Genomic DNA, 112,255 nt, shown 5'->3' on the forward strand with positions numbered 1-112,255 from the left:
TATGGCACGGGCTACGCCCGTGTTCGCGGCTGAAGCCGCTCCCACAGCTCAATCCGCGCAGCTTTTTAAGTTTTGTGGAAGACAGTTGCTCCCACTGTCTACCTATGGCCAGTTATTACCTTGCCATCTTCACTGTCCGCCTTGTCATACACCAAGGCTGGCAGTGGAGATGACACTGACAAAATTGGCCGAAGGTAGACTTGTGGGAGCGGGCTTGCCCGCGAAGCGCCGCGCGGGCGGCGCTCGATCTCAAGAGCACCATAAATGTCGAGACATGCACCCGTCAGCGGTAGAATCACCCAATTACCGCAGTCGCCAGGCCCGTCCGCCCCATGAACACCCAGAGCATCATCGTCCCGAAACTCTCCACCGTGCCGGTCCATGAAGCCCGTGCCCGGGCCATCCTGCGTTGGCTGGTGCGTGAAAAAGTGGTCGAGGAGCAACTGACCACCTGCGGTCGCACCGGCAACCGCATGGGCTATGCCCTGGCCGAAGGCGCACGCAAAGTCGCCCTGCATCCGCACAAGCTGCCCTTCGGCGAACCGATCAACGGCCTGGAAGTGGTACTCAAACGCTGCATCTATACCCCCCACGACGGTTTCCTCGAAGAAGCCGGTTGCCCCGAATGCCGCCGCGAGGTGGGTGAGCCCCTGTTCGAAAGCCTGGAAGAGTGGATGCCAGGGGTGAGCGACAACTTCACCTGCCCGCTGTGCGGCCATGAGGACGACATCAATGGCTTCATTTTCCTGCAGCCATGTGCCTTTTCCAACCTGGGTTTCATCTTCAACAACTGGGGCCAGGCCGGTTTCACCCAGGCCTTTCTCGACAGCTTCGCCGACTGGCTGGACCAGCCGGTGGCGGTGGTGCAGGTAAAACTGCCAGAACGCTGACCGAAGGCCCTTATTTTGCATTGAGCGGCGCGCCGTGGATGAGTATAATGGCGCGCTTCCATTTTTCCCGCCCGGGAGCCCCCGCGATGCTGCGTATCAGCCAAGAAGCCCTGACTTTCGACGATATCCTCCTTGTACCTGGCTACTCCGAGGTACTGCCCAATGAAGTCAGTCTCAAGACCCGTTTGACTCGTGGCATCGAGCTGAACATTCCCCTGGTTTCCGCCGCGATGGATACCGTGACCGAAGCGCGTCTGGCCATTGCCATGGCTCAGGAAGGCGGCATCGGCATCATCCACAAGAACATGACCATCGAACAGCAGGCCGGCGAAGTACGCAAGGTCAAGAAGTTCGAGGCTGGCGTGGTCAAGGACCCGATCACCATCGAAGCCGACGCCACCGTACGCGACCTGTTCGACCTGACCCGCCTGAACAACATTTCGGGTGTTCCGGTGCTGGAGAACGGCGACCTGGTCGGCATCGTCACCTCCCGTGACGTGCGCTTCGAAACCCGCCTGGATGCCAAGGTGCGCGAGGTGATGACGCCCAAAGAGCGCCTGGTCACCGTGCGCGAAGGCGCCGACAAGAACGAAGTCCGCGAGCTGCTGCACAAGCACCGGCTGGAAAAAGTCCTGATCGTCGACGACAAGTTCAGCCTCAAGGGCATGATGACCGTCAAGGACATCGAAAAGGCCAAGGCCTACCCGCTGGCCAGCAAGGACGACCAGGGTCGCCTGCGCGTCGGCGCTGCGGTCGGCACCGGCAAGGACACCGGCGAGCGCGTTGCCGCCCTGGTAGCCGCTGGCGTTGACGTGGTGGTCGTAGACACCGCCCACGGTCACTCCAAAGGCGTGATCGACCGCGTTCGCTGGGTGAAAGAAACCTACCCGCAAGTGCAGGTGATCGGCGGCAACATCGCCACCGGCGCTGCGGCCAAGGCCCTGGCAGAAGCCGGCGCCGACGCCGTCAAGGTTGGCATCGGCCCAGGCTCGATCTGCACCACCCGCATCGTCGCCGGTGTCGGCGTGCCGCAAATCAGCGCCATCGCCAATGTCGCCGCCGCACTGGAAGGCACTGGCGTGCCGCTGATCGCCGACGGCGGCATCCGCTTCTCGGGTGACCTGTCCAAGGCCATCGTCGCCGGTGCATCCTGCGTGATGATGGGTTCGATGTTCGCCGGTACCGAAGAAGCACCGGGTGAAGTCGAACTGTTCCAGGGCCGTTCCTACAAGGCCTACCGCGGCATGGGCTCGCTGGGTGCCATGGCACAGGCGCAAGGCTCGTCCGACCGTTACTTCCAGGACTCCTCGGCCGGTGCCGAGAAACTGGTCCCGGAAGGCATCGAAGGCCGTGTGCCGTACAAGGGCGCCCTGGCCGCGATCATCCACCAGCTGATGGGCGGCCTGCGTTCGTCCATGGGCTATACCGGCAGCGCGACCATCGAAGAGATGCGTACCAAGCCGGAGTTCGTGCGCATCACCGGTGCCGGCATGGCCGAGTCCCACGTGCATGACGTGCAGATCACCAAAGAAGCCCCTAACTACCGCGTAGGCTGAGGCTTTTAGCAACATTTGCATGCGGGGCTGTCACGACAGCCCCGCGTCGTTTCCGATTTCCACTGACGAGATTGAGTCATGGCCCTCGACATTCACGCTCACCGCATCCTGATCCTCGATTTCGGTTCCCAGTACACCCAGCTGATCGCCCGCCGCGTGCGCGAGATCGGCGTGTACTGCGAACTGCACCCGTTCGACATGGACGATGAAGCGATCCGCGAATTCAACCCGCGCGGCATCATCCTCGCTGGCGGCCCCGAGTCGGTCCACGAAGCCAACAGCCCGCGTGCACCGCAGGCCGTATTCGACCTGAACGTACCGCTGCTGGGCATCTGCTACGGCATGCAGACCATGGCCGAGCAACTGGGCGGCAAGGTCGAAGGTTCCGACCTGCGCGAGTTCGGTTATGCCCGCGTTGACGTGGTCGGCAAGAGCCGCCTGCTGGACGGCATCGAAGACCACGTCGACGATGACGGCGTACTGGGCCTGGACGTGTGGATGAGCCACGGCGACAAGGTCACCCAGATGCCGGGCAGCTTCAACGTTCTGGCCAGCACCCCGAGCTGCCCGATCGCCGGCATGTTCGACGACGCCCGCGGCTACTACGGCGTGCAGTTCCACCCGGAAGTGACCCACACCAAGCAGGGCGGTCGCATCCTGTCCCGCTTCGTGAAAGACATCTGTGGCTGCGAAGCCCTGTGGACCGCCTCCAACATCGTCGAAGACGCTATCGCCCAGGTGCGTGCCCAGGTCGGTTCGGCCAACGTCCTGCTGGGCCTGTCCGGCGGCGTCGACAGCTCGGTGGTTGCCGCGCTGCTGCACCGCGCCATCGGTGACCAGCTGACCTGCGTATTCGTCGACAACGGCCTGCTGCGCCTGCACGAAGGTGACCAGGTTATGGCCATGTTCAAAGAGAACATGGGCGTCAAGGTCATCCGCGCCGATGCCGAGAAGCAATTCCTCGACAACCTGGAAGGCGAAGCGGACCCGGAGAAGAAGCGCAAGATCATCGGCCGCACCTTCATCGACGTGTTCGATGCCGAAGCCAGCAAACTGGACAACATCCAGTTCCTCGCCCAGGGCACCATCTACCCTGACGTGATCGAGTCGGCTGGCGCCAAGAGCGGCAAGGCCCACGTGATCAAGTCGCACCACAACGTTGGCGGCCTGCCGGAGGAGATGAACCTCAAGCTGGTCGAGCCACTGCGTGAGCTGTTCAAGGACGAAGTACGCAAGATCGGCCTGGAACTGGGCCTGCCGTACGACATGGTCTACCGCCACCCGTTCCCAGGCCCGGGCCTGGGCGTGCGCATCCTCGGTGAAGTGAAGAAAGAGTACGCCGACATCCTGCGTCGCGCCGATCACATCTTCATCGAAGAGCTGCGCAAGGCCGACTGGTACCACAAGACCAGCCAGGCGTTCGTGGTGTTCCAGCCGGTCAAGTCGGTTGGCGTCGTTGGTGACGGCCGTCGCTACGCCTGGGTCGTGGCTCTGCGTGCGGTCGAGACCGTGGACTTCATGACCGCGCGTTGGGCACACCTGCCGTACGAGCTGCTGGAAACCGTCAGCGGCCGTATCATCAACGAGATCGACGGTATCTCCCGCGTTACCTACGACGTGTCGAGCAAACCGCCAGCCACCATCGAGTGGGAATGAGTTAAACCGCCAAGGGCGCCGCAAGGCGCCCTTGGCGTTAGCAAGGCTGAAGAGACCAGCTTGCTTCAGGCACGGGGGATCTTGATTTCCCGCATTCTGCGCAGGACGGCGAGCGCGATATGCAGATCGGAAAGGCGTTCGTAGGTGCGCTCCTGGATGGATGGCCATTCGGGGCGCACGACGGTGTAGCGATTGCCGTTTTGTCTAACCTCCGTCCGCTGCAGGATCATGTCTCGAGTGCGGTTGACGATCCATAGCCTTTCACCTTTCCGCTCCAGCGTATAGTCGCCTGGCCTCGCCAGCAAAGTCTCCAGATCAGGCTCTCGTCGATTAACTGGCTTGATCGTGGCTCGCAGCCTGAGGTCGCTTTTCACGCGCAAGACCTTGCCGTCCAGATCAACGAGGTCAGCGCCGGTATCTTTGCCCCAGGTTTCAGTTGCGTCGAGAGGCGCGTCCTCGACCCGCAGCCCAAGTACCCCTTCGAGTTCGGCCAGGCCCTTGACTGAGCCAATATTATTGGCGTGGCTATTACCCACCAGGGCTACCCAGTTGGTTGGGCCTCGCAGTGCCTGGTCTGCCTGGATAACTCGATGCGCATAGAAATTCATCATTTCCTGCCGGGTGATGTCCGGTACTACTCTCTGCCAGGCTTGACGGTAACTTGCCAGGCAATCTATCCCTTGAATGCGCACGCCGTTTTTTTGCGCTTCAAGGATGACCTGCCGAAACGTGTACCGGCCTGAGGCGTCAGTGTGATGGCCATCGTCCTGTATGGATATATACTCGTCCAACTCCGGGGGCAGGCGGCCGGTACGATTGAAGGTGTCCAGATGCGGCTGTTGAAAATCTGTCGTGTAATGCTCCAGGTAGAGCACCTTGACCTTCAACTTGCGTAACTGTTTCATGTTGTCGATCAGCAAGCGTTTGCTGGCCAACCCACTGTGTGATTCCCCTATGACCATGCCACGGCTGTTGTCGTAGATCGACTGCAGGATTTGTTTGGGTGGCGTTCCTTGCGGTATTGCAGGAATGGTCGGGCGTTCGGGTACGGTCACGGTTGCCATGAATTCGTGGGCATCGCTGGCCAATTGGTCGCGGATCATTTGAAAGCGATAGACGGCGTCGATTCGCTCGGGGTCGTGGATGGCCGCATGTGCGCCGCTAAGCTCTGCATCCCCCACATCGGTGAGCAGTGGACGCAGGTCGGCAGGAACTTCATAGCCTGTTTCGGCGAGTGGCGGCAAGTTGGAACCGGCTACGCGCCCCCAGATTCGGAGGCGCGGCAACATGCCGCCTTTGAGGCCCCCCCGGTTTACCAGGTACCACTGACCGTCGGCATCCAGGCGAATGGGTTGACTTCTGTAGAACGAGAATGGGTTATCGGGTGAAACGATGGACCATGATTTGAACTCGTTTACGTAGCGCACCTGATACGGCAGTTCATCGATCAGCACGTAAAATTGCCCATCCTGAGTATAAATGCCTTCGAATTCGCCTGTTCCTGGGCTGCCGGACAGTATTACGTTGGTTTCGAACGGGCTGAGCAGTTGGTGGTCGGCCTTGGGTTGGAAGGGCTCGGGTACCCACTCTTTGACGGCTTGGGCGACGCTTTCCGGCGTTTCGTCTTCGGTGGCGGGTTCGATGGACGGGACGCTTTCCTCGCCTGCTTCGCCAAGGTCTGCCAAGGGTTTGCCCGGTGCGCTGAGCAGGAAGGTGGCATTGAACAGCGTCTCGATAGCCGCCAGGATGGCACCGATCACGCCACCCTCGCGTTCCCGGGTGGTGTGGCCGTTGATCGCCTGATCGATGTTCAGGCCTGTGTCGGCGAGGCCTGCTCCCACAATGGCCAGTGCAACGGGCCAGTCCAGCGCTGCCAGCGGGCCGAATACCTTGAGTGAGGCGCTCAGGTAGCCGATCCACATCTGTTTGCGCAAATCGCCATTGGAACGCAGGGCAAAGTGTGCGTCATCCAGCATTCGCTGATGGGCCTTGTCGCGCAGCCAGCTGAACGCATCGCCGTGAATCTGTTTTGCAAGGGTATTGATACCCGAGTAGTCGTCCTGACCCCAGGCGCTGTAAAGCACATCGATCAAATGGTGGAGGCCTACGCGGTCGCTGCCTTCTTCGCGGTCGTCGAGGGAAAAGTGCGCCATGAAGCGGGCTCGATTTTCCGTATGGTTGCAGCTTTCGAGTACCCACCAGAACAGCGCTTGTTCATTGGCGAACAGGTGCAACCCATCCTCGTCTCCAGGGCTGTAGACCAGCTGGCTACCGTCCTCGAGCCGCATGCACAGCATGTCCGTTGCCACGTGCCCGCCGATGTCGAAGGCGCTGACCTGATCGTCGCCGCCAAGGGCCTGCTCTTGCCGCAGGGCCTCCATGGTCGGCGGCCAGGGCGCCTCGCCAACCAGACGCTGGATGGCTTGACGGCACCCCGTTGCCAGTATTGAAGAAGGCTCCCGGGCAATGGCTTCGAGTGCCTTGCTCATGAAATTGGCTTTGGCCAACAAGCGGAAGTCATCCGCATGGCTTGCCCAGAAATCCTTCAGCCGGGCCTTGAAATCGTTGGCGAAATCGATGTTCCAGAAGTAGTCCAATACGTCTTTGGGATCGAGACGAACCTCGTTATGTTCATCATAGGGCGCTGTGCCCGGACCCTTCGAATAGAAACCGACGAGGTAGCTGAGCAGGTCGGCGTTGTCCTGATCCTTGGCGTCGAACCGGTGCATGACCAGCTGGGGCAGGCTCAGCGATTCATAAGGCTCATCGAGGTGCTGCCAGCCATTGTAGGTTCGGGGGCTGCTGACAGCCGTATGAAACCTGTGAAGATAGACCTGGTCGGGATCGAGGGCCTGAAGGCCGTGCTGTTCGAGAATCCGTACCGCGACCTCTCGAGCCTGCTGGCGCATGTCCGGGCAGGCTTCGACTAATGTAGCGGCAAGTGAGCGTAAGGTCTGGTGATCGTTGGCAGGGCTGAGGGAGGAGGTCATCACATGCGTCCGTTTTGAGGGATGAGCCTGAGTGTTCACATGGATGCCGCTTTGCTTGTGGTACATATTGCTGAGCCGAAACTGGCTCCCTACTCGGTCCGAGCACTGTTCACTTAAAATTTGGTAAATGCAGGTGTATCGTATTCGCCCTTCATCGCCAGCCACTGCTGGCAGACTGATTGCGCCGAACACGAGGTACCCGCACCGATGTCCTTTACCCGTCGACAAATGCTCAAAGGCCTCACCGGCTTGGTTGTGGTTGGCCTTGGCGCCGGTGGTGTGGCCCGTTACTGGCTGGGCAAGGTCGAGGACGATAATGCCGGGCATGACTACGAGCTGATCGCTGCCCCCCTGGATGTGGAGCTGGTCACCGGCTTCAAGACCGAGGCATGGGCGTTCGGTCCCTCGGCCCCGGGTACCGAGCTGCGGGTTCGTCAAGGTACCTGGCTGCGGGTTCGCTTCATCAACCAGCTGCCGGTGGAAACCACCATCCATTGGCATGGCATCCGCCTGCCGCTGGAAATGGACGGGGTGCCCTATGTTTCGCAATTGCCGGTCAAGCCGGGTGAGTATTTCGACTACAAGTTTCGCGTCCCGGATGCCGGCAGTTATTGGTACCACCCGCATGTCAGCAGCTCCGAGGAGCTGGGGCGCGGGCTGGTCGGCCCGCTGATCGTGGAAGAGCGCGAGCCGACGGGTTTCAAGCATGAACGCACCCTCAGCCTCAAGAATTGGCACGTGGACGAGCAGGGCGCCTGGCTGCCGTTCAGCATTCCTCGGGAAGCTGCGCGCAATGGCACCGCCGGGCGGCTGATCACCATCAACGGCCAGGCCGGTTCGGTGACCGAACTGCCGGCCGGGCAGGTGGTGCGTGTGCGCCTGCTCAATCTGGACAACACCTGGACCTACCGCATCAACCTCAAGGGCAACTGCGAGGCGATGATCTACGCCCTCGACGGCAATCCGGTAACCCCGCGCCCGCTCGAAGACGATTACTGGCTCGGCCCAGGCATGCGTATCTGCCTGGCGATCCGCATTCCTCAGGCGGGCGAAGAAATTTCCTTGCGCGATGGTTTCGTGCGCCTCGGCACGTTGCGTTCGGTGGCCAGCAACGATGCGCCGAGCGACTGGCCGCCAGCCTTGCCGCCGAACCCGGTGGCCGAGCCTGACCTGGAGAATGCCGAAAAGCTGAACTTCAATTTCGAGTGGGTCGGCAAGGTGTCGGTCAACACCGAGAATGGCAAGCCGCCGAGCCTGTGGCAGATCAACGGGCAAGCCTGGGACATCACCGACAAGACCTGCGCCGACCGGCCGATCGCCACGCTGCAGAAGGGCAAGAGCTACATCTTCGAGCTGAAGAACATGACCCAGTATCAACACCCGATCCATCTGCATGGCATGAGCTTCAAGGTAATCGCCTCCAACCGCCACAAGATCGTCGAGCCGTGGTTCACCGACACCTACCTGCTGGGCAAGAACGAACGCGCCCAGGTAGCTTTGGTGGCGGATAACCCAGGCACCTGGATGTTCCACTGCCACGTCATCGACCACATGGAAACCGGCCTGATGGCCGCGATTGCGGTGGTCTGATGCGCCCGCAGATCATCGATCGCAGCCGCGATCAGGATTTCATGCGTCTGGCCCTGGCCTTGGCCGCCGAGGGCGCGGCCATGGGCGAAGTGCCGGTGGGGGCGGTGCTGGTGCAGCATGGTCAAGTGATCGGGCAGGGCTTCAATCGGCCCATCTTCGACAGCGACCCCAGTGCCCACGCCGAAATGGTCGCCATCCGCGCGGCGGCGAAATCCGCCAGCAACTACCGGCTGCCGGGCAGCACGCTGTATGTGACGCTGGAACCCTGCAGCATGTGTGCGGGGTTGATCGTGCATTCGCGGGTGGCGCGGGTGGTGTATGGCGCGCTGGAGCCCAAAGCCGGCATCGTGCAAAGCCAGGGGCAGTTCTTCGGGCAGGGCTTTCTCAACCATCGGGTGATGGTCGAGGGCGGGGTGCTGGCGGAGGAGTGCGGGCAGATCCTTAGCGAATTCTTCAAGGCTCGGCGGACAAAGGGTTAACCTGGTCTGGCCTCTTCGCGGGACAAGCCCGCTCCCACAGGATATGCGCAACATCTGTGGGAGCGGGCTTGTCCCGCGAGGAGGCCCGTGCAGTTTCACATCGGCGGCGACTGCTCGGTCGGCTTGTCCTTGTTGACTCCCGGCACATGCAGATTGCCCTCGGCCACCTGGCCTTCGAGCTGCGGCTGGGTCACCCAGGTGAGGATGTCGTAGTAGCGGCGGATGTTGGCCACGAAATGCACCGGCTCGCCGCCGCGGGCATAGCCGTACTTGGTCTGGCGGAACCATTGCTTCTGCGACAGGCGCGGCAGCATCTTCTTCACGTCCAGCCATTTGTTCGGGTTGAGCTTCTCGCGCCGGGCCAGGGTGCGGGCATCTTCCAGGTGGCCACTGCCGACGTTGTAGGCAGCCAGGGCGAACCAGGTGCGGTCCGGTTCCTTGATGCTGTCGTCGAGCTGTTCCTTGATCAGCATGAAGTACTTGGCGCCACCCTGGATGCTCTGTTTCGGGTCCAGCCGGTTGGACACGCCCATGGCCTGGGCCGTGCGCTGGGTGAGCATCATCAGGCCGCGCACGCCGGTCTTGGAGGTGACTTCCGGCTGCCACATGGATTCCTGGTAACCGATCGCTGCCAGCAGGCGCCAGTCGACCTGCTCGACCTTGGCGTAGCTTTTGAAATGTTTTTCGTACTTGGGCAGGCGCTGCTGCAGGTGTTGGGCGAAGGTGTAGGCGCCGACGTAGCCAAGTACGTCGACATGGCCGTAATAGCGGTCTTTCAGGCGCTGCAGAGTGCCGTTCTTCTGCGATTTGTCGAGAAACTCGTTGACTTCGTTGAGCAGGCTGTTGTCTTCGCCAGGGGCCACCGCCCAGCGCTGGTCGCGGGTTTCGCCGAGGTCGAAGGCCACGCGTACGTTGGGGAAGTACACCTGATTCATCGCCAGCTCGTTGGAATCGACCAGGGTCAGGTCGATTTGCCCTTCATCGACCATGCGCAACAGGTCGACCACCTCGACTGCGTCCGACTCTTCATATTCCAGGCCTGGGTACTGCCGCTTCAGATCGGCCAACTGGTCAGCATGGCTGCTGCCCTTGAGCACCATGATCTTCTTGCCCACCAGGCCCTTGGGGTCGGTCGGGCGCGAACGGCCATTGCGGTAGATGACTTGCGGAGTGACTTCCAGGTACGGGTGGGAGAATCGCGCCTGGGCCTTGCGCCGCTCGCTGGTGACCAGGCCGGCTGCCGCCAGCACTGGACCGGACGGTTTGCGCAGGTCGTCGAACAACTCGTCGAGGTTGTCGGCGGTCTCGATCTCCAGCTTGACCCCCAGATCATCGGCGAAACGCTTGACCAGCTCGTATTCGAAGCCGGTTTCGCCGTTGCGGTCCTGGAAGTAAGTAGCCGGGCTGTTGCGGGTGATCACGCGCAGCACGCCATCCTCCTTCACGCGCTCGAGGGTGCTGGGTTTTTCAACGCAGGCACCGAGCAGCAGAAAGAGTCCGGTTGCGAAAAGCCATTTGGCGCAACGCTGGCGCAAAGCAGTGTGGGCGAACATAGCTTGCAGTATACGCAAAGGATGAAGCCCGCCATATCTCGACATCCAATTGCTTGTCTGGTAGCAGCTGAAGCCCGGCACCGGTTTTTTTGACCTCGAAGTCCGGTTCCACCGCCCGGCAGCATTGGCTTCTGGCGGGTGCCGAAAGCCGTTGAATTAGGCTAGAATGCACGGCCTCTAAGCACACCCCTTCCTGAGGCTGTCCCGACGATGTTGATCCTGCGCGGCGCTCCTGCCCTTTCTGCCTTTCGCCACGGTAAATTACTCGAGCAACTGAGCCAGAAAGTCCCCGCTGTTACTGGTTTGTATGCCGAATTTGCCCACTTCGCCGATGTCGACGGCGAGCTGACCGCCGACCAGCAGCAGGTGCTGGGCCGTCTGCTCAAGTACGGCCCGAGCGTGCCGGTGCAGGAGCCGACCGGCCGCCTGTTCCTGGTCGTGCCGCGCCTGGGCACCATTTCGCCCTGGGCATCCAAGGCCAGCGACATCGCCCACAACTGCGGCCTGCAGTCGATCCAGCGCCTGGAGCGCGGTATCGCCTACTACGTCGCCGGTGACCTGAGCGATGCCGATGCCGCCGTTGTCGCAGCCGAGCTGCACGACCGCATGACCCAGCGCGTGCTGGCCCAGCTGGAGCAGGCATCCGACCTGTTCAGCCATGCCCAGCCCAAGCCGATGACCTCGGTCGACATCCTCAAAGGTGGCCGCGAAGCCCTGGCCAAGGCCAACATCGACCTGGGCCTGGCCCTGGCCGAAGACGAGATCGACTACCTGGTCAACGCGTTCCAGGGGCTCAAGCGCAACCCGAACGACATCGAGCTGATGATGTTCGCCCAGGCCAACTCCGAGCACTGCCGCCACAAGATCTTCAACGCCAGTTGGGACATCGACGGCCAGGCGCAGGAAAAAAGCCTGTTCGGCATGATCAAGAACACCTACCAGATGCACAGCGAAGGCGTGCTGTCCGCTTACAAGGACAACGCCTCGGTGATCGTCGGTAACGTCGCCGGCCGCTTCTTCCCGAACCCTGAGACCCGCCAGTACGGCGCGGTGCAGGAGCCGGTGCACATCCTGATGAAGGTCGAGACGCACAACCACCCGACCGCCATCGCCCCGTTCTCCGGCGCCTCCACCGGCTCCGGCGGCGAAATCCGCGACGAAGGTGCCACCGGCCGTGGCGCCAAGCCAAAAGCCGGCCTGACCGGTTTCACCGTTTCCAACCTGCGTATCCCGGGCTTCGAGCAGCCATGGGAACAGGCCTACGGCAAGCCGGAGCGTATCGTCGACGCCCTCGACATCATGATCGAAGGCCCGCTGGGCGGCGCTGCGTTCAACAACGAATTCGGTCGCCCGGCACTGACCGGTTACTTCCGTACCTTCGAGCAAAGCATCAACACCCCCCACGGCGAAGAAGTGCGCGGCTATCACAAGCCGATCATGCTCGCCGGCGGCATGGGTAACATCCGTGAAGACCACGTGCAGAAGGGCGAGATCACCGTCGGCGCCAAGCTGATCGTGCTCGGTGGCCCGGCCATGCTGATCGGCCTGGGCGGCGGCGCCGCTTCGTCGGTCGCCACCGGTGCCAGCTCCGCCGACCTGGACTTCGCCTCGGTGCAGCGCGAAAACCCGGAAATGGAGCGCCGTTGCCAGGAGGTCATCGACCGCTGCTGGCAGCTGGGTGACGAAAACCCGATCGCCTTCATCCACGACGTCGGCGCCGGCGGCATTTCCAACGCCTTCCCAGAGCTGGTCAACGACGGTGGCCGCGGTGGCCGCTTCGAGCTGCGCAACGTGCCCAACGACGAGCCGGGCATGGCCCCGCACGAAATCTGGAGCAACGAATCCCAGGAGCGTTACGTGCTGGCTGTCAGCGCGGTCGACTTCGAGCGCTTCCAGGCCATCTGCGAGCGCGAGCGCTGCCCGTTCGCCGTGGTCGGTGAAGCGACTGAAGAGCCGCACCTGACCGTCAGCGACAGCCACTTCGGCAACACCCCGGTGGACATGCCGCTCGACGTGCTGCTGGGCAAGCCGCCGCGCATGCACCGCTCGGTCACCCGCGAAGCGGAGCTGGGCGATGACTTCGACCCGAGCGAGCTGGACCTGGACAACGCTGTTCAGCGCGTCCTGAACCACCCGGCTGTGGCCAGCAAGAGCTTCCTGATCACCATTGGCGACCGCACCATCACCGGCCTCGTCGCCCGCGACCAGATGGTCGGCCCGTGGCAGGTTCCGGTGGCCGACTGCGCCGTCACCGCCACCAGTTTCGACGTCTACACCGGTGAAGCCATGGCCATGGGCGAGCGCACGCCGCTGGCCTTGCTCGACGCCCCGGCCTCCGGCCGCATGGCGATCGGCGAGACCCTGACCAACCTGGCTGCCGCGCAGATCGAGAAACTGTCCGACATCAAACTGTCGGCCAACTGGATGTCCGCTGCCGGCCACCCAGGTGAAGACGCCCGCCTCTACGACACCGTCAAGGCAGTCGGCATGGAGCTGTGCCCGGAGCTGGGCATCACCATTCCGGTCGGCAAAGACTCGATGTCGATGAAGACCAAGTGGAGCGAAGAGGGCGTCGAGAAGAGCGTTACCTCGCCGATGTCGCTGATCATCACCGGCTTCGCCCCGGTCACCGATATCCGCAACACCCTGACCCCGCAACTGCGCATGGACAAGGGCGAAACCGACCTGATCCTGATCGACCTGGGCCGCGGCAAGAACCGCATGGGCGCCTCGATCCTGGCCCAGACCCACGGCAAGATCGCGGCCCAGGCACCAGACGTCGACGACGCCGAAGACCTCAAGGCCTTCTTCGCCGTGATCCAGGGCCTGAACGCCGATGGCCACCTGCTGGCCTACCACGACCGGTCCGATGGCGGCCTGCTGACCACCGTGGTGGAAATGGCCTTCGCCGGCCACTGCGGCCTCGACCTGCAGCTCGACCCGCTGACTGACAACCGCAAGGACGTGCCGGCCATCCTCTTCAACGAAGAGCTGGGTGCGGTCATCCAGGTTCGCCAGGATGCCACCCCGGACGTGCTGGCGCAGTTCAGCGCCGCAGGCTTGGGTGAGGGTTGCGTGGCGGTGATCGGCAAGCCGGTCAACAACGCCGAAGTGTCCATCAGCCTGAATGGCGAAGTGCTGTTCGACGACGACCGCCGCATGCTGCAGCGCCAGTGGGCCGAAACCAGCTACCAGGTCCAGCGCCTGCGCGACAACGCCGACTGCGCCGACCAGGAGTTCGACGCGCTGCTCGAAGAAGACAACCCGGGCCTGTCGGTCAAGGTTGGCTTCGACGTCAACGAAGACATCGCTGCGCCCTACATCAAGAAAGGCGTGCGTCCGCAAGTGGCGATCCTGCGCGAGCAGGGCGTCAACGGCCAGGTCGAGATGGCTGCCGCCTTCGACCGCGCCGGCTTCGCCGCCATCGACGTGCACATGAGCGATATCCTCGCCGGCCGTGTCGACTTCGAAGCCTTCAAAGGCCTGGTCGCCTGCGGTGGCTTCTCCTACGGCGACGTGCTGGGTGCCGGTGAAGGCTGGGCCAAGTCGGCGCTGTTCAACGCCCGTGCCCGTGATGCCTTCCAGGCCTTCTTCGAGCGTACCGACAGCTTCGCCCTGGGCGTGTGCAACGGTTGCCAGATGATGTCCAACCTGCACGAGCTGATTCCGGGCACCGAGTACTGGCCGCACTTCGTGCGCAACCGCTCGGAGCAATTCGAGGCCCGCGTGGCAATGGTCGAGGTGCAGAAGTCCAACTCGATCTTCCTGCAGGGCATGGCCGGTTCGCGCATGCCGATCGCCATTGCCCACGGTGAAGGCCATGCCGAGTTCGCCAGCGAAGAGGCACTGCTGGAAGCCGACCTGTCCGGTTGCGTGGCCCTGCGCTACGTCGACAACCACGGCAAGGTCACCGAAGCCTACCCGGCCAACCCGAACGGCTCGCCGCGCGGTATCACCGGCCTGACCAGCCGCGACGGCCGCGTGACCATCATGATGCCGCACCCGGAGCGTGTGTTCCGCGCCGTGCAGAACTCCTGGCGCCCGGATGAGTGGCAGGAAGACGCCGCGCTGATGCGTATGTTCCGCAACGCGCGCGTCTGGGTGAACTAAGCGGGTGTACAAGCTCGCCTTCTTCGTCCCGGCCAGCCACGTCGACGTGGTCAAGGCCGCCGTGTTCGCCGCCGGTGGCGGGCGTATCGGCGACTACGACCACTGCGCCTGGCAAACCCTCGGCCAGGGCCAGTTTCGCCCGTTGGACGGCAGCCAGCCGTTCCTCGGGAAAACCGGTCAGGTTGAGGTGGTCGAGGAGTGGAAGGTGGAGTTGGTGGTGGCTGACGACCTGATCGCTCAGGTCGTCGCTGCGCTCAAGCAGAGCCATCCGTACGAGACGCCGGCCTATGAAGTCTGGCGCCTCGCCGACTTCTAGACTGCATCAGCTTCTTCGCGGGGCAAGCCCGCTCCCACAGGGATATCACAGGTCCGGAATCTTGTGAGACTCCTGTGGGAGCGGGCTTGCCCCGCGAAGAGGCCGTTTTAGCCAGCAGCAAGCCAACAGCCCCACCTCGAACAGCACCCACATCGGCACCGCCAGCATCGTCTGCGAAAACACATCCGGCGGCGTCAGAATCATCCCCACCACAAAGCAGCCGACGATCACGTAGGGCCTGCTGCGCCGCAACGTGGCCACATCGGCCAACCCCACCCAGACCACGATGAACGTCGCCACCGGGATCTCGAACGCCAGGCCGAACGCCAGGAACAGCGCCAGGATGAAGTCCAGGTACTGGCTGATGTCGGTCATCATCGCCACGCCATCCGGCGTCACGCTGGCAAAGAAACCGAACATCATCGGGAACACCAGGTAGAACGCGAACGCCATGCCGGCGTAGAACAGCACGATGCTCGACACCAGCAACGGCAGGGCAATGCGCCGCTCGCGGCGATACAGCCCCGGTGCCAGGAAGCCCCAGGCCTGGTGCAGCAGCAGCGGCATGGCCACGAACAGCGCGCACATCGCGGTCAACTTGAAAGGCGTGAGAAACGGCGAAGTGACGCTGGTTGCGATCATGCTGGCGCCTTCCGGGAGAAAGCGGCGCAGCGGTTCGGAGATCAGTGTGTAGAGTTGCTGGGCGAAGGGAAACAGCCCAGCGAACACCACCGCGATCAACAGCAGGCAACGCATCAGGCGCTTGCGCAGGTCGCGCAGGTGGTCGGTCAGCGGCATGCGTGCAGCAGGGTCCAGGGCAATGCTCATGAGGTGCTCTCCCGAGTCAGGTTGACCGGTTCTGCCTCAAGGCTGATGCCCTGGCGGATTTCCTGTTCAAGACGTTGCAGTGGCGCGCTGTCCAGATTGGGCATGTCTATTTCACGTTCCATCTGTGCGCGTAAACCGTGCATCGCCCTACGCGCCTGGCCAAGCCCCCGCCCCACTGTGCGCGCCGCCACAGGCAGGCGCTCCGGGCCGAGGACCAGCAAGGCGACGATGCCCACCAGCAGCAGCTCGCTGAAACCTACCTCGAACATCAGGCCTGCCGTTCCGCTTGGGGCTGTGGTGCCGCTTGGCTGGTCAAAGGTGGCTGCTGTACTTGAGCAGCGGGCGGTGTAGTGGTTTCGCCTTCACCGCCCATGGATTTGCGAAAGCCCTGGATCGCTTCGCCGACATCGCTGCCCAGGCCCTTGAGGCGCTTGGTGCCAAACAGCAGAAACACGATCAACAGTACGATCACCAGTTGCCAGATGCCGATGCCACCCATACCAACTACTCCTGTAAGGTCATGAAAAGAAAGGCCAATCCTGCCTCGCGCAGATGACGCCAACATGAATGCAAGGCGATTGCCATCCAACTGCAACAACCCGGGTGTTGACTGGCGCCTCGATCGAGCGCAAGGGTGGTTGCAGGATGGGCGGCAAGCGACAACAGGGCGCGGCACTGCTGATGGTGATGGTGGTGCTGGCAATGCTCGCTGCGGGCATGGCCTGGCTGGTGGAGGATGGTCGACGGCAGGTCGATGACGTGCAGCTTTTGCGCCAGCGGGTACAAGTACGGGCCATGGAACAGGCCGGGCTGGCGTATGCCGAGCAAGCCTTGCGCGACCCTGCCTGGCGCCTTAGCCCGTTGTTCTGGCAGGCGTTGCGCGGGCAGCCGCTGACCTACGATTTTGGTGCGGGCCAGGCGCAACTGCGGGTGCGCGACCAGCACACCTGCTTCAACGTCAATGCGTTGCTGGGGGCCGATGGCGAGCGGGCTGAGCGCCAGCTGCGGTACCTGCTGGGCGACGACATGGCGGCTGAACGCCTGGTCGACGCCTTGGCCGACTGGCTCGACAGCGACAGCGATGCGCGCCTGCAGGGCGCCGAAAGCAACCAGTACCTGCGTCAGCAACCACCACGCCTGGCTGCCAACCAGCCGATGCTGGAAACCAGTGAACTGAACCTGCTGCTGGTACCGGATGCTGCGCGACAAAGCCGCTACCCGATGCTGTGTGCGTTGCCGCAGACCACGGGCTGGCGCCTGAATGCCAATGCCCTGGGCCTGGAGCATCTGCCGTTGCTCGATGCGTTGTATGAAGGACGTTATTCGCGCTCGCTGCTGAGCCGAATCATCAGTGGCCGGCCGGCGTCTGGATATGAGGATGCGTCGGCGTTGCGCCAGGCGTTGGGAGCGGTGGATGACGAGACGTTCGAGCGGTTGAGCGAGGGGTTGCTGCTCAACAGTGGGCATTTTCTGTTGCAGCTGTCGTTTGAGGAGCAGGGGAGGACCATGCGCAGCGAGTTTCAGGTGGAGGCGCTGGGGGTGGTGCAATGGCATGCGCGGGTGCCGGCGCAGCAAGTGCGGGTGAAGAGTCGCGAGCCGATGCTCTGGTGAACCTTAATAGCCCTTTCGCGGGTCAAGCCCGCTCCCACAGGATGATCAACACGATCATTGTGGGAGCGGGCTTGCCCCGCGAAAGGGCCGGTACAGCCAGCCAAAGGCTGACTGCCCGGCAACCCATCAAACGGTCCGAGTTTCCCCGCCATCATCTCGCTGGATCATCACCGTCGAAGCCCGCGGCTGCACCGTGGCACCTGCCGGACTGACACCAGCGGCGATTGATAGAAGTATTTGGCAAGCCCGAGATACCTAGCATTTTTGCCAGTTTCATTAGAAACGATACGACAGGATCCTGACCTACCTGGCCCGGCGTTGAGCCGGGCCTTTTGGAGAGTCGCCCATGACCACTCCCACTGCCACCTCCCTGCACACCGGCACCCCGACGGTGCAGGTGTTTGACAACCGCAGCCTGACGATCCGCACCCTGCAGTACCACCGCCATCCCGATACTCCCTCGGCCACCGACGAACGTATCACCCGCCAGCACTATGATCTGCGCGGTTTCCTGGCCAGCAGCGTCGACCCGCGGCTGCTGGATGCCGGTAGCCCAAACTTCACCTACCAGTCAGACTTGGTCGGTACCCCTTTGCGTAGCGATAGCGTGGATGCCGGCACCACCGTGGCCCTGAGCGACATCGCTGGTCGTCCGCTGCTGGCGGTCAGTGCTACTGGGGTCACCTACACCAGGCGCTACGAGGCGGATATGCTGCCCGGCCGTCTGCTGGCGGTCATGGAGCAACCAGCTGGGGAAGCACTACGCATTACCGAACGCCGGGTCTGGGCCGGCAACACCCCGTCCGAGCAGGCTCTGAACCTGGCCGGGCAGTGCGTGCGTCACTACGACACCGCCGGACTGAATCAGCTCGACAGCCTGGCGCTGACCGGGGGACCACTGTCGGTTACCCGCCAGTTGCTACCTGATACGGCGACCGCCGACTGGCAGGGGGAGGACGAGTCGGCCTGGAACGACCTGTTGGCCAGCGAATGCTTCACCACGCTCAATACCGCCGATGCCCAGGGAGGCCTGCAGACCAGTACCGATGCCCAGGGGAATGGGCAGCGCCTGGCCTACGATGTGGCTGGCCAGCTCAAGGGCAGTTGGTTGACGCTGAAAGACGGTCAGGAGCAGGTTATCGTGAAGTCCCTGACGTACTCGGCGGCCGGGCAGAAGCTGCGCGAAGAACACGGCAACGGCGTAGTGACCAGCTACAGCTACGAGCCGGAAACCCAGCGCCTGGTGGCGATCAAAACGGAACGCCCCTGCGGCCATGCCGCCGAGGCGAAGGTGCTGCAGGACCTGCGTTATGACTATGACCCGGTGGGCAATGTGTTGCATATCAGCAACGATGCCGAGGCCACTCGGTTCTGGCGCAACCAGAAAGTGGTGCCGGAGAACACCTATGTCTACGACACCCTGTACCAACTGGTCAGCGCCACCGGGCGCGAGATGGCCAGCAGCGGTCAGCAGGGCAGCCACCTACCGCTGGCCATCGTCCCCCTGCCTGCCGACAACTCGACCTACACCAACTACACCCGCACCTACAGCTACGACACCGGCGGCAACCTGACGCAGATACGCCATAGCGCACCGGCGACGAGCAACAATTACACCACCGCCATCACGGTCTCGGACCGCAGCAACCGAGCAGTACTGAGCACTCTCACAGAGACCCCATCAGCGGTCGATGCCCTGTTCGATGCCGGCGGCCATCAGTACCAGTTGCAGCCGGGACAAACCCTGGCCTGGACCCCGCGGGGAGAGCTGCAACAGGTAACACCGGTGGTGCGCGAGGGACAGGCGTCCGATAGCGAATTCTACCGTAATGACGCCGGCAGCCAGCGCCTCCTCAAGGTGAGCAGCCAGCAGACCAGCGGCAGCACGCAGACGCAGCGTGTGTTGTACCTGCCGGGGCTGGAACTGAGGACGACTGCAAATGGCGGTACGGAAACGGAAAACATGCAAGTTGTTACGGTGGGCGAAGCCGGCCAGGCGCAGGTGCGGGTACTGTACTGGGTATCCGGCCTCCCGGCGGGCATGGGTAACAATCAGGCGCGCTACAGTTACGACAACCTGGTGGGCAGCAGCGGCCTGGAGGTGGATGGCAGCGGCAATGTGATCAGCCAGGAGGAGTACTACCCGTACGGCGGGACGGCGGTATGGACGGCGCGCAGCCAAGTGGAGGCGGATTACAAAACCATCCGGTACTCGGGTAAGGAGCGGGATGCAACGGGGTTGTATTACTACGGTTATCGCTACTACCAACCGTGGGTGGGGCGGTGGTTGAGTGCGGATCCGGCGGGGACGGTAGACGGGTTGAACCTGTTCAGAATGGTTGCGAATAATCCTGTTACCTACTTTGATGATGACGGCCGTATGCTAAAAAGTTTGACCAGTTTTCGCAGTAGAGAACAGGGAATAACAACAGTTTCTCAGGAACCCGACAATCTGGAAGAACCGGCGAGTGAAAGAATCAGCATAACCAGCATAAGTCTGACGCCTGGTCAAATAAGGCAGCACAAAAAAGCCATTTCAGAAGGGCAATACCCGCAAAATACCATCAGGTATAATTTTACCTCAGGTAAACAGGGCCTGCCGGAGCCCGATAACCTTCCATCTGACCTTTATAAAATGGGGGATAGTGAGACAGTTACGGGTAACTTTCTTTTCTCCATTGATAAACTTTCTAATTATAGCGGTGGAAAGGTAATTTACCGTGGCACAACCTTGCCGAAAGATATGTTTGAAAGCCTAAAGGTAGGATCATATCTGCAATCCCATCAACTCTCCTTCTCTAGTGAAAGCGATATGGTGTCGCGCACATTTATTGACTCTTCAAGCAAGGGCGAACAGTATCCGGTGCTGTTTAAATTGAGTGAAACCCCAAGTGACGCATTTAAAGAAGGCCTATTGTCAAGCGAGGCTTATGATGACCTTAAGTCGTCCCTGAGTAAGAAAGGTGTCAGCACGGCTAAAATGGCAGGAATCGGCTCAACCGTTAAAGAAGTGATTGCTTTGCCAGGGACGCTGTTTAGTGTAAGTAAAATAAAAAAAATAAAAAGCAATATTCATAAGGAGAAAATTTATCAGGTCGAGCTTAGGTATGTTTCCATTAATACAAGGGTTCATCGCCAAGCACTGTATTAACATTACAATAACTAGCGCCTGGCAACTTACCAAAATTATCAAATAAGTTGTCAGGCTGCGAAAGGGCCGCAAAGCGGCCCCATTGACAATGATGGATCAGGCAGTCCCGATCTCCCCGCCATCATCCCGCTGAATCACCACCGTCGAAGCCCGCGGCCGAACCGTGGCACCTGCCGGGGTCACATCCGTGGCCCTGTCGGTATACGGCCAGTTCTCTGGATGCTGGATATTCACGAACATCGATTTGTTATCCGGCGAGAACGCGATCCCGGTCACCTCGCAGCCGTTCGGCCCGACGAAGAAGCGACGCAGGTCTACCTGGTTCTGCGCATTGACCGGCACCTGCTTGCCAGCGCCATCCACCAGGTCGGTCGGAATCACCGCCAGCAACTGGTCGTTGGTGTAGTCGGTAAGGGTAGTCTCACCGTTGTCGGTCTCGAACCACAGCACGCCACGGCTATCGAAGCTCATGCCGTCGGGGCTGGCGAACTGGTTGAGTTCGGTCAGGCCCGAGCGGTTGATGTCCGCCGTACCGGCGGCGTTGGCGCCGAACACGAAGATGTCCCAGGTGAAGCTCAGCTGGTCGTCGCTGTCGTGCCAGCGAATGATATGGCCGTGGCGGTTCGGGCCACGCGGGTTGGCGGCGTCGACCTTTTCCGGGGTGCGTGCGCTGTTGTTGGTAAGGGTCAGGTAGACATCGCCATTGAGCGGGTTGACCGCCGTCCATTCCGGGCGGTCCATCGGCGTTGCGCCTACTGCATCGCCTGCACCACGGGTATTGAGGATGATACCCGGCAGGTCGCCATAGAGCGCGCCGAGGGTGCTGCCGGTGGTGGTCGGGGTGGCCACGTCGAGCAACAGCCACACGCCCGTGCCGTCGGCATTGAAGCGGGCCACGTAGAGCTTGCCCTGGTCCATGTACTTGGCACCCGTGGCCAGGCGGTCGGCGGGGGTGGCGTCAGCGGCATCCCACACGGCGGTGGAGACGAACTTGTACAGGTACTCGTTGTTGGAGTCGTCGCCCATGTACCAGACCAGCGGCTTGCCGGCTACCGGCAGGCCCGGGCAGCAGCCTTCGTGGCGGAAGCGGCCGAGGGCGGTGCGCTTGGTGGCCAGAGTGCTGCTGTTGTAGGGGTCGATCTCGACGATGTAGCCATAGGTGCTGGCTTCGTTGCGGTAGTCGTCGGTGGCGCTGGCGCCCTTGACCGTCACATCGAAACGGGCGAACTCGTCGCTCACTTCGGTGCTGTCACCGGCGGCGCTCTCCCACTTGTACTGGCCGCTGGAGGTGCCGACACCGATGCGGCGCTGATCTTCAGGGCGGGTGCCCTTGTTGACGAAGATGCCTGGCCAGTTCTCTTCGCAGGTCAGGTAAGTGCCCCACGGCGTGTAGCCGTTGCCGCAGTTGTTGTTGGTGCCGCGGCAATGGGTGCCGGCCGCCGAGTACTTGGTCTTGACGTGGTCGGTGCCACGCAGCGGGCCGGTGATTTCCATGCGCGAGGCGGTGGTGAAGCGGCGGTTGAGCGGGTCGTTGTCGACCACCTGCCAGCGGCCGTTGAGCTTCTGCAGGCGCACCACACCGGCGCCGTGGGCGTTGATCTCCTTGCGCACTTCCTCGGCCGGGCGCTTGCCGCTGACGTCGGTGGTCGGGCCGTTGGGGTGCAGGGCAGCGGCATCGATGTATTCGAAGTTGATTGCCAGCAAGCCGTCTTCGGAGCTGCCGTTGATGGGGAAGAAGTGCATGCCGTCATGGTGCATGCCCATGGCGTTGGCCTGGTCGGTCGAGGTGTTGCTGCCGTCCGATTTCCATGGGTTGCCGTTGCTGTTGATCGGCGTGCCCCACGGCGCCAGCACATAGGCGCTGTAGCCGGCGGCGACCACGCAGGCGTCGGTGCGCGAGCCCGGGATGGACTGGAAGCCCAGAGCCATTTTCGGTTCGGGCTCGGGCTCGGTTACCGGTGGCTCGGTCACAGGCGGTTCGGTGACCGGGTCGTCGTTGTCGGAACCGCCACCACCGTCGAAACAACCGCTCAGGCCGGTACCGGCGATCATGGCGATCGCGGCGCCGAGGCTGCCGCGCATCACGCTGCGACGGCTCAGGTAAGCGTCCATGACGCTGGCCATCGGCAGGTTGCCGCTCAGGTTGCGGTCCAGGTTATCGCCGGATTCTCGACTCATCAGGGTGTCCTTATTAGTGGCTGAGTTAGAGGAAACCGCGACTTTAGAGCGCAAGTGTGATGATTGATTGGCAGAAATATTTCCACCCTTTTAAAACTGTAAGTTCTTACTACGAAGGCGGCCATATCAATTTGGAATGACTGTCCGATTTCTGCCATCAAACTGTCATGCCAACGCCGCAACATCCGGGGCCCAAAGAGAACTCGGTTAAGGATGGCGGGCCCGATGGCAAGCAGTGTGAACAGGCGCGAAGTGATCAGCTGGATGGGTGTCGGTGCGCTGGCACCGTTGCTCGGCGCCTGTTCGGCCTTCCCAGGCCAGAATCGTGGTAACGCAAGCCTGGACCTGCTGTACGTGGCCGACACCCTCGATGCACGGCAACCCGGCCTTCCCGTGGTGCCGGCGACGCGCCTGGGCCCGGTCAGCCACTTGGGCCGGGCACCGTGGATGACCGGCGCCAGCGCCAGCCTGGCTTACCCGCAACTGGCTCCCTTGCTGGACGCCAATCTGGCCACCACGGCGCAACTGGGTGGTTATGCCGTGCTGGCGGCCCTGCTTGAACAATTGCGCGGCGAGGCGGGGGCAGGCAACAGCCTGACGCTGGAGAATGGCCAGGGTTGGAATGGCAGCGGCCTGGCCTACCTGACCCAGGGTGAGAGCGGGGTGCAGGGCAGCCAACTGCTGGGCAGTGAAGTGCGGGTCAGCAGCGATGAGCGCGTGCTCTGGCCGCAGCGCAGTGCGGGGCTGTATCGCCAGTCTTCTGCTGTCACCCTGGGCGCCGGGATTGCTGACGAACAGCGCAAGAACCTGGGGCTGGAGCCTCTGAAAATCTTCGAACGGGGCGGCGCGCGCATCGCCGTGGTCGGGGTCACCGACCCATATGCCCAGGACCAGAAAGCTTCCCTCAAACAGTGGTACCAATCGTTGTTGCCCACATTCGAGCAGGCGCGTCGCGAAGCGGACCTGGTGGTGGCGCTGGCCGATGTCGGTACTGGCCCGGGGCTGTGGCTGGCTGAGCGGGTGGCGCAGATCGATGTACTGCTTTGTGCGCGTGGCCAGGACCTGTGGCCGACCCCCGTCCAGGCCACGCAATCGAGCGGCCGTCGCGTCCCGGTCTTGTTCGCCGGCTGCCGTGGCAGCGGCGCCTTTCGCCTGCGTTGCCAGCAAGTGGCGGGGCAATGGCAATTCGATGGGCGTTTCTTCCCGGCCTTGGCCCAGCAACTCTCACCCGCCGCGCAGTTGCGCTCCAGCCAGTTGCACGCCGAGTTGCGCCAGCAACGCGCCGGCCACGCGGCCTGGCTCGACCAGCCGCTGGCGCGCGCCCCACAGGCGCTGTGGCGGCGCGACACGCGTGGCGGCAGCTGGGACCGCCTGCTGCATCAGGCCCTGACCGATGACAACAGCACGCCGGTGCTGTTGCCGGGCCTGCGCTACGACTATCCCCTGGCCGCCGGTGAGTCGATCACCCGCGAACACCTGATCAGCCTCACCGGCAGCTACCCGGCGCCGGTGGTCGAGGCCCCTGCGCGACAGGTCGAGCAGGTGCTGGAAAACGCCGCCGAGCAATTGTTCGGCGACCCACTGCTGCTGGACAACAGCCAGGATTTGCCACGCTGGCAAGGCCAGGCCTGGGATGTGAGCTACAGCCCGCAAGGCAAACGCATCACCGGCCTGGCCCCGGTGCAGGGCCAGTGCCGCACCTTTGGCCTGCAATTCGAGGCCAAGGCCGGCGAGCCGCTGTGGCAGCGGGTCGAGGCCTGGCTCGGCCGGCAGCGGCCAGGCTGGCAACTGGCGGCCCTGCAACTGCCCGACGTGCGCTACGTGCAAGGCCACCCGGGCTGGCATCCGCGCCAGGCAATATCGTGAACCTCGCCTCGCGTCTGTTCACCGGTGGCCTGCTGACCCTGGCCGGCTGGCTGGCCGCGCAATGCGTGCTGCAACTGGCGCGCCAGCCGCAACCGGCCAGCCCTCCGGCCGCAGTCGACACGCCGTTGCCGGGGTTGCTGGTCGGCCATTGGCAGGCCCCGGCCGATGATGGCGCCATCGCGCTTACCCGCTTGCCTTTGCAGTACCTCGGCGGCCTCAAGGCCCAACCCCTGTCGGCCAGCGTAGTGGTGCTGCGCTACGGCCAGCAGGTACGCACTCTCGGCCGTGGCCAGCGCCTGGCGCCGGGGATCGTGTTGCAGGACATCGACGCCGATGGCCTGATTTTCGACAACCAGGGGCGGCGCGAACGCCTGCCCTGGCCGCCACGCCCCGTCGTGACCGGCTTCAAGCGGCAAGGATGAACGATGCTGGTGAAATATTGCGTGGCCGCTGCCTTGAGCCTGGCGCTTACCGTGGCCTTGGCAGAGGAGCCGGAAACCTTCGCCGATGACGGCACGCCGCTGTACGAGGTGAACTTCGTCGACACCGAACTGAGCGAATTCATCGACAGCGTGTCGCGTATCACCGGCACCACCTTCATCGTCGACCCCCGGGTCAAGGGCAAGGTCACCGTGCGCACCGTCGACCGCCACGATGCCGATGCGATCTACGACATTTTCCTCGCCCAGCTGCGCGCCCAGGGCTTTGCCACGGTCGACCTGCCCAACGGCAGCGTGAAGATCGTCCCCGACCAGGCCGCGCGGCTGGAGCCGGTGCCGGTCGAATCTGCCGGCAAGAAAAGCGAAGGCAGCGATGGCGTGGCCACCCGCGTGTTCAATGTGCGCAACGCCGCCAGCGAACAGATGCTCGGTATTCTCAAGCCGTTGATCGACCCCCGCGTCGGCGTGATCACGCCGTATCCCGCCGCCAATCTGCTGGTGGTCACCGACTGGCGCAGCAACCTCGAACGCATCGACAGCCTGTTGCGTCAGCTCGACCAGGTCAGCGACGAGCCGTTGCAGGTCATGCCGCTGCGCCACGCCAGCGCAGCTGATACCGCGCAGTTGCTGACTCGCCTGCTGGCTCGCGAGCAGGGCGCCGACAGCACCCAGGTGGTCGCCGACCCGCGCAGCAATGCGTTGCTGGTGCGTGGCAGCACCGACAGGGTAAGGGCGCTGTTGCGCCAGCTCGATCAGCCCAGCGAAAACCGCCAAAGCAGCAACACCCAGGTGATCTACCTGCGCCATGCCAATGCCGGCGAGGTGGTCAAAGTGCTGCGCGGCCTGAGCCAGGAAGGCGCCGCGCCCAGCGCAGCCACGGGCGAGGGTGAGGCCAAGGACCAACCGGTAATGGCCGCCGCCAGTGATTCGGGCATCCGCCTGGAATACGAAGAAGGCACCAACGCCGTGGTCATGGTCGGCCCCGACAGCGAACTGGCCGCCTACCGCTCGATCGTCGAGCAACTGGACATCCGCCGCGCCCAGGTGGTGGTCGAGGCGATCATCGCCGAAGTCTCTGACAGCCGCGCCCAGGAGCTCGGCGTGCAGTGGCTGTTCGCCGATGAAAAGTTCGGCGCCGGCATCGTCAACTTCGGCAGCAACGGGGTAAACATCGCCAATATCGCCGGCGCCGCTGCCAGCGGCGACAACGAGGCGCTCGGCGACCTGCTGTCGGCCACCACCGGTGCCACTGCCGGCATCGGCCACTTCGGCGGTGGCTTCAACTTCGCCATGCTGATCAACGCACTCAAGGGCAAGAGCGGCTTCAACCTGCTGTCCACGCCGACCCTGCTGACCCTGGACAACGCCGAGGCGTCGATCCTGGTCGGCCAGGAAGTGCCCTTCGTCACCGGCTCCGTGACGCAGAACAACGCCAACCCGTACCAGACCATCGAGCGCAAGGAAGTCGGGGTCAAGCTGCGCATCAAACCGCAGATCAACATCGACAACAGCGTGCGCCTGGACATCGTCCAGGAAGTTTCGTCGATCGCCGACTCCAGCGCCGCCAGCGACGTGATCACCAACAAGCGTGAGATCAAGACCAAGGTCATGGTCGAGGACAACGGCCTGGTGATTCTCGGCGGGCTGATCAGCGACGAGTTGAGCACCAGTGACCAGCGTGTGCCTGGGCTGGGCGATATTCCTTATCTCGGCCGGCTGTTCCGCTCCGACGCCAGCAAGAACACCAAGCAGAACCTGATGGTCTTCATCCGCCCGCGTATCCTGCGCGACGGGCCGAGCCTGGCCGGCTTGAGCGAGGACAAGTACCGCACTCTGCAACGGACCACCCCGCTGAAGCTGCCGGACCTTGCACAAGATGGCCAGCTGCTGCGGGTGTTCCCGGCCAGCCGTGCGCGCCTTGAAGGCGGTGACTGGTGATGTTGCCCTATCGCCTGGCACGCCAGGCCGGGCTGGCCATGGCCCCTGGCGAGGCGGGCTGGCAGTTGTGGCTGCGCCACGATGCCGACAGCGATCAACTGCAGGAACTGCTGCGTGTGCATGGCCGTCCGGTGACGTTGCAATACCTGGAGCCTGCCGCCTTCGATGAGCGCCTCGGCCAGTTGTACCAGGCCGGCGATGCCGCCACCGCAGCGCTGATCGAAGGCATCGGCGAGCAGGTCGACCTGGACAGCCTGATGAGCGAAATGCCGCGCATCGAAGACCTGCTCGAAAGCGATGACGAAGCGCCGGTGATTCGCCTCATCAATGGCCTGTTCGGCCAGGCCCTGCGCCTGCGCGCCTCGGACATTCATATCGAGACCTTCGAGCAGAGCCTGGTGGTGCGCCTGCGCGTCGACGGCCACCTGCGCGAGGTGCTGCGCCCGCCACGGGCGCTGTCGGCGATGCTGGTGTCGCGGATCAAGGTCATGGCGCGGCTGGACATCGCCGAAAAGCGCCAGCCCCAGGACGGCCGCATCACCTTGCGTGCCGCCGGAAGAGAGGTGGATGTGCGCGTCTCGACCCTGCCCGGCATCCATGGCGAACGCGTAGTGATGCGTGTGCTCGACAAGCAGGCCAGCCTGCTGGCGCTGGGCAACCTGGGCATGCCCGCTGCCGTGCTGCAAGGCCTGCGCAGTTGCCTGGCGCGCCCCAACGGGATCGTGCTGTCCACCGGCCCGACCGGCTCGGGCAAGACCACCACGCTGTATGCCAGCCTGAACAGCCTCAATGACGGCAGCCGCAACATCCTCACCGTCGAAGACCCGGTGGAATACGCCATCGCCGGCATCGGCCAGACCGCCATCAACCCGCGTGCCGGGCTGACCTTCGCCAGTGGCCTGCGCGCCATCCTGCGCCAGGACCCGGATGTGATCATGCTCGGCGAAATCCGCGACCAGGAAACCGCGCAGATCGCCGTGCAGGCCAGCCTCACCGGCCACCTGGTGTTGTCGACACTGCACACCAACAGCGCGGTGGGCGCGGTCACCCGTCTGCGCGACATGGGCATCGAGCCGTTTCTGATCGCCTCGTGCCTGCGCGGCGTGCTGGCCCAGCGCCTGGTGCGGCGCCTGTGCAGTTGCGCGGTGGCGCAGCCGCTGCAGCCAGCCGAGCGCGCGCTGTGGCCGGAGCTGGCAATGCTCGGCAGCAGCCATCACCCGGTGGGTTGCGAGCAGTGCCAGGGCAGCGGCTATGTCGGCCGCCTGGGCCTCTATGAATTCATCGAGCTGGACGCCGGGCTGATCGCCTTGTTGTACGACGGTGCCAGCGAATTGGCGATGCAGGATTACCTGGCCGAGCGCCGCCAGAGCCTGGTGGCGATGGCTAGCGACTGTCTGGCCCGCGGCGAGACCAGCCTGGCCGAAGTGCTGCGTGTGGTCGAGGGCTGACCCATGCCGACCTTTCGCTACCAGGCCGTCGACCTTGCCGGCAAGACTCACAAAGCCAGCCTGCAGGCGGATACGGAACGCCACGCGCGCCAGCTGCTGCGCGAGCAGGGCCTGTTTGCCAGGCAGTTGCAGCGTGATGCCGGTGGCACCCGGCAACCACGCCGGCAGCGCCTGAGCCGTGCCCAGCTGTGTGAGCTGACCCGCCAGCTGGCGACCCTGACCGGTGCCGGCATACCGCTGGTCGATGCCCTGGCCACGCTCGAACGCCAATTGCGTCAGCCGGCTCTGCACGCGGTGCTGGTGGCGCTGCGGGGTTCGCTGGCCGAAGGCCTGGGGCTGGCCCGCAGTCTGGCTCGTCAGGGTGCTCCGTTCACCGGTTTGTACTGCGCGTTGGTCGAGGCCGGCGAGCGCTCCGGGCGGCTGGCCCAGGTGCTGACTCGCCTGGCCGATCACCTGGAGCAGGTGCAACGCCAGCAGCACAAGGCGCGTACTGCCTTGATCTATCCCTGCGTGTTGATGGGCGTGTCGCTGGCCGTGGTAATCGGCCTGATGACCTTCGTCGTGCCCAAGCTCACCGAACAATTTGCCCATGCCGGGCAGAGCCTGCCGCTGATCACATCACTGCTGATCGGCATCAGCCAGGGACTGGTGCAGGCCGGCCCCTGGCTGCTGGGGTTGGCAATCCTCAGCTCGCTGCTGGGCAGCTGGCTGCTGCGTAAACCGCACTGGTGTTTGCGCCGCGACGACCTGCTGTTACGCCTGCCACGCATCGGCGCGTTGTTTCAGGTGCTGGAAAGCGCCCGCCTGGCACGCAGCCTGGCAATCCTCACCAGCAGCGGCGTGGCCCTGCTCGAAGCCTTGCAAGTGGCCACCGAAACCGTCGGCAACCGGCGCATCCGCCTGGCCATGGAACAGGTACGCCAGCAAGTGCAGGGCGGCACCAGCCTGCACCGCGCGCTGGACGCCAGCCAGCAGTTTCCGCCGTTGCTGGTGAACATGGTCGGCAGCGGCGAAGCCAGCGGCACCCTGGCCGACATGCTCGAACGCGTCGCCGATGATCAGGAGCGCGGCTTCGCCCGCCAGGTGGACACCGCCATGGCGCTTTTCGAACCCCTGATGATCCTGGTGATGGGCGCCGTCGTGCTGTTCATCGTGCTGGCGGTGCTGCTGCCGATCATGCAACTCAACCAGGGCCTGCAACTGTAGATGACAAGGAGTATCCCCATGCAGCATCGACGCAACCGCCAGCGCGGCTTCACCCTCATGGAAATCATGGTGGTGATCTTCATCATCGGACTGCTGATCGCCGTGGTCGCCCCCAGCGTGCTCGGCAACCAGGACAAGGCCATGAAGCAGAAAGTCATGGCCGACCTGGCCACGCTGGAGCAGGCGCTGGACATGTACCGCCTGGACAACCTGCGGTTTCCCAGCAATGAACAGGGCCTGGCCGCACTGGTGAAAAAACCGGCCCAGGAACCGCTGCCGCGTTCGTGGCGCAGCGACGGCTATGTGCGTCGCCTGCCGGAAGACCCATGGGGCACGCCGTACCAATACCGCATGCCGGGTGAGCATGGCCGGGTCGATGTCTATTCGCTGGGCGCCGACGGCGTGCCGGGTGGCGAAGGGCAGGATGCCGACCTGGGCAACTGGGCGCTGTAATCGATGCCTGACCAGCGGGGTTTCAGCCTGATCGAGTTGTTGGTGGTATTGGCCATCGCCGGGCTCATGACCGGGCTTGCCGTGGCCTGGCTCGACAGCGGCAAAGCCAGCGGCGACCAGGCCTTGCAGCGCTTGGCCGCGCAAGTTCACGCGCAGGCGGCGCTGGCCCGGCATGCCGGGCAACTACGCGGGCTGCGCTGGACAGGTCAGCGACCGGAGTTCGTGCGCCGCGAACGTCAAGGTTGGGTGGTCGAAGCCGTCAGCCTGGGGGATTGGCCCAAGGGCCTGCGTCCGGACTGGCCTGCCGCTAGCCAGCCACGCTTGCTGTTCACGCCGCAGGGTTGGGCACAGCCAGGCGCCGTGCAGTGGCGCTGGGCCGAGGGTGGCCAGCGTTGGGAGTGGGACCGCCATGGTCAATTGCGCACGGCGTTGTCACCATGAAGCGTCGGCAGCATGGTTTCACCTTGCTGGAAGTGACCGTGGCTCTGGCGATCGCTGCGCTGCTGGCGGTGATCACCAGCCAGGTCCTGCGCCAGCGCCTGGCGGTGCAGGCCAGCGTGCAGCAACACCGCCTTGGCGTGCTGTGCGCGCGTGAACTGCAGGCGCGTTTCGCCGTCGAGCAGTACTGGCCGGCCAGTAACCAGGCCGATGGCGTGCTGAACCAGGGCGGCCAGGCCTGTCATTGGCAGCTGCAGCTGCGCCGTACCGGGGTGCGCGATCTGCGCCGCGGTGAGATGCAGCTGTACGCCGACCGCGACCAGCGCCTGCCGCTGGGCCAGTACACGGTCTTTCTGGAGCGCCCATGAAGCGGCGCCAGGCAGGTTTGACCCTGATCGAACTGATGGTGGCCATGGCGCTGACTGCCTTGCTCGGAGTGATGCTCGCCGCGTTGGTCAATGGCTGGCTCAAGGTCCGCGAGCGCTTGCAGGTCACGCGGCAGGAGACCGGCGTGCTGGAGTTTTGCCTGGCCCTGGAGCGGCGCTTCGACAGCCCGGTGCTGCGCCGTGTGTACGAACAGCGCTTGCCTCTGGCCAGCCGCTGGCTCGACTGGCAAGCCGACCGCCAGCAATTGTTGTGGGTGGCGGCCACTGCCGTGCCCGAGGCCGAAGGCGGCGCGCGGCTGCAGCGCCAGCGCCTGCGTTTCGATGCCCATGATCAGCGCCTGATACTGGAGACTTCAGCAGACCTGTATGCCGCCAGCGAACCGCGTTGGGTTGTGCGTGAGCAACTGCGGCAGGTCACTGCGTTCAACGTTCTTTATCACCAGGGCGGCCGCTGGCTGCCCTGGCCTTCCGATCAACCCGCGCATCCCGGCCGTGGCGTGCGCGTGCAACTGCAGCGTGATGGAGCACCCTATGACTGCACCTTCATCCTACCGTGGGGGCGTTCATGAAGCTTGAATGGCGCCGACGTGCGCCGGCCCAGCCCTGGTTGCTGCTGCGACCGGGTGAAACCTGGGACTGGCTGTTGGTGGTAAACGGGGTCGCCCAGCGCGAAGGGCAGGGCGAGCCACCGGCGGGCCTGCACGCACGGGTTGCGTTGATCATGCCTGGCGAGCACTGCAGCCAGTTTCAGCTGGCCGCACCGCCCGGGCTCAAGCGTGATGAGTGGCCGCTGCTGCTGGAAGATCACTTGCTGCAGGGTGCGGACGAGGTGCAATGCGCCTGCCTCTCTCGCCAGGCAGGGCAGTTGCGCCTGCTGGCGGTCGATCGCCAGCGGCTGGATAGCTGGCGAGGGCAATGTACCGAGTGGGGGCTGCAGATCGAACGCTGTTGGGCCGAGTTCCAGTTACTGGCCAGAGCCGAACCGGGCTCGGCCCTGCGATGGCAGCGATCATCCGGTCTTTGCATTTATCAGGGGGTTACGCAGGAGGGACGTGAGCACTGGCTGGCGTGGCCCGATGCGCTGGGTGATCCGCCGCCGCAGCCCTGGAATGCACTGAGCAGCGTCATGTTGGCGGGCCGCTGGCCGACCACGCTGGCGCCGCTGGACAAGCTGCCAAGCCTGTTCGACCGCTCGCGTCAGGTGCGCTCTTTACCTGCGGTGCCGACACCGCAACGGCGCCTGATTGCCGCCTGCCTGGTGTTGGCCGTGGTGTGGGGCGGTTTGTGGCTCAGCCAGCAGTGGCGCCAGGTGCAAGTATGGCGTGGGCAAGTGCTGGCGGTAACCGGCGCCCAGGCCAGTCCCCGGCAGGCGGCCCAAGCCTTGAAACGCCTGCGCGAAAGCGAATTGCAGCAGCAACTGCGCATGCGCCAGCTCGAAGACCTGCAGGCACGCCTGCAAGCCTGGCTGCAAGACCACCCCGATTGGCGCCTGCAAGCGGTACGTTTCGACGGCCAGCGCTGGCACCTGCGCCTTGAGGGCGAAGGGAGCGCGCCGCCATGGCAGGAAATGGCCAGTGCCGCTGGGGCTGCTGTGCAGGTGCAAGGCACCGCGCCGTCAACGCAGGTGGTGTTCGATCTGGGAGCGGCAACATGAGCCGAGACTGGTTTCAGCGCCATCGCCTGGCGCTTGCCTGGTGCCTGATCGGCGCCTTGCTGGCGTTTCTGGCACTGCGCGAAGGCGTGGGGCAGTGGCGTGAGCTTGGCCAGTGGCGCGTGCTGGCCGAGCAGGCTGGCGCTTTGCACGGCGGCGCTGGGGTAAGCCTGGAGCGGTTGCGCCAGTCGGCCCAGGCCAGGCAGATCGAACTCGTCGATGTCCAGGCGCAAGGTACAAACTGGCAACTGCGCGGCCAGGTGGCCGATGAGCGTGTGCTGCAAGGCTGGATGCAAGCCTTGCAGGCTGAAGGCACTCGGCCGCTGCAGTGGGGCCTGGAGCAGGATGCCAAAGGCCTGCATTTCGATCTGCTGGTGCAACCATGAGGCGCAGGTGGATGCTATGGATCGGGCTGGTCTTCTGCCTGACTTTGCTGATAGAGCTGCCAGCCGCCTGGGTAGTACGCGTCGCTGGCCTGCCGCTGCATGACGTCAGCGGCAGCCTGTGGCGCGGCCAGGCCCGCCAGGCTGGACCTGCCGGGCCTGTGCAATGGACGGTGCGGCCCTGGCGCTTGCAGGCCGATGCGCAGCTCGGGTTTCAAGGGCAGGGCTGGCAGGTGCGCGTTGAGGGTTGGCCATGGCGCTGGCGCTTGGAAGCGCTGACGTTGGGCGCGCAAGCAACTGCGCAGACGGATTATCGGCTGGCCGGGCAGTGGCAGGGCAGGCTGCAGTTGCAAGGCGCTGGACGCCAGTGCCGCACAAGCGAAGGGCGCTTCACGGTCAATGATCTGGCGTTGAGCCAGCCCTGGTCACTGGGCCTGGGCCAAGGCTGGTTGGAAATGGATTGCCGCACTGGTTGGCGCCTGCATGGCCTGGTGGTGCAACCCGGGCAGCATCAACTGTCGGTTGATGCCGATCTGGTGGAACGTCGGGCGCAGGTGGCCTTTGAGCTGCAGCCGGACGCCGAGCTGATACCCGTCCTGCGCGGCGCTCAATGGCTGAGCCCACAGGCCAAGGCGGGAAATCGGAGCCTGCACTGGTAGCGGGGCGGGGGTGCGTCAGTCCGGTTGAGCAAAGCCGCGGCGCTGGTTTTCCAGGCGTTTGAGATGTTCAACGGTGATGTCCATGGGGCCTGCCGCTTCGTCGGTCGAAGGCTCCCGGCTCTGGGTCAGCGTGGTGATGGGACCGTGCCGGTCGAGGAAGATGGCCCGGCGCAAGGCATCAAGGCACAGGGAGGACAACTGCGAGCGTGTCGGCATGTTCTTGTTCTCAGAATCCCGCAAATGGCGTACGTCATTCGTACTCGTTTGCGTGGATGCTAAAAGCTCTTCAGTTCGATTGGATGCAGTCTGCTGCTTGAGCGGGCGTAGGACAGTTAAATAACTGAGGTATGAAACTTCCTACACATTCAGCCTGCGGAGTAGGAAGGTCATGGTCGAATTTCGATCAACGTGCCATCGCGCACCAGGTCCCAGACTTCGCGCATGTCGGAATTGCGCATGGCGATGCAGCCATCGGTCCAGTCGAGTGTGTGAAAGTACCACTCCGGATACTCGTCGTTGATCGGGGTGCCGTGAATCATGATCATGCTGCCGGCACTCACCCCTTCCCGAGTCGCGCGCGCAGCATCGCTGATATTCGGGTAGTTGATGTGCATGGCCAGGTTGAAACGGTCGCTTTCCTTGCGCCAGTCCAGCCAGTACAGGCCTTCGGGAGTCTTTTTGTCGCCCTCGCGCTCCTTGGCGCCCTTGGGCTGCTTGCCCAGGGAGATGCGGTAGGTTTTCAGTGGCTCGCCGCGGCTGATCAGTTGCAGGCGGCGTTCGGACTTGATTACCAGCACCTTGTCGATCAGCGGCTGCATTGCCGCTTGCGATTGCGACTGCGATTGCACCGGCACGGGCGGTTGCGGCTTGCGGATGATGACTTCGGTGAAGGCCGCCTGGGACACCGAGGTAACGCAAAGACAGATAAAGGCGAACAACCAGCGCATGAAGCGGCACCTGCAGGCTTAAGTAGTGGGCGAAACGTTCATCGGCGGCAGGTACTCGTGGCCAAGGGGGTAGTGCTGCTCGATGCGGTCGCGATAATAGCATTCTAGTGTGCGTGTGACGGTGCGGAAAGCCAGCTCGCCCCACGGTATCTCGTGTTCCTCGAACAGTCGCACTTCCAGGCTTTCGACACCGATGGCGAAGTCCAGGTCGGCCAGCTCGGCGCGGAAGAATACATGCACCTGGTTGATGTGCGGCAGGTCGAACAGCTGATAGAGCGCCATGTCACCGACCCTGGCACAGGCTTCCTCGACGGTTTCGCGACGGGCGGCCTGGTCGAGTGTCTCGCCGTTTTCCATGAACCCGGCAGGCAAGGTCCAGAAGCCGCGGCGTGGCTCGATGGCGCGGCGGCACAACAGCACCTGGCTGCCCCAGGTCGGCAGCACCCCGGCAACGATATTGGGGTTCTGGTAATGGATGGTCTGGCAATGTTCGCAGACATACCGCAGGCGGCTGTCGCCCTCGGGGATCCGCTGAATGACTGGCTGGCCGCACGCGCTGCAGAATTTCATGCTGTTCTTCCCTATTGACGGGCCTATCTTGGCGCGTCACCCAGGCCTGCCGCAAGCGCGCAGGGCTTGGGTGCTTCGCGGCTTTGGTGCATCATGCAGGGCAGGCCTTGGAAACGAGAGTGCGCAATGCTGGACGAGCTACTTCGGCGAATGAGCAACCACCAACCCGCTTCATTGGAAACCGACCGACGGTTTCCCGAGGCCGCAGTACTTTTGCCCATTACCCGCAGCGAAGCGCCCGAACTGGTATTGACCCTGCGTGCCAAGGGCTTGTCGACCCATGGCGGTGAAGTCGCCTTCCCCGGTGGCCGACGCGACCCGGAAGACCCTGATCTGATGTTCACCGCGCTGCGTGAAGCGGAAGAAGAAATCGGCTTGCCGCCCGGCCTTGTGGAAGTACTCGGCCCGCTCAGCCCGCTGATATCGCTGCATGGTCTGAAAGTGACGCCATTCGTCGGGGTTATCCCCGACTTTGTCGAATACCGCGCCAACGATGCGGAGATCGCGGCAGTATTCAGCGTGCCGCTGGAGTTCTTCCGCCAGGACCCGCGTGATCACACCCACCGAATCGATTACCAGGGCCGCAGCTGGTATGTGCCCAGCTATCGTTTTGGCGAGTACAAGATCTGGGGGTTGTCGGCAATCATGATCGTCGAACTGGTCAACCTGCTGTACGACGCAGGCATCAGCCTGGATCAACCCCCCGAGCGCTACATCGAAATCTGAGCGGGGCCCACCCTGCCGCCGTTGCTACCCTGAGGAGCGAACATGAAATACCGCCTGGGCGACCTGCGGGTCGAAAGCCATCCCACCAGCTGGGCCGCACCCAACGCCATGCTGATCGGCAAGGTGCGCCTGCAGGCGCGTGCCAGCGTGTGGTTCGGCGCGGTGCTGCGCGGGGACAACGAGCTGATCGACATCGGCGAGGACAGCAACGTCCAGGACGGGACCGTGATGCACACCGACATGGGCGCGCCGCTGACCCTGGGCAAGGGCGTGACCATTGGTCACAACGCCATGCTGCATGGCTGCACGGTCGGCGATTACAGCCTGATCGGCATCAATGCGGTGATCCTCAACGGCGCGCGGATCGGCAAGCACTGCATCATCGGCGCCAATGCGCTGATCCCGGAAGGCAAGGAAATTCCCGACGGTTCGCTGGTGATGGGCTCACCGGGCAAGGTGGTGCGCGAGCTGACCGAGCAGCAGAAACGCATGCTCGAGGCCAGCGCCGCGCACTACGTGCACAACGCCCAGCGTTACGCGCGGGAGTTGGTGGTGGACGATGAGTGAGGTGATCGCCACTGAGCGCCCGGTCGCTTCGCCGTGCGTGAGCATATGCGCGCTGGACGAGGATGATATCTGCACCGGGTGCCAGCGTACCGTGGCCGAGATTGGCCGCTGGGGACGGATGGATAATACCGAGCGCCGGGCGGTGTTGAAGCTTTGCCATGAGCGGGCGGTGGCGGCGGGGTTGATCATGGGCTGACGAGACGTTGGATTTTTCCCCGCAACTTGGTTGGACGCTAGGCGCCATGGTGATCATCTCCGGTACTGGAAATGCACTTACGCGGCCAACCAGCCCCTGAGAATGTTCGCCACAACCGGCGCAAAGGGTTGCAGTTTACCGTCGATTGGAAGGTTTAAGTCGTCGATTAGCATAGTTAGCAAATCATCGTCTTCCAACGGCGATTCTGGGTCGAGACCATTGCACACCATTAATGCATGTGAGAGTTGTTTACGTTTTTCGATAAGAGACCTGTTGTTGCGTTCATGGTCTCCCAGATTGAGTATACGAATGGTTTCTTGAGCTCTAGGGCTCGTCCCTTCTACACGTCCGCTGATGCGAAATCTCAATTCATCTTCACATTCCGCCATTATCGGCGTCAGCGAAAGGGGCTGGTGGCCGTGGGCGTCATCACATTGCCCCTTGCTGGTGCAGCTCGCCACGATATTATTAAAGTCCAGACTAAGATTGTTATGAGAGTGCCTTGACTGAAGATGCTCATTCATCGTGTCTGTCGAGTTGCCGCTTATAAACTGACAACAGTAGGCGCAAAGATAATGTTGTTCCCAGGTGCACGCTTGTCGAATAGCGTGGCGCTCACCCCGGCCGAGATCTTCGTAACGTTTACCGGGATGCCCGGCTTTCCAGCGTGTTAAGATGTCTGGCTCGGCTCCTTTAGCTATTTTTTTCAATGCGAAGCTCCTGCTTGCGGAGCATGAGCTTCGCTTTGGCGAGTTCAAAATTGGAAATAGGAAGGTCCTGTTCAAGTAATTGAATTAGTGTTCTTGCTTCTTCCAGTTTTCGATCTTGGATAGCATCAAGCAGATCGTTCAACTGACTGTCTATGTCGGTGTTTCGTATGGGGGTTTCCATGACGTCGAGTAAAACCGAGTTTGCGTCTTGGCCGTATTGTGACGCGACCCTTGTTAATTCGCCGTCGTCAAGTGCAAAGACGAGCGTATCCTTCATGTCGCTGATGACCAATGGCGAATGAGTCGTCAGGATAAATTGACAGTTGGGGAATGTACGCGTTAATTGATGAATTATGTTGCGCTGCCATTTTGGATGAAGATGCATGTCGACTTCATCAATAAGAATAATGCCGGTGCCTTCAAGGGGGTCATCAAGTGCAGGGTTTAGCATTGCCAGGCGACGAGCGATATCACCCACTAACGCCATCAGTGTTTTCTCGCCTTGAGATAGCTGCAGAATGTCTAGCGTCTGGCCTTCTTTTTCTATCAACAGCTGCAAATGGGGTTTTCGCTGTACGCGAAGCTTGGAAAAGCCAGGCATGAAATTTCGAATAGCTTGTCGCACTGCGTTGAGCTGAGGATCTTTAGCTGTAGCTATTGACGGGTCCATATGTTGGACGCTGGACGTTAGGGTTTTCTTCAGCGCGTCTGCCTGGTGCTTGAACTCGATTATCAGTTTTTCGAATTCTATGTCGCCGTCATGGGACCAGTCCAGTGACTCTGTCGCTATCAAAGCGTCCAGCAATTTTTTTTGGTCAGGTGGAAGCGAGGCTTTCAATTCATTTTCATGATCTTCACGGTCTCTGAACCATTCGAAGAAGCGGCTGAAATGTATCGAATCCTCCGAGAGCCCTTCATACCCTTCAAATTGTGGAGATGGGGAAGCAATACGTGGTTTTAGCGGCGTTTGATTGACTGACCGTTCAACAGGGTAATACGCAATTAGGGGAAGGTTGACATTCTCCTGCTCTGTAAGCGCGCGGCGGTAGAGCGCTGCTAGTTGAGTGACGTCAGCGCTCTGAGGTCGCTCTTTGCTATACATGCCTGCGCGCGCACCAGTGCGTGTCCAAGTGAAGAGGGTTTTAGGGCTCTCAGAGAACTCTTGATCTTCAACGTGAAGGGTGATGCAGGCGGATTTGGCTGAATTTCGGATATCGAAATCCTTGATCTTCCCGTCACTACCTTCTTCTGACTTGAGTTTTTGTACAAAAAAGTCTAAGGATGACGACAGCGCTTGGAGGATTGATGTTTTACCCGCGCCATTATTACCGATGAATACAACAATACTTGAAGTGGACTCGTCTCGCTGGGCGAATGTGGCCTCAAGTGACTCGAAACGACCGATGTTGTGCAACTTAAATGCTTTGATTCGCATGGGGGTAGTCCAATTCTGCTCGGCAGTATGTTGGGTGCCTGAATAAAACGATCATAGCATGCTCCTCAGGGGCCACGATGCCACCTAAGAATGCGTTTTGTACGCAAACATGACCTTCATGCCGATTGGGTTGGGCAACACGTTACGACCGTTGAACTATGCCAAAGGGAGGTTTACCTGTGGCGAGGCCAGAGGTACCCTGTAACGCTTGTCTACAGACTACCTATCATGTTCTATCTCATCGCCTACATCAGCAGCGTCGTACTGATCAACTACGCCTTCTCCAGCGCCCCGCACCTGGACGTCATCTGGTCCTGCTGGGGCGGGCTGGTGTTCATTCTGCGCGACATGGTGCAGACCCGCTACGGTCATGGCGCGCTGATCGCCATGCTGCTGGCCCTGGTGCTGTCGTACGTCACCTCGGAGCCGGCCATCGCTCTGGCCAGCGCCACGGCGTTTTTCATTTCCGAACTGATCGACTGGCTGGTGTTCAGCATTACCCGTCGGCCGCTGCGCGACCGCCTGTGGCTGAGCTCGGCGTTGAGCATTCCGGTGGATACTTTCATCTTCTTCGGCATGATCGGCGCCTTGACCCCGGCTGTGATCGGCACCGCCATGGCCTCGAAATTCGCCGGCGTCACGGCCGTCTGGCTGGCCATGGCATTTCGTGCGCGGCGGGCTGCCGTGGCGGGCTGATGGTGTAGAATACCGGTCCTTTTTCAGCGGGCCGTACCAAGCCTGGTGCGGCCCCGGACGCCTTCGAGGACCTGAAATGACCCGTATCGGAACCCCCTTGTCGCCGACTGCGACCCGAGTACTGCTCTGCGGCTGTGGCGAGCTGGGCAAGGAAGTGGTGATCGAACTGCAGCGCCTGGGCGTCGAAGTGATCGCCGTCGACCGCTACGCCAATGCCCCGGCCATGCAGGTGGCGCACCGCAGTCACGTGGTCAACATGCTCGATGGCGTCGCCCTGCGTGCGGTGATCGAAGCTGAAAAGCCGCACTACATCGTCCCTGAAATCGAAGCCATCGCCACCGCGACGCTGGTCGAGTTGGAAAGCGAAGGTTTCACCGTGGTGCCGACCGCCCGCGCCACTCAGCTGACCATGAACCGCGAAGGCATCCGCCGCCTGGCCGCCGAAGAGCTGGACCTGCCGACCTCGCCTTACCACTTTGCCGATACTTACGAAGACTACGCCAAGGCCGTGGCCGACGTCGGCTACCCATGTGTGGTCAAGCCGGTGATGAGTTCGTCGGGCAAAGGCCAGAGCTTGCTGCGCAGCGATGCCGACCTCAAGCAGTCATGGGATTACGCCCAAGAAGGTGGCCGTGCCGGCAAGGGCCGGGTGATCATCGAAGGCTTCATCGATTTCGACTACGAAATCACCCTGCTGACCGTGCGCCATGTGGGCGGCACCACCTTCCTCGAGCCAGTCGGCCACCGTCAGGAGAAGGGCGACTACCAGGAATCCTGGCAGCCCCAGGCCATGAGCGCCAAGGCCCTGGCCGAGTCGCAGCGTGTGGCCAAGGCGGTCACCGATGCCCTGGGCGGGCGTGGCCTGTTCGGCGTCGAGCTGTTCGTCAAAGGCGACCAGGTATGGTTCAGCGAAGTGTCGCCGCGCCCGCATGACACCGGCCTGGTCACCCTGATTTCCCAAGACCTGTCGCAGTTCGCCCTGCATGCCCGTGCCATTCTCGGCCTGCCGATCCCGGTGGTGCGCCAGTTCGGCCCATCGGCGTCGGCGGTGATCTTGCCGCAAGGGCAGTCGCAGCAGACCAGCTTCGCCAACCTTGGCGCTGCGTTGAGCGAGCCGGATACCGCGATCCGCCTGTTTGGCAAGCCGGAAATCAACGGCACTCGCCGCATGGGTGTTTGCCTGGCGCGTGACGAGTCGGTCGAAGCGGCGCGGGCCAAGGCGACCCGCGCTTCGCAGGCGGTCAAGGTCGAATTTTGATCTGAAACCGTACGGGGCCGCTTTGCGGCCCATTCGCGGGGCAAGCCCGCTCCCACAGGATTATCGCAGTCCTTGTGGGAGCGGGCTTGTCCCGCGAATGGGCTGCGCAGCAGCCCCAATTGCTCACAGTTCGGTATGACGGGTTTCTTTCAGGCACAACACAGCAATCAAGCTGATCACCGCTGCCACCGACACATACCCACCCACCCAGCTCAGCCCGCCCATGCTCACCAGCTTCTGCGCGAAGAACGGCGCCGCCGAAGCGCCGACGATCCCGCCCAGGTTATAGGCCGCCGAAGCGCCGGTATAACGCACGTGGGTCGGGAACAGCTCTGGCAACAGTGCACCCATCGGCGCGAAGGTCACCCCCATCAGGAACAGCTCGATGGCCAGGAACAGTGCCACGCCCGTGGTCGAGCCCGAGGTCAGCAACGGCTCCATGGTGAAACCCGAAGCCACTGCCAGCAGGCCGCCGACGATCAGCACCGGTTTGCGCCCGTAACGGTCGCTAAGCCAGGCTGACAGCGGGGTCGCCAGGGCCATGAAGACTACGGCGAAGCACAGCAGGCCGAGGAAGGTTTCTCGGCTGTAACCCAACGTGGTGACGCCGTAGCTCAGCGAGAACACCGTGGAGATGTAGAACAGCGCATAGCACACCACCATGGCTGCGGCGCCGAGCAGGGTCGGCATCCAGTATTTGCTGAACAAATCGACCACCGGCATTTTCACCCGCTCATGGCGAGCGACGGCCTTGGCGAACACCGGGCTTTCTTCCAGTTTCAGGCGTACGTACAGGCCCACCAGCACCAATGCGGCGCTGAGCAGGAACGGAATACGCCAGCCCCACTCGCGGAACTGCTCGTCGCTGAGCAGCAAGGCCAGGGTCAGGAACAGGCCGTTGGCGGCGAGGAAGCCGATCGACGGACCCAGCTGCGGGAACATGCCGAACCAGGCACGCTTGCCAGCCGGGGCGTTTTCCGTCGCCAGCAATGCCGCGCCACCCCATTCACCGCCCAGGCCCAGGCCTTGGCCAAAGCGCAGCAGGCAAAGGATGATCGGTGCCCACACGCCGATGCTGTCGTAGCCCGGCAGCACGCCGATCAGCGTGGTCGACACGCCCATCAGCAGCAGCGAGGCGACCAGGGTCGACTTGCGCCCGATGCGGTCGCCGAAGTGGCCGAACAGCGCCGAGCCCAGCGGGCGGGCGAGGAAGGCGATGCCGAAGGTCAGGAAGGCCGCGAGCATCTGCGCAGTGCCCGAACCGGACGGGAAGAACACCGGGCCGATCACCAGGGCGGCGGCAGTGGCGTAAACGTAGAAGTCGTAGAACTCGATGGCAGTGCCGATGAAGCTGGCGGTGGCCACCCGCGCAGGCGAGTTGACCGGCGCGGCAGGCGCTTCGGCGTAGGTGCTGGTGGTCATTAAGTAGGTCCCTAACAGTCTTGTCGTGCTCCATGGGCTTGCACCACGCATGTGTGGGCGCCGGAGCGTATTGTTCTTTTGCTCGCCCGACTGACGATAGCCCAAGGGGGATAGGGGCGGGGAGCGGGCACTGTTCGGGGTGTTGAAGCAGGACCGCGGGGCGTGTCAGTGGAGCGGACTGGCCGTGGAGCGCCGGGTGCGGGTAGCAGGCGGGACGGCGGGGCTGGGTAAGCGTGACCCGAGTATAGCTAGCGGGTCACGGTCCACACCAGTACCTTGCTGGCGCAATTGTCCTCTGTTTCGAGGATTTCCAGGCGATAGCGGCCGATCTTCAGGCACACGGCGCTTTCCGGGATGCTCTCCAGGGCCTCGGTGACCAGCCCGTTGAGGGTTTTCGGGCCGCCGTCAGAGGGCAGGTGCCAGCCGAGGGTGCGGTTGATTTCGCGTAGTGAGGCGGTGCCTTCGATCACGAAGGAGCCATCGTCCTGCGGGTGTACGTGGGGGTTGTCGAGGCTGTGTTCTTCCTCGAACTCGCCGACGATTTCTTCGAGGATGTCTTCCAGGGTGACGATGCCTTGCACCTCGCCGTACTCGTCCACCACCACACCCAGGCGCCGTTGCTGCTTGTGGAAATTCAGCAACTGCAGTTGCAGCGGGGTGCTTTCGGGGACGAAGTAAGGCTCGTAGCAGGCGCCATGCAGCTTTTCCAGGGTCAGCTCGGCCTTGGGCAGCAAGTGGCTGATCAGCTTGGTGTTGAGGATCGCTTCGACCTGGTTGATGTCGTTGTGGTAGACCGGCAGGCGCGTGTGGCGGCTGACGATCAACTGCTCGATGATGCGCTCGATCGGCTCGTCCAGGTTGATGCCATCGACTTCGTTGCGCGGCACCAGGATGTCGTTGACGGTGACCTTGTCCAGTGACTGCAGGCCATCGAGCAGGCCGGGGCGCGGCACGTCGTGGTCTTCATCTTCGGCAAAATCATCGTCTGCTTGCGGGTGCAGGGCCACGGCAGTGGGCTGTACACGAAACGGCCGCAGGATCAGCTTGGCAATGCCGTCCAGCAGGCAGGCCAGTGGCTGCAGCAGGGCGAGGGGGAGTCTCAGCAAGCTGGCGCCGAGGCTGACGAATGCCATCGGGCTGCGTCGGGCCAGGCGGCGTGGCAGGTATTCGGCAAACACCAGCAAAGCCAGGGTGGCGGCCAGGCCCGCGAGCCAGAAACCGTGCTCGCCGCTGTAGCGCTGGCCAATCAGGCAGGCCAGGCCCAGCACCAGCAGCTTGCCCAGGCTGGCGCACAGCACCAGGGCCTGGGCCGGCAAGGGCGGCTGGCCGTCATCGCCGCCCCGCAGCGAGCCATTGAGCTGCAGGCGGGCGGCGTCCACTGCGGTGAACAGCGCCGACCACAGCAGCGCCAGTGCCAGAGTGCCGAGTAGCGGTGCGTACGGCAAGTTGTCCATGGTCAGCCGTCAGATATGCAGAATGAATTCGCGAACCAGCTTGCTACCGAAATAGGCCAGCATCAGCAGGCAGAAACCGGCCAGCGTCCAGCGGATCGCCTTGTGCCCACGCCAGCCCAGGCGGGTGCGGCCCCACAGCAGCACGCTGAAGACGATCCAGGCCACGCAGGCCAGCAAGGTCTTGTGCACCAGGTGTTGGGCAAACAGGTTGTCGAGGAACAGCCAGCCGGAGATCAGCGACAGCGTCAGCAGGCACCAGCCGGCCCAGAGGAAGCCGAACAGCAGGCTTTCCATGGTTTGCAGCGGCGGGAAGTTGCGGATCAGGCCGGACGGATGCTTGTTCTTCAGCTGGCGGTCCTGAAGCAACAGCAGCAGCGACTGGAACACCGCGATGGTGAACAGCCCGTAGGCCAGGATCGACAGCAGAATATGCGCGAGGATCCCCGGTTGCTCATTGATCAGCGGCACCGTGCCGGGTGGCGCGAACTGCGCCAGCAGGGCGGTGATCGCGCCAAGCGGGAACAGCAACACCAGCAGGTTTTCCACCGGTATGCGCAGGCAGGCAAGCAGGGTCAGGGCGATGACCGCCACGGCGATCAGGCTGGCGGCGCTGAAGAAGTCGAGGCTCAGGCCCAGCGGGGTGATCAGCTGGAAGAACAGCGCGCCGCCCTGGGCGACGACGGCGAGCGCACCGAGCAAACCGAGCAGCCGTTTGTCGGCTTTGCGCGACTGGGCCAGGTGCGAACCCTGATAGATGGTCGCTGCTATATAAAGGCCGGCGGCGATCAGGTTGGGGATGAGGCTGGGTGAGGAGACCATAAGTCCTGGTGGGCAAGCCTTAAAGAGACGGAGTTTGGCATAGATCGCGCCGGTCTAGGAAGACTGATGCTTGCCGCCGGGAAGCCGAGGTGTGCGGCGCCGTCGCTCTTCGCTATAATCGCCGCCTTGCTGTGCCCAGCGCGTGTGCATTTTCACCTGGGCGCCTGACAAACCTCGGCTTTTACTGGGCCTGAAAGGATCACCATGTTCGAAAACCTGACCGACCGCCTGTCACAGACGCTGCGCCATGTCACCGGCAAGGCCAAGCTGACCGAAGACAACATCAAGGATACGCTGCGCGAAGTGCGCATGGCCCTGCTCGAGGCCGACGTTGCCCTGCCGGTGGTCAAGGATTTCGTCAACAGCGTCAAGGAACGTGCGGTCGGCACCGAAGTGTCGCGCAGCCTGACCCCGGGCCAGGCGTTCGTGAAGATCGTCCAGGCCGAGCTGGAAAGCCTGATGGGCGCGGCCAACGAAGACCTCGCGCTCAATGCCGCACCGCCTGCCGTGGTGTTGATGGCCGGCCTGCAGGGTGCGGGCAAGACCACCACCGCCGGCAAGCTGGCGCGCTTCCTTAAAGAGCGCAAGAAGAAAAGCGTGATGGTGGTGTCGGCCGACGTCTACCGCCCGGCAGCGATCAAGCAGCTGGAAACCCTGGCCAACGACATCGGCGTGACCTTCTTCCCGTCCGACATCAGCCAGAAGCCGGTAGCCATTGCCGAAGCGGCCATCCGCGAAGCCAAGCTCAAGTTCATCGACGTGGTCATCGTCGATACCGCCGGCCGTCTGCACATCGACGCCGACATGATGGACGAGATCAAGGCGCTGCATGCCGCAGTCAAGCCGATCGAGACCCTGTTCGTGGTCGACGCCATGACCGGCCAGGACGCCGCCAACACCGCCAAGGCCTTTGGTGAGGCCCTGCCGCTGACCGGCGTGGTGCTGACCAAGGTCGACGGTGACGCCCGTGGCGGTGCCGCGCTGTCGGTGCGTGCCATCACCGGCAAGCCGATCAAGTTCATCGGTATGGGTGAGAAAACCGAGGCCCTCGAGCCGTTCCACCCAGACCGCGTCGCTTCGCGCATCCTCGGCATGGGTGACGTGCTCAGCCTGATCGAGCAGGCCGAGCAGACCATCGACAAGGCCAAGGCCGACAAGCTGGCCAAGAAGCTGAAGAAGGGCAAGGGCTTCGACCTCGAAGACTTCCGCGACCAGTTGCAGCAGATGAAGAACATGGGCGGGCTGGGTGGCCTGATGGACAAGCTGCCGAGCATCGGCGGGGTCAACCTGTCGCAGATGGGCAATGCCCAGGGCGCGGCCGAGAAGCAGTTCAAGCAGATGGAAGCGATCATCAACTCGATGACCCCGGCCGAGCGTCGCGACCCCGACCTGATCAGCGGTTCGCGCAAGCGCCGTATCGCCCTCGGCTCCGGCACCCAGGTGCAGGACATCGGCCGGCTGATCAAACAGCACAAGCAGATGCAGAAGATGATGAAGAAATTCTCTGCCAAAGGCGGCATGGCCAAGATGATGCGCGGCCTGGGCGGCATGATGCCTGGCGGCGGCATGCCGAAGCTGTAACCCTATTCCGAGTGCTTGTCCGTTACCGGATGAGCGCCCAGAACCCCCGCTGCGGCGGGGCAACGGCCACGCGCTGCGTGGCTCAACCGGCAAATCTGAACGCCATGGCGAGGCCGTGGCGAAAAAGTCATTTGCAAATGTCCGTGTATTCCCCGAGAATATGCGGCCTTTTGGGCACGCGTGTGCCTATTTGGCATTCAGATTTGCAGCACCGACTATAGGAACAATGTTCACATGGTAACCATTCGTCTTGCCCGTGGCGGCTCGAAAAAGCGCCCATTCTACCACCTGACCGTGACCAACTCGCGTAACGCCCGTGACGGCCGTTTCGTTGAGCGCGTAGGTTTCTTCAACCCGATCGCTGCTGGCGCCGAAGTCAAGCTGTCGGTCAACCAAGAGCGCGTTACCTACTGGCTGAGCCAGGGCGCACAGCCGTCTGAGCGCGTTGCTCAGCTGCTGAAGGAAGCTGCCAAGGCTGCTGCCTGAGCAATATGAACGCGACGCCAGAAAAGGCTGACGACCTGATCGTCGTTGGCAAGATTTTTTCGGTTCACGGCGTTCGCGGCGAGGTGAAGGTGTATTCCTTTACCGATCCGATTGAAAACCTGTTGGATTATCCACGCTGGACGCTTCGGCACGAAGGCAAGGTAAAGCAGGTCGAGCTGGTCAGCGGTCGTGGCTCCCAAAAGGGCCTGGTCGTGAAACTGAAAGGCCTCGATGATCGTGATGAAGCGCGTCTTCTGAGCGGCTTCGAAATCTGCATCCCGCGGAGCCTTTTGCCCAACCTGGCCGCAGACGAGTACTACTGGTACCAGCTGCAGGGCCTGAAGGTCATCAACCAGGACGAACAACTGTTCGGCAAGGTCGATCACCTGTTGGAGACCGGTGCGAACGATGTAATGGTGGTCAAGCCTTGCGCAGGCAGCCTGGATGATCGCGAGCGTCTGTTGCCCTATACGGCGCAGTGCGTGCTGGCAATCGACCTGGAAGCAGGCGTGATGCGGGTTGAGTGGGACGCGGACTTTTAAACGATGGGTAACCTTCGCGTAGACGTCATCACGTTGTTCCCCGAGATGTTCTCGGCCATCACGGAGTACGGCATTACCAGCCGCGCGGTGAAACAGGGGTTGCTTCAGGTGACTTGCTGGAACCCGCGGGACTACACCACAGATCGCCACAACACCGTGGATGATCGGCCGTTTGGCGGTGGTCCGGGGATGGTGATGAAAATCAAGCCTCTGGAAGACGCCCTGGTTAGCGCCAGGCAAGCGACCGGAGCATCGGCAAAGGTGATCTACCTTTCGCCGCAAGGCCGCAAGCTGACTCAGCAGGCGGTCAAAGACCTGGCCGAACAGGAATCGTTGATCCTGATCGCCGGTCGTTATGAAGGCATCGACGAGCGCTTTATCGAGGCTCATGTCGATGAGGAGTGGTCGATTGGCGACTATGTGCTTTCCGGTGGCGAGCTGCCGGCCATGGTACTGATCGATGCGGTTACACGGCTGCTGCCCGGAGCTTTAGGGCATGTGGACTCGGCGCAGGAAGATTCCTTCACCGACGGTCTGCTCGATTGCCCGCACTACACCCGACCTGAGGTGTATGCGGATCAGCGTGTTCCCGACGTGTTGCTAAGTGGCAACCATGCACACATCCGGCGTTGGAGGATGAAGCAGTCCCTTGGTAGGACCTTCGAACGACGCGCCGATCTTCTGGAAAGTCGCTCGCTTTCTGGAGAAGAGAAGAAGCTGCTCGAGGAATATCTCCGCGAGCGGGACGATAGATAAACGTATCGATGGTGGATCAAGTATCCATCTTAGGAGCACAGCATGACCAACAAGATCATCCAGCAGCTCGAAGCAGAGCAGATGAGCAAGGAAATCCCGACCTTCGCACCAGGCGACACCATTGTCGTCCAGGTTAAAGTGAAGGAAGGCGAGCGTTCCCGTCTGCAGGCGTTCGAAGGCGTCGTTATCGCCAAGCGTAACCGCGGCCTGAACAGCGCTTTCACCGTGCGCAAAATCTCCAGCGGCGTAGGCGTTGAGCGTACCTTCCAGACCTACAGCCCGCAAATCGACAGCCTGGCCGTGAAACGTCGTGGTGACGTGCGTAAAGCCAAGCTGTACTACCTGCGCGACCTGTCCGGCAAAGCCGCTCGCATCAAGGAAAAACTGTCCTGAGTACAGTTTGCCTGGTGGCCTGAGGCCCCCTGCGAGAAAAAAGCAGCCTTCGGGCTGCTTTTTTGCGTTTTGAAACCCGAAAAAAGTGACGCACATGACCAGCCGAGACCAGCAAATCCAGCACCGCACAGAACTGTCGGTGACCCGCGTGACCAAAGCGGTGTTCCCCAGCACCACCAACCACCACAACACCCTGTTCGGCGGCACCGCGCTGGCCTGGATGGACGAAGTGTCGTTCATCGCCGCCACGCGGTTCTGCCGGTTGCCGCTGGTGACCGTGTCCACCGACCGCATCGACTTCAAGCACCCGATTCCGGCGGGTTCGATCGTCGAGCTGGTGGGCACGGTGATCAAGGTCGGTAACACCAGCTTGCAGGTGCAGGTGGATGTGTTTGTCGAAAACATGTACCTGGACGGGCGCGAACGCGCCATCCACGGCGTTTTCAGCTTTGTCGCCATCGACGAGGACAAGCGTCCGGTGCCGGTGCTCCCGGAGGCTTGAGGCTTCAGCTCGTCGCGGCAACGGGTGCAGGTTCGATCAGCGCCACCAGGGTCCAGCCCGGTTGTGGGGTAAGCGGGCTCTCCGGGCTCGCAACGTGCACCCAGCCCTGGCCGTCACGGGCGAACAACAGCTGGGCGCGCTCACCATGCAGTGCCTGGTAGTTCTCCCAGTCGAAGCCCTCGGTCAGGTTGGTGCTGTACAACTCGGCACCCTGGTGCAGGCGATTGGCCAGTTGATGGTAGGTCATCGGGCTTGCGCCCAGCAGTTGGCCACGGTGTTCTTCGCTGGCGCGATGCTTGTCGCTGCGCTGTTTCTCCAGGCCGCTGGCCAGTACGTACAGGCGACTGTGGCCAAAATCATGGCGAAAGCGCGCGCAGGCCAAGGCATTGATTTCGCCGGCGGGCGACAGCCCCAGCAGGTGGCCTAAGCCGACCAGGTCCAGGTGCGCGTCGGCATGCTGCGACGCCGGATTGCCGAAGTAGGTCGGCAGCCCTTCCATGCGCGCGGCGCGGATATTCTCCCAGCTCGAATCGGTCAGCAGCACCCGGCAACCCAGTTGCTGCAGGGCTTTGCCGATGGTGCGCGCGGGCCCGTTGGCGCCGACGATGAGAAAGCCGCTGGGTGCGGGCTCTGCCACCTTGAGCAGACGCGCCAGGGGCCTGGCGGTTGCGCTCTGCAACACTACCGTGCCGATGATTACGGCGAAGGTGAGTGGCACCAGCAGCAGCGCGCCCTGGTGCCCGGCTTCGTGCAGGCGAATGGCAAAGATCGCCGACACGGCGGCGGCAACGATGCCACGCGGGGCGATCCAGGCCAGCAGGGCCCTTTCACGCCAGTTCAACGTGGAACCCAGTGTCGACAGGAACACATTGAGTGGCCGCGCCAACAGCTGAATCACCAGCAGCAACGCCAGTACCGCCGGGCCCAGGCCTAGCAGCGCATTCAGATCGAGGCGCGCGGCCAGCAGGATGAACAGACCAGAAATCAGCAATACGCTGAGGTTTTCCTTGAAGTGCAGGATTTGCCGCACATCGACCCCGCGCATGTTCGCCAACCACATGCCCATGACGGTCACCGCCAGCAGCCCGGACTCGTGGACGATCTGGTTGGCGGCGATGAAGATGCCCAGCACGGCGGCCAGCGACGCCAGGTTGTGCAGGTATTCCGGCAGCCATTGCTCGCGCATGATCTGCCCCAGCAGCCAGCCACCGGCGGCGCCCAGAGCGCTGCCACAGAAGATGACCCCGGCGAAGGTGCCCAGGCTCTGGCTCAGGCCATTGCCATCGGCGCTGGCGATGATGAAGCTGTAGACCACCACGGCCAGCAACGCGCCGATCGGGTCAATGACGATGCCTTCCCAGCGCAGGATATTGGCGATCGTCGCCTTTGGGCGCACCACGCGCAGCATGGGCACGATCACCGTCGGGCCGGTCACCAGAGTCAAGGTGCCGAAGAGGATCGCCAGTGGCCAGTCGAAACCCAGCAGCCAGTGGGTCGCCAGCGCAATCACCAGCCAGGTCGACAGCGCCCCAAGCGTGACCAGGCGATGCACCACGCTACCGATTTCGCGCCACTGTGACAGGTGCAGCGTCAGGCTGCCCTCGAACAGGATCAGCGCCACAGCCAGCGACACCAGCGGCATCAGCAGCGGGCCGAACAACGCCTGCGGGTCGAGCCAGCCGAGCACCGGGCCAACGGTGATGCCGGCCAGCAGCAGGAAGAGGATGGCCGGCAGCTTCAGGCGCCAGGCCAGCCACTGGCAGGCGAGGGCGGCGGCACCGATGCCGCCGACACTGAGAAGGATCTGCTGTTCGTTCATGCGGGCTCCCTATGCCGGCTTGGTTATGAAAGACTAAGCGCCATTTCGTCGTTTGCCACAGAGTTTTCATGCCTGCCCTCGACCACCCCCTCATCGACCAGTTTCTCGACGCCCTGTGGCTGGAAAAAGGCCTGGCCGACAACACCCGTGTCTCCTACCGCAGTGACCTGGCGTTGTTCAACGGCTGGCTCCAGGAGCGCGGAGTAGCATTGCCAAATATCGGTCGCGAGCTGATATTCGATCATTTGGCCTGGCGCCTTGACCAGGGTTATAAACCACGCTCCACTGCGCGATTTCTCTCCGGCTTGCGTGGTTTCTTTCGTTACTTGCTTCGGGAAAAGCTGATCACTGTCGACCCGACCCTGCAGGTCGAGATGCCGCAGTTGGGTAAGCCCTTGCCTAAATCACTGTCCGAAGCCGATGTCGAAGCCTTGCTGCAGGCCCCGGACCTGGGCGAAGCCATCGGTCAACGCGACCGGGCCATGCTCGAAGTCCTCTACGCCTGCGGCCTGCGGGTCACCGAACTGGTCAGCCTGACCCTGGACCAGGTCAACCTGCGCCAGGGCGTGCTACGGGTGATGGGCAAGGGCAGCAAGGAGCGCCTCGTGCCGATGGGCGAGGAGGCGGTGGTGTGGCTGGAGCGCTACCTGCGCGACGGCCGCGGCGAACTGCTCAACGGGCGCCCAAGCGACGTGCTGTTCCCCAGCCAGCGCGGCGAGCAGATGACCCGGCAGACCTTCTGGCACCGCATCAAGCATCAGGCGCAAGTGGCCGGCATCGATAAGTCGCTGTCGCCGCACACCCTGCGCCACGCCTTCGCCACACACCTGCTCAACCACGGCGCCGACCTGCGCGTGGTGCAGATGCTGCTGGGCCACAGCGACCTGTCGACCACGCAGATCTATACCCATGTGGCCAAGGCGCGCCTGCAGCAGCTGCACGCCCAGCACCACCCGCGTGGATGAATGATTTTCATGTTCCGCTGACCGGTAGGTGCAAGCCCCTTGTTGCCCGGTGTGATGTGGTAGGCTTGGGCGGTTTGCACCAAGGGCCGCACGGTTGCCGCGTTTTTTCCGCAGGTGACGCCCTCCGGCCCCTGTCCGCCTTCAGGAGTTTCCATGCGTTTGACCCAGATTTTCGCCGCCGCCGCGATGGCGCTGGCCAGTACCTTTGCCGTTGCCGCGGCAACCGACAGCAATGCCGGCGCCGAGCAGGCCATCCGCAAGTCGTTGCAGAACCTCGAACTGGAAGTGCCCGTGGAAAGCGTGGCCAGCAGCCCGCTCAACGGCTTGTATGAAGTCAAGCTGCAGGGCGGCCGTGTGTTGTACGCCAGTGCCGATGGCCAGTTCGTCATGCAGGGCTACCTGTACCAGATCCAGGACGGCAAGCCGGTCAACCTGACCGAAAAGACCGAACGCCAGGGCGTGGCCAAGCTCATCAACGGCATTCCAGCCGCCGAGATGGTGGTTTATCCTGCCAAGGGCGAGACCAAGTCGCACATCACCGTATTCACCGACACCACCTGCCCGTATTGCCACAAGCTGCACGCCGAAGTGCCGGAGCTGAACCGCCGCGGTATCGAAGTGCGCTATGTCGCCTTCCCGCGCCAGGGTCTCGGCTCGCCGGGTGATGAGCAGTTGCAGGCGGTGTGGTGCTCCAGTGACCGCCGCGCGGCGCTGGACAAGATGGTCGAAGGCAAGGAAATCAAGGCCGCCAAGTGCGCCAACCCGGTCAGCAAGCAGTTCCAGCTGGGCCAGTCGATCGGCGTCAACGGCACGCCGGCGATCGTGCTTGAAAGTGGCCAGGTGATCCCGGGCTACCAGCCGGCGCCGCAGGTGGCCAAACTGGCCCTGGCCGGCCAGCAGCAAGCAGCCAAGTAATTCATTCAGTACGCCGTCGTCATGGGGTGACGGCATGTTTCACGGTCGGCGCAGGTGCCGGCCGTTCAATGGGGAGTTCACAGTGAAACCGGTCAAAGTAGGCATCTGTGGGTTGGGGACCGTCGGTGGCGGTACCTACAATGTACTTCAGCGCAACGCCGAGGAGATTGCCCGCCGTGCCGGGCGCGGTATTGAAGTGGCACAGATCGCCATGCGCTCGCAGAACCCGAACTGCCAGATTACCGGTACCCCCATTACCGCTGATGTGTTCGACGTTGCGAGCAACCCGGAGATCGACATTGTCATCGAGCTGATCGGTGGCTACACCGTCGCCCGCGACCTGGTGCTCAAGGCCATCGAAAACGGCAAGCACGTGGTCACCGCCAACAAGGCGCTGATCGCCGTGCACGGCAACGAAATTTTCGCCAAGGCCCGCGAGAAAGGCGTCATCGTCGCCTTCGAAGCCGCCGTTGCCGGTGGCATCCCGGTGATCAAGGCCATCCGTGAAGGCCTGTCGGCCAACCACATCAACTGGCTGGCCGGCATCATCAACGGCACCGGTAACTTCATCCTCACCGAAATGCGTGAGAAGGGCCGCGCTTTCCCTGACGTGCTGGCCGAAGCCCAGGCGCTGGGTTACGCCGAGGCCGACCCGACTTTCGACGTCGAAGGCATCGATGCCGCGCACAAGCTGACCATCCTTGCTTCCATCGCCTTTGGCATCCCGCTGCAATTCGACAAGGCCTACACCGAGGGCATCACCCAGCTGACTACCGCGGATGTGAACTACGCCGAAGCCCTGGGCTACCGTATCAAGCACCTGGGCGTGGCCCGCCGCACCGCCGAAGGCATCGAGCTGCGCGTACACCCGACGCTGATCCCGAGTGACCGGCTGATCGCCAACGTCAACGGTGTGATGAACGCCGTCATGGTCAACGGCGACGCCGCGGGCTCGACCCTGTACTACGGCGCTGGCGCCGGCATGGAGCCGACCGCTTCGTCGGTGGTCGCCGACCTGGTCGACGTGGTTCGCGCCATGACCTCCGACCCGGAAAACCGCGTGCCGCACCTGGCGTTCCAGCCGGATTCGCTGTCGGCTCACCCGATCCTGCCGATCGAAGCCTGCGAAAGTGCCTACTACCTTCGCATCCAGGCCAAGGATCACCCAGGCGTGCTGGCCCAGGTGGCGAGCATCCTGTCGGAGCGCGGCATCAACATCGAGTCGATCATGCAGAAGGAAGCCGAGGAGCAGGACGGCCTGGTGCCGATGATCCTGCTGACCCACGGTGTGGTCGAGCAGCGCATCAACGATGCCATCGTCGCCCTGGAAGCCCTCCAGGACGTGGTCGGCAAGGTCGTGCGCATCCGCGTCGAACAGCTCAATTAACGAATAGCGCCGTTGGGCTGCGTTAGCGGCCCCGGCCCCCAGCATCGAAGGTTTGTAGCCATGCGTTATATCAGCACCCGCGGCCAGGCACCGGCCCTGAATTTCGAAGACGTCCTGCTGGCCGGCCTCGCCACCGATGGCGGCCTGTACGTGCCAGAAAACCTGCCACGCTTCACCCAGGAAGAGATCGCCTCCTGGGCCGGCCTGCCGTACCACGAGCTGGCCTTCCGGGTGATGCGCCCGTTCGTCGAAGGCAGCATCGCCGACGCCGACTTCAAGAAGATCCTCGAAGAAACCTACGGTGAGTTCGCCCATGCTGCGGTGGCCCCGCTGCGTCAGCTGAACAGCAACGAGTGGGTCATGGAGCTGTTCCACGGCCCGACCCTGGCGTTCAAGGACTTCGCCCTGCAGCTGCTCGGTCGCCTGCTCGACCACGTGCTGGCCAAGCGCAACGAGCGCGTGGTGATCGTCGGCGCCACCAGTGGCGACACAGGTTCCGCCGCCATCGAAGGCTGCCGCCGTTGCGACAACGTCGACATCTTCATCCTTCACCCGCACCAGCGAGTGTCGGAAGTGCAACGCCGCCAGATGACCACGATTTTCGGCGACAACATCCACAACATCGCCATCGAAGGCAACTTCGACGACTGCCAGGAGATGGTCAAGGCCAGCTTCGCCGACCAGTCGTTCCTCAAGGGCACGCGCCTGGTCGCGGTCAACTCGATCAACTGGGCGCGGATCATGGCCCAGATCGTCTACTACTTCCACGCAGCCCTGCAGCTGGGTGGCCCGGCGCGCTCGGTGGCGTTCTCGGTACCGACCGGCAACTTCGGCGACATCTTTGCCGGCTACCTGGCACGCAACATGGGCCTGCCAATCAGCCAGCTGGTGGTCGCGACCAACCGCAACGACATCCTGCACCGCTTCATGAGCGGCAATCAGTACGTCAAGGACACCCTGCACGCGACCCTGTCGCCGTCGATGGACATCATGGTTTCGTCCAACTTCGAGCGCCTGCTGTTCGACCTGCACGGTCGCAACGGCGCAGCCATCGCCGAGCTGATGGCGAACTTCAAGCAGGGTGGTGGCTTCAGCGTCGATCAGGACCGCTGGACGGAAGCGCGCAAGCTGTTCGACTCGCTGGCCGTCAGCGACGAGCAGACCTGCGAAACCATCGCCGAAGTCTTCGCCAGCACCGGTGAAGTGCTCGACCCGCATACCGCGATCGGCGTCAAGGCCGCCCGCGAGTGCCGCCGTAGCCTGGATACGCCGATGGTGGTGCTGGGCACCGCGCACCCGGTCAAATTCCCGGAAGCGGTGGAGAAGGCGGGTGTCGGCAAGGCGCTGGAACTGCCGTCACACATGAGCGACCTGTTCAGCCGTGAAGAGCGCTGCACGGTCCTGGCCAACGACCTCAAAACGGTCCAGGCCTTCGTCAGCCAGCACGGTAATCGCGGCAAGCCGCTTTAACTTGGTCCCATCTCTGTGGGAGTGGGCTGCGCGGCGGATAGGTCGCAGCATGGATGCAGCGGACCCCTGGTAGGAGCGGCTTCAGCCGCGATCACCGGCGAAGCCGGTGCCATCCACCGCGTCGCTTGCTTCGCGGCTAAGCCGCTCCCACAAGTGTTGCGCAACCTTTTAAATTTTGAGCAAGACAGTTGCTCCCAAAGCGGCCGTTTCGAGCTTTTTCGTTCGAATTACTCGGAATCGTCCTATATAGAGCGCGCAGTGGGTTGCATAGAGTTACCGGTCCTTCTCTCAAGGATCGGTTCATGCATCAGCCCTACGTGTTGATTCACCAGGCACGGCCTTCTCACCAGATTCTCCTGCACCAGGCGTGCAACGCCCAGCGCATATTCGACGTGCGGATCACCCTCGATCTTGCCGACCTCGACGCCTGCCTGGGGCGCAAGCGCAAAGTCGACCTGCTGATCCTCGACCATGCATTGGCCCTGGCCGGTGGTGTTGCCCTGCTCAACCGCATTCAGCGCAATCCGACGCTGCGCGCGTTGCTGTTCACCGGCCAGGGCAGTGCCCACCGCCCTGACCTGGCAAAAGAGGCACGGCGGCGCGGGCTCTGGGTATTGGCCGATCTGCCCTGGCCGTTGCCGGTGCAGCGCTGGCAACAGGCCCTGCAGCGTATTCAAACGGTCACATCGCCCACGCATGCTCAATGAAACGGCGCGGCATAGCGAACTTTCCGCTGCGCTTGTTGGTCAGTTCCTTCATGTCCCACCACGCAGCGAGTGATCCGGATGGAAAGAATTTGCAGACTGCTTAATGACGCCCTGAGCCCCTACCAGACCCAGCTCGGCCCCGTGGACACCAGCGGCAACCGCCAATTGATCGTGTTCGACAGCCTCGGTGGCACCACCTTGCGCCGAACAGTCAGCTCGCGCCAGTTGCAGGAGCAACGCTTGCTCATTGACCTGGTCGACGGTTTGCACCGTGACCTGCAAATTGCCGAAGGGCGCCTGCAGCCTTGTGTCATTGCAGCGCTGCAACAACGTCAGCAGCCTCCGGGAACCTTTGCCTGAAAGGCTTATCAGAGACAGTGACGGCAGCCAGCCAGCACACAGCTCCGGTGATGGCAGGTTGTCGCGGGAAGCCCGACAGGGCTTTCGATTGGCCCCGGACGTCCTCCCCAGCGTTCGGGGTTTCTTTTTACTGCCCTTCGAAGAAGTGCTTGCTCCGTTCCAGGTAATCCGCTTGCAGATCCGCGTCCAGCCACCGTGCATAAAGCGCGGGCAAAGTGCCCTGGCGTAGTGTGGGCAGCAGCTGATCGATATGGGCGATGGCTTCGCGTCCCAGCGCTGACTGTGTGCAACCTACGTGCAGGAACTGGTAAGGGTTCACGCCTTGTATAGGGTGAAACTGGTAGTCAGCCAGCGTTTCGCCTTGCTGTTGAATCAGGTAACGCACTTCTGGCCAGTAGCCGAGCACCAGTTGCAAGCGCCCCAGTCGTTGCATCTGCAGCAGGCTGGCGGTGGCCTCGTTGCCATAGTGGCGGCTGAGGGCGGTGGCGGGCAATTGCCGCAGTATGGCGTCGATCTGGGTGCTGTAGCTGCGCTCGGCGACGATACCGAGTTTGAGCTCCGTGGTGCTCAGCATACCCAGGAGGTCGACCTGCTGGTCGCGCAGAAACGGCGTCAGCAGCGCCTCGCCTTGCTTGCGTACCACCAGGCCACCGCTCATCACGCCCAGCGTCGGCTCGGAAAAGTGCACGAACTTCGCGCGCTCCGGCGTCCACAGCAGCGTCGGGTCGCAGGTAAACAGGCTTGGGTCCTGGAGCATCTGGATGCCGCGCGCCCGGTTGACGCGGACGATAGCGTGGTCGTACTCAGGCATTTGGCTGATCAGCAGCGGCAACATCTGGTCCACCACCCCCTGGCCTTTTTCCTCACCCTCGAAGATGGTGAACGGCGGCAGGTCACGCACCAACCACAGCAGGCGCTCCTTGGCCTGGGCCGGCGCGATGGCCATGGCGAGCAGCAACCCGCACAGCAAGGCCAGCGTGCGCATGGGCGAGGGCAGCCTCAGACCGTGCCCGCCTGGCGCAACCCGGCAATGGCGGCAGCGTCGTAACCCAGGGTGGTCAGCAGGGCATCGGTATGCTCACCCAACGCCGGGCCGACCCACTCGGTGGAGCCGGGCGTTTCCGACAACTTGGGCACGATGCCCGGCATCTTGAAGGGTTTGCCGTCGGGCAGGCGGGCCTGCAGGAACATTTCGCGGGCCAGGTACTGCGGGTCGTTGAACATGTCTTCTGCCGAATAGATACGACTGGCCGGCACTTCGGCGGTATTCAGGATCTGCATCACCTGCTCCAGCGGCAGGCTGTTGGCCCAGCGGTCGATCACCCCGTACAGCTCGTCACGCCGAGCGTCGCGGCCATCGTTGCTAGCCAGCGCCGGGTCGTCCGCCAGGTCGTCGCGGCCGATGGCCTGCATGAAGCGTTTGAAGATGGCATCGCCATTGGCACCGATCTGCACATGTTTGCCGTCGGCGCTGGTGTGGATGGAAGAGGGGGTGATGCCCGGCATGATGTTGCCGGTGCGTTCGCGAATGAAACCGAACACGTCGAACTCCGGGACCATGCTTTCCATCATGGCGAAGATCGCCTCGTACAGCGCCACATCTACGACCTGCCCCTGGCCGCCATTGACTTCGCGATGACGCAGCGCCATCAGCGCGCCGATCACGCCCCATAACGCGGCGATCGAGTCGCCGATGGAAATGCCGGTGCGCACCGGTGGGCGGTCGTCGAAGCCAGTGATGTAGCGCAGCCCGCCCATGGACTCACCGACGGCGCCGAAGCCCGGTTGGTCTTTCATCGGCCCGGTTTGGCCAAAGCCCGACAGGCGCACCATCACCAGCTTCGGATTGAGGGCATGCAGCACATCCCAGCCAAGGCCGAGCTTTTCCAGCACGCCAGGGCGGAAGTTCTCGATGAGGATGTCGGCCTCGGCGAGCAACTGCTTGAGGATCTCGCGGCCTTCGAGATGTTTGAGGTTGAGGGTCAGCGACTGCTTGTTGCGCGCCTGCACGAACCACCACAACGACGTGCCCTCATACAGCTTGCGCCACTTGCGCAGCGGGTCGCCGCCATCGGGCGACTCGACCTTGACTACTTCGGCGCCGAACTCGGCGCAGATGCGCGAGGCGAACGGGCCGGCGATCAGGGTGCCGAGTTCGATGACTTTCAGGCCGGCGAGGGGTTTGCTGGGCGTAGACATGAGGCATCCGTGGCAACTGGGCAGATCCGTGATTTTTATCATAGGTCGATAACGGCAGATACTGCTGCGGGGCAACGAAGATCAGGATCGGTTAGACTGTGCCACTTTTCTTTACGCAAGAAGCCCGTCGACCATGGCCCAGCCGTCCATCACCTACAAATTCGAACTGAATCTGACCGATCTCGATCGCGGCGTGTACGAAAACGTCCGGCAGACCATTGCCCGGCACCCTTCGGAAACCGAAGAACGCATGGCTGTGCGTTTGCTGGCTTATGCGCTGTGGTACAACGAGCAGCTTTCGTTCGGCCGTGGCCTGTCTGACGTGGATGAGGCGGCGCTGTGGGAAAAGAGCCTGGACGACCGCATCCTGCACTGGATCGAAGTCGGCCAGCCGGACGCCGACCGCCTGACCTGGTGCTCGCGCCGCACCGAGCGCACCAGCCTGCTGGCCTACGGCAGCCTGCGCGTGTGGGAGACCAAGGTGCTGAGTGCGGTCAAGGGCCTGAAGAACCTGAATATCGCTGCGGTGCCCCAAGACGTGCTGGAAGTACTGGCCACCGACATGCCGCGCACCATCAAGTGGGATGTGATGATCAGCGAAGGCACGGTCTTCGTCACCGACGACCGCGGCCAGCACGAAGTGCAGCTGCAGTGGCTGCTCGGTGAGCGTGGCTGAGCCGACTGACCGATGCGTATCGAACCCCGCCCGCTGCCACCGACCCTGCCATTTCTGGGTAATCTGCCACCCTTGTTGACCCGCCTGTACGCCGCCCGTGGCGTGCAGTCCGAGGCCGAGCTGGACAAGAGCCTGGCGCGGCTGCTGCCGTACCAGCAACTCAAAGGCATCGATGCAGCGGTCGACCTGCTGGTCGACGCCCTCGACCAGCGCCAGCGCATCCTCATTGTCGGCGACTTCGATGCCGATGGCGCTACCGCCAGCACCGTCGGCCTGCTCGGCCTGCGTCTGCTGGGCGCGGCCCATGTCGATTACCTGGTGCCCAACCGCTTCGAGTATGGCTATGGGTTGACCCCGGAGATCGTCGAGGTGGCGCTGCAGCGTCAGCCGCACTTGCTGGTCACCGTCGATAACGGCATCTCCAGCGTCGAGGGCGTCGCGGCGGCCAAGGCGGCTGGGCTCAAGGTGCTGGTCACCGATCACCACCTGCCTGGCCAACACCTGCCGGACGCCGATGCCATCGTCAACCCGAACCAGCCAGGCTGCGACTTCCCGAGCAAGTCACTGGCCGGCGTCGGGGTAATCTTCTACGTGCTCATGGCCTTGCGCGCCCGCCTGCGCAGCCTGGGGCGTTATGAAAACCAGGCGCAACCAAACATCGGCGAACTCCTCGACCTGGTAGCCCTGGGCAGCGTCGCTGACGTGGTGCCGCTGGATGCCAACAATCGCATCCTCGTGCACCAGGGCCTTGAGCGCATACGCGCAGGCCGTGCGCGGCCGGGGCTGAAGGCGATTCTGGAGGTGGCGCGTCGCGATCACCGGCGCATCACCTCTACCGATCTCGGCTTCATCCTCGGCCCACGGCTCAACGCCGCCGGGCGTCTGGACGACATGAGCCTGGGCATCGAATGCCTGCTGTGCGAGGAGGCGGCGCTGGCCCAGGACATGGCCCAGCAGCTGGACGACTTGAACCAGGACCGCAAATCCATCGAACAGGGCATGCAGCGCGAGGCGCTGGCCCAGCTCAAGGACCTGCCGGTCGAATCCATGCCCTATGGCCTGTGCCTGTTCGATGCCGACTGGCACCAAGGGGTGATCGGCATTCTCGCCTCGCGTCTGAAGGAACGCTACCACCGGCCCACCATCGCCTTCGCCGATGCCGGCGATGGCATGCTCAAAGGCTCGGCGCGGTCGGTGCCGGGGTTCCATATCCGCGATGCGCTGGATGCAGTAGCGGCGCGTCATCCGCAGTTGATCAGCAAGTTCGGCGGACATGCCATGGCGGCGGGATTGTCCTTGCCGGAAGGTAATTTCCCGGCATTTGCCGAGGCGTTCGACGAAGAAGTGCGGCGCCAGTTGCGCGAGGAAGACCTCACCGGGCGACTTCTGTCGGATGGCAGCCTGGCGGTGGAGGAGTTTCACCTCGACCTGGCCAAGGCCCTGCGTCACGCCGGGCCCTGGGGTCAGCACTTCCCAGAGCCGTTGTTCCACGGTGTGTTCCAGTTGGTCGAGCAGCGGGTGGTCGGCGAGCGTCATCTGAAGGTCGTGCTCAAGAGCGAATGTGGTTCGGTACGCCTGGACGGCATTGCCTTCGGCATCGACCGCGAGGTCTGGCCCAACCCCACCGTGCGTTGGGTGGAGCTGGCCTACAAGCTGGATGTCAACGAATTTCGCGGCAATGAAAGCGTGCAACTGATGATCGCCCACATCGAGCCGCGGTGATCGATTGAGCTTGTCTCGGGGTATTGGGGGGTGCTCGATCTGATAGGCGCCGCAAACTCCCAGTGAACCTTTCCGGCTGGCAATCTGGTCTAGTCTGAAGAATGACCGATACCGGGCCAGCGTCGTGCATGAGTGTCCGGGCCGGATCACCATTGGAGTCCTTGGGAGGTGCCCTCATGAGCCTGCTGCTCGAGCCTTACACCCTGCGTCAGTTGACGCTGCCCAACCGCATCGCCGTCTCGCCGATGTGCCAGTATTCTGCCGTCGATGGCCTGGCCAACGACTGGCACCTTGTCCATCTGGGTAGTCGCGCCGTGGGGGGCGCCGGCCTGGTTATCACTGAAGCGGTGGCGGTCACCGCCGATGGCCGCATTACCGCTGAAGACCTTGGCCTGTGGGCAGATGAGCAGATCGCTCCGCTGCAGCGCATCACTCGCTTCATCACCGCTCAGGGCGCCGTGCCGGGTATCCAGCTGGCCCACGCCGGGCGCAAGGCCAGCACCTATCGCCCGTGGCTGGGCAAGCAGGGCAGCGTCAAGCTGGAGGAGGGTGGCTGGCAGCCAGTCGGGCCGTCGAAAATTGCCTTCGACCCGCAGCACACGCCACCGCGTGAATTGAGCCAGGCCGAGATCCAGGACGTGATCGACGCGTTCGTGGCATCGACCGAACGGGCGTTGCAGGCTGGCTTCAAAGTTGTCGAAATCCACGCCGCCCATGGCTACCTGCTGCACCAGTTCCTCTCGCCGCTGAGCAACCAGCGCCGTGATGAATACGGCAGTTGCTTTGAAAACCGCATACGCCTGACCCTGCAAGTGACCGAGGCGGTGCGCAAGGTCTGGCCGCAGGAGTTGCCGGTGTTCGTTCGCGTGTCGGCGACCGACTGGGTGGAAGATGGCTGGAACCCGGACGAAACCGTCGAGCTGGCGCGCCGCCTGCGGGCGCTGGGTGTCGACCTGATCGACGTGTCTTCCGGCGGCACTTCGGTGAATGCCGAGATCCCTACCGGCCCCGGCTACCAGACCCGCTTCGCCGAGCGGGTACGCAAGGAATCGGAAATCGCCACCGGCACCGTAGGCATGATCACCGAGCCGGCGCAGGCCGAGCATATCCTGCGCACCGGGCAGGCCGACTTGATCTTCCTTGCCCGCGAGCTGTTACGCGACCCGTACTGGCCGTTGCATGCCGATGACGACCTGGGCGGTAACAGGGCGACGTGGCCGGCGCAATATCAACGGGCGACCAGCCGGGCGAATCCAATACATGAATCGGATTTGCGGGATTGATGTACGGTCTCAGGTGTAAGCCGCCTTGCTGAGAATATCGCTGACCCATTGATTGATGCTTTTTTCCGCCAGCTCGGCCTTTGCGGCCACGCTGGCGTGAAGGGTGGGCTCCAGACGCAGGCTCAGCTTCCCCGAATAGGTCTTTTGCGGCTCTCGACCCAGGCGTTTGCAGGTTTCGAGGTAGTCATCGACGGCCTCCTCGAAGGCTTTTCGCAACTCGCTGATCGATTCGCCGTGAAAACCTATCACGTCGCGTATGCCCGCAACATGCCCAATCAACAATTGGTCTTCGTCGCTGTATTCGATTCTTGCGGCATAGCCGCGGTAGGTCATGACATTCATGGTGTTACTCCAGCCTGCTCGAGGAACTGGCGAGCGTCTCGCACTTGATAGGTTGGCGTGTCTGTCCGGGTGAGGCCGATGGAACGTGGCAACCGCTCCATTGAGCTCAAAGCGAACTCGCGATCCTCGACCTTCGCTGACATTGGCTCCAGCCGATACCAATAATGATTCCAGACGGATCCACTCCAGGGTCTTGGGGGCTGGTTTTCTGAAAAATGCTTCAAGGGTCGATCGTTGATGATTATTCATGGTATCAGACTATGATACCAGTTGATTTTGACTCAACAGCTTACGTGTAAGACAAAGGGTCGGTACTTGAAGGAAAAGTAAGCGGTGTATACCTATGAGAAACATGGGGATTTTGCAATGGCCTCTCCTCAGCAACCTTTGAGAGAGGCCGGTTGGTCACTGCACCCTCAATGCTTGATCATCACATGCCGCACACAGGTGTAATCCTCCAACCCATACATCGACAGATCCTTCCCATACCCCGAATGCTTCTGCCCGCCGTGTGGCATTTCGCTGACCAGCATGAAGTGGGTATTGACCCAGGTGCAGCCATACTGCAAGCGCGCCGCCAGGCGGTGGGCGCGGCCGGTGTCGCGGGTCCACACCGAGGAGGCCAGGCCGTATTCCGAGTCGTTGGCCCATTCCAGCGCCTGGGCTTCGTCGGTGAAGCGGGTCACCGACACCACCGGGCCAAATACTTCGTGGCGAACGATCTCGTCATCTTGTAGCGCATCGGCCAGCACCGTCGGTTCAAAGAAGAAACCGTCCCCCGGTAACGCTTTACCGCCGGTCACCAGACGAATGTGCGGCTGGGCGATGGCGCGCCCGACCAGGCCGGCCACCTTGTCGCGGTGCTGGGCGCTGATCAGTGGGCCGAGCTCGGTATCCTCGGCGTCCTGCAGGCCGGTTTTCAGGCTGGCCACGGCTTTGCCGAGGCGCTCGACGAAGCGTTCGTAAACGCCGGCCTGCACATACAGACGACAGGCCGCGGTGCAGTCCTGGCCGGCGTTGTAGAAGCCGAAGGTGCGGATGCCGTCGATGGCGGCATCGAGGTCGGCATCGTCGAACACCAGCACCGGTGCCTTGCCGCCGAGCTCCATGTGCATGCGTTTCACGCTGTCGGCGGTGGCACCGATGATGTGCGCGCCGGTAGGGATCGAGCCTGTCAGCGAGACCATGCGCACCTTGGGGTGGATGACCAGCGGATTGCCGACCGTCTGGCCACGGCCGAAGAGGATGTTCAGCACGCCGGCCGGCAGCACGTTCCTGGCCAGCTCGCCGAGGCGCAGGGCGGTCAGCGGGGTCAGTTCGGACGGTTTGATGACCACGGTATTGCCGGCGGCCAGGGCCGGCGCGATCTTCCATGCCAGCATCATCAACGGGTAGTTCCAGGGCGCGATCGAGGCCACCACGCCGAGTGGGTCGCGGCGGATCATCGAGGTGTGCCCAGGCAGGTATTCACCCGCCGCCGAGCCACCGAGGCAGCGGGTAGCGCCAGCGAAATAGCGGAACACGTCGGCAATGGCCGGTATCTCGTCGTTCAAGGCCGCGCTGAATGGCTTGCCGCAGTTCTGCGATTCCAGCCTGGCCAGTTCATCGGCATGCGCTTCGATGATGTCGGCCAGCGCCAGTAGCGCCAGTGAGCGTTCCTTGGGGCTGGTCTGCGACCAGCTGTCGAAGGCCTGGTCGGCTGCGCGCACGGCGGTATCCACCTGCGCCTCGGTGGCTTCGTTGATCTGCGCCAGGGCACTGCCTTCGGCCGGGTTGAGCACGGTCCAGGTCGGGCCTTCGCCTGCCACCAGGCGACCATTGATCAGCATGTGCGTTTGCATCGGGGGCTCCTTGTAGGTCATTTGCCGCTGCCCGCGACGCTTTCACCGCCGCGGGTCAGGTAGTAGGCGCCGAGGATCGGCAGCATGGTCACCAGCATCACCAGCATGGCCACTACGTTGGTCACCGGCACGTCGCGCGGGCGGCTGAGCTGGTTGAGCAGCCAGATCGGCAAGGTGCGCTCGTGGCCGGCGGTGAAGGTGGTGACGATGATTTCGTCGAATGACAGGGCGAAGGCCAGCATGCCGCCGGCCAGCAACGCCGAACCAAGGTTTGGCAGGATGATGTAGCGGAAGGTCTGCCAGCCGTCGGCGCCCAGGTCCATCGAGGCTTCGATCAGGCTCTGCGAGGTTCGCCGCAAGCGGGCGATCACGTTGTTGTAGACGATCACCACGCAGAAGGTCGCGTGGCCGACCACGATGGTGAACAAGCCGGGCTCGATGCCCAGGGTCTTGAAGGCCGAGAGCAAGGCGATGCCGGTGATGATGCCGGGCAGGGCGATGGGCAGGATCAGCATCAGCGAGATGCTTTCCTTGCCAAAGAAGCTGCGCCGGTACAGCGCCGCCGAGGCCAGTGTGCCGAGCACCAGCGCGATCAGCGTGGCCAGGCAGGCCACCTGCAGTGACAGCTTGATCGCTTCGAGCACGTCCGGGCGGGCAAACGCCACGGCGAACCATTTGAGGGTGAAGCCCTTGGGCGGAAAGCTGAACGCTGCGTCTTCGGTGTTGAAGGCGTACAGGAAGATGATCAGGATCGGGAAGTGCAGGAACAGCAGCCCACCCCAGGCCGCCAGGCGCAGGCCCGTGGACGCTTTTTCAGAGTGCATCGAAGGCCCCCAGGCGCTTGACGATCGACAGGTACACCGCGATCAGCACGATCGGCACCAGAGTGAAGGCTGCTGCCATCGGCATGTTGCCGATCGCACCTTGCTGGGCGTAGACCATGCTGCCGATGAAGTACCCCGGCGGGCCGATCAGCTGAGGCACGATGAAGTCACCCAACGTCAGCGAGAAGGTGAAGATCGAACCGGCGGCGATGCCAGGTATCGATAGCGGCAGGATCACCTGCATGAACGTCTGCCCGGGCCGCGCGCCGAGGTCTGCCGAGGCTTGCAGCAATGAAGGCGGCAGGCGCTCCAGCGCGGCCTGCACCGGCAGGATCATGAACGGCAGCCAGATGTACACGAACACCATGAAACGCCCCAGGTGCGAAGTCGACAGCGTGCTGCCGCCCACGCCGGGCACGGTCAGCAGCGCCTGCAGTAGCCCTTCGAGGTGCAATTGCTGGACGAACCACTGGGCCACACCGCCCTTGGCCAGCAGCAGGGTCCAGGAATAGGTCTTGACGATGTAGCTGGCCCACATTGGCATCATCACGGCGATGTAGAAGAAGGCCTTGGTCTTGCCGCTGGTGTAGCGCGCCATGTAATAGGCGATTGGGAACGCCAGCACGGCGCTGGCAAGCGATACCGCCACGGCCATGGTCAGAGTACGCAGGATGATGTCGAAGTTTGACGGGTTGAACAGCGCGGCGAAGTTGCCCAGGGTCAGTTGCGGGGTCACCGCCATGGTGAAGTCGTCGAAGGTATAGAAGCCTTGCCACAGCAGGTTGAGCAGCGAACCCAGGTAAATGGCGCCGAACCAGATCAGCGGGGGAATCAACAGCATCAGCAGATACAGGTTGGGGCGGCGGTAGAGCAGATTGGAGATGCTGCGCAAGAGGCTCATCTCACTGCCCCTCGGCCAGGACGGTTTCCTGCAACGCCGTCATCGCCTCGCGCGGCCAGTGCGCCTTCACCCGCTGGCCGGGTTGCCAATCGTGGGGTTGCGCCTGCCAGCGGTCGTTGGCCTGGCTGACCGCCAGCAGCTGGCCGCTGTCCAGTTGTACTTCATAGCGGGTGGCGCTGCCTTGGTACTGGATGTCGCGCAGCAGGCCGCTGATCTGCACGCCGTCGCCGACTGCGGCTTCGCTCAGCAGGCGGATATGCTCGGGGCGGATGGAGAAGGGCGCGCGGCTGCCGCTGAGGTGTTCGGCCAGGTCGCCGCGAACCACGTTGGAGGTGCCGACGAACTCGGCGACAAAGGTGGTGGCCGGCTTCATGTACAGGTTACGGGGCGTATCGACCTGTTCGATGCGACCGCGGTTGAACACCGCCACTCGGTCCGACATCGACAGCGCCTCGGTCTGGTCATGGGTGACGAAGATGAAGGTGATGCCCAGCTGGCGCTGCAGTTTCTTCAACTCGCCCTGCATCTGCTCGCGCAGTTTCAAGTCGAGTGCGCCGAGTGGTTCGTCGAGCAACAATACCCGTGGCCGATTGACCAGGGCGCGCGCCAAGGCCACGCGCTGGCGCTGGCCACCTGACAGCTGCGCCGGTTTGCGCTCGCCATAACCTGCCAGGGCGACCATGACCAGCGCTTCCTCGGCACGCGTATGGCGTTCTGCCTTGGCCACGCCCTTGACCTTGAGGCCGTAGGCGATGTTGTCGCGCACGTTCATGTGCGGGAACAGTGCGTAGTCCTGGAATACCGTGTTGACGTCGCGCTGATAGGGCGGCACGCCGGCGGCTTCGATGCCATGGATACGGATGGAGCCGCTGCTGGGTTGTTCGAAGCCGGCGATCAGGCGCAGGCAGGTGGTCTTGCCTGAGCCTGAGGGGCCGAGCATGGAGAAGAATTCGCCATCGATGATGTCGATGCTGACCTGGTCGACGGCCTTGACCTCGCCGAAGGTTCGGGATATCTGGGTGAACTGGACGGCTAGGGGCATGGGCAGTCCTCGGCTGTACTTGTGCTGCCAGTGCCGGCCTCTTCGCGGGGCAAGCCCGCTCCCACAAATATCAAGGGGTGTGCAGAAACCTGTGGGAGCGGGCTTGCCCCGCGAAGAGGCCAGTACAGGCACATTAGAACTTAGCGCCCGCCCATAATCGCAATGTAGTCCTGCGTCCAACGGCTATAGGGCACGAACTTGCCGCCTTGGGCTTGTGGAGTCTTCCAGAAGGCGATCTTGTCGAAGTTGTCGAAGCCATTGGTCTTGCAGCCTTCGGCGCCGAGCAGCTCACTGCCGGTACACGCCGCCGGGACTGCCGGCAGCGAACCAAACCAGGCCGCCACATCGCCTTGCACCTTCGGCTGCAGCGACCAATCCATCCATTTATAGGCGCAGTTGGGGTGCTTGGCCTCGCTGTGCAGCATGGTGGTGTCGGCCCAGCCGGTGGCGCCTTCCTTCGGTATGGTCGAGGCCACCGGCTGGTTCTCGGCCTTGAGGCCATTGACCATGTAGCCCCAGGAACTGGAAGCGACCACGCCTTCGTTCTTCACATCGCTCATCTGCACCGTGGCGTCATGCCAGTAGCGGTGGATCAGCGGTTGCTGTTGGCGCAGCAGTTCGAGTACCGCCTTGTACTGGGCCTCGTTCAGCTCGTAGGGGTCCTGAATGCCGAGTTCCGGCTTGGCCGACTTCAGGTACAACGCTGCGTCGGCAATGTAGATCGGCCCGTCATAGGCCTGCACGCGGCCCTTGTTCGGCTTGCCGTCGGGCAGGTCCTGGGGTTCGAACACCACGCTCCAGCTGGTGGGCGCCTGCTTGAAGGCCGTGGTGTTGTACAGCAACACGTTCGGACCCCACTGGTACGGAGTGCCGTAGACCTGCTGGTCGACCACGTACCAGCCGCCATTCTGCAGGCGCGGGTCGAGGTTCTTCCAGTTGGGGATCAGCGCGGTGTTGATCGGCTGCACCTTCTTGCCGGCGATCAGGCGCAGCGAAGCATCGCCGGAGGCGGTGACCAGGTCGTAACCACCCTTGTTCATCAGGCTGACCATTTCATCGGAGGTAGCCGCAGTCTTGACGCTCACCTTGCAGCCGGTTTCCTTCTCGAAACCCGTGACCCAGTCGTAGGCCTTGTCGCTCTCGCCGCGCTCGATGTAGCCCGGCCAGGCGACGATATCCAGGCGACCTTCACCGGCGCCCAGCGCCTTGGGCAGCTCGGCAGCCTGCAGGCCGGCGCTGGCCAGCAGTGCGCCGGTCACGGCGCCGAGCAATGCGGTCTTGTGCACTGACATGGTGTTCCCTCTTCTTGGAGATCTTTGAATGTCATAAGCGTAGTGCGCTTGCGCGTTGTCGAGTCTAGTTGGCTTTTTGTCCGCTAATGCAACATCTGGAAGCAAATCCACGGGTGGCCATGAACCCGGCAGGCCTTACTCTGGCCGTTACTTTCCGCAGCGTGGAGACATGCGAATGAACACTCGGGGCCTGCTCGATCAATTGCTCAAATCTGGCCAGGAACTGCTCAACAAACAGGCTGGCGCGGGCAAGTCCGCGCCAGCTGGCAAGGGCCTCGGAGGCTTGCTTTCAGGTGCCGGCGGCGGGGCGTTGGGGGCTGGCGCCATCGGCTTGCTGCTGGGCAGCAAGAAGGCCCGCAAGTACGGTGGCAAAGTCATTACCTATGGCGGGCTGGCCGCGCTCGGTGTGCTGGCTTACAAGGCCTACGGCAACTGGCAGGCGCGCCAGGGCGCAGGGCAGGCGGTTGAGCCGCAAACCCTCGATCGCCTGCCGCCGGCCCAGGCCGAAGTGCATAGCCAGGCGGTCTTGCGGGCGCTGGTGGCGGCGGCCAAGTCCGATGGCCATATCGACGAGCGCGAGCGCGAGTTGATCGAAGGCGAGTTCACGCGCCTGGACAGCGACCGCGAGCTGCAGCACTGGCTTCATACCGAACTGAACAAACCGCTGGACCCTGCCGAAGTGGCCCGTGCCGCGCAAACGCCGGAGATGGCCGCCGAGATGTACCTGGCCAGCCTGATGATGGTCGATGAGCAGAACTTCATGGAGCGCGCCTACCTGGACGAACTGGCCCGCCAGTTGCGCCTGGACCCGGCACTGCGCCAGGAACTGGAGAGCCAGGCCCGACTTGCCGTGGGCCAATAACGGATAAATGGCCTGTCCATCAGGCAAGGATGCCTGAATACCCTCTATTCAGCCGCAAAAGCGTAGGAAGCCTGGGCTATACTTCGGCGATTTTTCCCGCTCGTTGTGAATTCCTGAGGGCTGAATGTGAAGAACTGGACCTTGCGCCAACGGATCCTGGCAAGTTTCGCCGTGATCATCGCCATCATGCTGCTGATGATCGTGGCCGCCTACTCGCGGCTGGTGGCGATCGAAAGTGCCGAGGAGGCCGTAGGTACCGACAGCATTCCCGGGGTCTATTACAGCTCGATGATCCGTAGCGCCTGGGTCGACAGTTACGTCACCAGCCAGCAACTGGTGGGGTTGTCCGACCATCGCGAGATCACCGCCGCCGACATGGAGCTATTCAAAAGCTTCGAAGACCGCCTCAAACAGCATATGGCGAGTTACCAACAAACCATCCAGGACAAGGATGACCAGGCGCGGTTCGACACCTTCATCCAGATGCAGGAGAACTACACCCATATCGTCGACCAGGTCCTCGAAGCCTACCGTCGACACGACTATGCCGAAGCCGAGCGGCTGATCAAGGATGCGCTCACCCCAGCCTGGGTGGATGGCCGCAAGCACCTCAACGCGGTGATCGAATACAACCGCGAATCGGCCGACGCTGCCACTCACGAAATCGTCAGTGCTGTGAGCACCGCCAAGGGCAGCATGGTCGTCTCGCTGCTGCTGGCAATCGTTGCCGCCGGTATCTGCGGCCTGCTGCTGATGCGCGCCATCACTGCCCCCGTGCAGCGTGTGGTGCATGCCCTGGATAAATTACGTTCGGGTGACCTGAGCATGCGCCTGAGCCTGGACCGCAAGGACGAATTCGGCGCCATCGAAAGCGGCTTCAACGAAATGGCCGAGGCGCTGGCCAACCTGGTGTCGCAGGCCCAGCGCTCGTCGGTGCAGGTAACCACCTCGGTCACGGAAATTGCCGCCACCTCCAAGCAGCAGCAGGCTACCGCCACCGAAACTGCCGCAACCACCACTGAAATCGGCGCCACCTCGCGCGAGATTGCCGCCACTTCACGCGACCTGGTGCGCACCATGACCGAGGTCACCAGCGCCGCCGACCAGGCGTCGAGCCTGGCCGGCTCCGGCCAGCAGGGCCTGGCGCGCATGGAAGACACCATGCACCAGGTGATGGGCGCCGCCGACCTGGTCAACGCCAAGCTGGCGATCCTCAATGAAAAAGCCAGCAACATCACCCAGGTGGTGGTGACCATCGTCAAGGTCGCCGACCAGACCAACCTGCTGTCGCTGAACGCCGCCATCGAGGCGGAAAAGGCCGGTGAATACGGGCGCGGCTTCTCCGTGGTGGCCACCGAAGTGCGCCGCCTGGCCGACCAGACCGCCGTGGCCACCTATGACATCGAGCAGATGGTGCGCGAGATCCAGTCGGCGGTATCGGCTGGGGTCATGGGCATGGACAAGTTCTCCGAAGAGGTGCGCCGCGGCATGTTCGAGGTGCAGCAGGTGGGTGAGCAACTGACCCAGATCATCCATCAGGTACAGGCGCTGGCGCCGCGCGTGCTGATGGTAAACGAAGGCATGCAGGCCCAGGCCACCGGTGCCGAGCAGATCAACCAGGCGCTGGCCCAGCTAAGCGATGCCAGTACCCAGACGGTCGAGTCGCTGCGCCAGGCCAGCTTCGCCATCGACGAGTTGAGCCAGGTGGCCGCAGGCCTGCGCGGCGGTGTGTCGCGCTTCAAAGTCTGACTGCCATGACCGACCAGCCTCTACATCCGGTTGCAGCGGCCAGCGCCAAGGGCACGCTGTACCTGCAGTTTCGTCTCAACCAGCAACGCTTCGCCCTCGACGTGCGCGAGGTGATCGAAGTGCTGCCGCGCCGGCCACTCAAGCCGATCGCCCAGGCCCCGGCCTGGGTCGCCGGTATCGTCGCCCACCGGGGCGTGCTGGTGCCGGTGGTCGACCTGTCGGCCCTGAGCTTCGCCCAGCCGGCAGCCGAGCGCACCAGCACTCGCCTGGTGCTGGTACGTTATCAAGGTGAGCACCAGTTGGGCTTGATCCTCGAACAGGCCACCGAAACCCTGCGCTGCCCCGCCGATGAGTTCCAGCCTTACGGCCTGGACAATGGTGAAGCGCGTTATCTGGGCCCGGTTCGTCAGGACACCAATGGCCTGCTGCAGCGCATCGAAGTCGATGACTTGCTGCCCGCTGCCGTGCGCGAACTGCTGTTTCCCCGCGAGCCTGGGCAGGTGCCGGCATGAGCGAGCAACGGTTCTTCCGCTTCCTGCAAGAGCGCATCGGCCTGGATGTCGACTCGGTCGGGGTGCCCATGGTCGAGCGCGCCCTGCAGCAGCGCTGTGTCGCGGTCGATGCCGTCGACCTGCACGACTACTGGCTGCGCCTGCAGCAATCGGCAGATGAACAACAGGCGTTGATCGAAGCGGTGATCGTCCCGGAAACCTGGTTTTTCCGTTACCCGGAATCGTTCACCGCCTTGGTCGGGCTGGCCCAGAAACGCCTGGCCGAACTGGCCGGCGAGCGGCCGCTGCGCTTGCTGAGCCTGCCATGCTCGACGGGAGAAGAACCTTACTCGCTGGCCATGGCACTGCTCGATGCCGGGATGACCCCGACATCTTTCCACATCGACGGTATCGACATCAGCCCCAACTCGGTGGCCAAGGGCGTGCAGGCCGTTTATGGGCGCAACTCGTTCCGTGGCAGTGAGCTGGCTTTTCGCGAGCGCCACTTCCACGCGCTCGATGACGGCCACGCGCTGGACGAGCGCGTGCGCGAGCAGGTGAGCCTGACCGTGGGCAACGTGCTCGACCCTGCGCTGGGCAGCCGCAACGGTTACTACGATTTCGTGTTCTGCCGTAACTTGTTGATCTACTTCGATGTGCCTACCCAACAGCGGGTCTTCGAAGTGCTCAAATGCCTCACCCACGAGAACGGTGTACTGTTCATAGGGCCGGCCGAGGGCAGCCTGCTGGCACGGCTGGGTATGCGCCCGCTGGGGATTGCCCAGTCGTTCGCCTATGTTCGCCAGCCTGCCGATGCGCCGCCAGCGCCTGTCCCGCCACGGCGTAGCCAGCCAGTACCCGCTGTCCCCGTTGCGCTGAACAGGCCCACGCCGGCTCCGGTTACGCGGCCTTCGCGCGCTGCCCCGGTGGCTGCGCCTGCAGCCGCGCAGGGTGATAGTGAAAGTGCGTTGCTGGCCACTATCGCCCGCCTGGCCAATGCCGGTGACAGCGCCCAGGCCAGAGCCAGTTGCCAGCGTTACCTGCAGCAATTCGCACCCAGGGCCCAGGTGTATTACTGGCTGGGACTGCTCAGCGATACCGAAGGCGATGCCCGGCAGGCGCTGACGCATTACCGCAAAGCCCTGTACCTGGAGCCCCAGCACCCTGAAGCACTCTTGCACCTGGCCATGCTGCTTGCGGCTCAGGGCGACGAAGCTGGCGCCAGGCGCTTGCAGGAACGTGCGCTGCGCGCCGGTCGGGAGTCTGAGCGATGAATGTCGAACACGCGATCGAGCTGCTCGCTCAACAGGACATGCACATCGATGATTGCTGGAACCGTATCGGCGTGCACGGCGACAAGCAGTGCCCACTGTTGGAGCGGCATATCCATTGTCGAAACTGCGACGTCTACGCTGGGGCAGCTACGCGCCTGCTCGACCGCTACGCGCTGGTCCAGGACGAGCACGTTCACCAAGCGGCAGAACCTGAGGCCAATGTAGGGCGTTCGTTGCTCTTGTTCCGTCTCGGGGATGAGTGGCTGGCCCTGGCGACTGCCTGCCTGGCCGAGATTGCCCCGGTGCAGTCGGTGCATTCCTTGCCCCATCAGCGTTCACGGGTGATGCAAGGGGTGGCCAATGTGCGGGGCGCCCTGGTGCCGTGCCTTTCGCTGAGCGAGCTGTTGGGAATGAGCGCTGCTTCCGGGCAGCCTTACGGCGGTCGGGCGATGCCACGCCTGCTGATTCTCGCGGCGGCGGGTGGGGCGGTGGTGCTGGCAGTTGACGATATCGACGGTATCCATCGTCTCGACCCCGCCCTGCTCGGTGCCACGCAAGACGCCGCGCCATTCACCACTGCGGTACTGCAGTGGCGTGGGCGCAGCGTGCGGGTGCTGGACGATCAACAATTACTGTCTGCCGTGCAGCGGAGCCTGTCATGACCCCTGAGCAAATGCGCGACGCATCGTTGCTCGAACTGTTCAGCCTGGAGGCCGAAGCTCAGACCCAGGTGCTCAGTGCCGGGCTGATGACGCTTGAGCGCAACCCGACCCAGGCCGACCAGTTGGAAGCCTGCATGCGCGCGGCCCACTCCCTGAAGGGCGCGGCACGGATCGTCGGCATCGATGCCGGTGTCAGCGTGGCCCATGTGATGGAAGATTGCCTGGTGGCCGCGCAGGAAGGCCGCTTGCTACTGCGCGCCGATCACATCGATGCGCTGCTGCGCGGCACCGATCTGCTGTTGCATATCGCTACCCCCGGGGATCCGGCGGGTGAAGCGGCAGTGCCAGCGTTTCTGGCGCAGATGGCTGGCCTGCTCGACCCCGCCGCCGCGTCGGTCCCAGCAGCGCTACCGCCGCCGCCCGTCATGCCCCTGGTCGAACCGGTGATCAGCGAGCCTGAGCCCGAGCCTGAAGTGCAAACACCGCGCAAGGCCGGCAAGCGCGGCGGTGATGGCGGCGAGCGGGTCTTGCGGGTGACCGCCGACCGCCTCAACAGCCTGCTTGACCTGTCGAGCAAGTCGCTGGTCGAGACCCAGCGCCTCAAGCCGTACTTGGCCACCCTGCAGCGCCTCAAACGCATGCACGGCCAGGGCATGCGTGCCCTCGATGGCCTGAAGACGCAACTGGAAGACAGCGGCCAGAGCGTGGAGGTGCTCGACGCCTTGGCCCAGACCCAACGTTTGCTGGTAGAAACCCAGCAGATTCTGCAACAGCAGGCCGCCGATCTCGACGAGTTTGGCTGGCAGGCCAGCCAGCGTGCCCAGTTGCTCTACGACACGGCGCTGGCCTGCCGCATGCGCCCGTTCGCCGATGTGCTTGCCGGTCAGAGCCGCATGGTCCGTGACTTGGGGCGTTCGTTGGGCAAGCAGGTACGTCTGCAGATCGACGGCGACAAGACCCAGGTCGATCGCGACGTGCTGGAAAAGCTCGAAGCGCCGCTGACCCATCTGCTGCGCAATGCGGTTGACCATGGCATCGAACAGCCCGAACAACGCCTGCTGGCGGGCAAGCCGGTGGAGGGCACAATCCGCCTTCGCGCCTCGCATCAGGCCGGCATGCTGATCCTCGAGCTGAGCGATGACGGCGCGGGCATCGATCTGGAGCGACTGCGCCGCAGCATCGTTCAGCGCGGCCTGTCGCCGGCTGAAACCGTGGCGCAAATGAGCGAGGCAGAGCTGCTGACCTTCCTGTTCCTGCCCGGCTTCAGCATGCGCGACAAGGTGACCGAAGTGTCCGGCCGCGGCGTTGGCCTGGATGCCGTGCAGCATATGGTCCGTGACTTGCGCGGCTCGATCGAGCTGACTCAGCAGGCAGGTGTGGGTTGCTGCTTCCACCTGGAAGTGCCGCTGACCCTGTCGGTGGTGCGCAGCCTGGTGGTGCAAGTGGGCGGTGAAGCCTATGCGTTCCCGCTGGCGCATATCGAGCGCACTGTGGAGGTGACGGCCGAGCAGATCGTGCAGATCGAGGGGCGTCAGCATTTCTGGCACGAAGGCCGGCATATCGGCCTGGTCGCGGCCAGCCAGCTGCTCAACCGGCCGACCGCGCCAGGCAATGAAAGCAGCTTGCGGGTGGTTGTGATCCGCGAGCGCGAACAGCTGTACGGCGTGGCCGTGGAGCGCCTGATCGGCGAGCGGGTGCTGGTGGTAATGCCGCTCGACCCGCGCCTGGGCAAGGTCCAGGACATCTCCGCAGGAGCGCTTCTGGACGACGGTTCGGTGGTGCTGATCGTCGACGTCGAAGACCTGCTGCGCTCGGTCGAAAAATTGCTCACCACCGGCCGCCTGGAGCGTATCGAACGTGGCGCGCAAGGCGGCCGCGGGGCCAGCCGCAAGCGCATCCTGGTGGTCGACGATTCGCTGACCGTGCGCGAACTGCAACGCAAGCTGCTGAGCAACCGAGGCTTCGAAGTGGCCGTGGCGGTCGATGGCATGGACGGCTGGAACGCGCTGCGCAGTGAAGATTTCGACATGCTGATCACCGACATCGACATGCCGCGCATGGACGGTATCGAGCTGGTCACCCTGGTGCGACGCGACCAGCGCCTGCAGTCACTGCCGGTGATGGTGGTGTCGTACAAGGACCGTGAGGAGGATCGACGGCGTGGCCTGGACGCTGGCGCCGACTACTATTTGGCAAAGGCCAGCTTCCATGATGATGCGTTGCTGGATGCCGTGGTAGAACTGATCGGAGATGCTCAAGGATGAAGATCGCCATCGTCAACGATATGCCCATGGCGGTAGAGGCATTACGCCGGGCCTTGGCCTTCGAGCCTGCGCACGAGGTGATCTGGGTGGCCGGCAATGGCGCCGAGGCCGTGCGCCAGTGTGCCGACGCCACGCCTGACCTGATTCTCATGGACCTGATCATGCCAGTGATGGATGGCGTCGAGGCGACCCGGCGGATCATGGCCGAGACGCCGTGCGCCATCGTCATCGTCACCGTCGACCGCAAGCAGAACGTGCACCGGGTGTTCGAGGCCATGGGCCATGGCGCGCTGGATGTGGTCGATACCCCGGCCCTGGGTGCCGGGGATGCGCGCGAGGCAGCGGCGCCGCTGTTGCGCAAGATCCTCAACATCAGCTGGTTGATCGGCCAGCAGCGGCCCAGCGCGACCAAGCCGGTCGCTGCCCCCTTACGTGATGCTGCGCAGTGCAAAGGCCTGGTGGCGATCGGCTCGTCGGCGGGCGGGCCAGCGGCGCTGGAGGTGTTGCTCAAAGCCTTGCCCAAGGCGTTTCCGGCGTCGATCGTGCTGGTCCAGCATGTCGACCAGGTATTCGCCGCCGGCATGGCCGAGTGGCTCGCCAGCGCCAGCGGGCTGCCGGTGCGTCTGGCCCGGGAAGGCGAGCCGCCACAGCCAGGGCAGGTATTGCTGGCGGGTACCAACCACCATATCCGGCTGCTGCAAAACGGCCAGTTGGCCTACACTGCCGAACCTGTCAACGAAATCTACCGGCCCTCTATCGATGTGTTTTTCGAGAGCGTGGCGCGCTATTGGCGCGGCGAAGCCGTGGGCGTGCTGCTCACCGGCATGGGCCGCGATGGCGCCCAGGGCCTGAAACTGATGCGCCAGCAGGGCTTTCTGACCATTGCTCAGGACCAGTCCAGCAGCGCAGTCTATGGCATGCCCAAGGCCGCCGCGGCAATCGACGCGGCGGTGGAAATCCGTCCGCTGGAGCGAATCGCCGGGCGTTTGATGGAGCTCTTTGCAAAATGACGCTATGTAACGAATCACCCCGCCCGTGCGGCCGTGATCAGGTGAAAACGAATGACTGATCTACCGATCGAAGGTTTTGCGACCGCCAATGAAAATTCGGCCATGGTCTTGCTGGTCGACGATCAGGCGATGATCGGCGAAGCGGTGCGCCGTGGCCTGGCCCACGAGGAGAACATCGACTTCCACTTCTGCGCCGACCCGCACCAGGCCGTGGCCCAGGCCATGCGCATCAAGCCTACGGTGATCCTGCAGGACCTGATCATGCCCGGCCTCGACGGCCTGACCCTGGTGCGCGAGTATCGCAACAACCCGGCTACCCAGGACATCCCGATCATCGTCCTGTCGACCAAGGAAGATCCACTGGTCAAGAGCGCGGCCTTCGCCGCCGGGGCCAACGACTATCTGGTCAAGCTGCCGGACACCATCGAACTGGTGGCGCGCATCCGCTACCACTCGCGCTCGTACCTCACCCTGCTGCAGCGCGACGAGGCCTATCGCGCGCTGCGCGTCAGCCAGCAGCAATTGCTCGATACCAACCTGATGCTGCAGCGGCTGATGAACTCCGACGGCCTCACCGGGCTGTCCAACCGCCGCCACTTCGACGAGTACCTGGAGCTCGAATGGCGCCGGGCCATGCGCGAACAGCAACAGTTGTCGCTGCTGATGATCGATGTCGACTACTTCAAGGTCTACAACGACAGCTTCGGCCACCTGGCGGGGGACGAGGCCTTGCGGCAAGTGGCCGAGTGCATCCGCAGCTCCTGCCAGCGGCCCACCGACCTCCCTGCACGCTATGGTGGCGAGGAGTTCGCCCTGGTGCTGCCCAACACCTCGCCGGGTGGCGCGCGGCTGGTAGCCGAAAAACTGCGCCAGTCCGTGCATGGGCTGAATATCCCGCATACCGCGCCCCAGGAAGATTCGCGCCTGAGCGTGAGCATTGGCCTGGCAACGCAGACACCGGCGGTCGGCAGCCATTGCCGGCAGCTCATTTCTGCGGCCGACAAGGGGTTGTACCTGGCCAAGAACAGCGGGCGTAATCAGGTCGGCATCGCCTGAGGCAGAAGCGGCTGCCCAACGGGCTGCCGCTGCTCCCTGGATCGGTTATACTCGCGGGCTTTTCACCGAATTCGTACGAGAGCCCCGCGCCCATGGAAATCCAACCGATTCTGAACACCATCAAGGACCTCACCGAGCGTTCGCAGTCCATTCGGGGGTATCTTTGACTACGATCAAAAAGCTGACCGCCTGATCGAAGTCAACCGCGAGCTGGAAGACCCGGCCGTGTGGAACAAACCCGAGTACGCCCAGGCCTTGGGCCGTGAGCGCGCCATGCTGGCACAGGTCGTCGAGACCCTGGACAAGATGTCCGGCGGCCTGGCTGATTGCCAGGACCTGCTCGACATGGCCGTCGAGGAAGACGATGAAGGCGCCGTAAGCGACGTCGTGACCGAGCTGGAAGGCCTGGAAGAAAAACTGGCCCAGCTTGAGTTCCGTCGCATGTTCAGCGGCGAGATGGACCCGAACAACGCCTACCTGGACATCCAGGCCGGCTCCGGCGGTACCGAAGCGCAGGACTGGGCCAACATCCTGCTGCGCATGTACCTGCGCTGGGCCGACAAGCGCGGTTTCGACGCCACCATCATCGAACTGTCCGAAGGCGAAGTCGCCGGCATCAAGGGCGCTACCGTGCACATCAAGGGCGAGTACGCCTTTGGCTGGCTGCGTACCGAAATCGGCGTGCACCGTTTGGTGCGCAAGAGCCCGTTCGACTCCGGTGCCCGTCGCCACACCTCGTTCTCGGCAGTGTTCGTATCGCCTGAGATCGACGACAAGGTCGAGATCGACATCAACCCGTCCGACCTGCGCATCGACACCTACCGCTCCTCCGGTGCCGGTGGTCAGCACGTCAACACCACCGACTCGGCAGTGCGTATCACCCACGTGCCGACCAACACCGTGGTGGCTTGCCAGAACGAACGTTCGCAGCACGCCAACAAGGACACCGCCATGAAAATGCTGCGGGCCAAGTTGTACGAGCTGGAAATGCAGAAGCGCAACGCCGCTTCCCAGGCGCTGGAAGACAGCAAGTCGGACATCGGCTGGGGCCACCAGATCCGCTCCTACGTGCTGGATGACTCGCGTATCAAGGACCTGCGTACCGGCGTCGAGCGCAGCGACTGCAACAAGGTGCTGGACGGCGACATCGACCAGTACCTGGAAGCGAGCCTCAAGCAGGGGCTGTAAGCCGCACACCACCGCCGCGATGCCTGGCCGACCGCCGGCATCGCGTGCCCTGCCCGAAAAGGGCAACGAATACCTGATGGAAAGAATGACGACATGAGCGACCTCAAGACCGAATCGCAAGACCTGCAACAGGAAGAAAACACCCTGATCGCCCTGCGCAAGGAAAAGCTTGCCGCCGAGCGCGAGAAGGGTCAGGCCTTCCCCAACGACTTCCGCCGCGACAGCTACTGCAACGACCTGCAGAAACAGTACGCGGACAAGACCAAGGAAGAGCTGGAAGCTGCAGCGATCCCGGTCAAGGTCGCCGGTCGCATCATGCTCAACCGTGGCTCGTTCATGGTCATCCAGGACATGACCGGGCGCATCCAGGTCTACGTCAACCGCAAGACCCTGCCGGAAGAGACCCTGGCGGCGGTCAAGACCTGGGACCTGGGCGACATCATCGCCGCCGAAGGCACCCTGGCCCGTTCCGGCAAGGGCGACCTGTACGTCGAAATGACCAACGTGCGCCTGCTGACCAAGTCGCTGCGCCCGCTGCCGGACAAGCACCACGGCCTGACCGACACCGAGCAGCGCTACCGCCAGCGCTACGTCGACCTGATGGTCAACGAAGAAACCCGCCACACCTTCCGTGTGCGTTCGCAGGTGATCTCGCACATCCGCAAGTTCCTCATCGAGCGCGACTTCCTCGAAGTCGAAACGCCGATGCTGCAGACCATTCCTGGCGGCGCTGCGGCCAAGCCGTTCGAAACCCACCACAATGCCCTGGACATGGCCATGTTCCTGCGCATCGCGCCAGAGCTGTACCTCAAGCGTCTGGTGGTCGGTGGCTTCGAGAAGGTCTTCGAGATCAACCGCAACTTCCGTAACGAAGGCGTTTCGACCCGGCACAACCCCGAGTTCACCATGCTCGAGTTCTACCAGGCCTACGCCGACTACAACGACAACATGGACCTCACCGAAGAGCTGTTCCGCGAGCTGGCGCAGCTGGTACTGGGCAGCACCGACGTGCCGTACGGCGACAAGGTGTTCCACTTCGGCGAGCCGTTCGTGCGCCTGTCGGTGTTCGACTCGATCCTCAAGTACAACCCCGAGCTGACCGCCGCCGACCTGCAGGACGTCGACAAGGCCCGCGCCATCGCCAAGCAAGCCGGCGCCAAGGTGCTCGGCCATGAAGGCCTGGGCAAGTTGCAGGTGATGATTTTCGAAGAGCTGGTCGAGCACAAGCTGGAGCAGCCGCACTTCATTACCGAGTACCCGTTCGAAGTCTCGCCGCTGGCCCGCCGCAACGACGAAAACCCGGCCGTGACCGACCGCTTCGAGCTGTTCATCGGTGGCCGCGAGATCGCTAACGCCTACTCCGAGCTCAACGACGCCGAAGACCAGGCCGAGCGCTTCCTGGCCCAGGTGGCCGAGAAGGACGCCGGCGACGACGAAGCCATGCACTACGACGCCGACTTCGTCCGCGCCCTGGAGTACGGCATGCCGCCGACTGCCGGTGAAGGCATCGGCATTGACCGCCTGGTGATGCTGCTGACCAACTCGCCGTCGATTCGCGATGTGATCCTGTTCCCGCACATGCGTCCACAGGCCTGAGTGAATTGAACAAGCCGCCTTTCGGGGCGGCTTTTTCTTGCCTGTACACTTGTATTGGCTGTGCCGGCCTCTTCGCGGGGCAAGCCCGCTCCCACACAGTTGGTGTTTTACCCTGTGGGAGCGGGCTTGCCCCGCGAAGAGGCCGGCACTGACAAACCACTGTCTATGAGGTAACCCGTGACTCCCGCCATGCCTCACCAGGGCGCCGCCGGCATCGCCACCGCCGTCGCCGAAAGCGTGCAATACCAGGGCCGCAAGACCGCTCGCCAAGGCAGCGAACAACGCCGCCAGCTGATCCTCGACGCCGCCATGCGCATCGTCGTGCGTGATGGCGTGCGCGGCGTGCGCCACCGCGCAGTGGCTGCCGAGGCCGGAGTGCCTCTTTCGGCCACCACCTACTACTTCAAGGATATCGAGGACCTGCTCACCGATACCTTCGCTCAATACGTCGAGCGCAGCGCCGCCTATATGGCCAAGCTGTGGGCCAACACCGAGGTGGTGCTGCGCCAGCTGCTCGCCCAAGGTGACGGCAGTGCGCAATCGCGGGCGCGCCTGGCCGACGAAGTGGCGCGCATGACCGCCGACTATGTTTCCCGGCAGTTGTTGAACCGCCGCGACTTCCTGATGGCCGAGCAGGCCTTCCGCCAGGAAGCGTTGCTGTGCCCGCGACTGGCCGAGTTGGTGCGCGCCCACGAGCAGATTCTGCTGCACGGCACACGGCAGCTGTTGCAAGTAGTGGGCTCGCAGCAACCGGAACAGGATGCCCAGATGTTGACGGCGATTATCGAGCAGATGGAATATCAGGGCCTGCTCAAGGATGCTGATGCGCAAGCCGATGGGCAGATGCTCGCTATGCTTAGCCGTTACCTGCATTTGGTGCTGGCATCGGCCTGAGCTGAGAACGAACTTTCAAGGAGAGCTTGATGAGAGCCTGGCGTGTGGTGTTGTTGACGTTGTCCTTCCTGCTGCTGGGCGGTTGTCTGGTGACCTTCCATGAGCCGCTGCCGAGCAACCAGGCGGCGCCCAAGGCTCTGCTCGGCAAGTGGAGCAGCAAGGACGCCTGGGGCGAGCCGCTGAAGCTTGCGATCAGCCGCAGCGGCGCCGATGCCTACAAGGCCGTGGCCACGGCCAAGGGCAAAAAGCCAGAGGAGTACGTGTTTACCGTGTCTCGCCATGGCAACCGTTGGTACCTTTCGGCCGGTGTGCCGAAAAAGCTGGGCGGCAATTTCCTGATTGGCGGCTTCGACATCGTCGATGGCAAGGAGCTGGTGCTCTACAACCTCGACGTCGAGCAGGTACAGCAGGCGGTCGAGAAGAAGGAATTGAGCGGGCGCAGCACTGAAGTGCCGGAGGACAACGGTGAGGGTGTGCTGATCGATAGCCCGGCGGCGCGGGTGCTGGCCTACCTGGATGATCCGGCCAACTCTGATCTGTTCGTCGAGGTGGCGCGGTTCCAGCGTTCCGGTAAATAGCGGATACCGCGTGGGCCTCTTCGCGGGCAAGCCCGCTCCCACAGGAATCGCGCTGCCATTGAGATCAAACTGTACCTGTGGGAGCGGGCTTGCCCGCGAATGGGCCTTACAAGGAGTCCCCGGTGGACGAGTACCAGCAGACCATACGCACACTCTCCGACCGCATCGTCGCGGCGCAGACCCCCATCCGCGTGCTCGACGCGGTGAAGTGGGACGATAGCATCCGCCAGGGCTTCCTCAAGGCCAAGGGCAAGGAGCCACCCGCTGTAGACCGCGCGTACTACCAATCGCGCCCCTTGTCGTTCGACTCCAGCGCGGTCAAGGCCGAGTTCCAGAGCATCGAGCGCGACATCACCCGTCAACTGGGCCAGTTCAACCCGGTCGGGCAGATCATGCGGCGCATGTGCAAGGAATACCGCATGGTGGTGCGCATGCTCGAAGCGCGCGGCACCGAAGATTTCGGGCTGATCTCCCAGGAACTGTATGGCGCGGCGTCCGATGCCTTCCACGCCGGTGACCCGACCCTGGCCGACCTCGGCCTGATGCTGTCGGATTACCTGAACAACATCGATGGACGTGGCGACCTCAAGGACGAGCCGAAGAACCTCACCGCCAAGGAGGCCGTGGACATCCTCCAGCGCCGCCTGAACAAGGTGTTCGGCGAGGCCGAGGAAACCATCCGGGTGTTCGAGTCAGATGGTATCGTCGCAGACGCGGCAGCGGGCGCCGACTACATCAAGGTGCGCGCCGATGCCATGTTCAACAGCCGCGACGTGCGTGCGCTGGAGGTGCACGAAGGTCTGGTGCACGTCGGCACCACACTCAACGGCCTCAACCAGCCGATCTGCACCTTCCTGGCCAAGGGCCCGCCCTCGTCGACGGTGACCCAGGAAGGCCTGGCGATCCTCATGGAGGTGATTGCCTTCGCTTCTTACCCAAGCCGCCTGCGCAAGCTCACCAACCGCACCCGCGCCATCCACATGGTCGAAGAGGGTGCCGATTTCCTGCAGGTGTTCGAATTCTTCCGCGCCCAGGGCTTCGAAATGGCGCAGAGTTACAGCAATGCCAGCCGGGTGTTCCGCGGTTCGGTGCCCAATGGTCTGCCATTTACCAAGGACTTGTCCTACCTCAAGGGTTTCATCATGGTTTACAACTACATTCAGTTGGCCGTGAAGAAGGGCAAGCTCGAACAGATTCCACTGCTGTTCTGCGGCAAGACCACCCTTGAAGACATGCGCACGTTGCGACAGTTGGTAGAAGAAGGGCTGGTTGAGCCACCCAAGTACCTGCCGGAGCAGTTCCGCGACCTCAACGCGTTGTCTGCCTGGATGTGCTTCTCCAACTTCCTCAACCACCTGAGCCTCGATCGCATTGAAGCCGATTACGCGAACATTCTCTAAGTGCTGCCGTGGGCTGGCACTGGGCTTGATGTTGCTGGGGCTGGGAGGTTGCAGCAGCCTGCTGTTCTACCCTGAGCCGGGCCAACCGTTCACCCCGGAGCGGGCCAAGCTTGCGTATCGCGATGTCACCCTGATCACCTCAGACGGCATTCGCCTGCATGGCTGGTGGCTGCCGGCCAAGGCCGGTGTGGCGGTCAAGGGCACGGTGCTGCACCTGCATGGCAACGGCGGCAACCTGGCCGGGCACCTGGGTGGCAGCTACTGGTTGCCGGAGCAGGGCTATCAGGTGTTGATGATCGACTACCGGGGCTATGGCTTGTCCGAGGGCAAGCCCGGTTTGCCAGAGGTCTACCAGGACCTCGCGGCAGCCATGGCCTGGCTTGACCAGGCCCCTGAGGTCAAGGGCAAACCTCTGGTGTTGCTGGGGCAGAGCCTCGGCGGGGCGATTGCCATCCACTATCTGGCGGACCACCCCGAGCAGCGCCAGCGCTTCAGTGCCCTGGTCTTCGATGGCGTGCCAGCCAGCTACCGCGATGTAGGGCGTTTCGCCCTGAGCACTTCATGGATGACCTGGCCGTTGCAGGTACCGCTGTCCTGGCTGGTGCCCGACGGCGACAGCGCGATTCGTTCGGTCGAGCGCCTGAGCAGCCCGCCGAAGCTGTTCTTCCACAGTATCGACGACAACCTGGTGCCGATGGACAACGGTATCCGCCTGTACCAGCACGCACCGCCACCGCGGGTGCTGCAGCTGACCCGAGGCGGCCATGTGCAGACCTTCGCCGACCCGGTGTGGCGCCAGGTGATGCTGCGGTTCCTCGATGACCCCAACCGTTTCAACGGCCTGCGCCGGCTGGCCGAAATTCCCAATTACCCTGACGAGAAGAACAAGCAATGAGTGAAGAACGCAACGCCATCCCGCTGATCCTGACCGGTGTCGGCAGCATCATCGTGACGGTGGGGGCTCTCTGGTATTACGGCTACCTGCATTTCGCCAAGCCGGAGGATGCGCTGCTGTTGCAGGACTTCACCATGCTCAAGACCATTCCAGGTGAGGATTACAAGGTTTCGCTGGACCCCGCGCCGCAGGTGGCGCAGTGCCTGGATGGCGTGCTGGTGTTGTTCGATACCCAGCAGAAAGGGCTGACCGGGGTGCTGGTGGACAATCGCAAGCGCGCCGTGCGCTGCATGGGCGAGGAGACGCCGCAGCGGGTGCAATAAGCTAGTGAACATCCCATCAAGCGAGACTGCGCAGCCTCGTACACATCGCTGCGCTCTCGCTTGCCTACTGCGATGACGATAACCACCACACGCTCATCGATGACCTGATAGACCAGGCGATATCCCGAAGACCTCAGCTTGATCTTGTAGCAGTCGGGCATGCCGGACAGCTTGTCTTTCTCGACTAGGGGCTGCGCCAAGCGCTCCTTGAGTTTCCTCGCAAACTGGATCTGCAATTGGCTATCCAGTTTTCTGTATTCCTTCTGTGCCCGGATATTGAACTCAAGGCTGTGGTTTTTTGCGGCCTTCGGCATCGGCGACGAGCTCATCGATATCTACACTCACTGTAGGCTCGCCACGTCGCTGGCGTACCAGCTCAGCTAACTGCATGTCGTCGATCAATTCCATCATCGCTTCGTAGCGCTCAGGCGGTACAGCATAAAAAGCTGGCTCGTTGCGGTTAAGGATGACCACGGTTTCACCAGCAGCTTCGCGAATCGTGCCCATGGGATCTCTTTTGAGGTCAGTGATGGATGCTGCCAGATCAGCCAGAACGGGGTAGGTCATAGTTGTATCAACCTGTGAGAGCAATGAACGATTACAGGATTCTAGATCCTTTAAAAGTGCTTTTAAAGGTGCTTTTCTATTTCTCGATAAAATGAAAAACCCCGCCATGTTGGGCGGGGTTCTGATTTCAGCCTGTCATCCTTACTGCACTTGGCTCACCGAACGCGGCGCCACCGGCTGGTTGTCGTTGGAGATGGTCACCTCCACCCGGCGGTTCTGCGCACGCCCCGTGTTGCTGGAATTCTCAGCCACCGGGTACTCCTTGCCATAACCCTGGGCGACGATACGCGCAGGGTCAACGCCTGCGCGGACCAGCGCCATGCGCACGGCACCGGCGCGGCGCTCGGACAGGGTCTGGTTGTAGTTGGCCGAGCCGACGCTGTCGGTATAGCCCTCGACGATCACCTTGCGCTCAGGGTTTTCCTGAAGGAACTGTGCCAGCTTGGTGACGTTAGGCAAGGCGCTGCTCTTGAGCTCGGCCTTGTTGAAGTCGAACAGCACGTCGCCGAAGGTCACCAGCGTACCGCGGTCGGTCTGCTTGGCGTTGAGGCTGTCCTGCAGCTTGGCGATCTGCGCGTCGCGGGCATCGAGCTTGGCCTGGGCGCGATTGGCGGCCGCGTTTTTCAGCTCGGCTTCGGCGGTGCGCAGGGCGATGGTCTGCTTGGCCACTTCGACGCGCTGGTTGGTCAGGTAGGCCAGTTGATCGACCTGCTTGCTGTCCTCACGCTCCATGTAGGCTTTGTCGGCCTTGTTCAACCAATCCTGGGCGTCCTTGGTCTCAAGGGCCGCGACCTTGCTTGCCTGCGGGTCGCTCTGCAGTGAGGAGAAGTTGGTGCGGGCCGACTCCAGGTTGGCATTCGGGTCGTGCGAGCAGGCAGCGAGACCGACGCTCAGGGCCAGCAGGGCGGGAATCATGACGTAGTTGCGCATAGTGTTCATCCTTTGATCGAGTGCGAAGGCTTAGGTGGACTGGGCAGGCTCACTGAGCGCTGCGCAGGCCTTCCTCACGTACGTCCTGAACGCCCTGGCGGGCATCCTGTACGGCCTTCTGGGCCTTGGCCGCCTGGGCCTTGCGTTCGGCGAGGCGAGCGTCCCATTCGGCCTGTTGGGCCAGGCGCTTGGCGTCGTCGTACTTTTTGTCGTGCATGGCGATTTCGGCCTGCTTGAACTTGTCCTGCGCCGCTTTCATCTCGACGGCGGCGAACTCGGTGCCGCCAGCGCTGACGGCGGAGTTCACGGCGGACTGGGTCACGGCGTATTGCTCGGTGGGCGGGTTGCCCGCACAGCCGGCCAGGACCAGGCTACTGCCCAGGGCCAGCGCGGCCAGCTTGAACCCGCGCAGGTGGGTGGATGTGAGTTTCGAAGTGCGGGTCTTCATGGTGGTCAGTTCCATTGGATCACTCCTGATAACGACGATGTCCGTGCAGTCCATCGCTCAATCCCTGGCATCGCCTCGCGTTACAGCAGAACGGTGCACCACGGCAGGTGTGCAGGGTTTTAGCGTGATGGCTATTGGCTCGGACTCTGGCGTTTTTTCAATAGTTCAGAAAAAAATGCCAAGAATTTCTGACTGATTGGTCAGCGAGTTTTAGTTGAACTTCCGGGATTTGACGCGGTACTCCGGGCTGATGATCAGCCCGGAACCGGAGGAAAGGATGGTCAGTTGCCGGTGTCGTCGCCGGCGTGGCTCAGGGTCTGCAGGTGGCGCCGCGACAGGCTCAGAAAGCGCGGTGTAGAGCCGATGTCTTCGTACAACGGGTCGCCTTCCTCATCGGTGGAAATGACCTTGCGACCCTGTACGTAAGGGAAGCTGGCCTCCAGCTCTTCGAGCGCCGCCGCAACCAGTTCGCCGAGCAGTTCCTCGGCCGTGCGCTTGGGGTACATGTCGATTAGCGCCGCCAGGCGCGCCTCGGACTCAAGGTCCAGGTGCAAGGTGTGGCTGGTCGGGCTCAGGGTGCCGGCGGCGTTCTGTTCCCAGTGCTGGGCGAGTTCGCGGATTTTCATGATGACCTCTGTCAACGCCTTGAAAGGCTGCATTGCATCGGACTGCGGTGATCTAACTTTAGTTTGCTTTGCCCTTCGCGGCTTGCCATTGCGTCCCGGCTTTGGGCACTCTTGGGCCAGTGCTGTTTCCTGAGCAGAGCGCGGGCGAGCCGCGCCGAAGAGAGGGCCAATGACCGATATCGATGTGCGCTTGCGTGAAGATGTCCATGTGTTGGGAGAGTTGCTCGGCGATACCATCCGCCAGCAGCACGGCGAGGCGTTCCTGCAGAAGATCGAGGACATCCGCCACAGCGCCAAGGCCGACCGCCGCAGTGCCGGCGAGCAGTTGAGTTCGACCCTGGCGGACCTCGCCGAGGAAGACCTGTTGCCGGTGGCGCGGGCGTTCAACCAGTTCCTCAACCTGGCCAACATGGCAGAGCAGTACCAGCTGATCCGCCGTCGCGATGCCGAGCAGCCGGAATCCTTCGAGGCCCGGGTGCTGCCTGAATTGCTGGCGCGTCTGAAGCAGGCCGGGCACAAGGACGATGCATTGGCCCGGCAACTGGCCAAGCTCGATATCCAGCTGGTACTCACGGCGCACCCGACCGAAGTGGCACGCCGCACATTGATCCAGAAGTACGATGCCATTGCCGGCCAGCTGGCCGCCCAGGACCATCGCGATCTGACCCCAGCAGAACGCCAGGCCGTGCGCGAGCGCCTGCGCCGACTGATCGCAGAAGCTTGGCACACCGAAGAAATCCGCCGCACTCGGCCAACACCCGTAGACGAGGCCAAGTGGGGCTTTGCGGTGATCGAACACTCCCTCTGGCATGCCGTCCCCAGCCACCTGCGCAAGGTCGACAAGGCGCTGTTCGAGGCCACTGGCCTGCACCTGCCATTGGAAGCCGCGCCGATTCGCTTTGCCTCATGGATGGGCGGTGACCGTGACGGCAACCCCAATGTCACGGCTGCGGTGACCCGTGAAGTGCTGCTGCTGGCGCGCTGGATGGCCGCCGACCTGTTCTTGCGTGATATCGACGCGCTGGCCGCCGAGCTGTCCATGCAGCAGGCCAGCAGCGCCGTGCGCGAACGTGTGGGCGAGAGCGCCGAGCCTTACCGTGCCGTGCTCAAGCAGTTGCGTGACCGCTTGCGGGCGACGCGCACCTGGGCCCAGGCGTCGCTGACCAGCACCCAGCCGGCCAGCGCCGAAGTGCTGGTGGACAACCGTGACCTGATCGCCCCGTTGGAGCTGTGCTATCAGTCGCTGCACGAATGCGGGATGGGTGTGATCGCCGATGGCCCACTGCTCGACACCTTGCGCCGTGCGGTGACCTTCGGCCTGTTCCTCGGGCGCCTGGACGTGCGCCAGGATGCCGCCCGGCACCGCGACGCGCTGGCGGAGATCACCGACTACCTTGGTCTGGGCAGCTATGCCGAGTGGGACGAAGACAAACGCATCGACTTCCTTCAGGCCGAACTGAAAAACCGCCGGCCATTGCTCCCGGGCCATTTCAAGCCACAGGCCGACACCGCTGAAGTGCTCGCCACCTGCCGTGAGATCGCTGCGGCGCCAGGGGCATCGCTGGGTTCCTATGTCATTTCCATGGCCGGCGCAGCGTCCGATGTGCTGGCGGTGCAGCTGCTGCTCAAAGAGGCTGGCCTGACCCGGCCGATGCGCGTGGTGCCGTTGTTCGAAACCCTGGCCGACCTGGACAACGCCGGCCCAGTGATGGAGCGGTTGCTCGGCCTGCCGGGCTATCGTGCAGGTTTGCGCGGGCCGCAGGAAGTGATGATCGGTTATTCCGACTCGGCCAAGGACGCCGGCACCACGGCGGCCGCCTGGGCTCAGTACCGGGCGCAGGAAAACCTGGTGCGCATCTGCCGTGCGCATCAGGTCGAGCTGCTGCTGTTCCACGGCCGCGGCGGCACGGTCGGGCGTGGCGGCGGCCCCGCCCATGCGGCGATTCTGTCGCAGCCACCGGGCTCGGTGGCGGGGCGATTCCGTACCACTGAACAGGGCGAGATGATTCGCTTCAAGTTTGGTCTGCCGGGTATCGCCGAGCAGAATCTCAACCTCTACCTTGCGGCAGTGCTGGAAGCCACCTTGCTGCCTCCGCCGCCACCGGAGCCGGCCTGGCGGACGTTGATGGACCAGCTCGCCGCTGACGGCGTCAAGGCCTATCGAAGCGTGGTGCGGGAAAACCCCGATTTCGTCGAATACTTCCGCCAGTCCACGCCCGAACAGGAGCTGGGCCGACTGCCGCTGGGCAGCCGCCCGGCCAAGCGTCGTGCTGGCGGCATCGAAAGCCTGCGGGCAATCCCGTGGATCTTCGGTTGGACCCAGACGCGGCTGATGCTGCCAGCCTGGCTGGGTTGGGAAACCGCGCTGAGCAATGCACTCGCGCATGGCCAGGGTGAATTGCTGGGGCAGATGCGCGAGCAATGGCCGTTCTTCCGCACCCGCATCGACATGCTGGAGATGGTCCTGGCCAAGGCTGACGCGCAAATCGCCGAGGCCTACGACGAACGTCTGGTGCAACCGCACCTGCTTCCTTTAGGTGCGCAGCTGCGCGACCTATTGTCGCAGTCGTGCCAAGTGGTACTGGGCCTCACCGGGCAGCCGGTGCTACTGGCGCACAGCCCGGAAACCCTGGAATTCATCAGCCTGCGCAACACCTACCTGGACCCGCTGCATCGCCTCCAGGCCGAGCTGCTGGCGCGTTCGCGCAGCCGCGAAGCCGCTCTGGACAGCCCATTGGAGCAGGCCTTGCTGGTGACCGTGGCGGGCATCGCGGCGGGCCTGCGCAACACTGGCTGAAGTCAGGTAATGCGGCCCCCGCCCAGGTGCGGGGAGTTGGCCAAGGCAGGGCAGGGAGGGTGGTTGCGCCGGGCGCAACCACCTGCTGGCGAGGTTACCAGTGGCACATTCCTGTACATTTCGGGCGCTTGTCTGGCTGACGGGCGCTGTGTATCTTGAGCAGCCTTCTGACCGATTTATGGTCATACCCGATATTCCGGACTTGGCCCAGGTTGCCGAATCCATTGAATTTCATAAAAAAATTTGAGGAGCACGAGATGCGCGTAATTCTGCTGGGAGCTCCCGGGGCCGGTAAAGGTACTCAGGCAAAGTTCATCACCGAAAAGTTCGGTATTCCACAGATCTCCACCGGTGACATGCTGCGTGCCGCCGTCAAGGCCGGTACCCCACTGGGCCTGGAACTGAAGAAAGTCATGGATGCCGGCCAGCTGGTTTCCGACGAGCTCATCATCAGCCTGGTCAGAGAACGCATCGCCCAGCCGGATTGCGCCAATGGCTGCCTGTTCGATGGCTTCCCGCGCACCATTCCGCAGGCTGAAGCCATGGTTGCCGCTGGCGTGGATATCGACGCCGTGGTCGAAATCGCCGTCGACGACGAAGAGATCGTTGGCCGCATGGCAGGCCGCCGTGTGCACTTGGCCTCGGGCCGCACCTACCACATTCAGTACAACCCGCCGAAAGTGGAAGGCAAGGACGACGTTACCGGCGAAGACCTGATCCAGCGCGACGATGACAAGGAAGAAACCGTGCGTCATCGCCTTTCGGTCTACCACAGCCAGACCAAGCCGCTGGTGGACTTCTACCAGAAGCTGTCGGCCGCCAACGCTGGCAAGCCGAAGTACAGCCACATCGAAGGTGTAGGCTCGGTCGAGTCGATCACCGCCAAGGTGCTGGCAGCCTTGAGCTGATCCGTCACCCTTTGTCACAACAGCCCGCTTGCGGGCTGTTGTCGTTTATACTGCCGCTCTTTTCATTCGCACCTGGATACCCGTTCGATGACCACCCTGCTGGCCCTGGATACCGCCACCGAAGCCTGTTCCGTCGCGCTGCTGCATGATGGCAAGGTAACCAGCCATTACGAGGTGATCCCGCGCCTGCACGCGCAGAAGCTGCTGCCGATGATCAAGCAGCTGCTGGGCGATTCCGGCGTCGCCCTCACTGCCCTCGATGCGATCGCCTTTGGCCGTGGCCCGGGTGCCTTCACCGGTGTGCGGATCGCCATTGGCGTGGTGCAGGGCCTGGCATTTGCTCTGGAGCGCCCGGTGCTGCCGGTGTCCAATCTGGCCGCGCTGGCTCAGGGCGCGCTGCGCGAACATGGCGTCGAGCAGGTAGCTGCGGCCATCGATGCGCGCATGGACGAGGTCTACTGGGGGTGCTACAGGGCGGTGGCTGGCGAGATGCGTCTGCAAGGCCAGGAAGCTGTGCTGCCGCCTGAGCGCGTGGCGTTGCCTGACGGCAGCAGCAGCGGCGACTGGTACGGCGCCGGTACCGGCTGGGGCTACGCCGAGCGTCTGGCGGTGCAGGCCACTGCCAGCAACCCGGCGGCGCTACCGAACGCGCTCGACATTCTCAGTCTGGCCAACTTCGCCTGGGCCCGTGGCGAGGCGATCGCCGCCGAACAGGCGCAACCGGTATACTTGCGCGATAATGTAGCTACGCCCAAAGCCCGCTGACGGCTGTTCGTCGGTTATCGCGGCTGTCGATAAAACCTTTGGTGCAAACTGTGGTCTGGTTATCACTTGCGCATTAGCGATGGAACTCTGATGCTGCTAAATTGCCATCATTGGTCCTGAGTGCTCATCATGCGTATCGACGGTTTCTCATCGCAGTCCTACCCGGTCAAGCGCACACCGCGCAAAGCGGCGGTGCGCGATGAGAGCATCGACGATGCCGAGCTGGTCGAAGAGGGCGAGGTGGCTCAAGAAGCGGCGCCACGTCGTCGTCCTGGTGGACTCCCAGCACGCCCACAGGACATGGTCTTCCCCCGCGCTCGTGATCGGCGCACTGCAACCGCGCTGGCCAGCTACCTCAGCACTGCCGGTTTCACCGATTGGGACATGGAAGTACTGGGGCTCGACCTGTACATTTGATGGATGAGTCCATCACCCCTGCCTTACTTTCTCGGTTGCCCGTCATGGAGTGAAAATGCCTGGCGTGACTACCTTTACCCCGCTGACGCCGTAACCCGCGAATACCTGGGGCTGTATAGCCAGGTGTTCAACGCGGTCGAAGGCAACACCACTTTTTATGCGCGCCCCGCGCCCAGCACCGTCGCGCGCTGGGCCCAGGTGATGCCTGCGCACTTTCGCTTCACCGCCAAATTCCCCCGTGACATCAGCCATGAAGGCGACTTGCGCGAGCGCTTCGAAGCGGCGTGCGACTTCACGCGGTTGCTGGCACCCCTGGGCCAACGCGTTTCGCCCTACTGGCTGCAGCTACCAGCGCAGTTCGGCCCGTCACGCCTGGCGGAGCTGGGCCAGTTTCTGGATGAGATTGGCCTGCCGGTTGCCGTAGAAGTGCGTAACCAGGCCTTCTTCGCCAAGGGTGAGGAAGAGCGCCAGCTCAACCGACTGCTGCGTGAACGCGGCGTGGAGCGCATTTGTCTGGACCCGCGTGCGCTGTTCAGTTGCACCTCGCGTGATGCCGCGGTGCTCGATGCCCAAGCCAAGAAACCCAAGGTGCCGCCGCGCCCCGCCGCCTTCAGCCAGCACCCGCAAGTGCGGTTTATCGGCCATCCGTTGCTTGAAGCCAACGAACCTTTTCTCGACCCCTGGGTGGAAAAGATCGCCAGCTGGATCGAAGAAGGCCGTAGCCCTTACATTTTCTTGCACACCTCGGATAACCGCCTGGCCGCCGCCCTGGCCCAGCGCTTTCATCAGCGCCTGATGGCGCGTCTTCCAGGCTTGGCCGCTTTGCCGGAATTGCCGCGCGCCCCTGAGGTCGAACAACTGGGACTACTCTGACCCTCACCAGACCAGCCGGAGATTGTGACCATGGATGTACAAACCCTGCGTGCCGAGGCCTTCAAGGCGCTGCACGAGCGCGATGGCGCCTTCGTCATCCCCAATCCCTGGGATGCGGGCTCCGCCAAGCTGTTGGCCAGCCTGGGCTTCGAGGCGCTGGCTACCACCAGTGCGGGATTGGCTTTCAGCCTCGGGCGGCCGGATGCCGAAGCGGCATTGAGCTTGGACGAGACGTTGGACAACGCCGGCGTGATCGTCGATGCCACAGCCTTGCCGGTGGCCGCCGACCTGGAAAACGGCTTCGGCGACCTGCCGGAGGACTGCGCGCAGACGATCCTGCGGGCCGCCGAAGCGGGTCTGGTTGGTGGTTCCATCGAAGATGCCAGTGGTCGCAGCGATGCACCTATCTACGATTTCGAACTGGCCGTGGCGCGTGTGCGTGCTGCGGTGCAGGCGGCGCGAAGCCTGCCATTCCCCTTCATGCTCTGTGCCCGCGCGGAAAACCTGCTGCATGGGCGCATGGATCTGGATGACACCATCTTGCGCCTGCAGGCCTACGCCGAAGCAGGTGCAGATGTGCTCTACGCACCGGGCTTGCGCAGTGTCGACGAAATTCGCGCAGTTGTGCAGGCAGTGGCGCCTAAACCGGTGAATGTGCTGATGGGGCTGGCCGGCGTGCCGTTGAGCGTCAACCAGTTGCAGGACCTGGGTGTGCGCCGCATCAGCGTGGGCTCCTCGCTCGCCCGTGCCGCGCTGGGAGCGTTCCAGCGAGCGGCACTGGAAATCCGCGATCAGGGCACGTTCAGCTATGGCGAGCAGGCTTTGCCGTTCGCTGAGCTCAACGACCTGTTCCGCCGCTGAGCAACGTGCGCGCACTGGCGCTGCTGTTCGGCCTGCTGGTCCTCGCAGGCGTGCTCTGGCATTCAGGCTGGCGCCTGCCGGATGCCTGGAACCCTTGGGCGGCGCTGGATGTGCGTCAGCCTCCCAACCTGCTGACCCCCTACAAACTGTCGCGTCTGCGTGATGACCCAGGTTTGTGTCGCGAAGCGCTGGAAGCCAGCCAATTGCGTTTCAAAGCCCAAGCCGACAGCCCTGCGACGGCCAAGTGCCCGTTGCAAAACGTGTGGCGCATCGAACAGGGCGATGCCCGCTTGAGCAGCAGCTTCCTGGCCAGCTGCCCGTTGGCGGTTGCCTATGCGCTGTTCGAGAACCACGGCCTGCAACCGGCGGCGCGGCGCGTGTTTGGTCAGGCCGTGACGCAAGTCGATCACTTGGGCAGTTTCGCCTGCCGCAACGTCTATAACCGCAAGCAAGGCCGGCTCAGCCAGCACGCCACGGCCAACGCCCTGGATATCAGCGGCTTTCGCCTGCAGGACGGTCAGCGCATCGTGCTGGCGCGGGACTGGCAAACCGGGGGACAGAAGGCGCAATTCCTGCGCGAGGTGCAGCAGGCTGCGTGCGAAAGTTTCAGCACGGTGCTTGGCCCGGATTACAATGCGGCGCACCACAATCACTTTCATCTGGACATGGGGCGCTGGCAGATCTGCCGTTGAACTCAGGCGTGCACGCGGACGTTGTTCAGCACCACCGGGCGCGCCCAGTGCAGGTCGAATTCCAGGTCGTTCTGCTGTTTGGCCAGGGTCGGTTCGTCGAACGGCTCCGGCGCAGGGTCGAGCAGGTTCATCTCGAATTCGGCGATGGGCAGATGCAGAGGGCGCGGAGAAGGTCCTGGGCCTGGCTCGGCGACAGGCTGGCCCTGGCTCATGACTACCGGGCGTAGCCAGCTGTTGCTGATATCGAGCTGGCGCTGTTGCTGGATCATCTCGGCGGCGCTGAAAGGCTCCGGGGCTGGCTCCAGCAGGTTGGCTTCGAGCTCGGCCTTGGGCAGGAACAATGGCTCGGGCGGTGCGACGATGGTGTCTTGCACTGGGCAGGCGCGCTGGGCGTCGATCAAAGCCAGTGCCCTGGCTCCGCCAACCGGTTCGCCGCTGTTCTGGTCGTACTGCACCAGCGCCTGGCTGACGCTGTCTGGCTCGACCGCTTGCTGCTCGGCCATGGCGCGGGCAAAGAAATCCTGCCACAGGTGGCTGACGCCCCCGAGTGCCTGGGTATTCTGCCGACCGTAGTTGCCGACGGGCGACAGGTAGGTCAAGCCGATGGGAAGAGTATCTGTCATGGCAGTCGCGCGCGTTGTGCTCTGGCAGAATAGCGGGATATTGCCTGTATCGGCCGTGGTCGATGATTCATTAAGGGCGTCATCAATTTTTTTCGAGTGCGGGACGTGATGGAAGAGCAAGAGCTGGGCACAGGGCTGAGGGTCGAGGCGCTGGCGCCGGAGTACGCGGAGCAGGCTGGCGCATGGGCTGAGCGGCTGAGCTTGCCGCTGAACGATGAGCGTGCCGGCTTTGCCGTGCAGATCGGCGCAGACGGGCTGCAGATCCAGCAGTTGGGGCCGCAGGCACCGGGGCCGGTGCGGGTCGATTTCGTCGAGGGCCAGGCGGCGCATCGGCGCCAGTTTGGCGGTGGCAATGGGCAGATGATCGCCAAGGCGGTCGGGATCGCTCAAGGCGTGCGGCCCCAGGTGCTGGATGCCACGGCCGGTTTGGGCAAGGACGCGTTCGTACTGGCCAGCCTGGGTTGCCAGATGACCCTGATCGAGCGTCAGCCGCTGATTGCGGCGTTGCTCGAAGACGGCCTGGCGCGGGCCAGCGCCGATCATGAAGTGGGGCCAATCGTCGCTCGCATGCGCTTGTTCACTGGCAATGCCATAGAGCGCATGCGCGCCTGGGAGGGCGAGCCGCCGCAGGTGATCTACCTCGACCCGATGTTCCCGCACCGTGACAAGAGCGCGTTGGTGAAGAAGGAGATGCGGGTGTTCCGGCCATTGGTCGGCGATGACCTGGATGCACCGGCGTTGCTGGAAGCGGCCCTGGCGCTGGCCAGCCACCGGGTGGTGGTGAAGCGGCCGCGCAAGGCGCCGATTATCGAGGGGCCGAAGCCTAGCCATAGCCTGGAAGGCAAGTCGAGCCGGTATGACATATATCCGAAGAAGGCCTTGAAGGCCTGATTCAGCCAGTTCTGGCCTCTTCGCGGGGCAAGCCCGCTCCCACAGGGTTTCGCACCCAGTCTGTGGGAGCGGGCTTGCCCCGCGAAGAGGCCTGCACATTCAGCCAAAAAATCAGGCCTTGAACGCCCGAACAAACACCCCCACCACCTCGCGCACATGCGCCTCAGCCTCATCCCCCTCAAGCGGCCCCGCACAGCCCAGCAACAACCGATAATCCGGCGCCCCTTTGACCAGGCAGAAGAAGTGCTCGGCCGCCCGCAGCGGATTGTCGATGCGCAGCAATCCCCGCTCGGCTACCCCGCGCAACAGCGCTTCCATCCCCGCCAGCACGCGCTTCGGGCCAGCCTCATAGAAGAACTCGCCAAACCCCGGATCCTGACTCCCCAGCGCCATGATCAGGCGGCTCAGCTTGACCGCTTCATCACTGCTGATCAGTGCCTGAAAGCCCCGGGCGATATTGAGCAGCACGTCTTCCACAGGCGCGCCCTCAGGGTACTCGAACATCAGGTCCGGCAACTGGTTCTGGCAGGTCGCCATGACCGCCGAGCCGAACAGCGTCTGCTTGTCGGTGAAGTGGCTGTACACCGTGAGTTTTGAAACACCTGCCGCCGCAGCGACCGCATCCATGCTGGTGTTGGCATAGCCAAGGCTGAGGAACAGCGTCTTGGCCGCTTCGAGGATCGCCTCGCGCTTGGCCAGGTCCTTGGGGCGACCTGGGCCGCTGGGTGCGTCGTTGGGCATGGGAGTCCGCATCTGGGTGAGGGGCGCACATCTTACCGGGTCGGCGGCTTTCCGGCGTCAGAGAATGGCCCATGGCTAATGTTGATTTTCTTTCCGACGCTGGCTTCCCGGCTTCGGTTCCCTGACTTAATATACTCGCCAGTATAAATATTCGATGCGCTCGTCGCGAAAGGATTCATCATGTTGCGTCATGCCTTGTCCCTCGCCCTGCCTGCCGCTGCCGTGCTGTTCCTGGCAGCCTGCGGCCAGGAAGCCACCGCCCCGGCGGCGCCGCGCCCGGCGCTGGTGGTCCAGCCGCAGCCAGCCGCAGCGGCTGCCGACAGCTATCCAGGCGAGGTGCGCGCGCGCCTGGAGCCGGAGCTTGCGTTCCGCATTGCGGGCAAGGTCAGCAAGCGCCTGGTCGAGGAGGGGCAGCGGGTCAAGGCCGAGCAGCCCCTGGCAGAGCTCGACCCGCAGGACGTGCGCCTGCAACTGGAAGCCAACCGCGCGCAACTGGCCGCCGCCGAGGCCAACCTGGCGCTGGTGCGCGCCGAGCGCGACCGCTACCAGAAGCTGCTCGACCGGCAGATGGTCAGCCACTCTCTCTACGACAATGCGGAAAACCTCTACCGTGCCGGCTTGGCGCGGCTGAAGCAGGCCAAGGCCGAATTCGACGTGGCCGGCAACCAGGCTGAATACGCCGTGCTGCGTGCGCCCCAGGCCGGAGTAATTGCCAAGCGTCAGGTCGAGGTCGGTCAGGTGGTCGCTGCAGGGCAGACGGTGTTCACCCTTGCCGCCGACGGCGAGCGGGAAGTGGTCATTGGCCTGCCAGAGCAGCAGTTTGCCCGCTTCGCTGTGGGCCAGGAGGTCAGCGTCGAGCTGTGGTCACATGGCAACGAGCGCTTCCCGGGGCGCATCCGTGAGCTGTCGCCGGCGGCCGACCCGCGCTCACGCACGTTCGCCGCGCGCATCGCCTTCACCTCGGCCAAGGTGCCTGCGGACATTGGCCAGAGCGCACGCGTGTTCATCGCCCACGATGGGCTGATCCCCTTGGCCGTGCCGCTGTCGGCGGTCACTGCCGAGAACGGCCAGGCCTATGTCTGGCGTGTCAACCCGGAGCGACGCCTTGAGCGTGTCACGGTGCGCCTGGGGGCTTATGGCACGGACAGTGTGCCGGTGCTGGAAGGGTTGAACCCTGGCGACTGGGTGGTCGCCGCTGGCGGCCATGTGCTGCGCGAAGGGCAGGAGGTGCGACCTGTGGATCGCACCAACCGTGTGGTGAACCTGACGGCCAAGGAGTAAGTCCCGATGGGTTTCAACCTTTCCGCCTGGGCGCTGCGCAATCGCCAGATCGTACTGTTCCTGATGATCCTGCTGGCTGCCATTGGCGCCATGTCCTACACCAAACTCGGCCAGAGCGAAGACCCGCCGTTCACCTTCAAGGCCATGGTCATTCGTACTCTGTGGCCGGGTGCCACGGCCGAGGAAGTTTCGCGCCAGGTCACCGAACGCATCGAGAAGAAGCTGATGGAAACCGGCGAGTACGAGAAGATCGTCTCGTTCTCGCGCCCCGGCGAATCGCAGGTGACCTTCATGGCCCGCGATTCGCTGCATTCCAAGGACATCCCCGAGCTGTGGTATCAGATCCGCAAGAAAGTCGCGGACATTCGCCACACCTTGCCTCCAGAGATCCAGGGGCCGTTCTTCAATGACGAGTTCGGCACCACTTTCGGCAATATCTATGCGCTGACCGGCGCCGGTTTCGACTACGCGGTGCTCAAGGATTACGCCGACCGCATCCAGATCCAGCTGCAGCGGGTCAAGGACGTGGGCAAGGTCGAACTGGTCGGCCTGCAGGACGAGAAAATCTGGATCGAACTGTCCAACCTCAAGCTGGCCACCCTCGGCGTGCCGTTGCAGGCCGTGCAGCAAGCCCTGCGTGAGCAGAACGCGGTGAGCACTGCCGGATTCTTCGAAACCCCCAGCGAGCGCTTGCAGTTGAGGGTCAGCGGGCAGTTCGACAGCGTCGAGCAGATTCGCCAGTTCCCCATCCGCGTCGGTGATCGCACGTTCCGCATCGGTGACGTCGCCGACGTGCACCGGGGTTTCAACGACCCGCCCGCGCCGCGCATGCGCTTCATGGGCGAGGACGCCATCGGCCTGGCCGTGTCGATGAAGGACGGCGGTGACATCCTGGTGCTGGGCAAGGCCCTGGAGGGTGAGTTCGAGCGCTTGGCGCGCAACCTGCCAGCCGGCATGGAACTGCGCAAGGTGTCCGACCAGCCGGCGGCGGTCAAGGCGGGCGTCGGCGAGTTCGTCCAGGTGCTGGTCGAGGCGCTGATCATCGTGCTGCTGGTGAGCTTCTTCTCGCTGGGCCTGCGCACCGGCCTGGTGGTGGCCCTGGCCATCCCGCTGGTGCTGGCCATGACGTTTGCCGCCATGCACTACTTCGGCATCGGCCTGCACAAGATTTCGCTCGGCGCGCTGGTGCTGGCCCTGGGCCTGCTGGTGGACGACGCGATCATTGCCGTGGAGATGATGGCGATCAAGATGGAGCAGGGCTACGACCGGTTCAAGGCGGCCAGCTACGCCTGGACCAGCACGGCGTTCCCGATGCTCACCGGCACCTTGATCACCGCCGCAGGCTTTTTGCCGATTGCCACGGCGGCGTCGAGCACCGGCGAATACACCCGCTCGATCTTCCAGGTGGTGACCATCGCGCTGCTGACCTCGTGGGTCGCGGCAGTGGTGTTCGTCCCTTACTTGGGTGAACGGCTGCTGCCGGATCTGGCCAAGTTGCATGCCAAGCGTCACGGCAGCGACGGGCAGGCCCCAGACCCTTATGCCACGCCTTTCTACCAGCGTGTGCGGCGGGTGGTGGAATGGTGCGTGCGGCGACGCAAGACTGTCATCCTGCTGACCATCGCGGCTTTCGTCGGCAGCATCCTGTTGTTCCGCTTCGTGCCTCAGCAATTCTTCCCAGCCTCCGGGCGCCCGGAGCTGATGGTCGACCTCAAGCTGGCCGAAGGGGCATCGCTGGCCAACACCGCCGAGCGGGTCAAGCAACTGGAGGCGCTGCTCAAGCAGCAGGAAGGCATCGACAACTATGTGGCGTATGTCGGCACTGGCTCGCCACGTTTCTACCTACCCCTCGACCAACAACTGCCCGCTGCCAGCTTCGCCCAGTTCGTGGTGCTGGCCAAATCGATGGAGGACCGCGAACGCCTGCGCAGCTGGCTGATTAGCACCGTCGATCAGCAGTTCCCCGACCTGCGCGCGCGCGTCACGCGCCTGGAAAACGGCCCGCCCGTGGGCTACCCGGTGCAGTTCAGGGTAACCGGCGAGCATATCGAAAAAGCCCGCGCCCTGGCCCGTGAAGTGGCGGACAAGGTGCGTGAAAACCCGCATGTGGTGAACGTCCATCTGGACTGGGAAGAGCCGAGCAAGGCAGTGTTCCTGACGATCGACCAGGACCGCGCCCGCGCCTTGGGCGTCAGCACCGCGCACTTGTCCAGCTTCCTGCAAAGCTCGCTGACCGGCACTACGGTCAGCCAATACCGCGAGGACAACGAGCTGATCGAGATCCTCCTGCGTGGCACGCAGAAGGAGCGCGGTGAACTGGGCAGCCTCGGCAGCCTGGCGCTGCCCACCGACAATGGCCAGAGCGTGGCGCTGTCGCAGGTCGCGACTCTGGAATATGGCTTCGAGGAAGGCATCATCTGGCATCGCAACCGCCTGCCGACGGTGACCGTGCGCGCCGACATCTACGACAAGCAGCAGCCGGCGACCCTGGTGCGGCAGATCGAACCGACCTTGAGTGAAATCAAGGCCAGGCTGCCGGATGGCTACCTGCTGGAAGTGGGCGGCACCGTCGAGGATTCCGAGCGCGGGCAGAAGTCGGTGAATGCCGGCATGCCGCTGTTCATCGTGGTGGTGTTGAGCTTGCTGATGATCCAGCTGCGCAGTTTCTCGCGCACGGTGATGGTGTTCCTCACCGCGCCACTGGGGCTGATCGGCGTAACGCTGTTCCTGCTGGTGTTCCGCCAGCCATTCGGCTTCGTCGCCATGCTCGGGACCATTGCCCTGGCGGGGATGATCATGCGCAACTCGGTGATCCTGGTGGACCAGATCGAACAGGACATCGCTTCGGGGCTGGACCGTTGGCAGGCCATCATCGAAGCCACGGTGCGGCGCTTCCGGCCGATCGTGCTGACCGCGCTGGCGGCGGTGCTGGCGATGATTCCGCTGTCGCGCAGCGTGTTCTACGGGCCGATGGCGGTGGCGATCATGGGCGGATTGATCGTGGCCACGGTGTTGACGCTACTGTTCCTGCCGGCGTTGTATGCGGCGTGGTTCCGGGTCAAGAAAGGCTGAAGATTGCAGGGGAGGGCGTTGCCCTCCATTCGCGGGCGGTCCGACGTCTCGGCAAGCCCGCTCCCACAGGATCACCTCGAGCCTGAGGTGGTGAGGTCCCTGTGGGAGCGGGCTTGTCCCGCGAATGGGGCGCAAAGCGCCCCCCAGGCCATCAAAGAGTGCCGAACACCTTCTTGGCCAGGCTGGTAGCTGCCTGGGCCGGGTTCTGGCGAATGCCCTGCTCCTGCTTGGCGATCATTTCGAACAGGCCATCCAGGGCCTTTTCGGTCACATAGCTTTCGACGTTGGCGCTCTTCGCGTCACCCAACCCCAGGGCTGAGGCCTGCCCGGCAAAGCTGTTGTACTGCTGAACCACGCCCACCTTGTCGGTCGCCGCCTTGACGATCGGCAGGAACTTGGCGCGAATCTGCTCGCGGCTGCTCTTGTTCAGGTACTGGGTGGCCGAATCATCGCCGCCGCTGAGGATGCCCTTGGCATCGGTCACGCTCATGTTCTTCACCGCATCCACCAGGATCGCCTGGGCTTGCGGTACCGCCGCCTCGGCAGCCTTGTTCATGCTGTCTTCCAGGGCCGTGACCTGGTCACCCTTGCCAAACATTTTCATGGCCTTGGCGGCCTTGCCGAGGTTGCCCGGCAATTCGATACGCACGTCCGGGTTGTTGCTGAATCCACCTGGGGTGCTCAGTTGCTTGACGGCGACCTGTGCACCTTGGGTGAGGGCGTCTTTCAGGCCGCCGGTGGCGTCCTTCTGGGTCAGGTCGCCCAGCGACAGGGCCAGGGCGCTGGCGGACAGCAGCAGGCCGGCGCACAGGGTGGTGAAGCGCAGGGAGGAGCGAATCATGAAATGTTCCCTTTCAACAGAAGTAGGCGGATGTCAGCGTACGGGATCGACTTTGATCCGTACCGGCTGTGCGTCGCTGCCATCGAGCTTGACGCCGTGGTGTTCGGTGTTGATGAACAGCAGCTTGCCGTCCAGTTCGATGCGCGCGCTCACCGCGTAGCGGTGGCCGGGCTTGACCTGGGCGGGGTCGTAGGTGAGGTGGAACGGCAGCGGTACGTTGCCTTTGACCGGGCCGGCCTGGCGCGCCAGGGTCACGGCGGGGGCGTCCATCAGCGACACGTCCTGCAGTTCCACGCTCAGGGTGGCGGCGGGCGGCAGGGCGATGCGCTGCAGGTAGAAGACTTCGCCATCCAGGGTTGCCTGGGTCGACGGGGTAGGGCTGGAACAGGCTGCGAGCAGGGATGCGCAACACAGCATAACGAGCTTTTTCATGGAATCTCCGGTGTCCGTAGGGCTGGCTTGTGGCCAACCCCCCGGACTTTAGCGGATTTTCCTGGGCAGGTGGTTAAACCATGAGGTTGCCGCCGTGGATACCGTCAACAACGGTCTGGACCTTCTCGACTTCAACCAGATACGTGCCTACGCCTGGTTCCACCGTGTAGCTATTGGTGTTGATGTACATCAGTTGCCCGTCATTCTCGATGCGCGCTGCGATGGCATATTCGCGTTTCTGGTCGATCTGGCTCCAGTCAAAGGGCAGCGGCAGGATGATCGGGAAGTTGGTTCCCCAGCGCAGATTGAGTTCGGTGACAGGGATGGACGGAGCATCCGCTCGCGAAACATCAAGCAAACTTAATTTGACCAGGCCCGCCGACGGAGTGGTGTCGTCCGAGCAGGTGATCTCGACGGTAAACGATTTGATGTCTGGCATATTGCAGTCCTTGAAAGGGATAGGTGGGGTGCAGCAGGTTGGTCCCTTTCAAGGACTGGAGGCAGGCTGAAAACCTACCCCTGTACGATGTCCACCGGCTCATCACGGTGCAGTGCCACCTGGCGGATCGACAGGCGCAGCTCGGCCGACAGCACGCGCTTGGCCACGCCTTCGGCAAGTTCCCCCAGCTTGTCGTGATAACCCAGCTTGCCATTGTCGTCCGGGCGCAACACACCCTGTTCGATCAAGGTCTGGATGAAGTGGCGGAACAGGGTCTTGTCGAAGAACTCCGGCGCATTGAGACCGTGCAGGATCGACAGGCGTTGAGCCATCATCACGCACAGGTCCTCCAGCGCTTCCGCGCTGAGCGTGTTCTGCCCACTGTTGAGCAGCAATGAAGTCGCCATGTAGAAGCGTTGCAGGGTTTGGGTGATGGTGCGGGCCAGCAGGGTCAGCAGGACGAACTGGCGCGAGCTCGGTGCTGGCCGTATGTAATTGTCGTTTTCCTGGCGCAGCAGGCCCTGTTCGACCAGCGCCGCCAGCCACTGGTCGATCACCTCGTCCAGCTGCTCTGGCGCCCAGCGCAGGAACAGCTCGGCCTGCAGGTACGGATAGAGCGCGTGCACGTACTGGCCAAGCAGTTCACGACTCATCCGCGAGCTGCTGTGGAAGAAGCTCGCCAGCAACGCCGGCAAGGCAAAGATGTGCAGCACGTTGTTGCGGTAATACGTCATCAGTACCGCGTTGGCTTCATCCAGGTAGAGAATGCGGCCGAGGGCGTCCTTCTGCTCGGCCAGCAGGTCCATCCCCCTGACGTGTTCGATCAGGCTTTTGCCGTCACCGTCGGGCAAGGTGGTGTGTTCGGAGTAGGGCACTTTGCGCAGCAACGCCAGGTACAGGTCGAGCACGCGGGTCAGGGCGCTTTCGTCCAGCGCCAGGCGGCTGGTGGACAGCAGCGCCAGGGCCACCAGGTTGACCGGGTTGACCGCCGCCGCCTCGTTGAGGTGGCGGGCCACGGTTTCGCCCAGGCGCGTGGTGGTTTCGTTGAGCCAGGCCGGGCGGTACTGCGGGCCCAGTTCCTGCTCGCGCCAACCGGGTTGCTGCTGGTCGAGGAAGCCCGCCAGGCGGATCGGCTCGCCAAAGTTGACGTAGACCTGGCCGAAGCGCTGCTTCAGGGCCCCGATGACCTTGAAGATGTCGAAGATCGATTCTTTCTTCTTGCTGGCCCCGCGCAGTTCACCCAGGTAGGTGCGGCCTTCGAGCACCCGCTCGTAGCCGATGTACACCGGCACGAAGACGATTGGCGTGCGCGACGAGCGCAGGAAGCTGCGCAGGGTGATCGCCAGCATCCCGGTACGTGGCTGCAGCATGCGCCCGGTGCGTGAGCGCCCACCCTCGACGAAGTACTCGACCGGGAAGCCCTTGGTGAACAAGGTGTGCAGGTATTCATTGAACACCGCGGTGTACAGCGGGTTGCCCTTGAACGTGCGGCGCATGAAGAAAGCGCCGCCCCGGCGCAGCAGGCCGCCGATCACCGGCATGTTGAGGTTGATGCCGGCGGCGATGTGCGGCGGCGTCAGGCCATTGCGGAACAGCAGGTAGGACAGCAGCAGGTAGTCGATGTGGCTGCGGTGGCAGGGCACGTAGATCACCTCGTGACCCGGTGCGATGCCCTGCACCTGCTCGATGTGGTTGACCTTGATACCGTCGTAGATCTTGTTCCAGAACCAGCTGAGCACCACTTCGAGGAAGCGGATGGCGGTATAGGTGTAGTCCGAGGCGATCTCGTTGCCGTAGCGCAGGGCCTGCGCCTCGGCCTTGGCCAGCGGTATGTTCTCGCGCTGCGCTTCGTCGCTGATGGCCTGACGCACCATCGGCGCATGCACCAGGCCTTTGACCAGGTTGCGTCGATGCGAGATGTCGGGGCCGATGACCGCGGTCTTGAGATTGCGGAAATGCACGCGCATCAGGCGCTGGGCCATGCGCACGGTACGTTCATGGCCTTTGTTGTGCTGCACCAGCTCGCGTACGTGGATGGGTGCGGAGAACTGCACGCGGGTCTTGCGCCCGAGGATCAGGATGGTCAACAGCCGGCGCAGGCGCCCGGTGACTGCCCAGCTGTCGGCGAACAGCAGCTTCCAGGGGCTGGATTCGCTGGCCGGGGTCTGGCCCCAGAACACACTGACCGGGATGATCTGCGCGTCTTCTTCGGGGTGCTGGCTGACCGCGCCGATAACCCGCTCCAGGGTTGGCGGCGCGCCGCGCTTGTCGTGGCGGCCGAGCCAGTCGGGGTCGGGGGTGAGGTAGAAGAAGCCGGCAGGTTCGTGCAGTGAGCCGACTGCCACCGGCAATACCGGTCGCGGCAGCCCCGCTTTGGTGCACTCGTGGTCGAGCACGGCCAGGTCGGTGAGCGATGGCGAAGGCAGGGCGTAGAACACCGGGCGGCTGCGGTCGAGCTGCAGGCGCATGGCGGACTGGTTGATGGTCTCGGAGCGCACCCACAGATACAACAGGCGACGCAGAGCGCCGAAGATCAGGCGGCGCAGGGGAGAACGGGTCATGGGGTGTGTGCCCTGAGGAGAATTATTAGTGAGTGTGCAATCAGTTAGTCTGCCGTATCTGCGTAAGTTCAGCAAAAACCTGCAAATGGCGCGGCGGTCATGAAAAATCTTTGTTCTGTGTCATATACTCGGCCTGCCCCTTGCAGGAAATTTCGGCAAGCGGCGTCGGCACAGGGAGGAAACCTTGTGTCTGCAAGGCGATCTTCACAATAAAAATCCGGAGTAGTTCAGATGTCGTCTCGTGAGACTGGGAATGTAAAGTGGTTCAACGATGCCAAGGGCTTTGGCTTCATTCAGCGCGAAGGTGGTGCGGATGTGTTCGTCCACTATCGGGCGATCCGCGGTGAGGGGCATCGTACCCTGGTCGAAGGGCAGCGGGTCGAGTACTCCTGCGTGCAGGGCCAGAAGGGCCTGCAGGCTGAGGACGTGGTAGGGCTCTGAGCCTCATGTGATAAGCCTCAAGCTGCAAGTTGACCGTGTGACTTGCAGCCTGATGCATACCCTTTTCAGCTAGTGCGCCAGGTGATTTCCTCTTCACCGTCGGCGCTGATGCGGACCCAACGGTCGGCATCTTCCTCGCCATCTTCCTCGACCCAGCCACCCGGTGCACAGCGCACTTCGACGCCCAGTGCGGCGAACGCGGCGCGGGCGCATGCAATGTCGTCGTCCCAAGGAGTCTGGTCGCTTTCCAGGTACAGGCTGTTCCATTTCCCTACAGCCTTGGGTAACCAAGTGACCGGAATGTTACCGGCCTTGCATTTGAAGGTCTGGCCTTTCTGCTGCCATTCGCTGCACGGGCCGACCGCTTCGCCCAACCATTGGGCAATCTGCTTGTGGTCGACGTCGGCGTCCTTCAGGTAAATCTCGATATCAGGTTGGCGCATAAGGGCTCCGGGTGTGCTCAGGCTTGGCGCACGAAATAGTCATAACGCATGGAAACCGTGACCTCGAATGGCTCGGGCTGGTCGATCACCTGGGCGCGCTTCTCGGCGCTGGCACGCCAGCCGTGCGGGGTCATCGCCAGCAGGTCGGCGCGGGCCTTGGGCGCGGCCAGGCTCAGGCGGAACTCGAGGGTTTCGCCGTGGGCGTGGACCATGCCCTCCGGGACCAGCGCCAGGTGTTTGTCGTCGGCATAGGGGCGTACTTCATCGTAGAGCACTTCGCGCAGCTCCATCAGGTGGCCGCTGGTCGGCCCCACCCGCATCAAACCGCCGCCCGGGCTGAGCAGGCGCTTGGCCTCGGCCCAGTCCAGCGGGCTGAACACGCTGGCGATGAACTGGCAACTGGCGTCGGCCAGCGGCACGCGGGCCATGCTGGCGACCATCCAGGTGACCGCAGGGTCACGCCGGCAGGCACGTTTGACGGCTTCGCGCGAGATGTCCAGGGCATAGCCGTCAGCCTGTGGCAGCGCCTGGGCCAGTTGCGCGGTGTAATAACCTTCGCCGCAGCCGATGTCGAGCCAGGCACCGGGCTGGCGTTCGGCGGCCAGCTGCGCCAGGCGGCGGGCCACCGGGGCGTAGTGGCCGGCGTCGAGAAAGTCGCGGCGGGCTTCGACCATGGCCTGGTTGTCGCCCGGGTCGCGGCTGTTCTTGTGCTGCACCGGCAGCAGGTTCAGGTAACCCTGTCGGGCACGGTCGAAGCGGTGGCCGGCCGGGCACACCACGCCGTTGTCGAGCCGCGTCAGGGCTGACTGGCAAATTGGGCAGGCGAGCATCAGGCGAGCAACCGGACCAGGGTCTGGTAGTAGATTTCGGTCAGCAGGTCGAGGTCGCTGGCCAGGATGCGTTCGTCGACCTGGTGAATGGTCGCATTGACCGGGCCCAGCTCGACCACCTGAGTACCCATGGTGGCGATGAAGCGGCCGTCCGAGGTGCCGCCGCTGGTGGACGCGTGGGTCTCGCGGCCGGTAACGCCCTTGATGCTCGCCGACACGGCATCGAGCAGTTCACCCGGTTCGGTGAGGAAGGGCAGGCCCGACAGTGCCCAGTCGATCGACCAGTCCAGCTGGTGCTTGTCGAGAATGGCCGACACCCGTGCCTGCAGGCCTTCGACCGTCGACTCGGTGGAGAAGCGGAAGTTGAACAGCGCGGTCAGGTCGCCCGGTACTACGTTGGTGGCCCCGGTGCCGGAATTGAGGTTGGAGATCTGGAAGCTGGTCGGCGGGAAGAACGCGTTGCCTTCGTCCCAGTGCTCGGCGGCCAGCTCCGCCAGTGCTGGCGCGGCCAGGTGGATCGGGTTGCGCGCCAGGTGCGGGTAGGCCACGTGGCCCTGTTTGCCGCGTACGGTCAGCTTGGCGCCGAGCGAGCCACGGCGGCCGTTCTTGACCACGTCACCGAGCAAGGTGGTGCTCGACGGTTCGCCGACGATGCACCAGTCCAGGCGCTCGTTGCGCGCGACCAGGCGCTCGACCACCGCCTTGGTGCCGTGATGGGCCGGGCCTTCTTCGTCGCTGGTGATCAGGAAGGCGACCTTGCCGCGGTGGTTCGGATAGTCCTGCACGAAGCGCTCGCTGGCCACCACCATGCAGGCCAGGCTGCCTTTCATGTCGGCCGCGCCGCGGCCGCAGAGCATGCCGTCGGCATCGATCAGCGCCTCGAACGGCTCATGCTGCCACTGCTGCACCGGGCCGGTGGGGACCACGTCGGTGTGGCCGGCGAAGCACAGCACCGGGCCTTCCTGGCTGCCATGGGTGGCCCAGAAGTTGTCGACGTCCTCGATGCGCATCGGTTCGAGCTGGAAGCCCACGGCGCCCAGACGATTCATCATCTGCGCCTGGCAGTCGGCATCGACGGGGGTGACCGAGGGGCGACGGATCAGGTCGCAGGCCAGTTGAAGGGTAGGCGAGAGCTCGGCTGGGGCCGTCATGGGGAACTCCGGGGCAAGGCAAGGCGGAAAAACGAGGGCGTTATCTTATATCAAACGGTGACAGTGTTCACGGGCCTCTTCGCGGGGCTAGCCCGCTCCCACAGAGACACCACAGTGCTTGAAACTGGTGCAAATCTGTGGGAGCGGGCTTGCCCCGCGAATGGGCCGCACAGCGGCCCCGACTAGTTCAAGCCTGTTGCGGCTCTGCAGCTTTCTCCACCGGCTTGGGCAGTGAAGACAGAAACGCCATCACCAATGCCGCCAGGTACGGCAGCGACTGCACCAGCAGCATGACCACCCAGAAGCGCATGTCCGAGCTCGGCAGCCCTTGCACCAGGTAGATGCCGGCCGCAGCGCCCCACAGCAGCAGCATGATGAACAACTCTTCCCGTGCTTCGGAAATCGCCACCAGCAACCCGTGGCTGTCTGCATTCTTCGGTGTGCGGAAAAACGGCATGCTGCTGGTGAAGAACCCGTACAGCACCGCCTTGGCGATGGTGTGCGACAGCGCCAGCCCCGCCAACGCAGCAGCGAAGGCATCCTTGAGGTTGACCCCCACCGCCCGGCGGTAGAGGAAGATGATCTTGCCGACCTTGAAGAAGAACAGCGCGAGCGGCGGGATGGCGAAGATCATCAGCGGCGGGTCGACCCGGTGCGGCACGATGATCATCGCCGCCGACCACAGCAGTGCGCCGACGGTGAAGAAAATGTTCATGCCATCGGCGACCCACGGCAGCCAGCCGGCCAGGAAGTGATAGCGCTGGCCACGGGTCAGCTCGCTGCCCTTGCCGCGCAGCAGAGCGGCGGCGTGGTGCTTGATGATCTGGATGGCGCCGTACGCCCAGCGGAAACGCTGCTTCTTGAAGTCGATGAAGGTGTCGGGCATCAGGCCCTTGCCATAGCTGTTGTGGGCGTAGGCGGCCGACAGGCCTTTCTCGAACACGCGCAAGCCCAGCTCGGCATCTTCGCAGATGCACCACTCGGCCCAGCCCAGCTCTTGCAGCACGCTGCGTCGGGTCATGGTCATGGTGCCGTGCTGGATGATCGCGTCACGGTCGTTGCGGGTGACCATGCCGATATGGAAGAAGCCCTTGTACTCGCTATAGCAGAGCTTCTTGAAGGCGCTTTCGTGTTGGTCGCGGTAGTCCTGGGGCGACTGCACCACGGCGATTTTCGGGTCGGCGAAGTGCGGCACCATGTGCTTGAGCCAGTTGCGGTCGACGCAGTAGTCCGAGTCGATCACTGCGATCACTTCGGCATCCTTGGCGGTGTGCGGCAGCAGGTAGTTCAGTGCCCCGCCCTTGAAGCCGGCGAGCGGCGCGACGTGGAAAAACTTGAAGCGTTCGCCGAGTTTCTCGCAGTGGGCCTTGAGCGGCTCCCACACGGCCGGGTCCTTGGTGTTGTTGTCGATCACCAGCACTTCGTAATCGGGATAGTCCAGCGCGGCGAGTGCGTCGAGGGTCTGTTTGACCATTTCCGGCGGTTCGTTGTAGCACGGTACATGCACCGAGACCTTGGGGCGGTAGGCGCTGTCGCCTTGCACTGGCAGGAACTCCCGGCGGCGCTTGTGTATCCACACGGCCTCGGCCAGCTCGTGGGCTTCGGTGAGCAGCACGATGAATACCCCGAGTGCACCGAGCGCCAGCAATACGCCCACGGTCAGGCTGAACCAGGTGCTGTATTGCTGGCTGTAGTCGTAGGCGATCCACACCAGTACCGACCCGCACAGGAAGGTAATGAAGGTCAGGAACGTACGCCCGCGCTGGCGCAGGGCCGAGCCGTCGATGAACAGCACCATCAGCGCAACCACCGCCAGCACCACAGAGGCCACCGCCAGGGCGCGCCACTGCGGAATTGCCACCACGGGGCCTTCGAAATTGAATTTTTGCTGGCGCTCGGCGTTGTACACGCCCCAGTAGGCGCCTACCGAGCCTTCGTCACTGGCCTTCCAGGGCTGGTCATAAGCTTCGATGACGAAATAGTTGTAGCCGCGCCGGTTGAGGGTGTTGACCAAAGTCCGCAGGTAGATGGCCTGGTCGGCCTGGGTGGCGTCGGCGCCACCGCGCATGCGGCCATTGCTCGGCCAGCCGACTTCCGAAAGCAACAGCGGTTTACGCGGGAACTGCTGCTTGAGTTCCCGCGCGCGGTCGAGCACGAATTCGACCGAATCCTTCATTGGCACGAATTCCCAATAGGGCAGGATGTGCGCGGCAATCAGGTCGACATGCTGGCCAATTTCCGGATTTTCTTTCCAGATGTGCCATTGCTCACTGGTAGTGACCGGCACCTTGACCGCTGCGCGTACCCGGTCGAGGTACTTGATCAGGTTCTCGGGGGTGACCTCTTCACGGAACAATGCCTCGTTGCCGACCACTACTCGCACCACGCTGCGCGAGGTATTGGCCAGCTGGATGGCCGTAGCGATTTCCCGCTCGTTGCGCTCCAGGTCCGGGCTGATCCAGATGCCCAGCGTCACCCGCAAGCCAAACTCTTCAGCAAGGCGCGGAATGTTCGCCTGAGTGCCCTCCACGGTGTAGATACGCACGCTGTCGGTCAGTTTGCTCAACTGCTCCAGGTCCTGGCGCATCTCGTCATCACTGGGGTACTGGCCTTTCTGCGGGCTCTCGCCCAGACGGAACGGCGAATAGGAAAACCCCGATATCTGCTCGGGCCAGGCGGGGGCGGACACCGGGCGATTGACCAGCGCCCAGAACCCGGTGAACAACGCGGCGATGGCCAGAACCACTACCAGGTTCAAGCCGAATTTTCGTGAAGACATGGTCGTCCAAATCTGAATAGCGATAGGACATTAAAGCAGGGTTCGTAGTCTCTTTCCTAACGATGGAGGCCGTGCGCCCACTGGCCTATAATGCGTGCCGGTTTTTTGAGGTATGAGCATGAGCACAGAAGATCCACGCTTCGCCGGCGTCGCCCGGCTCTATGGCGACCAGGGGCTGCAGCGCCTGAGCCAGGCCCATGTGGCGGTCGTCGGCATCGGCGGGGTCGGCTCGTGGGCGGCCGAGGCACTGGCACGCAGTGGCGTGGGCGAGATTACCCTGTTCGATCTGGATGACGTCTGTGTCAGCAACACCAATCGCCAGGCCCATGCGCTGGAAGGCCAGGTAGGGCGGCCGAAAGTCGAGGTGATGGCCGAGCGCTTGCGGGCGATCAACCCCGCGTGCACGGTGCATGCCGTGGCCGATTTCGTCACCCGCGAGACCATGGCCGAGTACATCACCGAACAGATGGATGCAGTGATCGACTGTATCGACAGCGTGATGGCCAAGGCCGCGCTGATCGCCTGGTGCAAGCGCCGCAAGATTGCCGTGGTGACCACCGGCGGCGCTGGGGGGCAGATCGACCCGACGCAGATCCAGGTCGGCGACCTCAACAAGACCTTCAACGACCCGCTGGCGTCACGCGTGCGCTCGACCTTGCGCCGTGATTACAACTTCTCCCGTAACGTCAGCCGCAATTATGGCGTGCCGTGCGTGTTCTCCAGCGAACAGCTGCGCTACCCCAAGGGTGATGGCAGCGTGTGCCTGCAGAAGAGCTTCGTCGGTGAGGGCGTGCGCCTGGATTGTTCGGGGGGCTTTGGCGCGGTGATGATGGTCACCGCGACCTTTGGCATGGTGGCGGCCAGCAAGGCGATCGAAAAACTGGTGGCCGGCGCACGGCGGCCGTCGGAGCGGGTCAAGCCTGAGTAAGGCGTGGGATCAGCGGTGAGCCCTTCGCGGGGCAAGCCCGCTCCCACACAGACCCTGCCAAACCGGAAAGTAGCGAGGTGCCTGTGGGAGCGGGC

At 63.2% G+C, this 112,255-nt stretch carries 105 protein-coding genes and 2 pseudogenes; 68 read left to right on the plus strand and 39 right to left on the minus strand.

Annotation, left to right across the window (positions count from 1 at the left end):
* Positions 1-332 precede the first annotated feature (332 nt).
* The 3 genes from ACIPZF_RS21160 (at position 333) to guaA (ending at position 4,102) form a co-directional block, all read left to right on the plus strand.
* Positions 333-890, plus strand: coding sequence for a sugar ABC transporter ATPase (locus tag ACIPZF_RS21160; protein ID WP_400802801.1), 558 nt, complete (start codon positions 333-335; stop codon positions 888-890).
* An 86-nt stretch (positions 891-976) separates the two neighbouring features.
* Positions 977-2,446, plus strand: a complete 1,470-nt coding sequence (guaB, locus tag ACIPZF_RS21165) for an IMP dehydrogenase (RefSeq protein ID WP_400802804.1) — start codon at positions 977-979, stop codon at positions 2,444-2,446.
* 78 nt (positions 2,447-2,524) lie between these two features.
* Positions 2,525-4,102 carry a glutamine-hydrolyzing GMP synthase gene (gene guaA / locus ACIPZF_RS21170; RefSeq protein ID WP_400802806.1) on the plus strand — a complete coding sequence of 526 codons (1,578 nt, stop codon included), beginning with the start codon at positions 2,525-2,527 and terminating at the stop codon, positions 4,100-4,102.
* A gap of 65 nt (positions 4,103-4,167) precedes the next feature.
* On the opposite strand, the gene ACIPZF_RS21175 is transcribed toward guaA, so the two are convergent.
* Positions 4,168-7,092 (minus strand): dermonecrotic toxin domain-containing protein, encoded by a 2,925-nt coding sequence (locus ACIPZF_RS21175; RefSeq protein ID WP_400802809.1) that lies wholly within the window; start codon positions 7,090-7,092, stop codon positions 4,168-4,170.
* Positions 7,093-7,299: 207 nt separating this feature from the next.
* Between ACIPZF_RS21175 and ACIPZF_RS21180 the strand changes: the two genes are divergently transcribed.
* Together ACIPZF_RS21180 and tadA are read left to right on the plus strand one after the other, a co-directional pair.
* A complete protein-coding gene (locus tag ACIPZF_RS21180; protein ID WP_400802811.1) occupies positions 7,300-8,682 on the plus strand; it encodes a multicopper oxidase family protein in 1,383 nt (460 codons plus the stop codon).
* Positions 8,682-9,161, plus strand: coding sequence for a tRNA adenosine(34) deaminase TadA (tadA, locus tag ACIPZF_RS21185; RefSeq protein ID WP_400802814.1), 480 nt, complete (start codon positions 8,682-8,684; stop codon positions 9,159-9,161). Before ACIPZF_RS21180 ends, tadA begins: the two co-directional genes overlap by 1 nt.
* A gap of 95 nt (positions 9,162-9,256) precedes the next feature.
* Here tadA and mltF read toward each other — a convergent pair whose 3' ends face one another.
* The gene (gene mltF / locus ACIPZF_RS21190; protein WP_400803069.1) at positions 9,257-10,714 is read right to left on the minus strand and encodes a membrane-bound lytic murein transglycosylase MltF; all 1,458 of its coding nucleotides are present in this window, start codon (positions 10,712-10,714) and stop codon (positions 9,257-9,259) included.
* A gap of 210 nt (positions 10,715-10,924) precedes the next feature.
* On the opposite strand from mltF, the gene purL reads away from it, so the two are divergent.
* Positions 10,925-14,824: a phosphoribosylformylglycinamidine synthase gene (gene purL, locus ACIPZF_RS21195; RefSeq protein ID WP_400802817.1), complete on the plus strand. Its 3,900-nt coding sequence runs from the start codon at positions 10,925-10,927 to the stop codon at positions 14,822-14,824.
* 4 nt (positions 14,825-14,828) lie between these two features.
* Positions 14,829-15,140 carry an NGG1p interacting factor NIF3 gene (locus tag ACIPZF_RS21200; protein WP_400802820.1) on the plus strand — a complete coding sequence of 104 codons (312 nt, stop codon included), beginning with the start codon at positions 14,829-14,831 and terminating at the stop codon, positions 15,138-15,140.
* A 45-nt stretch (positions 15,141-15,185) separates the two neighbouring features.
* Here the strand turns inward: ACIPZF_RS21200 and tatC are convergent, their stop codons facing one another.
* Genes tatC through tatA form a run of 3 tightly spaced genes read right to left on the minus strand, consistent with a single transcriptional unit; the run spans position 15,186 to position 16,467 of the window.
* Positions 15,186-15,968, minus strand: coding sequence for a twin-arginine translocase subunit TatC (gene tatC, locus ACIPZF_RS21205; protein ID WP_400802821.1), 783 nt, complete (start codon positions 15,966-15,968; stop codon positions 15,186-15,188).
* A complete protein-coding gene (gene tatB / locus ACIPZF_RS21210; protein WP_400802824.1) occupies positions 15,965-16,237 on the minus strand; it encodes a Sec-independent protein translocase protein TatB in 273 nt (90 codons plus the stop codon). The genes tatC and tatB overlap by 4 nt, the downstream gene beginning before the upstream one ends.
* A complete protein-coding gene (gene tatA / locus ACIPZF_RS21215) occupies positions 16,237-16,467 on the minus strand; it encodes a twin-arginine translocase TatA/TatE family subunit (protein WP_400802825.1) in 231 nt (76 codons plus the stop codon). The genes tatB and tatA overlap by 1 nt, the downstream gene beginning before the upstream one ends.
* 146 nt (positions 16,468-16,613) lie before the next feature.
* On the opposite strand from tatA, the gene gspK reads away from it, so the two are divergent.
* Together gspK and ACIPZF_RS21225 are read left to right on the plus strand one after the other, a co-directional pair.
* Positions 16,614-17,579: a type II secretion system minor pseudopilin GspK gene (gene gspK / locus ACIPZF_RS21220; protein WP_400802827.1), complete on the plus strand. Its 966-nt coding sequence runs from the start codon at positions 16,614-16,616 to the stop codon at positions 17,577-17,579.
* Between the two features lie 346 nt (positions 17,580-17,925).
* The gene (locus ACIPZF_RS21225; protein WP_400802829.1) at positions 17,926-20,730 is read left to right on the plus strand and encodes an RHS repeat-associated core domain-containing protein; all 2,805 of its coding nucleotides are present in this window, start codon (positions 17,926-17,928) and stop codon (positions 20,728-20,730) included.
* A gap of 96 nt (positions 20,731-20,826) precedes the next feature.
* Here the strand turns inward: ACIPZF_RS21225 and ACIPZF_RS21230 are convergent, their stop codons facing one another.
* Positions 20,827-22,908, minus strand: coding sequence for a PhoX family protein (locus ACIPZF_RS21230; protein ID WP_400802832.1), 2,082 nt, complete (start codon positions 22,906-22,908; stop codon positions 20,827-20,829).
* Positions 22,909-23,133: 225 nt separating this feature from the next.
* On the opposite strand from ACIPZF_RS21230, the gene ACIPZF_RS21235 reads away from it, so the two are divergent.
* Genes ACIPZF_RS21235 through gspN form a run of 12 tightly spaced genes read left to right on the plus strand, consistent with a single transcriptional unit; the run spans position 23,134 to position 33,776 of the window.
* The gene (locus ACIPZF_RS21235; RefSeq protein ID WP_400802835.1) at positions 23,134-24,774 is read left to right on the plus strand and encodes a lipoprotein UxpA; all 1,641 of its coding nucleotides are present in this window, start codon (positions 23,134-23,136) and stop codon (positions 24,772-24,774) included.
* Positions 24,771-25,196: a pilus assembly protein PilZ gene (locus tag ACIPZF_RS21240; protein ID WP_400802837.1), complete on the plus strand. Its 426-nt coding sequence runs from the start codon at positions 24,771-24,773 to the stop codon at positions 25,194-25,196. The genes ACIPZF_RS21235 and ACIPZF_RS21240 overlap by 4 nt, the downstream gene beginning before the upstream one ends.
* 21 nt (positions 25,197-25,217) lie before the next feature.
* Positions 25,218-27,152 (plus strand): type II secretion system secretin GspD, encoded by a 1,935-nt coding sequence (gene gspD / locus ACIPZF_RS21245; protein WP_400803071.1) that lies wholly within the window; start codon positions 25,218-25,220, stop codon positions 27,150-27,152.
* Positions 27,152-28,600: a GspE/PulE family protein gene (locus ACIPZF_RS21250; RefSeq protein WP_400802840.1), complete on the plus strand. Its 1,449-nt coding sequence runs from the start codon at positions 27,152-27,154 to the stop codon at positions 28,598-28,600. The genes gspD and ACIPZF_RS21250 overlap by 1 nt, the downstream gene beginning before the upstream one ends.
* Positions 28,601-28,603: 3 nt before the next feature.
* Complete coding sequence (gspF, locus tag ACIPZF_RS21255) at positions 28,604-29,806, plus strand: type II secretion system inner membrane protein GspF (protein WP_400802843.1); 1,203 nt, start codon at positions 28,604-28,606, stop codon at positions 29,804-29,806.
* Between the two features lie 18 nt (positions 29,807-29,824).
* Positions 29,825-30,259: a type II secretion system major pseudopilin GspG gene (gene gspG / locus ACIPZF_RS21260; RefSeq protein ID WP_400802845.1), complete on the plus strand. Its 435-nt coding sequence runs from the start codon at positions 29,825-29,827 to the stop codon at positions 30,257-30,259.
* Between the two features lie 3 nt (positions 30,260-30,262).
* A complete protein-coding gene (gspH, locus tag ACIPZF_RS21265; protein ID WP_400802848.1) occupies positions 30,263-30,700 on the plus strand; it encodes a type II secretion system minor pseudopilin GspH in 438 nt (145 codons plus the stop codon).
* Positions 30,697-31,065, plus strand: coding sequence for a type II secretion system protein GspI (locus tag ACIPZF_RS21270; protein ID WP_400802849.1), 369 nt, complete (start codon positions 30,697-30,699; stop codon positions 31,063-31,065). Before gspH ends, ACIPZF_RS21270 begins: the two co-directional genes overlap by 4 nt.
* Positions 31,062-31,652 (plus strand): type II secretion system protein, encoded by a 591-nt coding sequence (locus ACIPZF_RS21275; protein WP_400802852.1) that lies wholly within the window; start codon positions 31,062-31,064, stop codon positions 31,650-31,652. Before ACIPZF_RS21270 ends, ACIPZF_RS21275 begins: the two co-directional genes overlap by 4 nt.
* Positions 31,649-32,737, plus strand: coding sequence for a GspL/Epsl periplasmic domain-containing protein (locus tag ACIPZF_RS21280; protein ID WP_400802854.1), 1,089 nt, complete (start codon positions 31,649-31,651; stop codon positions 32,735-32,737). Before ACIPZF_RS21275 ends, ACIPZF_RS21280 begins: the two co-directional genes overlap by 4 nt.
* The gene (gene gspM / locus ACIPZF_RS21285) at positions 32,734-33,120 is read left to right on the plus strand and encodes a type II secretion system protein GspM (RefSeq protein WP_400802857.1); all 387 of its coding nucleotides are present in this window, start codon (positions 32,734-32,736) and stop codon (positions 33,118-33,120) included. Before ACIPZF_RS21280 ends, gspM begins: the two co-directional genes overlap by 4 nt.
* 11 nt (positions 33,121-33,131) lie before the next feature.
* Positions 33,132-33,776, plus strand: a complete 645-nt coding sequence (gene gspN, locus ACIPZF_RS21290) for a type II secretion system protein N (RefSeq protein ID WP_400802858.1) — start codon at positions 33,132-33,134, stop codon at positions 33,774-33,776.
* A 15-nt stretch (positions 33,777-33,791) separates the two neighbouring features.
* On the opposite strand, the gene ACIPZF_RS21295 is transcribed toward gspN, so the two are convergent.
* The 3 genes from ACIPZF_RS21295 to ACIPZF_RS21305 all read right to left on the minus strand — a co-directional run bounded on the left by ACIPZF_RS21295 (position 33,792) and on the right by ACIPZF_RS21305 (position 35,293).
* Positions 33,792-33,992 (minus strand): hypothetical protein, encoded by a 201-nt coding sequence (locus tag ACIPZF_RS21295; protein ID WP_400802861.1) that lies wholly within the window; start codon positions 33,990-33,992, stop codon positions 33,792-33,794.
* A gap of 170 nt (positions 33,993-34,162) precedes the next feature.
* Positions 34,163-34,723, minus strand: a complete 561-nt coding sequence (locus ACIPZF_RS21300; protein ID WP_400802863.1) for a murein L,D-transpeptidase family protein — start codon at positions 34,721-34,723, stop codon at positions 34,163-34,165.
* A gap of 18 nt (positions 34,724-34,741) precedes the next feature.
* Positions 34,742-35,293: an NUDIX hydrolase gene (locus tag ACIPZF_RS21305; protein ID WP_400802865.1), complete on the minus strand. Its 552-nt coding sequence runs from the start codon at positions 35,291-35,293 to the stop codon at positions 34,742-34,744.
* 126 nt (positions 35,294-35,419) lie between these two features.
* On the opposite strand from ACIPZF_RS21305, the gene ACIPZF_RS21310 reads away from it, so the two are divergent.
* Genes ACIPZF_RS21310 through ACIPZF_RS21320 form a run of 3 tightly spaced genes read left to right on the plus strand, consistent with a single transcriptional unit; the run spans position 35,420 to position 36,782 of the window.
* Positions 35,420-36,019, plus strand: a complete 600-nt coding sequence (locus ACIPZF_RS21310) for a CoA pyrophosphatase (RefSeq protein WP_400802867.1) — start codon at positions 35,420-35,422, stop codon at positions 36,017-36,019.
* Between the two features lie 42 nt (positions 36,020-36,061).
* A complete protein-coding gene (locus ACIPZF_RS21315) occupies positions 36,062-36,586 on the plus strand; it encodes a gamma carbonic anhydrase family protein (protein WP_400802870.1) in 525 nt (174 codons plus the stop codon).
* Entirely contained in the window at positions 36,579-36,782 is a 204-nt protein-coding gene (locus tag ACIPZF_RS21320) for a DUF1289 domain-containing protein (RefSeq protein ID WP_400802872.1), read from the plus strand. The genes ACIPZF_RS21315 and ACIPZF_RS21320 overlap by 8 nt, the downstream gene beginning before the upstream one ends.
* Positions 36,783-36,859: 77 nt before the next feature.
* On the opposite strand, the gene ACIPZF_RS21325 is transcribed toward ACIPZF_RS21320, so the two are convergent.
* Both ACIPZF_RS21325 and ACIPZF_RS21330 read right to left on the minus strand, forming a co-directional pair.
* Complete coding sequence (locus tag ACIPZF_RS21325; protein WP_400802875.1) at positions 36,860-37,492, minus strand: TIGR02646 family protein; 633 nt, start codon at positions 37,490-37,492, stop codon at positions 36,860-36,862.
* Positions 37,476-38,927: an AAA family ATPase gene (locus tag ACIPZF_RS21330; RefSeq protein ID WP_400802878.1), complete on the minus strand. Its 1,452-nt coding sequence runs from the start codon at positions 38,925-38,927 to the stop codon at positions 37,476-37,478. Before ACIPZF_RS21330 ends, ACIPZF_RS21325 begins: the two co-directional genes overlap by 17 nt.
* 228 nt (positions 38,928-39,155) lie before the next feature.
* Here ACIPZF_RS21330 and ACIPZF_RS21335 point away from each other — a divergent pair, with 228 nt between their 5' ends.
* The gene (locus ACIPZF_RS21335; protein WP_400802881.1) at positions 39,156-39,623 is read left to right on the plus strand and encodes a preQ0 transporter; all 468 of its coding nucleotides are present in this window, start codon (positions 39,156-39,158) and stop codon (positions 39,621-39,623) included.
* Between the two features lie 76 nt (positions 39,624-39,699).
* Complete coding sequence (gene purT / locus ACIPZF_RS21340) at positions 39,700-40,881, plus strand: formate-dependent phosphoribosylglycinamide formyltransferase (RefSeq protein WP_400802884.1); 1,182 nt, start codon at positions 39,700-39,702, stop codon at positions 40,879-40,881.
* A 123-nt stretch (positions 40,882-41,004) separates the two neighbouring features.
* Here purT and ACIPZF_RS21345 read toward each other — a convergent pair whose 3' ends face one another.
* The 3 genes from ACIPZF_RS21345 to ACIPZF_RS21355 form a co-directional block, all read right to left on the minus strand.
* Entirely contained in the window at positions 41,005-42,303 is a 1,299-nt protein-coding gene (locus ACIPZF_RS21345) for an MFS transporter (RefSeq protein ID WP_400802887.1), read from the minus strand.
* A gap of 248 nt (positions 42,304-42,551) precedes the next feature.
* Positions 42,552-43,757, minus strand: coding sequence for a transporter associated domain-containing protein (locus ACIPZF_RS21350; RefSeq protein WP_400802890.1), 1,206 nt, complete (start codon positions 43,755-43,757; stop codon positions 42,552-42,554).
* Between the two features lie 9 nt (positions 43,758-43,766).
* Positions 43,767-44,576 (minus strand): inner membrane protein YpjD, encoded by an 810-nt coding sequence (locus ACIPZF_RS21355; protein WP_400802891.1) that lies wholly within the window; start codon positions 44,574-44,576, stop codon positions 43,767-43,769.
* Positions 44,577-44,780: 204 nt separating this feature from the next.
* Between ACIPZF_RS21355 and ffh the strand changes: the two genes are divergently transcribed.
* The 6 genes from ffh (at position 44,781) to ACIPZF_RS21385 (ending at position 48,836) form a co-directional block, all read left to right on the plus strand.
* The gene (gene ffh / locus ACIPZF_RS21360; RefSeq protein WP_172286731.1) at positions 44,781-46,157 is read left to right on the plus strand and encodes a signal recognition particle protein; all 1,377 of its coding nucleotides are present in this window, start codon (positions 44,781-44,783) and stop codon (positions 46,155-46,157) included.
* A 234-nt stretch (positions 46,158-46,391) separates the two neighbouring features.
* On the plus strand, positions 46,392-46,643 hold the full coding sequence (rpsP, locus tag ACIPZF_RS21365) for a 30S ribosomal protein S16 (protein WP_003252142.1): 252 nt from the start codon (positions 46,392-46,394) through the stop codon (positions 46,641-46,643).
* A gap of 5 nt (positions 46,644-46,648) precedes the next feature.
* Complete coding sequence (rimM, locus tag ACIPZF_RS21370; protein ID WP_012315970.1) at positions 46,649-47,185, plus strand: ribosome maturation factor RimM; 537 nt, start codon at positions 46,649-46,651, stop codon at positions 47,183-47,185.
* Positions 47,186-47,188: 3 nt separating this feature from the next.
* The gene (gene trmD, locus ACIPZF_RS21375; protein ID WP_400802895.1) at positions 47,189-47,941 is read left to right on the plus strand and encodes a tRNA (guanosine(37)-N1)-methyltransferase TrmD; all 753 of its coding nucleotides are present in this window, start codon (positions 47,189-47,191) and stop codon (positions 47,939-47,941) included.
* Between the two features lie 42 nt (positions 47,942-47,983).
* A complete protein-coding gene (gene rplS, locus ACIPZF_RS21380) occupies positions 47,984-48,334 on the plus strand; it encodes a 50S ribosomal protein L19 (protein WP_008094487.1) in 351 nt (116 codons plus the stop codon).
* Between the two features lie 94 nt (positions 48,335-48,428).
* Entirely contained in the window at positions 48,429-48,836 is a 408-nt protein-coding gene (locus ACIPZF_RS21385; RefSeq protein ID WP_400802896.1) for an acyl-CoA thioesterase, read from the plus strand.
* 4 nt (positions 48,837-48,840) lie between these two features.
* Here ACIPZF_RS21385 and ACIPZF_RS21390 read toward each other — a convergent pair whose 3' ends face one another.
* The gene (locus ACIPZF_RS21390) at positions 48,841-50,655 is read right to left on the minus strand and encodes a cation:proton antiporter (protein WP_400802898.1); all 1,815 of its coding nucleotides are present in this window, start codon (positions 50,653-50,655) and stop codon (positions 48,841-48,843) included.
* A 68-nt stretch (positions 50,656-50,723) separates the two neighbouring features.
* Here ACIPZF_RS21390 and xerD point away from each other — a divergent pair, with 68 nt between their 5' ends.
* The 6 genes from xerD to ACIPZF_RS21420 all read left to right on the plus strand — a co-directional run bounded on the left by xerD (position 50,724) and on the right by ACIPZF_RS21420 (position 56,459).
* Positions 50,724-51,620: a site-specific tyrosine recombinase XerD gene (gene xerD, locus ACIPZF_RS21395; RefSeq protein WP_400802900.1), complete on the plus strand. Its 897-nt coding sequence runs from the start codon at positions 50,724-50,726 to the stop codon at positions 51,618-51,620.
* A 153-nt stretch (positions 51,621-51,773) separates the two neighbouring features.
* Complete coding sequence (locus ACIPZF_RS21400; RefSeq protein WP_400802903.1) at positions 51,774-52,535, plus strand: thioredoxin fold domain-containing protein; 762 nt, start codon at positions 51,774-51,776, stop codon at positions 52,533-52,535.
* An 82-nt stretch (positions 52,536-52,617) separates the two neighbouring features.
* Entirely contained in the window at positions 52,618-53,922 is a 1,305-nt protein-coding gene (locus tag ACIPZF_RS21405; protein ID WP_400802905.1) for a homoserine dehydrogenase, read from the plus strand.
* A gap of 60 nt (positions 53,923-53,982) precedes the next feature.
* Positions 53,983-55,392 (plus strand): threonine synthase, encoded by a 1,410-nt coding sequence (gene thrC, locus ACIPZF_RS21410; protein ID WP_400802907.1) that lies wholly within the window; start codon positions 53,983-53,985, stop codon positions 55,390-55,392.
* A 302-nt stretch (positions 55,393-55,694) separates the two neighbouring features.
* Complete coding sequence (locus ACIPZF_RS21415) at positions 55,695-56,099, plus strand: histidine kinase (RefSeq protein WP_400802910.1); 405 nt, start codon at positions 55,695-55,697, stop codon at positions 56,097-56,099.
* Positions 56,100-56,177: 78 nt separating this feature from the next.
* Positions 56,178-56,459 (plus strand): DUF3509 domain-containing protein, encoded by a 282-nt coding sequence (locus ACIPZF_RS21420; protein WP_400802912.1) that lies wholly within the window; start codon positions 56,178-56,180, stop codon positions 56,457-56,459.
* Between the two features lie 127 nt (positions 56,460-56,586).
* Here the strand turns inward: ACIPZF_RS21420 and ACIPZF_RS21425 are convergent, their stop codons facing one another.
* The gene (locus tag ACIPZF_RS21425; RefSeq protein WP_400802915.1) at positions 56,587-57,444 is read right to left on the minus strand and encodes a TIGR02285 family protein; all 858 of its coding nucleotides are present in this window, start codon (positions 57,442-57,444) and stop codon (positions 56,587-56,589) included.
* 14 nt (positions 57,445-57,458) lie between these two features.
* On the minus strand, positions 57,459-58,658 hold the full coding sequence (locus tag ACIPZF_RS21430) for a CaiB/BaiF CoA transferase family protein (protein WP_400802917.1): 1,200 nt from the start codon (positions 58,656-58,658) through the stop codon (positions 57,459-57,461).
* Between the two features lie 133 nt (positions 58,659-58,791).
* Between ACIPZF_RS21430 and ACIPZF_RS21435 the strand changes: the two genes are divergently transcribed.
* The 3 genes from ACIPZF_RS21435 to ACIPZF_RS21445 all read left to right on the plus strand — a co-directional run bounded on the left by ACIPZF_RS21435 (position 58,792) and on the right by ACIPZF_RS21445 (position 62,339).
* Positions 58,792-59,334, plus strand: coding sequence for a YaeQ family protein (locus tag ACIPZF_RS21435; protein WP_400802920.1), 543 nt, complete (start codon positions 58,792-58,794; stop codon positions 59,332-59,334).
* Positions 59,335-59,346: 12 nt separating this feature from the next.
* On the plus strand, positions 59,347-61,056 hold the full coding sequence (gene recJ / locus ACIPZF_RS21440) for a single-stranded-DNA-specific exonuclease RecJ (RefSeq protein ID WP_400802923.1): 1,710 nt from the start codon (positions 59,347-59,349) through the stop codon (positions 61,054-61,056).
* 176 nt (positions 61,057-61,232) lie between these two features.
* Positions 61,233-62,339: an NADH:flavin oxidoreductase/NADH oxidase gene (locus ACIPZF_RS21445; RefSeq protein WP_400802926.1), complete on the plus strand. Its 1,107-nt coding sequence runs from the start codon at positions 61,233-61,235 to the stop codon at positions 62,337-62,339.
* A 9-nt stretch (positions 62,340-62,348) separates the two neighbouring features.
* Here the strand turns inward: ACIPZF_RS21445 and ACIPZF_RS21450 are convergent, their stop codons facing one another.
* From ACIPZF_RS21450 to ydcS, 7 genes and pseudogenes are all read right to left on the minus strand, one after another.
* Positions 62,349-62,681 carry a type II toxin-antitoxin system HicB family antitoxin gene (locus ACIPZF_RS21450; RefSeq protein WP_400802928.1) on the minus strand — a complete coding sequence of 111 codons (333 nt, stop codon included), beginning with the start codon at positions 62,679-62,681 and terminating at the stop codon, positions 62,349-62,351.
* A pseudogene (locus ACIPZF_RS21455) lies at positions 62,678-62,930 on the minus strand (type II toxin-antitoxin system HicA family toxin). The gene ACIPZF_RS21450 and the pseudogene ACIPZF_RS21455 overlap by 4 nt, the downstream one beginning before the upstream one ends.
* A 167-nt stretch (positions 62,931-63,097) precedes the next feature.
* A complete protein-coding gene (locus tag ACIPZF_RS21460) occupies positions 63,098-64,522 on the minus strand; it encodes a gamma-aminobutyraldehyde dehydrogenase (RefSeq protein WP_400802931.1) in 1,425 nt (474 codons plus the stop codon).
* 17 nt (positions 64,523-64,539) lie between these two features.
* The gene (locus ACIPZF_RS21465) at positions 64,540-65,346 is read right to left on the minus strand and encodes an ABC transporter permease (RefSeq protein ID WP_063911465.1); all 807 of its coding nucleotides are present in this window, start codon (positions 65,344-65,346) and stop codon (positions 64,540-64,542) included.
* Positions 65,336-66,247, minus strand: a complete 912-nt coding sequence (locus ACIPZF_RS21470) for an ABC transporter permease (protein WP_400802934.1) — start codon at positions 66,245-66,247, stop codon at positions 65,336-65,338. Before ACIPZF_RS21470 ends, ACIPZF_RS21465 begins: the two co-directional genes overlap by 11 nt.
* 1 nt (position 66,248) lies before the next feature.
* Complete coding sequence (locus tag ACIPZF_RS21475) at positions 66,249-67,289, minus strand: ABC transporter ATP-binding protein (protein ID WP_400802936.1); 1,041 nt, start codon at positions 67,287-67,289, stop codon at positions 66,249-66,251.
* A gap of 140 nt (positions 67,290-67,429) precedes the next feature.
* Positions 67,430-68,581 (minus strand): putative ABC transporter substrate-binding protein YdcS, encoded by a 1,152-nt coding sequence (gene ydcS, locus ACIPZF_RS21480; RefSeq protein WP_400802938.1) that lies wholly within the window; start codon positions 68,579-68,581, stop codon positions 67,430-67,432.
* 175 nt (positions 68,582-68,756) lie between these two features.
* Here ydcS and ACIPZF_RS21485 point away from each other — a divergent pair, with 175 nt between their 5' ends.
* From ACIPZF_RS21485 to ACIPZF_RS21555, 15 genes are all read left to right on the plus strand, one after another.
* Positions 68,757-69,443, plus strand: coding sequence for a tellurite resistance TerB family protein (locus ACIPZF_RS21485; RefSeq protein ID WP_400802940.1), 687 nt, complete (start codon positions 68,757-68,759; stop codon positions 69,441-69,443).
* A gap of 126 nt (positions 69,444-69,569) precedes the next feature.
* Positions 69,570-71,192, plus strand: a complete 1,623-nt coding sequence (locus ACIPZF_RS21490) for a methyl-accepting chemotaxis protein (protein ID WP_400802943.1) — start codon at positions 69,570-69,572, stop codon at positions 71,190-71,192.
* A gap of 5 nt (positions 71,193-71,197) precedes the next feature.
* Positions 71,198-71,704 (plus strand): chemotaxis protein CheW, encoded by a 507-nt coding sequence (locus tag ACIPZF_RS21495; protein ID WP_400802945.1) that lies wholly within the window; start codon positions 71,198-71,200, stop codon positions 71,702-71,704.
* A complete protein-coding gene (locus ACIPZF_RS21500; protein WP_400802948.1) occupies positions 71,701-72,957 on the plus strand; it encodes a CheR family methyltransferase in 1,257 nt (418 codons plus the stop codon). The genes ACIPZF_RS21495 and ACIPZF_RS21500 overlap by 4 nt, the downstream gene beginning before the upstream one ends.
* Positions 72,954-73,619, plus strand: a complete 666-nt coding sequence (locus ACIPZF_RS21505) for a chemotaxis protein CheW (protein WP_400802951.1) — start codon at positions 72,954-72,956, stop codon at positions 73,617-73,619. The genes ACIPZF_RS21500 and ACIPZF_RS21505 overlap by 4 nt, the downstream gene beginning before the upstream one ends.
* Complete coding sequence (locus tag ACIPZF_RS21510) at positions 73,616-75,883, plus strand: hybrid sensor histidine kinase/response regulator (RefSeq protein WP_400802953.1); 2,268 nt, start codon at positions 73,616-73,618, stop codon at positions 75,881-75,883. The genes ACIPZF_RS21505 and ACIPZF_RS21510 overlap by 4 nt, the downstream gene beginning before the upstream one ends.
* The gene (locus tag ACIPZF_RS21515) at positions 75,880-76,893 is read left to right on the plus strand and encodes a chemotaxis response regulator protein-glutamate methylesterase (RefSeq protein WP_400802956.1); all 1,014 of its coding nucleotides are present in this window, start codon (positions 75,880-75,882) and stop codon (positions 76,891-76,893) included. Before ACIPZF_RS21510 ends, ACIPZF_RS21515 begins: the two co-directional genes overlap by 4 nt.
* A 51-nt stretch (positions 76,894-76,944) precedes the next feature.
* Positions 76,945-77,949: a Wsp signal transduction system regulator diguanylate cyclase WspR gene (gene wspR, locus ACIPZF_RS21520; RefSeq protein WP_400802958.1), complete on the plus strand. Its 1,005-nt coding sequence runs from the start codon at positions 76,945-76,947 to the stop codon at positions 77,947-77,949.
* A gap of 92 nt (positions 77,950-78,041) precedes the next feature.
* A protein-coding gene (gene prfB / locus ACIPZF_RS21525) for a peptide chain release factor 2 (protein ID WP_400802960.1) occupies positions 78,042-79,137 on the plus strand; the annotation gives its coding sequence in 2 pieces (ribosomal slippage) (positions 78,042-78,113 and positions 78,115-79,137; 1,095 coding nt in all).
* Positions 79,138-79,230: 93 nt separating this feature from the next.
* Complete coding sequence (gene lysS, locus ACIPZF_RS21530; protein WP_400802963.1) at positions 79,231-80,733, plus strand: lysine--tRNA ligase; 1,503 nt, start codon at positions 79,231-79,233, stop codon at positions 80,731-80,733.
* Positions 80,734-80,922: 189 nt separating this feature from the next.
* Entirely contained in the window at positions 80,923-81,627 is a 705-nt protein-coding gene (locus ACIPZF_RS21535) for a TetR/AcrR family transcriptional regulator (protein ID WP_400803074.1), read from the plus strand.
* 29 nt (positions 81,628-81,656) lie between these two features.
* The gene (locus ACIPZF_RS21540; RefSeq protein ID WP_400802966.1) at positions 81,657-82,205 is read left to right on the plus strand and encodes a hypothetical protein; all 549 of its coding nucleotides are present in this window, start codon (positions 81,657-81,659) and stop codon (positions 82,203-82,205) included.
* A gap of 122 nt (positions 82,206-82,327) precedes the next feature.
* On the plus strand, positions 82,328-83,605 hold the full coding sequence (locus ACIPZF_RS21545; RefSeq protein WP_400802968.1) for a flavohemoglobin expression-modulating QEGLA motif protein: 1,278 nt from the start codon (positions 82,328-82,330) through the stop codon (positions 83,603-83,605).
* On the plus strand, positions 83,577-84,500 hold the full coding sequence (locus ACIPZF_RS21550) for an alpha/beta hydrolase (RefSeq protein WP_400802971.1): 924 nt from the start codon (positions 83,577-83,579) through the stop codon (positions 84,498-84,500). Before ACIPZF_RS21545 ends, ACIPZF_RS21550 begins: the two co-directional genes overlap by 29 nt.
* On the plus strand, positions 84,497-84,823 hold the full coding sequence (locus tag ACIPZF_RS21555; protein ID WP_280341697.1) for a hypothetical protein: 327 nt from the start codon (positions 84,497-84,499) through the stop codon (positions 84,821-84,823). The genes ACIPZF_RS21550 and ACIPZF_RS21555 overlap by 4 nt, the downstream gene beginning before the upstream one ends.
* Positions 84,824-84,843: 20 nt before the next feature.
* On the opposite strand, the pseudogene ACIPZF_RS21560 reads toward ACIPZF_RS21555, so the two are convergent.
* The 5 genes and pseudogenes from ACIPZF_RS21560 to ACIPZF_RS21580 all read right to left on the minus strand — a co-directional run.
* Positions 84,844-85,152 (minus strand): annotated as a pseudogene (locus ACIPZF_RS21560) (type II toxin-antitoxin system RelE/ParE family toxin); the annotation flags it as partial.
* Entirely contained in the window at positions 85,106-85,390 is a 285-nt protein-coding gene (locus ACIPZF_RS21565) for a type II toxin-antitoxin system Phd/YefM family antitoxin (RefSeq protein ID WP_400802973.1), read from the minus strand. The gene ACIPZF_RS21565 and the pseudogene ACIPZF_RS21560, both read right to left, overlap by 47 nt.
* A 141-nt stretch (positions 85,391-85,531) precedes the next feature.
* Complete coding sequence (locus tag ACIPZF_RS21570; RefSeq protein WP_400802976.1) at positions 85,532-86,320, minus strand: OmpA family protein; 789 nt, start codon at positions 86,318-86,320, stop codon at positions 85,532-85,534.
* Between the two features lie 49 nt (positions 86,321-86,369).
* Positions 86,370-86,783 (minus strand): DUF4398 domain-containing protein, encoded by a 414-nt coding sequence (locus ACIPZF_RS21575; protein ID WP_400802979.1) that lies wholly within the window; start codon positions 86,781-86,783, stop codon positions 86,370-86,372.
* 266 nt (positions 86,784-87,049) lie between these two features.
* On the minus strand, positions 87,050-87,394 hold the full coding sequence (locus tag ACIPZF_RS21580) for a pilin assembly protein (protein ID WP_400802981.1): 345 nt from the start codon (positions 87,392-87,394) through the stop codon (positions 87,050-87,052).
* Between the two features lie 169 nt (positions 87,395-87,563).
* Between ACIPZF_RS21580 and ppc the strand changes: the two genes are divergently transcribed.
* The 7 genes from ppc to ACIPZF_RS21615 all read left to right on the plus strand — a co-directional run bounded on the left by ppc (position 87,564) and on the right by ACIPZF_RS21615 (position 94,707).
* The gene (gene ppc, locus ACIPZF_RS21585; RefSeq protein WP_400802984.1) at positions 87,564-90,191 is read left to right on the plus strand and encodes a phosphoenolpyruvate carboxylase; all 2,628 of its coding nucleotides are present in this window, start codon (positions 87,564-87,566) and stop codon (positions 90,189-90,191) included.
* A 257-nt stretch (positions 90,192-90,448) separates the two neighbouring features.
* Entirely contained in the window at positions 90,449-91,099 is a 651-nt protein-coding gene (gene adk, locus ACIPZF_RS21590; protein ID WP_400802986.1) for an adenylate kinase, read from the plus strand.
* A gap of 87 nt (positions 91,100-91,186) precedes the next feature.
* Positions 91,187-91,864 carry a tRNA (adenosine(37)-N6)-threonylcarbamoyltransferase complex dimerization subunit type 1 TsaB gene (gene tsaB / locus ACIPZF_RS21595; RefSeq protein ID WP_400802988.1) on the plus strand — a complete coding sequence of 226 codons (678 nt, stop codon included), beginning with the start codon at positions 91,187-91,189 and terminating at the stop codon, positions 91,862-91,864.
* Between the two features lie 129 nt (positions 91,865-91,993).
* On the plus strand, positions 91,994-92,281 hold the full coding sequence (locus tag ACIPZF_RS21600; protein WP_400802991.1) for a hypothetical protein: 288 nt from the start codon (positions 91,994-91,996) through the stop codon (positions 92,279-92,281).
* Positions 92,282-92,284: 3 nt separating this feature from the next.
* Positions 92,285-93,154 carry a DUF72 domain-containing protein gene (locus tag ACIPZF_RS21605; protein WP_400802994.1) on the plus strand — a complete coding sequence of 290 codons (870 nt, stop codon included), beginning with the start codon at positions 92,285-92,287 and terminating at the stop codon, positions 93,152-93,154.
* Between the two features lie 30 nt (positions 93,155-93,184).
* On the plus strand, positions 93,185-94,015 hold the full coding sequence (locus tag ACIPZF_RS21610; RefSeq protein ID WP_400802997.1) for an oxaloacetate decarboxylase: 831 nt from the start codon (positions 93,185-93,187) through the stop codon (positions 94,013-94,015).
* 5 nt (positions 94,016-94,020) lie between these two features.
* Positions 94,021-94,707 carry an extensin family protein gene (locus tag ACIPZF_RS21615; protein WP_400802999.1) on the plus strand — a complete coding sequence of 229 codons (687 nt, stop codon included), beginning with the start codon at positions 94,021-94,023 and terminating at the stop codon, positions 94,705-94,707.
* A 2-nt stretch (positions 94,708-94,709) separates the two neighbouring features.
* On the opposite strand, the gene ACIPZF_RS21620 is transcribed toward ACIPZF_RS21615, so the two are convergent.
* Positions 94,710-95,330 carry an energy transducer TonB gene (locus ACIPZF_RS21620; protein WP_400803002.1) on the minus strand — a complete coding sequence of 207 codons (621 nt, stop codon included), beginning with the start codon at positions 95,328-95,330 and terminating at the stop codon, positions 94,710-94,712.
* Positions 95,331-95,438: 108 nt separating this feature from the next.
* Between ACIPZF_RS21620 and ACIPZF_RS21625 the strand changes: the two genes are divergently transcribed.
* Positions 95,439-96,221: a class I SAM-dependent methyltransferase gene (locus ACIPZF_RS21625; protein ID WP_400803077.1), complete on the plus strand. Its 783-nt coding sequence runs from the start codon at positions 95,439-95,441 to the stop codon at positions 96,219-96,221.
* Between the two features lie 111 nt (positions 96,222-96,332).
* Here ACIPZF_RS21625 and ACIPZF_RS21630 read toward each other — a convergent pair whose 3' ends face one another.
* A complete protein-coding gene (locus tag ACIPZF_RS21630) occupies positions 96,333-96,974 on the minus strand; it encodes a TetR/AcrR family transcriptional regulator (RefSeq protein ID WP_400803004.1) in 642 nt (213 codons plus the stop codon).
* A 168-nt stretch (positions 96,975-97,142) separates the two neighbouring features.
* Here ACIPZF_RS21630 and ACIPZF_RS21635 point away from each other — a divergent pair, with 168 nt between their 5' ends.
* Both ACIPZF_RS21635 and ACIPZF_RS21640 read left to right on the plus strand, forming a co-directional pair.
* Positions 97,143-98,243 (plus strand): efflux RND transporter periplasmic adaptor subunit, encoded by a 1,101-nt coding sequence (locus tag ACIPZF_RS21635; protein WP_400803007.1) that lies wholly within the window; start codon positions 97,143-97,145, stop codon positions 98,241-98,243.
* A gap of 6 nt (positions 98,244-98,249) precedes the next feature.
* Positions 98,250-101,315 (plus strand): efflux RND transporter permease subunit, encoded by a 3,066-nt coding sequence (locus ACIPZF_RS21640; RefSeq protein ID WP_400803008.1) that lies wholly within the window; start codon positions 98,250-98,252, stop codon positions 101,313-101,315.
* A gap of 151 nt (positions 101,316-101,466) precedes the next feature.
* On the opposite strand, the gene ACIPZF_RS21645 is transcribed toward ACIPZF_RS21640, so the two are convergent.
* The 4 genes from ACIPZF_RS21645 to plsB form a co-directional block, all read right to left on the minus strand.
* Positions 101,467-102,156, minus strand: a complete 690-nt coding sequence (locus tag ACIPZF_RS21645; RefSeq protein ID WP_400803011.1) for a DUF4197 domain-containing protein — start codon at positions 102,154-102,156, stop codon at positions 101,467-101,469.
* A 33-nt stretch (positions 102,157-102,189) separates the two neighbouring features.
* Positions 102,190-102,588, minus strand: a complete 399-nt coding sequence (locus ACIPZF_RS21650) for a YbaY family lipoprotein (RefSeq protein ID WP_400803014.1) — start codon at positions 102,586-102,588, stop codon at positions 102,190-102,192.
* 73 nt (positions 102,589-102,661) lie between these two features.
* Complete coding sequence (locus tag ACIPZF_RS21655) at positions 102,662-103,027, minus strand: YbaY family lipoprotein (RefSeq protein WP_400803015.1); 366 nt, start codon at positions 103,025-103,027, stop codon at positions 102,662-102,664.
* A gap of 74 nt (positions 103,028-103,101) precedes the next feature.
* Positions 103,102-105,588: a glycerol-3-phosphate 1-O-acyltransferase PlsB gene (gene plsB / locus ACIPZF_RS21660; RefSeq protein WP_400803018.1), complete on the minus strand. Its 2,487-nt coding sequence runs from the start codon at positions 105,586-105,588 to the stop codon at positions 103,102-103,104.
* Positions 105,589-105,819: 231 nt separating this feature from the next.
* Here plsB and ACIPZF_RS21665 point away from each other — a divergent pair, with 231 nt between their 5' ends.
* Positions 105,820-106,029 (plus strand): cold-shock protein, encoded by a 210-nt coding sequence (locus ACIPZF_RS21665; protein ID WP_012315914.1) that lies wholly within the window; start codon positions 105,820-105,822, stop codon positions 106,027-106,029.
* Between the two features lie 65 nt (positions 106,030-106,094).
* Here ACIPZF_RS21665 and ACIPZF_RS21670 read toward each other — a convergent pair whose 3' ends face one another.
* From ACIPZF_RS21670 to ACIPZF_RS21685, 4 genes are all read right to left on the minus strand, one after another.
* A complete protein-coding gene (locus ACIPZF_RS21670; protein WP_400803020.1) occupies positions 106,095-106,472 on the minus strand; it encodes a hypothetical protein in 378 nt (125 codons plus the stop codon).
* Positions 106,473-106,489: 17 nt separating this feature from the next.
* The gene (locus tag ACIPZF_RS21675) at positions 106,490-107,302 is read right to left on the minus strand and encodes a putative RNA methyltransferase (protein ID WP_400803021.1); all 813 of its coding nucleotides are present in this window, start codon (positions 107,300-107,302) and stop codon (positions 106,490-106,492) included.
* Positions 107,302-108,453, minus strand: coding sequence for a succinyl-diaminopimelate desuccinylase (dapE, locus tag ACIPZF_RS21680; protein ID WP_400803023.1), 1,152 nt, complete (start codon positions 108,451-108,453; stop codon positions 107,302-107,304). The genes ACIPZF_RS21675 and dapE overlap by 1 nt, the downstream gene beginning before the upstream one ends.
* Before the next feature lie 187 nt (positions 108,454-108,640).
* Positions 108,641-111,232 carry a glycosyltransferase gene (locus ACIPZF_RS21685; RefSeq protein ID WP_400803025.1) on the minus strand — a complete coding sequence of 864 codons (2,592 nt, stop codon included), beginning with the start codon at positions 111,230-111,232 and terminating at the stop codon, positions 108,641-108,643.
* A gap of 118 nt (positions 111,233-111,350) precedes the next feature.
* Here ACIPZF_RS21685 and tcdA point away from each other — a divergent pair, with 118 nt between their 5' ends.
* The gene (gene tcdA / locus ACIPZF_RS21690; protein ID WP_400803027.1) at positions 111,351-112,160 is read left to right on the plus strand and encodes a tRNA cyclic N6-threonylcarbamoyladenosine(37) synthase TcdA; all 810 of its coding nucleotides are present in this window, start codon (positions 111,351-111,353) and stop codon (positions 112,158-112,160) included.
* Positions 112,161-112,255: the final 95 nt, after the last annotated feature.

Origin of the sequence: Pseudomonas sp. NPDC089752 (genome assembly GCF_044748725.1) — a bacterium.
Taxonomy (GTDB): domain Bacteria; phylum Pseudomonadota; class Gammaproteobacteria; order Pseudomonadales; family Pseudomonadaceae; genus Aquipseudomonas.

Bases quoted from the DNA above. Each gene is read 5' to 3' on its own strand.
- rpsP (WP_003252142.1), top strand. From the start codon at position 46,392: ATGGTAACCATTCGTCTTGCCCGTGGCGGCTCGAAAAAGCGCCCATTC.
- ACIPZF_RS21415 (WP_400802910.1), top strand. From the start codon at position 55,695: ATGCATCAGCCCTACGTGTTGATTCACCAGGCACGGCCTTCTCACCAG.
- gspF (WP_400802843.1), top strand. From the start codon at position 28,604: ATGCCGACCTTTCGCTACCAGGCCGTCGACCTTGCCGGCAAGACTCAC.
- guaB (WP_400802804.1), top strand. From the start codon at position 977: ATGCTGCGTATCAGCCAAGAAGCCCTGACTTTCGACGATATCCTCCTT.
- ACIPZF_RS21485 (WP_400802940.1), top strand. From the start codon at position 68,757: ATGAACACTCGGGGCCTGCTCGATCAATTGCTCAAATCTGGCCAGGAA.
- lysS (WP_400802963.1), top strand. From the start codon at position 79,231: ATGAGCGACCTCAAGACCGAATCGCAAGACCTGCAACAGGAAGAAAAC.
- ACIPZF_RS21300 (WP_400802863.1), bottom strand. From the start codon at position 34,723: ATGCGCTGGTTGTTCGCCTTTATCTGTCTTTGCGTTACCTCGGTGTCC.
- ACIPZF_RS21270 (WP_400802849.1), top strand. From the start codon at position 30,697: ATGAAGCGTCGGCAGCATGGTTTCACCTTGCTGGAAGTGACCGTGGCT.
- ACIPZF_RS21515 (WP_400802956.1), top strand. From the start codon at position 75,880: ATGAAGATCGCCATCGTCAACGATATGCCCATGGCGGTAGAGGCATTA.
- gspG (WP_400802845.1), top strand. From the start codon at position 29,825: ATGCAGCATCGACGCAACCGCCAGCGCGGCTTCACCCTCATGGAAATC.
- guaA (WP_400802806.1), top strand. From the start codon at position 2,525: ATGGCCCTCGACATTCACGCTCACCGCATCCTGATCCTCGATTTCGGT.
- ACIPZF_RS21390 (WP_400802898.1), bottom strand. From the start codon at position 50,655: ATGAACGAACAGCAGATCCTTCTCAGTGTCGGCGGCATCGGTGCCGCC.
- ACIPZF_RS21605 (WP_400802994.1), top strand. From the start codon at position 92,285: ATGAGTCCATCACCCCTGCCTTACTTTCTCGGTTGCCCGTCATGGAGT.
- ACIPZF_RS21620 (WP_400803002.1), bottom strand. From the start codon at position 95,330: ATGACAGATACTCTTCCCATCGGCTTGACCTACCTGTCGCCCGTCGGC.
- ACIPZF_RS21505 (WP_400802951.1), top strand. From the start codon at position 72,954: ATGAATGTCGAACACGCGATCGAGCTGCTCGCTCAACAGGACATGCAC.
- ACIPZF_RS21610 (WP_400802997.1), top strand. From the start codon at position 93,185: ATGGATGTACAAACCCTGCGTGCCGAGGCCTTCAAGGCGCTGCACGAG.
- ffh (WP_172286731.1), top strand. From the start codon at position 44,781: ATGTTCGAAAACCTGACCGACCGCCTGTCACAGACGCTGCGCCATGTC.
- dapE (WP_400803023.1), bottom strand. From the start codon at position 108,453: ATGACGGCCCCAGCCGAGCTCTCGCCTACCCTTCAACTGGCCTGCGAC.
- ACIPZF_RS21665 (WP_012315914.1), top strand. From the start codon at position 105,820: ATGTCGTCTCGTGAGACTGGGAATGTAAAGTGGTTCAACGATGCCAAG.
- tatA (WP_400802825.1), bottom strand. From the start codon at position 16,467: ATGGGTGGCATCGGCATCTGGCAACTGGTGATCGTACTGTTGATCGTG.
- ACIPZF_RS21540 (WP_400802966.1), top strand. From the start codon at position 81,657: ATGAGAGCCTGGCGTGTGGTGTTGTTGACGTTGTCCTTCCTGCTGCTG.
- ACIPZF_RS21350 (WP_400802890.1), bottom strand. From the start codon at position 43,757: ATGGACAACTTGCCGTACGCACCGCTACTCGGCACTCTGGCACTGGCG.
- ACIPZF_RS21600 (WP_400802991.1), top strand. From the start codon at position 91,994: ATGCGTATCGACGGTTTCTCATCGCAGTCCTACCCGGTCAAGCGCACA.
- ACIPZF_RS21400 (WP_400802903.1), top strand. From the start codon at position 51,774: ATGCGTTTGACCCAGATTTTCGCCGCCGCCGCGATGGCGCTGGCCAGT.
- ACIPZF_RS21510 (WP_400802953.1), top strand. From the start codon at position 73,616: ATGACCCCTGAGCAAATGCGCGACGCATCGTTGCTCGAACTGTTCAGC.
- ACIPZF_RS21175 (WP_400802809.1), bottom strand. From the start codon at position 7,092: ATGACCTCCTCCCTCAGCCCTGCCAACGATCACCAGACCTTACGCTCA.
- ACIPZF_RS21420 (WP_400802912.1), top strand. From the start codon at position 56,178: ATGGAAAGAATTTGCAGACTGCTTAATGACGCCCTGAGCCCCTACCAG.
- ACIPZF_RS21640 (WP_400803008.1), top strand. From the start codon at position 98,250: ATGGGTTTCAACCTTTCCGCCTGGGCGCTGCGCAATCGCCAGATCGTA.
- ACIPZF_RS21630 (WP_400803004.1), bottom strand. From the start codon at position 96,974: ATGCGGACTCCCATGCCCAACGACGCACCCAGCGGCCCAGGTCGCCCC.
- ACIPZF_RS21320 (WP_400802872.1), top strand. From the start codon at position 36,579: ATGAGTGAGGTGATCGCCACTGAGCGCCCGGTCGCTTCGCCGTGCGTG.
- tcdA (WP_400803027.1), top strand. From the start codon at position 111,351: ATGAGCACAGAAGATCCACGCTTCGCCGGCGTCGCCCGGCTCTATGGC.
- ACIPZF_RS21180 (WP_400802811.1), top strand. From the start codon at position 7,300: ATGTCCTTTACCCGTCGACAAATGCTCAAAGGCCTCACCGGCTTGGTT.
- thrC (WP_400802907.1), top strand. From the start codon at position 53,983: ATGCGTTATATCAGCACCCGCGGCCAGGCACCGGCCCTGAATTTCGAA.
- ACIPZF_RS21575 (WP_400802979.1), bottom strand. From the start codon at position 86,783: ATGGAACTGACCACCATGAAGACCCGCACTTCGAAACTCACATCCACC.
- ACIPZF_RS21425 (WP_400802915.1), bottom strand. From the start codon at position 57,444: ATGCGCACGCTGGCCTTGCTGTGCGGGTTGCTGCTCGCCATGGCCATC.
- ACIPZF_RS21280 (WP_400802854.1), top strand. From the start codon at position 31,649: ATGAAGCTTGAATGGCGCCGACGTGCGCCGGCCCAGCCCTGGTTGCTG.
- ACIPZF_RS21335 (WP_400802881.1), top strand. From the start codon at position 39,156: ATGTTCTATCTCATCGCCTACATCAGCAGCGTCGTACTGATCAACTAC.
- ACIPZF_RS21460 (WP_400802931.1), bottom strand. From the start codon at position 64,522: ATGCAAACGCACATGCTGATCAATGGTCGCCTGGTGGCAGGCGAAGGC.
- ACIPZF_RS21470 (WP_400802934.1), bottom strand. From the start codon at position 66,247: ATGAGCCTCTTGCGCAGCATCTCCAATCTGCTCTACCGCCGCCCCAAC.
- ACIPZF_RS21495 (WP_400802945.1), top strand. From the start codon at position 71,198: ATGACCGACCAGCCTCTACATCCGGTTGCAGCGGCCAGCGCCAAGGGC.
- ACIPZF_RS21305 (WP_400802865.1), bottom strand. From the start codon at position 35,293: ATGAAATTCTGCAGCGCGTGCGGCCAGCCAGTCATTCAGCGGATCCCC.
- ACIPZF_RS21295 (WP_400802861.1), bottom strand. From the start codon at position 33,992: ATGCCGACACGCTCGCAGTTGTCCTCCCTGTGCCTTGATGCCTTGCGC.
- ACIPZF_RS21570 (WP_400802976.1), bottom strand. From the start codon at position 86,320: ATGCGCAACTACGTCATGATTCCCGCCCTGCTGGCCCTGAGCGTCGGT.
- gspN (WP_400802858.1), top strand. From the start codon at position 33,132: ATGCTATGGATCGGGCTGGTCTTCTGCCTGACTTTGCTGATAGAGCTG.
- gspM (WP_400802857.1), top strand. From the start codon at position 32,734: ATGAGCCGAGACTGGTTTCAGCGCCATCGCCTGGCGCTTGCCTGGTGC.
- ACIPZF_RS21685 (WP_400803025.1), bottom strand. From the start codon at position 111,232: ATGTCTTCACGAAAATTCGGCTTGAACCTGGTAGTGGTTCTGGCCATC.
- ACIPZF_RS21645 (WP_400803011.1), bottom strand. From the start codon at position 102,156: ATGATTCGCTCCTCCCTGCGCTTCACCACCCTGTGCGCCGGCCTGCTG.
- ACIPZF_RS21435 (WP_400802920.1), top strand. From the start codon at position 58,792: ATGGCCCAGCCGTCCATCACCTACAAATTCGAACTGAATCTGACCGAT.
- ACIPZF_RS21230 (WP_400802832.1), bottom strand. From the start codon at position 22,908: ATGAGTCGAGAATCCGGCGATAACCTGGACCGCAACCTGAGCGGCAAC.
- adk (WP_400802986.1), top strand. From the start codon at position 90,449: ATGCGCGTAATTCTGCTGGGAGCTCCCGGGGCCGGTAAAGGTACTCAG.
- ACIPZF_RS21345 (WP_400802887.1), bottom strand. From the start codon at position 42,303: ATGACCACCAGCACCTACGCCGAAGCGCCTGCCGCGCCGGTCAACTCG.
- ACIPZF_RS21670 (WP_400803020.1), bottom strand. From the start codon at position 106,472: ATGCGCCAACCTGATATCGAGATTTACCTGAAGGACGCCGACGTCGAC.
- ACIPZF_RS21535 (WP_400803074.1), top strand. From the start codon at position 80,923: ATGCCTCACCAGGGCGCCGCCGGCATCGCCACCGCCGTCGCCGAAAGC.
- ACIPZF_RS21580 (WP_400802981.1), bottom strand. From the start codon at position 87,394: ATGAAAATCCGCGAACTCGCCCAGCACTGGGAACAGAACGCCGCCGGC.
- rimM (WP_012315970.1), top strand. From the start codon at position 46,649: ATGAACGCGACGCCAGAAAAGGCTGACGACCTGATCGTCGTTGGCAAG.
- tsaB (WP_400802988.1), top strand. From the start codon at position 91,187: ATGACCACCCTGCTGGCCCTGGATACCGCCACCGAAGCCTGTTCCGTC.
- plsB (WP_400803018.1), bottom strand. From the start codon at position 105,588: ATGACCCGTTCTCCCCTGCGCCGCCTGATCTTCGGCGCTCTGCGTCGC.
- ACIPZF_RS21500 (WP_400802948.1), top strand. From the start codon at position 71,701: ATGAGCGAGCAACGGTTCTTCCGCTTCCTGCAAGAGCGCATCGGCCTG.
- ACIPZF_RS21625 (WP_400803077.1), top strand. From the start codon at position 95,439: ATGGAAGAGCAAGAGCTGGGCACAGGGCTGAGGGTCGAGGCGCTGGCG.
- ACIPZF_RS21385 (WP_400802896.1), top strand. From the start codon at position 48,429: ATGACCAGCCGAGACCAGCAAATCCAGCACCGCACAGAACTGTCGGTG.
- mltF (WP_400803069.1), bottom strand. From the start codon at position 10,714: ATGTTCGCCCACACTGCTTTGCGCCAGCGTTGCGCCAAATGGCTTTTC.
- gspH (WP_400802848.1), top strand. From the start codon at position 30,263: ATGCCTGACCAGCGGGGTTTCAGCCTGATCGAGTTGTTGGTGGTATTG.
- ACIPZF_RS21310 (WP_400802867.1), top strand. From the start codon at position 35,420: ATGCTGGACGAGCTACTTCGGCGAATGAGCAACCACCAACCCGCTTCA.
- ACIPZF_RS21555 (WP_280341697.1), top strand. From the start codon at position 84,497: ATGAGTGAAGAACGCAACGCCATCCCGCTGATCCTGACCGGTGTCGGC.
- ACIPZF_RS21355 (WP_400802891.1), bottom strand. From the start codon at position 44,576: ATGGTCTCCTCACCCAGCCTCATCCCCAACCTGATCGCCGCCGGCCTT.
- ACIPZF_RS21675 (WP_400803021.1), bottom strand. From the start codon at position 107,302: ATGCTCGCCTGCCCAATTTGCCAGTCAGCCCTGACGCGGCTCGACAAC.
- ACIPZF_RS21235 (WP_400802835.1), top strand. From the start codon at position 23,134: ATGGCAAGCAGTGTGAACAGGCGCGAAGTGATCAGCTGGATGGGTGTC.
- ACIPZF_RS21250 (WP_400802840.1), top strand. From the start codon at position 27,152: ATGTTGCCCTATCGCCTGGCACGCCAGGCCGGGCTGGCCATGGCCCCT.
- gspK (WP_400802827.1), top strand. From the start codon at position 16,614: ATGGGCGGCAAGCGACAACAGGGCGCGGCACTGCTGATGGTGATGGTG.
- ACIPZF_RS21655 (WP_400803015.1), bottom strand. From the start codon at position 103,027: ATGCCAGACATCAAATCGTTTACCGTCGAGATCACCTGCTCGGACGAC.
- trmD (WP_400802895.1), top strand. From the start codon at position 47,189: ATGGGTAACCTTCGCGTAGACGTCATCACGTTGTTCCCCGAGATGTTC.
- ydcS (WP_400802938.1), bottom strand. From the start codon at position 68,581: ATGTCAGTGCACAAGACCGCATTGCTCGGCGCCGTGACCGGCGCACTG.
- ACIPZF_RS21650 (WP_400803014.1), bottom strand. From the start codon at position 102,588: ATGAAAAAGCTCGTTATGCTGTGTTGCGCATCCCTGCTCGCAGCCTGT.
- ACIPZF_RS21465 (WP_063911465.1), bottom strand. From the start codon at position 65,346: ATGCACTCTGAAAAAGCGTCCACGGGCCTGCGCCTGGCGGCCTGGGGT.
- ACIPZF_RS21160 (WP_400802801.1), top strand. From the start codon at position 333: ATGAACACCCAGAGCATCATCGTCCCGAAACTCTCCACCGTGCCGGTC.
- xerD (WP_400802900.1), top strand. From the start codon at position 50,724: ATGCCTGCCCTCGACCACCCCCTCATCGACCAGTTTCTCGACGCCCTG.
- ACIPZF_RS21315 (WP_400802870.1), top strand. From the start codon at position 36,062: ATGAAATACCGCCTGGGCGACCTGCGGGTCGAAAGCCATCCCACCAGC.
- tadA (WP_400802814.1), top strand. From the start codon at position 8,682: ATGCGCCCGCAGATCATCGATCGCAGCCGCGATCAGGATTTCATGCGT.
- ACIPZF_RS21475 (WP_400802936.1), bottom strand. From the start codon at position 67,289: ATGCCCCTAGCCGTCCAGTTCACCCAGATATCCCGAACCTTCGGCGAG.
- ACIPZF_RS21450 (WP_400802928.1), bottom strand. From the start codon at position 62,681: ATGAATGTCATGACCTACCGCGGCTATGCCGCAAGAATCGAATACAGC.
- ACIPZF_RS21275 (WP_400802852.1), top strand. From the start codon at position 31,062: ATGAAGCGGCGCCAGGCAGGTTTGACCCTGATCGAACTGATGGTGGCC.
- purT (WP_400802884.1), top strand. From the start codon at position 39,700: ATGACCCGTATCGGAACCCCCTTGTCGCCGACTGCGACCCGAGTACTG.
- tatC (WP_400802821.1), bottom strand. From the start codon at position 15,968: ATGAGCATTGCCCTGGACCCTGCTGCACGCATGCCGCTGACCGACCAC.
- ACIPZF_RS21225 (WP_400802829.1), top strand. From the start codon at position 17,926: ATGACCACTCCCACTGCCACCTCCCTGCACACCGGCACCCCGACGGTG.
- purL (WP_400802817.1), top strand. From the start codon at position 10,925: ATGTTGATCCTGCGCGGCGCTCCTGCCCTTTCTGCCTTTCGCCACGGT.
- ACIPZF_RS21635 (WP_400803007.1), top strand. From the start codon at position 97,143: ATGTTGCGTCATGCCTTGTCCCTCGCCCTGCCTGCCGCTGCCGTGCTG.
- ACIPZF_RS21445 (WP_400802926.1), top strand. From the start codon at position 61,233: ATGAGCCTGCTGCTCGAGCCTTACACCCTGCGTCAGTTGACGCTGCCC.
- ppc (WP_400802984.1), top strand. From the start codon at position 87,564: ATGACCGATATCGATGTGCGCTTGCGTGAAGATGTCCATGTGTTGGGA.
- recJ (WP_400802923.1), top strand. From the start codon at position 59,347: ATGCGTATCGAACCCCGCCCGCTGCCACCGACCCTGCCATTTCTGGGT.
- ACIPZF_RS21565 (WP_400802973.1), bottom strand. From the start codon at position 85,390: ATGACCTACCCCGTTCTGGCTGATCTGGCAGCATCCATCACTGACCTC.
- rplS (WP_008094487.1), top strand. From the start codon at position 47,984: ATGACCAACAAGATCATCCAGCAGCTCGAAGCAGAGCAGATGAGCAAG.
- ACIPZF_RS21330 (WP_400802878.1), bottom strand. From the start codon at position 38,927: ATGCGAATCAAAGCATTTAAGTTGCACAACATCGGTCGTTTCGAGTCA.
- wspR (WP_400802958.1), top strand. From the start codon at position 76,945: ATGACTGATCTACCGATCGAAGGTTTTGCGACCGCCAATGAAAATTCG.
- tatB (WP_400802824.1), bottom strand. From the start codon at position 16,237: ATGTTCGAGGTAGGTTTCAGCGAGCTGCTGCTGGTGGGCATCGTCGCC.
- ACIPZF_RS21430 (WP_400802917.1), bottom strand. From the start codon at position 58,658: ATGTCTACGCCCAGCAAACCCCTCGCCGGCCTGAAAGTCATCGAACTC.